The organism is Arthrobacter sp. MP_M4 (genome assembly GCF_035984855.1).
GTDB lineage: Bacteria > Actinomycetota > Actinomycetes > Actinomycetales > Micrococcaceae > Arthrobacter.
Window position 1 is genome coordinate 344,146 of record NZ_JAXCHX010000002.1, and the last position, 113,605, is coordinate 457,750.

Below are 113,605 nucleotides of genomic sequence, written 5' to 3' on the forward strand. Positions count from 1 at the left end.
CCCAGTGGTCCTTCGACTCTCCAAGCTGTTCCTGCGCACCCTGCGTGAAGATCCCGCCGACGCCGAAGTGGCCAGCCACCGCCTGCTGGTCCGTGCCGGGTACATCCGCCGGGCCGCCCCGGGCATCTACACGTGGCTTCCCCTGGGCTTGAGCGTGCTGCGCCGCGTGGAGAAAATCATCCGCGAAGAAATGGCTGCTATCGGCGCCCAGGAAGTGCACTTCCCGGCGCTGCTGCCGAAGGAACCGTACGAGGCCACCAACCGCTGGACCGAGTACGGCGACGGCATCTTTCGGCTCAAGGACCGCAAAGGCAACGACTACCTGCTGGCCCCCACGCACGAGGAAATGTTCACCCTCCTGGTCAAGGACCTGTACTCCTCGTACAAGGACCTGCCCCTGAGCATCTACCAAATCCAGAACAAATACCGCGATGAGGCACGCCCGCGGGCCGGCCTGCTGCGCGGCCGCGAATTCATCATGAAGGACTCGTATTCCTTCGACGTCGATGACGCCGGACTCGATGACAGCTACGCCGCGCACCGCGGGGCCTACCTGAAGATCTTCGAGCGCCTCGGGCTGGAGGTCATTCCGGTGGCAGCCACTGCCGGCGCCATGGGCGGGTCCAAGAGCGAGGAATTCCTGCACCCGACCGAGATCGGCGAGGACACTTTCGTCCGCTCCGCCGGTGGCTACGCAGCCAACGTCGAGGCCGTCACCACAGTGGTTCCGGCGGACATCGACTTTTCCCACGCCCCCGCCGCGGAAGTCCGGGACACCCCGGACACCCCCACGATCGATACCCTCGTCGACGCGGCCAACGCTTTGGTACCCCGCAGTGCAGCCGACGGCGGCGTCTGGACGGCCGCCGACACGCTCAAGAACGTCGTGCTCGCCGTCACCCTGCCCACCGGCGAACGCCAGATCGTTGTCATTGGCGTGCCGGGTGACCGAGGCGTCGACCTCAAGCGCGTCGAAGCCAATATTGGCTCCTTCCTGCCGATCGGCGGCGAAATCACCCTTGAGGCCGCCAACGAGGACGACCTCAAAAAGCAGCCCCTTATCGTCAAGGGCTACCTCGGCCCCGGCCTGGCTCTTGACGCGCCCCTGCTGGGCGCCGAGGGCAGCGCCAAACTGCTCTACCTGGTGGATCCCCGCGTCGTCAGCGGCTCGGCCTGGGTTACCGGCGCCAACGAGGCCGGCAAGCACGTCTTCGGACTGGTGGCCGGCCGTGACTTCGGCTGGGACGGCGTCATCGAGGCCACCGAGGTGCGCGCCGGCGACGAAGCCCCGGACGGCTCCGGACCGCTGGAGACCGCCCGCGGCATCGAAATGGGCCACATCTTCCAGCTCGGGCGCAAGTACGCAGCAGCCATGGAGTTGAAAGTTCTGGACCGGAACGGCAAACAAGTCGTGGTCACCATGGGATCCTACGGCGTCGGCGTCACCCGCGCCGTCGCTGCCCTGGCCGAATCCAACCACGACGACAAGGGCCTGATCTGGCCGCGCGCCGTCGCCCCGGCCGACGTCCACGTGGTTGCTGTCGGCCGCGGCGAGGAAATCTTCGCCGCTGCGGAGAAGCTGGCCCTGGACCTGGAGGCCGCCGGCCTCGAGGTCATCTATGACGACCGTCCCAAGGTGTCGCCGGGCGTGAAATTCGGCGATGCCGAACTCGTCGGCGTCCCAACCATCCTCGCCGTCGGGCGCGGTCTGGTGGATGGCGTCGTTGAGATCAAGGACCGCCGCAGCGGCAACGCCGAAAACATCGCCGTCGAGGCGGCCGTGGCCTATGTGGTCGACGCCGTCCGTAACAACTAACGCACGGCACCGGCAGGCGTGGTTTCCGGACTCGAGTCGATTGAACTCACAACCCTCATCCTGATCGTTGTCGCCGGCTTCGCCGCCGGCTGGGTCGACGCGGTGGTTGGCGGCGGAGGACTGATCCAGCTCCCGGCCATGCTGCTGGTGCCGGGCATCAGCCCGGTACAGGCCCTGGCGACGAACAAGATGGGTTCAATTTTCGGCACCACCACCAGTGCCGTCACGTACTACCGGCGGGTCCGGCCGGACCTGCGCACCGCCTTGCCCATGGCGGCCGTGGCCATGGCCGGCAGTTTCGGCGGGGCCGTGCTGGCAGCGAATCTACCGGCCAGCGTGTTTAAACCCATCATTGTTGCCGCGCTCATCGCCGTTGCCCTGTTTACCGCGTTCCGTCCCAGCGTGGGGGAGCTGACCCGGCTCCGGCATAGCGGCCACCGCCACTATGTGCTGGCCTGCCTCATCGGCGGGATTATCGGCTTTTATGATGGCTTGATTGGACCCGGCACCGGCTCGTTCCTGATCATCGCACTGGTTTCGGCCATGGGGTACGCCTTCCTCGAAGCGAGCGCCAAAGCCAAGATCGTGAACATGGCCACCAACGCCGGGGCTCTCTTATACTTCGTGCCGCACGGGGCCGTGCTGTGGGGTCTGGGACTGGTCCTGGGCCTGGCCAACATGGCCGGTGGCTACCTCGGCGCCCGGACAGCCGTCAAGCAAGGCGACAAGTTCATCCGCGTCGTTTTCCTTGCCGTGGTGGGTGCCCTCATCATCAAGCTCGGCTCCGACATCTGGCAGGACAGCTTCGCGTAGCACGTGCCGGGGGCTGCCGGTGGCGCTGCAGCGGGCGTAGCATGCAGCTATGTCAGTTCCTGAACGGCGCTACAGCGCCGCCTTGGAGGCTGCGGCCCGGCACGCCCGCCAGTGGCTTCAGAGCCAGCAAACCCGGCAAGTCGGCCCGCGCGTGACCGCGGCGGACCTCGCCGCCGACTTTGGCGGTCCGCTGCCCCGGACCGGAATGCCAGCGGCGGAGGTCGTGGAATATCTGGCCGCAAAAGCCGAACCCGGCCTGATGGCCATGCCCTCCGGACGGTTCTTCGGCTGGGTCATCGGCGGCACCCTGCCGGCGGCGCTGGCCGCGGACTGGCTCGTCAGTGCCTGGGACCAGAATGCCGGCCTGCGGTTCGCCACCCCGGCGACGGCGGCCATCGAGGAGGCTGCAGGCAAGTGGCTCCTTGACCTGCTGGACCTCCCGCGGGAATCCGACGTCGGCTTCGCAACCGGCGCCACCATGGCCAACTTCACGGCACTGGCCGCTGCCCGCTGGCGCCTGTTGGCCAATGCCGGCTGGGACCTCGATGCCGAAGGCCTTTCCGGTGCGCCCCGGATCCACTGCTTCGTGGGCCAGGAACGGCACGACACGATCGACCTCGGCCTCCGGTATTTGGGGCTGGGCAGGCCCACAGTCGTCCCGGCCGACGAGCAGGGCCGCATCGACCCGGCAGAGTTGGATGGCGCCTTGGACCGCGCCCTGGGCAGTTCCGCCGGCGGGAGCGCAGGCAATCCTCCCGCACATGCGGCAGGCGGCGCCGCCGGAGCCGCCCGGCCCCCGCTGCTGGTCTGCCTGCAGGCCGGAAACCTGCACTCCGGAGCCTTCGACCCGTTCCTTGAGGCGGTGGCCGTCGCCAAAGCGCATGGCGCCTGGGTCCATGTGGACGGCGCCTTCGGGCTCTGGGCGGCGGCCGTGCCGGAGCTCGCCGCGCTGACGGCGGGGCTGGAGGGCGCCGATTCCTGGGGCACGGATGCCCACAAAACGCTCAACGTGCCCTACGACTGCGGCATCACGGTGGTCCGGGATGCCCATGCGCTGCGGGCCGCCATGGGAGTGCACACCAGCTACTTAATCCAGGATGCCGACGGAGCGGCCGATCCCTTCGAGACGGTTCCGGAACTGTCCCGCCGTGCCCGCGGCGTCCCGGTCTGGGCAGCGCTGAAATCGCTCGGCCGGGACGGTCTCGCGGCCCAGGTCCAGGGGCTCGTGCGGCACGCCGGGCAGTTGGCGGAGCGGTTGTCCGCGTTGGACGGCGTGGAGGTGCTCAACGACGTCGTTTATACCCAGGTGTCGCTGGCCTTCGGCGACGACGCCACCACCCGGGCGGTGACGGCCCGGGTCATGGCGGACGGCCGGGTCTGGATGTCCGGTTCACGCTGGCAGGGCCGTGACATTCTGCGGATTTCCGTCAGTAACTGGAGCACAGACGACGCCGACGTCGCCGTCGCCGTCGACGCCGTCCGGGACGCCCTGGCGGCGGTCCGCGGGCAGGACGGCTAGCTCCGCGCTTCCCCCGGGGCGGGTAGCTGGTGGGGCGCAGGAAGCCCGGGCAGTGTGCGCCCGGCCAGGGTGCTGGCCACCCAAAGTGAGCGTGCGAAGTCGCCCTCACGGCGTGGTTTTGCGGCGTATCCGAGGGCGTTGTCCACCTCGCGGGCAACACTCCACTGCCTCGCGGCCTCGCTGTCGAGTCCGGCTGCGAGGCTGAAGTCCCGGCAGCGCTCCAGCAGGCCCCGTTCCGGATCCGCCCCGGACAGCTCGCGGATCCGGTTCCACAGCAAGGGTGCCACGGCGAATTCCGCCTCGCCGATCAACGGCTGGGGATCGATGGCGGCCCAGCCATCAACCGGGTCCTGCGCTGTGTTGTCGGCTGCGGTCCCGGTTGCGCGGCGCAGTGCACAGGCGGGGCGTTTTGCGGGGGCATGGCGGCCGGGCCTGGCCAGAACGTTGGAGTAGTGCAGGTCGGTGTGGACCAGCACATCCTGCCCGGAGCGGCGGCCCACCGCGCCGCGGGTCTGGCAGACCTCAAGGGCGGCTTCCAGCAGCCACCGGGGGAACGGCCGGCCCAGTCTGTCCCAGGTCTCCGGCAGTTCGTCGCTCCATCGCTCGGCGCGGGCGGCCACATGGTCCAGCTCCCGCCATTGCGGCGCGTCATCGGGAACCCGGCTCAGCCGGCGGACCAGCCCGCCCCAGACCGGTACGGCCACGTCCATTGGCTCGTCCTGCAGGGAGCGGGCAGCGTCCAGACGTTCCAGCAGCAGCGCCCCGGCCCCCGCGTCGGTCGCGAGCAGGCGGACGGCTCCGTCACCCCTCCACAGGGTGAGGGCGTGCGGCTCCAGCAGCGCTTCATCGCAGGGATAGGCGATTTTGAGGACGGCCGCCTCACCGGCGGCCACCCCGGATTCCCCGGTGGCCGCCCGGGCCGGGGTGCGGGGGCGTACCGGGATGACGATGGCGCCGTGGCCGTTCCATGGCAGCGCGCCCCGGGCCAGGGCGGGCCGGAGGTCCCACGCGTCCAGCGTCTGCTGGATCAGCCGGGGGAGGGCCGCAAGCCAGCCGCGGCCACCGGTGCTTCCGGCGAGGTGGCGGCCCAGCTCAGGCGGGATTGGGACGTCGTCGGACTGGCTCATTCCACCCAGCGTAGTGGCTGGGACGCCCTGGCTTATCAGGCAACGATGCCGCTGGCGCCAAGCCAGCTGCCGATCAGGAAGGTCGCCACCAGGGCCGCCGCGCCGCCGATCACGACGCGGATGGCGGCCTTCGGTTGCGAACCGCCACCGATCCAGGCGCCAATGGCGCCGGTTGCGGCGAGGGCGATCAATACCGCCACGAAGGTCAGCGGGACCCGAATATTCTCCGGCGGCAGCAGGATGGCCAGCATGGGAAGGATCGCGCCGACAAGGAATGCTACGGCGGAAGCGAACGCGGCGTGCCACGGACTGACGATGTCTGTCTCGTCGATATGCAGTTCAGCGGACAGATGCGCGGCGAGGGCATCGTGGGCGGTGAGCTCCTTCGCCACGGTGCGGGCGGTCGCGACGCTAAGGCCCTTGCCCTGGTAAATGGCGGCGAGTTCCTCAAGTTCCTCTTCGGGCTGTTCGGCCAGCTCGCGGCGTTCCTTCTCGATCAGCGCCTGCTGGCTGTCTTTTTGACTGCTCACGGAGACGTATTCGCCAAGGGCCATCGAGATTGCGCCGCCGACGACGCCGGCGACACCGGCGATGAGGATGGGGCCCGAGTCCGTGGTGACGCCTGCGACACCCACCACGATTGCGGCGACGGAGACGATCCCGTCGTTGGCGCCCAGCACGCCGGCGCGAAGCCAGTTGAGGCGGTGCGCAATGTCGTTATGGTGGGGTTCGTTCCCATGCTGAACGGGGGCGGCTTGACTGTCCATGAGAACAGCAAAGCACCGGCGCCCCCGGCCTACCAGTATCACGAGCCTAAGTTAGCCCCGGCTTCCCCATTCGCGGCACCGGCCGGAGAGGCCGCAGGAGCACCCGGTCAGGGGCTGGGCGTTGCAGCAGGGGAGGGCAGGTCCGGGAACTGGCCGGGGTCTGCGGTCATGCCGGGAAGGACGCCGGTGTCTGCACCCCAGAGGGCGGACCGGCGCGCTGCTCCGACCAGGCCCGAGATCGCCCACTCCCGGGTGGGACCGTCGCTCAGGGCCACGAGGTCGCCGTAGACGGGCAGCGCCGACGCCTCCAGTGCCCCCAGGCCGGCACCCGGTGCGGCCAGGAAGGCCGACGTCAGCGTGTAACCGGCTTCGCGCAACGGGACCGGCGCGCAATGCATCACGCCCAGTGCCTCTGCGCCGGAGGCTAGGGCTTGATGATCGGCGAGCAGCTCCGCCGCCGGCCCGGCCGTAGTGCCGGTCAACCGGGTCAGAGCCACCTGGTATCCATACACTGCTTCCCGTTCGGCCTCCACCGTGGCGGCCAGCGCACCGGGCAAGGACGCGGCCGCGGTGTCTGCACTGGCCGAGGAGTCGGCGGAGGACGACGGCGGTGCCGAGGTGCCGGGGCAGGGGCCGGAGAGCCGGGGTGCTGCGGGGACGGACACCGGAGGAGCCGGCGCTCCCACCGCAGCGGCGAGCGACGACGCCTGGAGCAGTTGGGCGGTCCCGACGGCGGCCAGCAGCCTGGCCATGCCGCCATCGGCCCGGGCCGCGTCGGCGAGCCGCCGCGAGGCGCTGGCGGCCAGCTCGGTGGCCAGCTCAGCCGCCGAGGCGGGCGCGGGACCAATGGCGGGATCTGCAGAGGCCGGAGCAGAGCCAGCAGCCGACGGAGGGCGCGTCGCAGAGGCCGCTGCCCGGGCGTCGGCGCCCGATGGGGAAACGTCGGCCGGGTTGTCCTGGCCGGGCACCAGGAGCGCGCGGGACTGGTTTGTCAGCAAACTCACAGTCCGCGCCACCATGGCGTTACCGTCACCGGCAGGGGGCTGGTCAAGGTGCTCTCCGGCGGCACGAAGCCGCAGGGAATCCACCAGGGCGGCGGACCTGGCCTGTTCGGAAAACGGCGGTTCGACGGGCTCCCCGGGGCTGCCGGGCCGCCAGGCCAGGCCAAGGCCGGCAACTGCAAGGGTGAGGCAGGCGAGGACCGCCACGCGGGGAACGAGCCCGCGCCGCCGCTGTTCGGTGCTGTCGTCGTTCACAACAGACCATATTGTCATGCCGGCAGGGAGCCGTTGTGCACCATGGCGCCCGGAAAATGGCTACGCTAGTACTCACAACATCATCTAACGGGAGGCGGCCGGCATCATGACAAATGCAGAAGCCACGACTTCATCAGACCGGACCGGAACGGGTAAGGCTGAAGCCGCACCCGCCCATAACCTCGAGGCCGAGCGGCTGCATGCCCTCCTGGAGCCCGAGGTCCAGGCACACCGGCTGTACCTGGAGGACGTTTCCATCCACGTCGCCGGCTCTAACCGGGTAGTCCACGTAGTGGTGGACCTGCCGCAGGAGGAGACAGGTGGCGTCGGTCTCGACGTCATCGCCGAGATCTCCACGTCCTTGTCCGACATCCTGGACAACGATCCCAGCACGGACGCACGGCCCTACGAGCTCGAAGTCTCTTCGCCCGGCGTGGGCCGTCCCCTCACCGAAGAGCGGCACTGGCACCGTGCCCGCGGCCGGATGGTCAAGGTGAACGTCCTGCAGGGCGAGAACGTCACGGGCAGGGTCCAATCCGTCGACGACGGCGGCGTGACGCTGGTTCCGGAGATCACGGTGAAGAAGGGCATGAAGCCCAAGCAGGGCGAGCCCCTGAAGCTTCCTTTCGACAGGATCCGTAGTGGAAAAGTCGAGATTGAGTTCAGCCACCTCGAAGAGGCCGGCCTGGAGAACGCACACAATGGACCTTCCGAGGAGGCCTAATGGATATTGACATGAGCGCACTGAGACTCCTGGAGCGCGAGCGCGAAATCCCTCTGGATCTTCTGATTCCGACCATCGAGCAGGCCCTGCTGGTGGCCTACCACAAGACGCCCGGGGCGTTTGAAAAAGCCCGCGCTGAACTGGACCGCAAGAGTGGCCATGTGACCATCTGGGCCACGGAGATCGACGACGACGGCGCCCCGATCGGTGAATTCGAAGACACGCCTGCGGGCTTCGGCCGCATCGCCGCAAGCACCGCGCGGCAGATCATCCTGCAGCGGCTGCGCGACGCTGAGGACGATAACGTACTGGGCCAGTTCAAGGGCCGTGAGGGCGAACTTGTCGCCGGAACCATCCAGCAGGGCAACAACCCGCACATGATCCAGGTCAACCTGGGCACTGTGGAGGCGCTGTTGCCGCCGCCCGAGCAGGTCCCGGGGGAGAAGTACACCCACGGCAACCGGCTCCGCGCTTTCGTCATCGATGTGCACCGCGGCACGAAGGGTCCCTCCATCACCTTGTCCCGGTCGCACCCGGGACTCGTGCGGAAGCTCTTCGAAATGGAAGTACCGGAAATCGCGGACCGCTCCGTCGAAATTGTCGCGTTGGCCCGCGAAGCCGGACACCGCACCAAGATGGCCGTCAAAGCCAACACCCCCGGCATCAACGCCAAGGGCGCGTGCATCGGTGAAATGGGCTCCCGGGTCCGTGCAGTCATGAACGAACTCAACGACGAGAAGATCGACATCGTCGATTACAGCGACGATCCGGCGACGTTCATCGCCAGCGCACTGTCCCCCTCCAGGGTGAATTCGGTCACCATCATGGACGAGGCGACCCGCTCCGCCCGCGTGGTGGTCCCGGATTACCAGCTCTCCCTTGCCATCGGCAAGGAGGGCCAGAACGCCCGCCTCGCCGCCAAGCTCACCGGATGGCGGATCGACATCGTCTCGGACGCTGCAGTCAGCCGCGACAACTAGGCCCGCCGGGTGGCCCGATTGCAGGGTGCCCGCCACAGAGGCGCCACGATTGGGCCTGCCCGTCGGCGTCCGTGTCCCCGCAGGTTCGGGTCCCGGGCGCTTGAGGGGCTAGAATAGACATGACCGCGCCTCACGGCCGGTATCCGCGTGTCCTTCACGTGTTCGGAGTTGAATCCGGCGAAGAGGTTGGCAACAACCCCTTGGCGCGGCAAACCCAGGACGACAGGGCCGGCAGGTATGTACTGGCAGGAAGATACTCGTAAGTGGCACACGTGCAACACCTCGGGAATCAACCGCAGCGTACCTGCATTGGATGCCGGAACAAGGGCGCACGGTCGCAGTTACTCCGGCTCGTCGCCGACACCAGCGGTTCATCCGCTGTGGTAGTCGACGAACGACGCCGGATGGCTGGCAGGGGTGCATGGCTGCACCCCAGCGAAAAGTGCCTGGCACTGGCGGTCAAACGTCGGGCGTTCGGACGCGCCCTCAAGGGCGCGGCCGGAACAGCCGACGTCGAACGCCGGATTCTGGCGGGCACGCAAGCCGTGGACACCCCGGTGGCCGCAGCAACAACCGTCCAACCTGAAAGCGGGTCAGAAAACTGATGGAAACCCGATGAGTTCCCAGCGATGAGTGCGCAACGATGACAACTTTGTTGCGCTCTGCAATGGACCTTTCAGCTGCACTCGCGGCGGAGGTCCGCAGTAAGAAGTAGACGGTTCGTGCCTGGCTCGGTGCGGACCGAGACAGGAGAAATGTGGCCAAGGTCCGCGTACATGAGCTCGCTAAAGAGCTCGGTATTACTTCCAAAGATGCAGTAACCAAACTGCAGGAACTGGGCGAATTCGTTCGCTCTGCCTCTTCCACCATTGAGGCCCCCGTTGTGAGGAAACTCCGCAACGCGTTCCCCGACGCAGCGGCAGCTTCGAAGTCCGAAGCGCCCGCGTCCGCCCCCAAGGCACCCGCCAGCCCCGCGGCAAACCGTCCGGCGCCCGCGCCGGCACCGGCTGCCCCGAAGGCTGCCGACACCACGACTGAGGCTCCGGCAGCGGCTGCTCCGGCTCCGAGCGCGGCCCCGGCGGCTCCCGCCGCACCGGCAGCGCCCGCGGCTGAAGCTCCGGCCGCCCAGGCCCCGGCGGCGCCCTCCACGGGTGTCAAGCCCGGCGCACGTCCGGCTCCCAAGGCTGAAACCCCGGCTGCTCCGGCACGCCAGGGTGGCTCGGCGCCCCGCCCGGGCGGTCCCCGTCCCGGCAACAACCCGTTCGCTACGTCCCAGGGCATGCCCCGGGGCCGCGGCGGCGACAACGAACGACCCTCGCGTCCGGGTAACAACCCGTTCGCTCCTTCCCAGGGCATGCCGCGTCCGGGCGGAAGCCGTACCGAGGGCGAACGCCCCGGCGGCCCGCGCCCCGCAGCAGGCGCTGGTGGTCCCCGTCCCGGTGCTCCGCGCACCGGCGGCGCTCCGGGTGCACGCCCGGGCGCTCCGCGTCCAGCCGGCGCAGCAGGCGCCGGCCGTCCGGCAGGGGCCGGCGGAAACCGTCCGACTCCCGGCATGATGCCTAACCGCACCGAACGTCCCGCACCCGCTGGTGCAGGCCGTCCCGGTGGCGGAGCCCGCGGCCCGGGCCGTCCGGGTGGCGCTCCAGGTACCGGTGCTCCCGGTACCGGTGGCGGCGCTCCGGCCGGCGGAGGCTTCGGCAAGGGTGGCCGCGGTCGCGGTGGCACCCAGGGTGCTTTCGGCAAGGGCGGCGCAGGCCGCGGCAAGCAGCGCAAGTCGAAGCGTGCCAAGCGCCAGGAACTCGAGCAGATGAGTGCCCCGTCGCTGGGTGGCGTAAGCGTTCCCCGCGGCGACGGCAACACCGTAGTCCGGCTGCGGCGTGGTTCGTCCATTACGGACTTCGCTGACAAGATCGAGGCAAACCCCGCCGCGCTGGTGACGGTCCTCTTCCACCTCGGTGAGATGGCTACCGCCACTCAGTCACTGGATGAAGAGACCTTCGCCCTGCTGGGTGAGGAGCTTGGCTACAAGCTCCAGGTCGTGTCACCGGAAGACGAGGAGCGCGAGCTGCTCTCCGGTTTCGACATCGACTTCGATGCAGAGCTCGAGGCCGAAGGCGACGAAGACCTCGAGGCACGTCCTCCGGTTGTCACCGTCATGGGTCACGTTGACCACGGTAAGACCCGCCTGCTGGATGCCATCCGCAAGTCCGACGTTATGGCGGGCGAGCACGGCGGCATCACGCAGCACATTGGTGCTTACCAGGTCACGCACGCTCACGAAGGCATCGATCGCAAGATCACCTTCATCGATACTCCGGGCCACGAGGCGTTCACCGCCATGCGTGCCCGTGGTGCGAAGGTGACCGACATCGCGATCCTCGTGGTGGCAGCGGACGACGGCGTTATGCCGCAGACGATTGAAGCCCTCAACCACGCGCAGGCGGCCAACGTGCCGATCGTGGTGGCCGTGAACAAGATCGACAAGGAAGGCGCCAACCCGGAAAAGGTCCGCGGCCAGCTGACCGAGTACGGCCTGGTTCCGGAAGAATACGGTGGCGACACCATGTTCGTGGAGGTCTCTGCCCGCCAGAACCTGAACATCGACGAGCTGCTCGAAGCTGTCCTGCTGACCGCAGACGCTGCCCTGGACATGCGCGCCAACCCGAACAAGGACGCCCGCGGTATCGCGATTGAAGCCAACCTGGATAAGGGCCGCGGTGCGGTTGCTACCGTGCTCGTCCAGTCCGGTACGTTGCACGTCGGCGACACCATCGTGGCAGGCACGGCCCACGGCCGCGTCCGTGCGATGTTTGACGACGACGGCAGTGCCCTGACCGAGGCCGGCCCGTCCCGCCCCGTCCAGGTGCTGGGTCTGTCCAACGTCCCGCGCGCCGGTGACACCTTCTTCGTGACCGCTGACGAGCGCACCGCCCGCCAGATCGCCGAGAAGCGTGAAGCTGCGGACCGCAACGCCGCCCTGGCCAAGCGCCGCAAGCGCATCAGCCTGGAAGACTTCGACCAGGCCGTCGCCGATGGCAAGATCGACACCCTCAACCTCATCCTCAAGGGTGACGTGTCCGGTGCCGTGGAAGCCCTCGAAGACGCGCTGCTCAAGATCGACGTCGGCGAGGGTGTCCAGCTCCGCGTTATCCACCGCGGTGTCGGTGCGATTACGCAGAACGACGTCAACCTGGCAACGGTCGACAGCGCCGTCATCATCGGCTTCAACGTCAAGCCCGCAGAGCGGGTTGCCGAACTGGCAGACCGCGAAGGCGTGGACATGCGCTTCTACTCCGTCATCTACGCAGCAATCGATGACATTGAGGCGGCCCTCAAGGGCATGCTCAAGCCGGAGTACGAAGAAGTCCAGCTTGGCACTGCCGAAGTCCGCGAAGTGTTCCGTTCCTCCAAGTTCGGCAACATCGCAGGCTCGATCGTCCGCTCGGGTGTCATCCGACGCAACGCCAAGGCCCGTGTCAGCCGCGACGGCAAGATCATCGGTGACAACCTCACCGTTGAGACGCTCAAGCGCTTCAAGGACGACGCCACTGAGGTCCGTACGGACTTCGAGTGTGGTATTGGTCTTGGCTCGTTCAACGACATCACCGAAGGCGACACGATTGAGACCTTCGAGATGCGCGAAAAGCCGCGCGTCTAAAGTGTCCTAGCGTTACAAGGTGCGGGGCCGTTGGGTTTTTCCCGGCGGCCCCCACTTTTCCGCCATAGAGGGCCCCGCCCCTACGCTGGGTGGCCGACGCCTTACGACGTCGGCCACCCAGCTCCGGCAGCGGTGCCAGCCTTCCCAATGCTTGCAAGCTCGCATCGGGTCCCTCGACTGCCGCTTGGATGCCACCCAGGCTGCCGGAAGAATCCAACGGGAGTCCGTCGTAAACTCGCCTTAGGCGCGTGGCAACAAACCCAAACGTGTACGTGAGCCGTTAACGCGCCGTCGTACATCCAAATTTTTTTAGGAGTGGAAATGGCTGATCCCGCACGGGCTGCCAAGTTGGCGCAGCGGATTAGGGTTGTTGTTGCTGAGGCCCTGGGCCGGAGGGTCAAGGATCCTCGGCTCGAGGGCGTCACGGTCACCGATGCACGGGTGACCAATGATCTGCAGCACGCCACGATTTATTACACCGTGTTCGGTGACGAGCTGGCCCAGGCCGAGGCAGCCAAGGGCCTGGAGAAGGCCAAGGGCGTATTGCGCCAGGAAGTTGGCCGCAACGTCACCGTCCGGCTGACGCCTACCTTGGAATTCGTTGCGGACCAGATCCCGGTAGTGGCCTCGAACCTTGAGGAGCTGCTCCGGGCCGCAAAGAAGCGCGACGCCGAGGTAGCCGCCCTCGCTGCCAGCGCCAAGCACGCCGGCGATGCCGACCCTTACAAGAGCGATGTCCCGCAGGACGTGGAGCTCGATGAGGACGACTTCGACGAAGAGGACCAGGACCTCAGCGACGGGAATGTCGTCGACGAGGACAACAGCAAGTAGTCCACTCACGGAGTGGGCCGGCGCTGCCCGGAACTGCAGGAGAATGGCCGGGCCCGGTAAGGGACCGGCCATTCTTGTCCGGTAAGAGAGGCCCGGTCACGACGTCGTTGCGCCGTCGTGACGTCCCACGTCGAGGTCCAGGTGCACAACCTGGCCGTCGGGCGGACCGCCGGCCCCTGGCAAGGCATTGACCGTTGCGTAGAGTGTGCTCCCGCAGAGGTCGATGTCGGCCGTGAAGCTGGCTGCCAGCACCACTGTCTGATCACCGGAGTCGGGGTCGATTCGAAGGACGCCTTCGCCGAACAGAGACGCGACATAAATCTCACCGTTGTCGGCGAGCGCGAGGCCGGTGGGAGACATGATGTTTTCCGCCACGAGCTCCACTTCGTCCTCGTCCGGGTTCACCTTGAAGATCGCCCCGCGCGGGCCCAGTGCCGGATCTTCGGGTCCGCCCGGGAGTGAGGTCACGTACAGGTAGCCGTCAGGGCCGACGGCGACATCGGTCGGGACGGCTTCGAAGTCGTACGTTGTTCCGACGACGCAGTCCGGCAGGCCGTTGGAGGCCGCGGCTTCCGGAGTGATCGTGTACGGCCGCGGCGGCAGGACAGCGACAGTCCTGGTCTTGCCGCTGCCGGCATCAACCGACACCACACTGTTGGCGCCGGCGTCGGCGACGTAGAAGGTTCCGTCGGTGACGGCAATGGCGTACGGATGCGAGTCGACTTCGCCGTCGTAGCTGGCCGGCATGTTGACTGGCAGCTGCGCTGCGCAGCCCTCGGGCAGGTCACGGAAGCCGTACCGGGTGGTGCCGTCGGGGTTTGCGCCAACTTCAAGGGCGGCGAAATCGCCCACAGTGCGCTGGAGCCCGTCTTCGTCGATCACGCGGACGTGGCCGGCCAGTACGGCCGGGTCCGGTCCGGCGCCCTGGCTCTCCAACACGTACCTGGTCCCCTCGTGCTGGGCATTGCCTGAAACGTCCCAGTCCGCGGTTTCGTAGAGGACTTTCTGGTTCCCGCCGGAGTCCACCTGCGTCAGACGGCCGGCGAAAGACTCACTCACCGTGACTGATCCGTGGTGCCCGGCACTGAGGGACAGCGGCCCCACCAGCCTTCCGGTGAGCACCACGGGGGTGTTGTCGGCTGCGCCGCCCGAAGCCGTGGAGGCCGTGGTTGAGGCCACGGCCGAAACCGCGCCGGCGGGCGCTCCGGCGGAGACGAAGACGGCAGCGAGGGCGGCCGTGGCGAGTAATGACAAGTGCTTTCTCATAGTTGGCTCCCGTGGCGAATGATGGCGTATCCATGGTGTCGAGACCACTGAGACCGGTAGCACGGCGGCCGGACGAGTTCCGGCGGCCCCCACTGCGGATATTAGGCCGTCGAAGGAGCAAAGTCGATGGCTCCGCGGGCCCGGAACCCCTGCCTCAGAAGGTGCCGGCCCCGCGTCCACGCGGGGCGTCGGGGGCCGGGGCCTTTGGACTCTAGGCGCGATCCGCGCGGGGGCGTCCCATGAAATCATGACTGCAGGAACTCGGGAAGGCGGCGGGCCGTGGGCTCCACCCTGATCACCTGTCCGAACTGCGGGAAGACCAACCGGGTTCCGGCGGCCGCCACCGGTCATCCCCGGTGCGGCAACTGCCGCAAGGACCTGCCCTGGATTGTCGATGCCGGGGAAACGGACTTCGGTGTCATTGCGGAGCAATCCTCGACGCCGGCCCTCATCGATTTCTGGGCCGCCTGGTGTGGTCCCTGCCGCATGGTCAGTCCCGTGCTGGACAAGCTCGCGCAGGAGCGTGCAGGCCAGGTCAAACTCGTAAAGGTCGACGTCGACAAGTCGCCAGGACTCTCGCGGCGCTTCGAGGTCCAGGCCATTCCAACCATCCTGCTGATCAGGGACCGCAAAGTGGTGGCCCGCCAGGCCGGCGCTCCGCCGGCGGCGGCCCTGCGGCGCTGGCTCGACGACGCCCTGGCGGCGGGGCCGCCGTGACCGTCACCTTGCCCGAGATGGAGAAAACGATGACCGCGATATTGCGCTACGAAGTAGGTTCCGGAACGGTACTGGTCGAAGCCGCGGACGACAGCTTCGGCGTCGAACGGCCCGCGCGAAACGAGCAGGGAATTACCGATGCCGGGCGGCGGCTTGAGGATGCCCTCGCCGCCATCCGGCCAGCGGCCACCGCGGCCGCGGACGTCCTCAAGGAAGTCGGGGCGGAGCACCTGGAGCTTCAGTTCGGCGTGAAGCTGGCCGGTGAGGCAGGGGCCATCATCGCGCGGAACTGCTCAGAGGCCCACTTCATCGTCACGCTCTCTTTCACCCGCGCAGTCCCGCACTCGCAGGCGGAGTCACTCTCACCGGAGGAAGGGATCACGCTGTGAGACAGTCCCCCCGAATGCCACTTTGGCAGGAGGCGCTGGATCAACGACGCCGGCCGCGACCCAAAACGCCCAGGAAGGGCGATCCCATACCGAGCAGGAAACCGAAGTCGTACCAGTTGCCGGCGCGGGCGGTGTTGTAGAAGGCGAACTCGCTCCACTGCCCGAACACATGCACGATCAGCACTATCCACGCCGTAAGTCCGTTCCAAATGCCCCACAACAAGTCTTGCCACCACATGTGCGCCTCCCTGACCGAACGTTGAATCGCCTCGTGCGCTCCGGACGGGAAGTTTCCGGAACCACCGGCGAAGAGCAGAGGCTGCGCTCAGAGTATGCGCTGCCGTGCCGCAACGGTAGGGGACTGCGGCCCCTTAGGCCGCCGGCTCCCGAGGCGATGCGCCGGCCTTCAGCCGACCCGGGCGGGTAACCTGCCGAGGCCTTCCACGAGATCGGCCTGGCTGGTGCAGAGCGCGATCCGGATCCAGCCTTCGCCAATTGAACCAAACGCGGTGCCCGGGGCGAAGGAGACGCCGGACTCCGCGAGAAACGTCCGGACCCAGGCCCGCACATTCCCGCCGCTGGCGTGGGACACATCAGCCCACAGATAGAAAGCTCCCTGCGCCGTCAGGAACGGGATGCCCTTGGACTCCAATACCGCCGAGGCAGCATCCCGGTTGGCCCGGTAGTGCGCGCGGGCGTGGCTGACGTAATCCTGGGGGCCGGTCAACGCCGCCAACGCCGCGTACTGCGACGGTGCGGCGACGCAGGAAACAATCGCCTCCATCACGTTGTTCATTTTCTGCTCCAAACCCGGAGGGCAAACCAGCGCACCGATACGGAGCCCGGTCAGACCGTACGTTTTGGAAAGGGTGAGCGAGGTGAACACCCGTGCTTCGCCCGGCGCGTCACTGTCGAAGCGGGCAGGGCTTACATGCGGGACGTCGTAAGTGAACGCTTCGTAGCATTCGTCGGAAATGATCCAGAGGTCACGCCGGACCGCCAGTTCCACGAGGCTGCGGGTGAGCTCTTCACCCAGGACCGCGCCCAGCGGATTGGAGGGCGAATTCAGGATCAACACCTTGGTTCGAGCGGTGATCAGTTCCTCGATGTCCTCGATCCGGGGCTGGAAATCGTGCTCGGGATACAGCGGGTACTGCACCGGGACGGCGTGCAGCAGGCTGGAGGTCATGGCGAAGGTTGGATAGCCCGGATTGGGGATCAGGATTTCGTCGCCAGGGGAGAGCAGCATGCTCATCGCGAAATGCAGGCCCTGCTGGGCGCCGTCAACAACGTACACGCGGTCCGCTCCGACCGGCGTCGCGTTGTGCTCCCGGAACCTGGCCGCAAACGCCTCCCGCAGGGCCGGTATGCCGGCGTTGGGGGTGTAATTCGTTTCGTCGCGGTCCAGGCAGGCCATCCCGGCCTCGAGGATATGGCGGGGCACAGCGAAACCTGGTTCGCCGATGCTCAGCACGATGGCGCCAGGCGTTCGCCAGGCGGCTTCGGTGATTTCGCGGATCTGGTTTACGGGGACGTCGCGGACGTGGGCAGCAAGCTCGGGCATGTCTGCCATCCTAGCTGCCGCAACTGCTCCGGCGCCGGGTGCCACCGTGGCGCAGATATACTGGGAAGCGTGCTTTCTGGACTGGTAATAGTGGACAAGCCGCAAGGCTGGACCAGCCACGACGTGGTTGGACGGATGCGGCGGCTCGCCGGTACCCGGAAGGTGGGCCACGCCGGCACCCTGGATCCCATGGCAACGGGCGTTCTGGTGGTCGGGATTAATAAGGCGACCCGCCTGCTCACCTACATTGTGGGCACCTCCAAGACCTATACAGCGACCATCCGGCTCGGGGAATCCACCATCACCGACGACGCCGAGGGTGAGGTCACTGCCGTCCGCAGCGCCGCCGCCGTAACCGAAGAAGCGGTCCGCTCCGGCGTCGCCGCCCTGACCGGAGAGATCCAGCAGGTTCCCAGCAGCGTCAGCGCCATTAAGGTCAACGGCGAGCGCGCCTACGCCCGTGTCCGCTCCGGCGAGGAAGTCACGTTGGCAGCCCGGCCGGTCACCATTCACCGCTTCGAGGTCCACGGGCTCCGTCCGGTGCGCGAGGGTGAGGTGCTGGATGTGGACGTCACCGTGGAATGTTCCTCCGGCACGTACATCCGGGCGTTGGCCCGCGACCTCGGCGGGGCGCTCGGCGTCGGCGGCCACCTGACAGCGCTGCGCCGTACCCAAGTGGGCCCCTACACGCTGGACCAGGCGCGCACCCTCGAACAGCTCGCTGAGGAACTCGACGTACTGGAGATGTCCCTGGCCGCCCGGGCGCTCATGCCCAACCGTGAACTCAGCGAGGCGGAAACCACCGAGATTTCGTTTGGCCGCAGGATCGCTGCGGGGGCGGACGCCGGGACCCCACACGCTGCCACGGCGGACAATCCGGCAGCGGCCTTTGGCCCGGACGGAACCCTCGTGGCCCTGCTCGCGGACAAGGGGGGCTACGCCAAGCCGGTGCTGGTCTTCGCGCCGGACAACGAGAAGCGCGCCCCGAAGCAGTCCCCGACCGAAAAGCAGGCCGGGACCTAGTGGACGCGTACTTCTACATCGTTCTGGTGGTGGGGCTGATCTCCACCGTCCTCTGCCTCTCCGCCGGCATCTTCAAGAAGGCTCCCAACGACACGACGATCCTCTCGGTCGCCGCCGTCGAGCTCTCCCTGCTGGTATACCTCGTCGGTTCGATCATCCGGGTCGCGGGCGGGGAGCAGATCGCGGGGGAGCCGTGGGAGTTCTGGGGCTACCTGCTGACGGCACTGCTCCTGCCGGTCGGAGCGGTGTACTGGGCCATCCTGGAACGCACCCGTTGGAGCAACTTCGTGTTGGCCGCCGTCGGCGTCACCGCTCTGGTGATGGCGGCCCGAATGAATCAAATCTGGTACTGACGTGGAAGAGGCAGAGAACGTGACGGCAAAACCCTCGCAGGAGCACATCGGAACCACGCCCAACCCGGCGCCGGGTCCGGCGGCCGCTGGAACCAAGCGGGATACCCGCAACACCGGCCCGGGCCGGCTGCTGATCGCCGTCTACGCGGTGTTCGCTATCTCGGCGACAGCTCGGGCCGGTTACCAGATTCTCACCAAGTTCTCCGAAGCGCCGGTGGCCTATCTGCTGTCGGCGTTCGCCGCCGTCGTCTATCTCGTGGCGACTGTCTCCCTCGCCAAAGCCGGCCGTACCTGGTTCAAGGTCTCCGTGGCAGCGGTGCTCGTGGAACTGGTAGGTGTGTTGGTAGTCGGCGCACTCAGTGTCTTCGACTCGGTCAACTTCCCGCACGAGACCGTCTGGTCCCTGTTTGGTCGCGGCTATGCGTTCATTCCGCTGCTGCTGCCAGTCCTCGGCCTCATCTGGCTGTACCGCCGCCGTCCGGCGCCGAAGCAGCCCCGGGAGTCCTAGCCGGGGTGCTTAGTCCGGTCCTGCGTCGAGCCCCAACAGCCTGCGACGCAGGACCGGCCAGGCCGCTCCGAAGCCGGGATGCAATTCCTTGTCGCCGACGAGCTCAACCGGCACCCACTGCAGCTCCAGGCTTTCCGGGTCGCTGATTTCCGGTTCAAACGCCTCCACAACCTCGACGGCGACGGTGGTGTAGGTCCAATATCCGATGTCGAAGACCGAGGTGAACAGTACGCGGACGTTTTCCGGCGGGACGGCAGCTTCTTCTTTTGCCTCGCGCAGAGCGCCGTGGACAGCCTCTTCGCCCTGGTGCAAGGCTCCGCCCGGGAGTCCCCAGGTGCCGCCCTGATCGCTCCACAGGGCGCGGTGCTGGAGCAGGATGCCCTTGGCGGAGTCGTGGACGAGAAGGCCCGCCGAGCCAAAGCGCCCCCAGAACCGTCCGCGGTTTCCCTCAACCCAGGCGTCACCGGGATCACGGGGTCCGTGGGGGCGGCGCAACTCGATGGGAAGCTCGGTCAGTGCGGCGGGGAGCTGTGAGTCGCTGGGCCGCGCGTCGTGGGGGAGCGCCGGGCTCGAGGTCGGGGCAACAGGGCTGTCCATGCCCCCAGTTTCCCACGGCACTGCCCGTATCGGCCGGAGTGTGACTTCGCGGGGCTGGTCTTGACGCCCGGGTGAACCCCGCCCGTACCCGGGCCGAACAGCCCGGGACCGTTACTGTCACACCTCAAAAGTACTGTTGAGTCATGGAAGCCGTTGGAGATTTCATCCTGGAACAGGCCACCCGGCCTGGCGCGGGAATACTCCTTGGCATTCCCCGGATTGTGCCCGTTACTGTCACACCTCAAAAGTACTGTTGAGTCATGGAAGCCGTTGGAGATTTCATCCTGGTACAGGCCGCCCGGCCTGGCGCGGGGATCCTCCCTGGCATTCCCCGGCTCGCGCCCGTTCCTCCCGAGGCGGAGGGCTTGAGCCGTGCCCTGGATGGGGCGCTTGCCCTGCTGCGGTCCTGCAACGGGACTGCTGTGGCTGATGCGGCGCTGTTCGGAGTGGCCGCAGCCTCCGACTTTGCCGGCCGCGTGGAGGAGTTGTCCCGCATGGCCGAATACTTCCAGCTTGTGGCCGCGGCGGCGGTCGACCGGACCCGGAGCCAGGCAGCGGCCGGTCCCAGGACTGCCGCCCAGAAGTTTGGTTCCAACGCGCCTGCCGGTTGGTTGACTGGCTGGAATACAGAGGCGAGTGCGCCGAGAAATACTCCGTCCGAAACCATCTGGAACGATTCGGGAGGCGCTGATCCTTCCTCTGGAGGAGTGGACGACGGGTACCGGAACACCGCGGAATTCCTGCGGGCGCGGTTACGTATCAGTGCCCCGGAAGCCCGACGCCGGCTGGCCCTCGTGGCGGACGTCCTGCCGCGCACGGGCCTGTTGGGCCAGCCCTTGCCGGCCGCGAAAGGGGAACTCGCGGCCGTGGTCGCTTCGGGGGACATCAGCTCACGGGCGGCGACCATCATCAGCCTCTCCCTGGACCAGGTCCGGCACGTGTCCGCACCCGAGGATGCCGCGCGGATGGAGCATGCGCTCACCCGGACGGCGATTGAGAACGACCAGGACTTCCTGACCCGGATCGCCAAACGCTGGACGGACGCCCTGGACCAGGACGGCGAGGAACCCGGCGAGCAGGAACTGCGCCACCGCCAGGGCGCCTTCATCCGACGGGTACACCGCGGACTGCAGCATCTGGAACTCTTCGCCACGACCGAACAGTTCGAACACATACTCTCAGTCATGAACACCGCCACCAACCCGCGGACAGGCGCCGCATCCGGGCCCGACGTGGACGACGCCGCCTCCCCAACGGGGCCCCGGGCCGGTTCCGCCGTCGACGGCGATGCCGACGACGCTGCTGCAGCGGAACGGCTCGATCAGCGCACCCGGCCGCAGCGGCTCCTAGACGGTCTCGTCGGTGGCTGCAAAGTTGCCCTCGCCGCCGGAGACCTGCCCGCCGCGGGAGGGCTGCGCCCGCAGGTGATGGTCACCGTTGACTACCGTGACCTGCTGGAACGGCTCGGCGGCGCCGACGCGAAGACCCGCGCCCCGGGGTCCAACGCCGGGACACTGCTGTTCACCGGACCTATCACCGCCTCGACAGTGCGCAAGATCGCTTGCGACGCCGACATCATCCCGATTGTGCTGGGTGGACAAGGCCGGATCCTCGACATCGGTCGCGCCTCGCGGGTTTTCCCGCCGCACGTCCGCAAGGCCATCACCGCGCGCGACCAGGGCTGTGCCTTTCCCCAGTGCACCATTCCGGCGCCCTGGTGCGAGGCCCACCACATCAACTATTGGTCCCGCGGCGGAAGCACCGGGGCAGGCAACGGAACGCTGCTCTGCTCGCATCACCATCACGTCGTCCACAAGGAACATTGGACCATCCAACTGCGAAGCGGCGTCCCGTGGTTCATCCCGCCTCCGCACGTCGATCCGCGCCAGGTGCCACGACGAAACCGCTACTTCCGGCTGGAGTGAGGCTGGGTATGGGCGCCGGCGGGGCGCTCTGCCGTTGGCTGGAAGAGCGAGCGAGGCTGGCCTGCTGCGGCGAGACCGCCCTCGGTGTCGAGCCCGACGACGCGGCGGCACAAAGGCTCGGCGTTTCCGAACGGCATGCGTCACCCGAACGACGGCTCAACTGGATGCGGGCGGAACGGTTTCAGGGCCCCAAACGAGACACCCCTTAAGCAAGGGGTCAATAATTGGATGCCGTCCGAGTGCCATTTATCAGGGTGCGGCGAATGTCCCACTGAGCGAATTTTCCGAGGATGTGGACTTTGTATTCGTTCTTACCTCTGCCGCCACCGTGATGGGGCTTAAGTATCTGGTCTACGAGTTCGCGGTGGGGGCCTTCGCCGGGACCTGGAGGAATCGTGCCATCTGGCTTTGCTACTACGCCGGTTATGCAGCCGCGTTGATAATCGACTTGGCTTCGATATTTGCGGGTCGAAACCCATATCAGATTGGGGCCTGGCAATTCAGGCCGCAGCCTTCCAAACTCCATTGGTCCTCATCGCATCGGCGGGCGCCATCGCAGCCATTGTTCTTGGAAAGACATGCCTCCCATAACCGGGGCTGCCGCGGCTCCCTGATCGTTGCGCTAGTCGGCTCTGCGCCGCAAAGCCCAAGGTCTGCGGGCTACCCAGGGCTAGCGGAACTGAGCAAAGACGCGCACCGGTTCAGGACGAAAATCCGATCCCTCGGTGAAGCCGAGGGACTCGTAGAAGGCACGCTGCCCGGGATCGTTGTCGGTGAGCAGCACGAACTGCCGGACGTGCTGGTAGCGCCAGCGCACAGCTTCCAGCAGCGCGCGGCCGGCACCTGATTTCTGGAAAACCGGGTCTACGAGGATGTCCTGCAGGTAGCAGATGGTCGCATCGTCGGAGATCGCCCGGGCCATCCCAACCAGCGCCCCGCCGCTATTGCGGGCCGTGACTACGAAGGACGAACCGCGGACGGCCGCGGCCAGAACCTTGGGTTCCCGGGTATACGCACCCCAGCCCACAGATTCGTACAACGCCTGCACCTCGGGATCGGAAAAGGGGCCGCCGGCAAGGACTGTGAACTCTGACATCGGATCAGTGTGGCACACAGGTCTGCCCCGGGCCGCAGGTGAGGTGCTAGCGTATGGCCGATGCGCAATGCAGGCAGGGCCCTACGGGGCGGTCATCCCGGGGGAGGAACCATGAATGCATCCGTGATTGTCCGCCAGTGCGAGGCGGGAGATCTTTCCTGCCTTGTCCGGCACGAACCTCCGAACTCACGGATCGCCGAGGGTTTCCTGGAACGGCAGACGTCCGGGGAGTTGATCTACGCCACGGCCTGGACAGGGACAACCCCGCACGGCGGGGCTGTCCTGGATTTTCGAACCGGGCCTGTCCCTGAGCTGAAGCATCTCTTCGTGTATCCCGGCAGCAGGGGAGCGGGGATAGCCGGAGCGCTCTGCCTCTGGCTGGAGGAGCAAGCAAGGCTGGCCGGTCACAGCGAGATCATCCTTGGCGTCGATCCAGGCAACGCGGCGGCACTCCATCTCTACCTGGGCCTTGGCTACCGGCCGACCGGCGCCGCCGCGACGTATTCGTACGAAGCTTTGAGCGCCGCCGGCAACCGAACCCTCGCCACGGAAACAGCCGACTGGTACCGCAAACCACTCGGAACCATCAAGGCTGGCAGCGCCTCCGAACCGCTCCCGGCCGCACCCTCCCGCGTTCTCTTCTACGGTGTGTGCGGGAGCGGCAAGTCCTCTGCCGCCCGGGCCTACGCTCAGGCCACCGGGCTGCCCGAGTTCTCTGCGGATGATGACATTGGCTGGCTGCCCGGGTGGCAGCAGCGCACCGTCGAGGAGCAACGGGACCTCGCCGCCGCGGTTGCAGCCCAGGACCGCTGGGTACTGGACAGTGCTTACGGGGTGTGGCGGGACGTTGTCCTGCCGCGGCCGGAGCTCGTCGTCGGCCTGGACTATCCGCGCTGGCTTTCGCTGGCCCGGCTGGTACGCCGCTCGCTGCGCCGGGCCGTGACCCGGGAACCGGTCTGCAACGGGAACCAGGAAACCCTTGCCCGGCTGTTCATCCACGACTCGATCATCCGGTGGCATTTCCGGTCGTTCACACGGAAACGGCAGGTGATGCGCAGTCTCCATTCGGATCCAGCGATGCCGCCCGCGATCCTGTTCCGCCATCCCCGTCAGCTCGACGCCTGGCTCGCGCAGCTGTCCGACACGGGAACTGGGTCTAAGCGGGCCGAAAGCCTCTGACCGGACGACGGCGGACGGCGGCTACGCTGGATTTATGGCAGGACTCAAGGCCGCACGGGAGCTGCGGAAGGCTGAACGCGCGTCCCTGCTAAGGGCCGTCAAAGCATTCCACACCTTCGCCTGGCTCACGATCGAGGCCTGTATGGTCTACGTCCTGTATGCCGGCGCCCGCGGCCGTACCGACCGGAGGGTGGGCCTGGCTGCGGGCGTCGTCACGGCCGAAACCCTGGTCTTTGCCGCCAACGGGTTCCACTGCCCCCTCACCGCCGTGGCCAAGGACCTTGGCGACGAAACGGGCTCCGTCACCGATATTTACCTGCCACGGTGGTTCGCGCGGAATCTCCCTGGCATCCACGTTCCGCTGATTCTGGCCGCCGTGCTGCTGCACTGGCGGAATCACCGCGCCGCGGGCGGCACCACCGCGCACCTCAGCCCCGGCACGTCAACGGGCGCCGTTGACCGACCCATCGCCGGGCGCCGTTGACCGACCCATCGCCGGGCGCCGTTGACCGGCACGTCAACGGGCGCCGTTGACCGGCACGTCAACGCGCGCCGTTGACCGACCCATCGCCGGGCGCCGTTGGCGGCGCTGGCTTTACTGCCCGGGGAGGTGGGGGGAAGCGGCTGATGGGCGGGCGCGAGGATCTGTCGGCCATGCCAGCCTCACCCATTGCGGCGATGCGGGTCGCCCACCTGTTGGCCGTCGGCCAGGAGCAGTTGAACCTGTTCGGCAGCCCGGGACACCGGCCAGCCGTGATCAACCACAAGACGCGCGACGCGCAAACGTTGGCGTGGAGTCAGCGCGGCATTAGCGTGGGACATTGAGGACCTCCTGGTCACTGCAGCGGTTGTCCAAGCAACTCCACTGTGCAACCGGAGGTCCTCACCCATCAGTCAATGACTCCAGCGGGTCATCACATTCACCGAACCAACGCCCCGGGGCAGGACAGCTAGCGCAGTGGCTCGCCCTTGAGGTCAACGCGGAAACGCTCGATCACCCTGTTGGTTGCTGTGTCGATGATGACCACCGAGTCCGCCGGCCAGGACGGATCGGGAACCACTGTATAGGGGACATCCGTGATGAGGGTGGGTCGCCCGGCGCCGTTGATCTTCCGGCTGAAGGCATCGACCACGACGTTGGTCCTGGTATTGCTGGCAACAGTTTCCTGGCGGAGTCCGGCATTGCCGCCGCTGGCCGGTGTGGCGTTCCACCAGCCTTCGTAGCCGCCCACCGCCGGTTACGCCGGCGCCGACCGGGACAGCTGCGGTGTACCGGCGTTTCCAGCGTTCCCGGCAGCTTCGGCCGCGCCGCCGCAGGCGCTCAACGACACTCCCGCCGCGAGCATCACACAAACAGCCGCAAGCTGTGGCGCTCTGGCCGCTAAACCCACAATTACGTCCCCCAACAACGTCCCCATCCGGCGGTCTCCGGCGCGGATGGGATGACCCTGCCGGCCTCGTCACCGGGAACCAGCGACAGGGATGAACGGTGGCCTGCCTGGCAACTCCGGGCAGGTCCGCGGCCTACTTCTTCCCGAACAGGCCGCCCAGGATCCCGCCGAACCCGCCGTCGTCATTCTTGCGCTCCACCGGCTGGCTCTCCGGAAGGTCGACGTCGATCACCTCGCCGGGGCGTGGCGCGCCGCCGGTGGGCTGGCCCTGCGGATAGGCCTGCGGCTCCAGCGGAGAGTTCCGTCCCGCAGCAGGAACCGCATCGGGCACGGCTGCCGGCGACGACGGCTGGCCGCCGCCGAGCAGCCCGCCCAGCAGATCGCCAAGCCCGCCCATCCCGCCAGCGCCGCCGGCGGCAGCGCCCCCGACGCCGCCCAGGATCCCGCCCAAAATCCCACCGAGGTCAATGCCACCGGCCTGCCCTGATGCGCCCGTCCCAGCGGACCCAGCCGCGCCGCCAGCGCCGGGAGTCTGTCCGCGGCCGCCGAGGACCTTCTTCGCCAGGTAGGACATTACGATCGGGGCAAGGATCGGCAGCAGTTTCTTGATCATGTCCCCGCCCACGCCGCCGAGTTGGGAGGTCCCGGCCAGCTGGCTAACCACCTGGTCCTGCTGACCGCCGAAGACATGGCTCACGATCTTTTCACCGTCCGCGGTATCCACCTGCGACACATCGACTCCGCCCTCGATCAGCCCGTTCTGGTGCTGGTTGAGCGCGGACTCCAGTGATGCGGCGCCGTCGGAGGCTTGGGCATTGCTGTGCATGCCTGCCAGCAGCGTGGGCACGGCGGCCTCCACTGCGGCCTGCGCGGTCTGCCGGTCCGTACCGAGCATGCCGGCAATCTGGTCCACCGGGATCTGGCTCAGGATGTCTTGGAGCTCGGTCATAGGGTACTCCTTCGACCGCACCGCGGTGCGGGCCTCATAGAAAACGGCGCCCGCTCAGACGCCGCCGGATTGTTTGCCCTTGCATCGTAGTCCGGCCCTCCCGCACGCGGAAGGACGTTGCCCCGGTGCCCGGCAGTGCCGTCGGAAGGCCGCCGGGTTTGCGGGTAATCTAGGAGAGTTCCGGAGCCTGCAGATCACTCCGGAGGTGCACATGGCAGGAAGCAAAAGGCGAGGTTGATGGTCCACATCTGGAACGATCCGTCCGAAGTCCCGGCGGACTTCGGTCCATCCGTCGTTACGTTCGGCAACTTCGACGGTGTGCACCGCGGGCACCAACAGGTGCTCTCTCAACTCATCCGGGTTGCCCGCCTCAACCACGCCCGCGCCGTCGCCATCACGTTCGACCCCCACCCGGCGCAGGTGCACCGGCCCGAATCCGCTCCGGAACTGATCATGGGACTGGAAGACAAACTGGCCGCGATCGGCGAGCTTGGCCTCGACGCCGTTCTCGTCATGAAGTACTCCCTGGAGCTGGCCAGCCTCACTCCCGAAGAGTTCGTGTCCACCGTCCTCGTTGGCAGTCTTAACGCGAGCCACGTGGTGATCGGCCACGACGCCCGCTTCGGCCGGAACAACTCCGGAGACCTCGCTACCATGCAGGAACTTGGCCGTAAGCTCGGCTTCGAGGTGCTGGTCATCAGCGAATTCGGTTCAGAGGGCTTTCCGCTGCACCCCGAAGACCAGGCCGGTGGCGCAGCCGACGGCGGCGCCCGGGACGCCGACGGCGGGGCGAACCGCCGTTGCTCCTCGACCTGGGTGCGGGAGGAACTGCGGGCCGGCGACGTCGCCACCGCGGCCGCCGTCCTGGGAAGACCGCACCGGATGCGCGGTGAAGTGGTCCACGGCGCCGCCCGCGGGCGCGACCTTGGTTTCCCCACCGCCAACCTGGCCTCCACTGCAAGCGGCTACATTCCCGCGGACGGTATCTACGCCGGCTGGCTCGTGGACCAGGGCGGCACCCGCTGGCCTGCCGCCATCTCCGTCGGTTCCAACCCAACGTTCGACGGCGTCAGCCGGCAGGTCGAGGCCCACGTGATTGACCGGCCAAAAGAAGCCGTCGAGGACTTTGATCTGTACGGCCAGACAGTGGTCGTGGAATTCGTCGCCCGGCTGCGGGGGATGGTGGCGTACCGTGGCCCTGAGGCATTGGTGGACCAGATGCGTCTGGACGTCGTCCAGGCCCACGACATTCTGTTCGCGCGCTAGCGCGCTGAGCTGTTCGCACCCGGCCGCAGCGCCGGACGCCCTGCCGGTACGCCGGCCGGTTCCGACGCCGGCCGGCCCGGTGATGGACGGATAATTGGCCCAGGAAGGCAAAGACGTGACAATTGAGAAAAATACGCGGGAGCTGGACAAGGACATAGTCCGGGACTTCAGCTCCCGGATGAGCTATGCGTCCTACCTGCAACTGCCGACGCTCCTGAGTGCCCAGCAGCCGGTCAGCGCGCCGGAGCACCATGACGAGATGCTGTTCATCATCCAGCACCAGACCACGGAACTCTGGCTCAAGCTGGTGCTGCACGAACTCCGCAGCGCCGCTGCGTGGCTCCGCTCCGACGACCTCGGATCGGCGCTGAAGGCGATCGCCCGGGTCAAACACATCCAGAAGACCCTCACGGAGCAATGGTCCGTCCTGGCCACCCTTACCCCCACCGAGTACTCGCAGTTCCGCGGGTTCCTGGGCAACTCCTCCGGCTTCCAGTCCAGCCAGTACCGCGCGGTGGAGTTCCTGCTGGGCAACAAGAACCGCAAGATGCTGCCGGTATTTGAGTCCGACGCCGAGGCCCATGCGATGTTGCTGGAAATCCTTGAGTCCCCGAGCATTTATGACGACTTCCTTGCCTACTTGAAACGGCAGGGCTTCGACGTCCCGGCGGCACTGTTGGAACGGGACGTCACCAAAGCCCACGAGTTCTGCCCGGAACTGGTCCCGGTGTTCAAATACATCTACGAAAACGCCGCGGACAACTGGGGCGCCTACGAGGCCTGCGAGGAACTCGTGGACCTGGAGGACAACTTCCAGCTGTGGCGGTTCCGGCACCTGCGCACAGTACAGCGCACCATCGGCATGAAGTCCGGCACCGGCGGATCCAGCGGCGCTGCCTTCCTGCAAAAAGCCCTCGAACTGACCTTCTTCCCCGAGCTCTTCGCCGTCCGGACGGAAATCGGCCAGTGAGCGCCCTGCAGCCGGAAACAGCAGGCGCCGCACCGCAGGACAGTGCCCTGCTCGAACGCGCCCGGGAACTCGACGCCGCCGACCCGCTCGCCGCCCTCCGCACCCACTTCGTCGGCACCGACACGGACCTGTCCTATCTGGACGGCAACTCCCTGGGCCGGCCGCTCAAGCGCACCGTCACGGACATCAGCAGCTTCATCCAGGACAGCTGGGGTGGCAGGTTGATCCGCGGCTGGGACGAGGAATGGCTGGAATTGCCGGAATCCATCGGTGACCAGCTGGGCAGGGCCGTCCTCGGCGCCGCCGCCGGGCAGACCATCATCGCCGACTCCACCACTGTGGTGCTCTACAAAATGATTCGGGCCGCCCTCGCCGCCGTCACGGACCCGGCGCGCACCGAAATCGTGCTGGACACCGAGAATTTCCCCACCGACCGTTACCTTGTCGAGGGCATCGCCCGCGAAGAAGGACTGACGCTGCGGTGGATCGACGCAGATCCCGCCTCCGGCGTCACCGTGGACCAGGTGCGGGCCGCCGCCGGCCCGGCCACCGCCGTCGTGGTCCTAAGCCAGATCGCCTACCGCTCCGGATATCTCGCCGACCTTCCGGCCATCACCGCTGCCGTGCACGACGCCGGTGCGCTGGTCGTGTGGGACCTGTGCCACTCCGCCGGGTCGGTGGAGATTGCCCTGGACGCCGCCGACGTCGACTTCGCCGCCGGCTGCACCTACAAATACCTCAACGGGGGACCAGGCTCGCCGGCGTTTGCCTATGTTAACGCCCGGCACCTGCCCGGCCTGCAGCAGCCGATCTGGGGCTGGATGGGCCGGAAGGACGCCTTCGAGATGGGACCCGGCTACGAGGCTGCCGCCGGGATCCGCGGTTTCCTCAGCGGCACCCCGGCGGTTTTCGGGATGCTCGCCATGCGCGGCACCCTGGACCTGCTCGAGGAAGCGGGCATGCCCGCGGTCCGGGACAAGTCACGGCTGCTGACCGCGTTCGCCGTCGAACTCCACGAGGCCTGGCTCGCCCCGGCAGGGGTCCAGCTCTCAACCCCGCGGGAGCCGGAACGGCGCGGCAGCCACATCACCGTGGACCACCCGGCGTTCCGGGAAATGACGGCCGCGCTCTGGGAGCAGGACGTCATTCCGGATTTCCGGGCGCCGCAGGGCCTCCGGATCGGGCTGTCCCCGCTGAGCACGTCCTTCACCGAGGTGTACCGGGGCATGGCCGCCATCCGGGAACGGCTGCACCCGGGCGGAGCCGGGAAGTAGCAGGACCGGCCGTTTCGACAAGATTGGCGGCGTGCCGGTAAACTAGGCGTTGGATCCGGCTGCAGTCCGTGGCGGCTGGCTCTTGTTGTGTAGAGGACATCCTCTCCTCGGAGGCGAACCACTCGGCGCAACACCCCCGGCAGTGAGTTACTGATTCGGGCCTCACGGCACATCTCTAGGAGTTATCGTGGCACTTGAAGCCGCTGTAAAGCAGTCCATCATTCAGGATTTCGCAACGTCCGAGGGCGACACCGGTTCGCCGGAGGTCCAGGTTGCAGTCCTGACTCAGCGGATCAAGGATCTCACTGAGCACATGAAGGTGCACAAGCACGATTACCACACCCAGCGCGGTCTGCTGGCCATGGTTGGTCGTCGCAAGCGCATGCTGACCTACCTCAAGAACACTGACATCACCCGCTACCGTGCGCTCATCGAGCGTCTCGGCCTGCGCCGCTAGTCAGCTCTAAGGGGCGGCCCCTTCCGGATCGGAAAGGGCCGCCTTCTTCACCCAAAACTCAACAGGAGGATCAACCGCATCACGCATTCGCGGTCTTCGGTAGTGACTTCCGGGAACGGCTTCAAGGATTGAAGCCCAGGCCCGTGGGTCTCGATCGATGACCGGGTGCAGTGCAGGCCAGCAGACAGACGCTGGACTGGGTTGATGCGGCTGGGCTCCGTGAACCATGAAACGGAGGTGACTCTCTATGGAGGGTCCCGAAATCCAGTTCTCAGAAGCAGTCATTGACAATGGCCGCTTCGGCAAGCGTGTAATCCGCTTTGAAACCGGCCGCCTTGCCAAGCAGGCAGCCGGCGCAGCGATGGTCTACCTCGACGAAGAGACAGCCCTGCTGTCCGCCACCACCGCCGGAAAGCACCCGCGTGAAGGATTCGACTTCTTCCCGCTGACTGTCGACGTCGAAGAGCGCATGTACGCCGCCGGCCGCATCCCGGGTTCGTTCTTCCGCCGCGAGGGCCGCCCGTCCACGGAAGCAATCCTTGCCTGCCGCCTCATGGACCGCCCGCTGCGTCCGACCTTCGTCAAGGGCCTGCGCAACGAGGTCCAGATTGTCGTCACCGTGCTGTCCATCAACCCGGACGAGCTCTACGACGTCGTAGCGATCAACGCTTCCTCGATGTCCACCCAGCTCTCCGGCCTGCCGTTCTCCGGCCCGATCGGCGGCGTCCGCGTCGCCCTGATCGCCGATGAGCACGGTTCGCAGTGGGTTGCGTTCCCGAAGCACTCACAGCTGGAGAACGCCGTCTTCAACATGGTCGTTGCCGGCCGCGTCAAGGACGACGACGTCGCCATCATGATGGTCGAAGCCGAAGCCACCGACAACTCCTGGAACCTCATCAAGGAACAGGGCGCCACCGCCCCGACCGAAGAAGTTGTGTCGGAAGGACTCGAGGCGGCCAAGCCGTTCATCAAGGCCCTCTGCGACGCACAGTCGGACCTGGCGGCACGCGCCGCCAAGCCCACCGTTGAGTTCCCGGTCTTCCTGGACTACCAGGACGACGTCTACGCCGCTGTGGAGTCCGCTGCCGCCCAGAAGCTGACCGCCGTCTTCCAGATCGCCGACAAGCAGGAACGCGACACCGCGTCCGATGCGCTCAAGGACGAGGTCACCTCTTCCCTGGCCGGCCAGTTCGAAGGACGCGAGAAGGAGCTGTCCGCAGCCTTCCGTTCCGTCACCAAGCAGGTTGTGCGCCAGCGCATCCTCACGGACCAGATCCGCATCGACGGCCGCGGCCTGACGGACATCCGCCAGCTCACCGCCGAGGTGGAAGTTCTGCCCCGCGTCCACGGCTCCGCCATCTTCGAACGCGGCGAGACCCAGATCATGGGTGTCACCACGCTGAACATGCTCAAGATGGAACAGCAGATTGACTCGCTGTCTCCCGTGACGCGCAAGCGCTACATGCACAACTACAACTTCCCGCCGTACTCCACCGGCGAGACCGGGCGCGTCGGGTCCCCGAAGCGCCGCGAAATCGGCCACGGTGCTCTCGCAGAGCGCGCCATCATGCCGGTGCTGCCGTCCCGCGAGGAATTCCCGTACGCCATCCGCCAGGTGTCTGAGGCTCTCAGCTCCAACGGTTCGACGTCGATGGGTTCCGTCTGCGCCTCCACGCTGTCCCTCCTCAACGCAGGTGTGCCGTTGAAGGCCGCCGTTGCCGGTATCGCCATGGGCCTGGTCTCCGACCAGGTTGACGGGCAGACCCGCTACGCCGCCCTGACCGATATCCTCGGCGCCGAAGATGCTTTCGGTGACATGGACTTCAAGGTCGCCGGTACCGCTGAGTTCGTCACGGCCATCCAGCTGGACACGAAGCTTGACGGCATCCCGGCCTCGGTCCTGGCAGCCGCCCTGAAGCAGGCCCGCGAAGCGCGCCTGCACATCCTGGACGTCCTGAACTCCGCGATCGACACCCCGGACGAGCTGTCCGAGTTCGCGCCGCGCGTCATCGCGGTCAAGATCCCGGTTGACAAGATCGGCGAGGTCATCGGCCCGAAGGGCAAGATGATCAACCAGATCCAGGAAGACACCGGAGCCGACATCTCGATCGAGGACGACGGAACGGTCTACATCGGCGCCACGAACGGCCCGTCTGCCGACGCAGCACGGTCCGCCATCAACGCCATCGCCAACCCGCAGATCCCGGAAATCGGCGAACGCTACCTGGGTACGGTCGTCAAGACCACCACCTTCGGTGCCTTCGTGTCCCTGACTCCGGGCAAGGACGGTCTGCTGCACATCTCCGAGCTGCGCAAGATCGCCGGCGGCAAGCGCGTGGACAACGTCGATGACGTCGTCTCCGTCGGCCAGAAGATCCAGGTGGAAATCACCAAGATCGACGACCGCGGCAAGCTCTCCCTCTCGCCCGTTGTGGCCGACGAGGCAGGCTCCGAGGACGCCGACGCCGCTGAAGTCTCCCTGGAGACCGCAGAGTAGTCTGAGCTGAATCAAGGGGCGGGGCCGGTGGATTATCCACCGGCCCCGCCGCCGTTAACGCCGGCGGCCACGGCGGCCGGCGTCGCCGCCGGCTGCGGTGCCGCGGCCGGACTGTGGGGGCGGTGTCCCGCTGGTACGATGGCAGGCAGATTTGGCATGTTTTTACTGAAAGGCCTTGATGACTGTCGTCCCCCTGCCCCTTGAGCAGAACCAGCACGCTGACACCCTGATCCACGGAGCCGACGGCGGTTCAGAGGTGCGCCGTTCGGTCCTGCCCGGCGGCGTCCGGGTGCTCACTGAAGCGATGCCGGGCCAGCGTTCGGCCACCATCGGCTTCTGGGTCGGCGTCGGCTCCCGCGACGAGGCGACCGGGCAGCACGGCTCCACCCATTTCCTGGAGCACCTGCTGTTCAAAGGCACCAAGCGGCGCACTGCCCTGGAGATCGCCTCGGCCTTCGACGAAGTCGGCGGGGAATCCAACGCCGCCACGGCCAAGGAAAGCACCTGCTACTTCGCCCGCGTCCTGGATACTGACCTGCCGATGGCCATCGACGTCATCGCGGACATGATCACGGGCGCCGTGCTGGACCCGCAGGAAATGGAGCAGGAACGCGACGTCATCCTCGAGGAGATCGCGATGGACAGCGATGACCCCACCGACGTTGCCCACGAACACTTCGTCGCCGCCGTGCTGGGCACCCACCCGCTCGGCCGTCCGATCGGCGGCACCCCGGACGCCATCCGCGCCGTCGCCCGCGACGCCGTCTGGGACCACTACCGCCGCTACTACCGCCCGGACGAGCTCGTCATCACCGCCGCCGGCGGACTGGACCACGACGTCGTCTGCGGGCTCGTCGTCGATGCCCTGCACTCCGCCGGTTGGAGCCTCGAGCCGGAGGCCGCGCCGGTGCAGCGCCGCTCCACCGACCGTGCAGCTATCACCGGCACCGCAGGACTGCATGTGGTCAAGCGGCCGGTGGAACAAGCCAACATCATCATGGGCTGCCCCACCATCGTCGCTACCGACGACCGCCGCTTCGTCATGAGCGTGCTCAATGCAGTACTGGGCGGCGGCATGTCCTCCCGGCTGTTCCAGGAGGTCCGGGAGAAGCGCGGCCTCGTCTATTCGACCTACTCTTTCGCTTCTTCGTACGCCGACGCCGGCTACTTCGGCATGTACGCCGGCTGCACGCCGTCGAAAGTCCGGCAGGTGCTGGACCTCCTCGGCGCCGAACTGGACAACCTCGCCGGGGGCGGCATTTCCGAGGAGGAACTGCGCAAAGCAGTCGGGCAGTTGTGCGGCGGAATCGTGCTGGCCCTGGAGGACACCGGGTCGCGGATGTCCCGCCTGGGCCGGGCCGAACTGGTGTCCGGTGAATACCAGGACATCGACGAGACCCTGCGTCAGATCAAGGCTGTCACCGCCGCCGAAGTCCAGACGCTGGCACGCGAACTCGCGGCCGCCCCGCGGACCGTCACGGTGGTCGGCCCCTTTGAGGAAACCGAGACGTTCGGGCTCTGACCCGCTGCCTTCGGGCGCCAGCGGTTCCCCAACCGTCCCTCCGGCCGCCGTCCCGCCGTCTTTACACCCGCCCGGCCCGGCGGAATGATAAGGGCAGGGGCACGGGAGCCTACTCGGAGGACGCATGGAGCGAGAACTGCCAGGCAGCGCACCCGAGGCGCTTGAGGCGTTCCTCGGGCAGTGGAGCGGAACCACCCAGTGGGAAGCCACGGCGTGGGGGCCGGCCCGGACCGCTGCGGCCGAGGTTGTGTTTGCCCGCGCCGCCGCCGGCCTCGCTGTGACCATGAGCTACCGCCACACCGAGTCCGATGGCTCCCGGACCGACGGTATCGGCGCCTTCACGATGGACCCGGACCACCCCGACACCCTGTGGTACCACGTCAACAGCATGGGATTGCCGCCGGAGGCGCCTGCCAGGGCAAGCTGGCAGGGCGGAACCCTGACCATTGAACGGCGCAGCGACCGCGGCACCGCCCGCCACACCCTGACCATAACCGACGGCATGTTCACGCACGCCGCAGGTTTACGGCTGGGTCATGCCAGCGGATTCATTCCTTTCATGACCACGCTGTGCCGCCGGGTCGTGAACCCGGCGCCTGGTCCTGCCTGACCGCGGGGCCGCGGCCGCAGCAACGCGCTGCCTGCGCCCTACGGAATGCCGTCCCACGCGGAGGACCTCGCCGCGGTGCTGGGCGCGCTCAGCACCGGGCCCGTCGTGGTGGCGGGACACTCCACGGGCGCCTTCGCGTTTCTGGTCCTCGCGAACCTGTTCCCCGAGCGCGTGCGGTCCCTGGTGCTGGTCGACGGCGGACTGCCGCTGCAGGTTCCGGTGGAACTGAGGGACGAACAGATCGTGGCCGCCGTGCCGGGTCCCGCGGCGGAGCGCCTGAACGCCACCTTCGCCAGCCGGGAGGTGTACCGCAGCTTCTGGAAACAGCACCCGGCTTTCAGCGCTGACTGGGGCCCTTCGTGGAGGACTATGTCGACTACGACCGCACCGGAGAGGAACCATTGCTCCGGCCGGCCACCCAGGACCGGGCCATGGCCGATGACACCGGGGAACTGCACGGTGGCGCCTTCCTCCTGAGAGCCTGGACGAACTGGCGGTGGAGACCCTCGTGCTGCGGGCACCGCGCGGGCTGCTTAACGAGCCCGGCGGCCTGTACGCGCCCGGCTACCTGGCCGCCTGGGCGGGGAAATTACCGGCCTTGACCGTCCGGGAAGTTCCGGAGTTCAACCATTACACGATCATTATGGGCGCGGCCGGGCTGCTGCCGTCGCGGAGACTGTCCGGGAGGCCCTGGCCGCAGCCTGAGCCCCGGCGGCCAGTGCAGTCGGAACGTCAGAGGGCTTCCTCCAGGATCCTGGTTTTCGGGGCGCCCTGGAGGGCAGGTGCCGCCGCCGGGGAGGTCCAGACGTTCGCCTCAAGGTTGGCCAGCAGTGCTTCCGCCTGGGACCGAAGCGTGAAGTCGAGTTCGACCACAACGTAAAGCGGGTCCTCCACCGGCCGGCTAATCCGGTGCGCGATCACGCCCGACGCCGCCCGGTCGACTGGATCCCGGTCAAACGCGCTCTTCCAGAGACCAAAATCCGCAATGCCGTGCTCAATCTGCAACGTGTACATGCCAATCCCTCCTGCCTTGTCCTGTGCCCCTGAATGCGGGGATATTTCACGGTAGGCGCGTCCCGGCACCTCGGAAATCCCAGAAATCTGGTGACGGCGGCCGGACTCAGCGCCGGATGACCGGACGCATTGGCGCGGCCCAGGAACATACTGAACTCATGACCACCAGCTGGGCGTTCAGCCGAAGCCTGGAGCGCCTGGGGCAGCTCTGCCGGGACATGCTCGATGACAAGGAGCTGCGCCGGGGAGTGCTTGCCGAACTCAGCGCAACGGTGCCGTTCAGCGCCTACGCCTGGCCCCTGACGGATCCGGAATCGGCCACCGGCATCGCGCCGATGGCACGGATCCCCTGCCCGGACAAACTACCGGAGCTCATCCGGCTCAAGTACGTGACACCGCAGGGCCGCTGGACGGCGCTGATGCGCTCGCCGCGGCCCGCCGCAACCCTCCTCACGGCCACGGGCGGAGATCCTGCGCGCAGTCCGTTATGGAGCGGACTGTTAATCCACCACGGGGTGGCGGACGTGCTCTCAACCGTCTTTGCTGACAAACATGGCTGCTGGGGCTGGCTGGACCTTTGGCGTGCCGGGAATGGCGGCGCCTTTTCCGCCTTGGAGACCAACTATCTCGCAACGGCCGCGCCGATCGTGGCTGCCGGCCTTCGGCGGAGCCGTGCAGCCCAGTGCCGGCGGGACGCGGAGGCCGGGGGCACCGCCGCCCCCGCCGTCCGGCAGCCACTGCCGCCACAGGCAGTGCTGACCCTGGACGAGGCCCTGGCCGTGGCGGGGCAGACGGTCTCGGCCGGGGAGTGGTTGAAGCTGCTGCAGCGGGGGCCGCGGCCGTACCAGGACGTGCCGGCGGAAGTCCTCAACGTCGCCGCCCAGCTGCTGGCCCGCGAGGCCGGGGTAGACACCCACCCTGCCATGTCGCGGGTCTCCGTCGGCGACGGCAACTGGGCGCTGCTGCGTGCCACCCGGATGGAGGGGGGCCGGTCGGGGGCAACTCCTCCGCTCGCGGTGACCATCCAGGAATGCCCGTCGGCGGACCGGCTTGAGGTATTCGCCCGCTGCTTCGCGCTCACCCCGCAGCAGCACCGGCTGCTGGAACTCACCGCGGGTGGACTCAGCACGGCCGAGCTGGCCGCGGTCCTGCGGATCCGTCCCTACACCGTGCAGGACCAGTTCAAGGCTGTGTTCGCTGCCTGCGGTGTCCGGAGCCGCAGCGCGCTGCTGGGCCTGGCTCTCGGCACCGCAGCCAGGCCGGCTGGCACCGGCCCGGCCTCCGGGAGGTCGTAGGGCGGTGCCGGGAGGAGCCGGAACCGGCTAGCCGCCGGCGAAGGGCGGCAAGACGTCGATGACGTCGTCCGGTTGCACCGCCGCCGTCCGGGTCCGGACTGCCACCTCGTTGAGCAGGAAGCTGCTCCGGGACAGCAGGCGCGCCAGCGGCGGGACCCCGGCGGGGGGCTCCGGCCGTTCGACGGCGAGGATGGCGTCCAGGAGCGCGGCGACCGTGGCGCCGGCGGGAAGGTCGAAGTGTTCCTCGTCGGCGCCGGCAGCAGCGCGCGCCGCAGCGAAGTAACGTACGTTCACGGGTGGTTCAGCCTCCGATGGCGCTCATGCTGCGGTCCGGCTGGACGAAGTCCGGGGCGTCCAGTCCCACGTGGTCCATGCCGTGGGCCTTGGGCTTGATCCACATGGCGTCCTGCCAGCGTTCGGCAAGCTGTTCGTCGCTGGCGCCCTCTCGGAGCAGCCCCAGAAGGTCCACTTCTTCGCGGGAGAACAAGCAGCTCATGATCTTGCCCTCGGCAGTGATGCGGGTGCGCCGGCAGTCGGAGCAGAACGGCTCGGTTACGGAGGCGATGATCCCCACGGTTCCCAGGACGGGTCCGGCGGCCTCGTCGGTGCCGGGAACCCTGGCCCGGACCTCGAAGCGTTCCGCCGGGGCGCCGTCGCGGTCCCGCGGATCGGCGCTGAGCACGTAGTCGACGGAGAGGAGTTCGCGGATCTCCGCGGCGGTGATCATGTTCCGGCGGGTCCAGCCGTGGTCGGCGTCGAGCGGCATCTGCTCGATGAAGCGCAGTTCATAGCCGCGGCCCAGCGCCCACGCCAGCAGGGACGGGGACTCGGCGTCATTGATGCCGCGCATCAAAACGGCGTTGAGTTTCACCGGTCCCAACCCGGCGGCCCACGCGGCGTCGACGCCGGCCAGGACCTTATTCAGGAAGGGCCGGCGGGTCAACTGGGTGAACGTCTCCTCATGGAGCGAGTCCAGCGACACGTTGATGCGGGTCAGGCCCGCGGCCTTCAGTGCGGCGGCCTTCTTATCCAGCCCGACGGCGTTCGTCGTCATGGAGATCGGAAGGTCGGGGTGGGCGAGGCGAAGTGCGGAAATGATGTCCAGCAGATCGGCCCGGACCAGCGGTTCGCCGCCGGTAAGCCGCAGTTCGCGAACGCCCAACGTGTCGACGCCGATCCGTACGATGCGGACGATCTCCTCGGCTGACATCACGGCCTGTTTGGAGAGCCACTCCAGGCCCTCTGCCGGCATGCAGTAGGTACAGCGCAAATTGCATTTGTCCGTCAGGGAGAGCCTCATGTCGGTGGCGCGCCGTCCGTAACGGTCGACGAGGCCGGCGGGCATGCCGTCCGGCCGCCCGCCCAACTGTGCACTTGAGGAGCCCGCACCGGGGCTGTCATCCGCGCGGGGCTGGGGCATACCTAGCTGAACACTCATAAATTCAGGCTACGCCACCCCGGAGCCGGCAACACCGTCGGCGGGCCCGATTCCGCCGGTGGCGTTCCGTTCGCCGCGGACAAATCTATGCTGGAGGAGTGAACAGCACCCCGCATGATCAACCCGGCGCTCCGATCGGCACACCGCGGAGCGCCCGGCGCCTCGCTGAGGTCCCGCCGGCCGAAGTCCCGCCGGCCGTAGTCCCGCCGGCCGAAGTCCCGCCGGACAGTGGGCGGCCAAGCCTGCAGCCGCCGGCCGACGGGCCGCCGGACAACGGGCGGCGCATTCCGGCCCGCCCGGTGACCGGCTGGGCTGCCGCCGCCGGCGTCGTTGCCGTGGGTGCCGGTCTCGCCCTGGGCGAGCTCGCGGCAGGACTCATGAGTCCCTCACTCTCGCCGGTGACCGCTGTCGGCGGCGCGGTGATTGACGCGGTCCCGCCGGGGGTCAAGGACTGGGCCATCGCCCTCTTCGGCACGGCTGATAAGGCTGCTTTGCTGGGCGGCATGGGGCTGCTCATCGCCGTGCTGGCAGCACTGTGCGGGGTGGTGGAATTGCGCCGCCGTTTCGCCGGGGTAGCCATCATTGCCACCTTTGGCGCCGTGGGATTGGTGGCTGTTCTGAGCCGGACGGAACTGACAGCCAACGCCATTCCCGCCCCGTTGCTCGCCGCCGCCGTGGGAATGATTCTGCTGCGCTGGCTGATCCGGCGGCTGGAAGAGTGGCGGACCGGCAGCGAACCGGACGTGCCGGTTTCGGGGACCGCCGCCGCGCCGCCCACCGCCGCCGCGCGGCCACCTGCCCGCCGACGGTTCCTCCAGGTTCTCAGCGGAACGGCCGCCGGCGCCGTGATTGCCGGGGTGCTGGCAGCGACAATCCGGGGAGCTGCCGCGGCCGTCAGCGAATTGCGCAGCAGACTGGTGCTCCCCGCGCCCGTGTCACCGGCTCCTCCGGTCCCGGACGGCGCCGACGTCCGGCTTGACGGCGTCAGCCCGCTGGTCACACCCACCAACGACTTTTACCGGATCGACACCGCCCTGCGTGTCCCGGTCGTGGACCCCGCGCAGTGGACGCTCAAAGTCACGGGACTCGTGGAGCGGGACATCTCCCTCGACTTTGCCGCGCTGCTGGCCAAACCCTTGATCGAACGGCACATCACCATCGCCTGCGTTTCCAATGAGGTGGGAGGGGACCTGATCGGCAACGCCCGGTGGCTGGGTTGGCCGGTCCGGGACTTGCTGGCACTGGCAGGCCCGAAGGCCGGCGCGGACATGGTCCTGTCCCGTAGCACGGACGGCTGGACCGCGGGCACCCCGTTGGAGGCGCTGACGGACAACCGGGACGCGCTCCTGGCAGTCGGCATGAACGGCGAACCGCTGCCGCTGGAGCACGGCTTCCCCGTCCGGCTGATCGTTGCGGGCCTCTACGGCTACGTTTCGGCCACCAAGTGGCTTACCGAACTGAAGGTGACGCGGTTCGCAGACGACGCCGGCTACTGGACACCCCGCGGCTGGACCGAGCGGGGACCCATCAAGATGTCCTCCCGCATCGACACTCCCCGGGACGGCCGTTCCGTGGGCGCCGGGACGGTGGCTTTCGGCGGCGTCGCCTGGGCCCAGCACACCGGGATAGCGCGCGTGGACCTGCGGGTCAACCGTAGCGCGTGGCAGCAGGCGGAGCTGGCTCCCGGGATTTCCCTCGACACCTGGTACCAGTGGAAGCTGGCGGTGCCGCTCACCCCCGGAAACTATGAAGTCCAGGTCCGCGCCACGGACCGCAACGGCGTGGCGCAAGTGGAGGACCGCGCGCCGGTGGCGCCCAGCGGGGCCACCGGCTTTCACACCGTTAGAGTTGACGTGAAGTCCTAACCGGCCGGGCGAACCCGCCTCGCCGGCCCGGCAAGGAAGCCGGACCGGCGAACCCGGCCAACGGCTCAGATGAGGGGTCACCACCGTATGCACCGCACCCAGGCAGGGCACGTCAGCGTGGAAGCACACCGGGAGTCGGTGCGCCACCTGCTGGCCCCGCTCCGCACCCCGGACCGGATTGAACGGCTCCCGCTGCTTTCGGCCCTGGGCCGAGGCCTTGCCGCGGACGTCGTGGCTCCGCTGGATCTTCCGCCATTCGCCAATTCGCAAATGGACGGCTTCGCCATCCGCAGCGCGGACGTGCCTGACGGCGGCGCCGACCTGCACGTCGCCGCCCCCGTTGCCGCCGGGGCCACGGCTCCTGAACTTGCCACCGGGACAGCCGCACCGATCATGACCGGCGCCATGATGCCGCCGGGAGCGGACGCCGTCGTGCCGATTGAACAGGCCGTACCCGATGCCTTCCCGGCCCCGGGTGTGCCCGCGACCGTGCGGCTGCCTGCCGCCCCGGCCCGGAGCTTCGTCCGCCATCCCGGCAGCGACATCCGCGCCGGTGAGCTGGCTCTTCCCGCCGGAACGTGCCTGGGACCGGGCCAGCTGGGACTCCTGGCGGCCCTGGGCTTCACGGAGGCTCCCGTTTTCCGCGCGCTGAGGATCCTGCTGGTCACCACCGGGGACGAGGTCGTGGAACCAGGCAGCCCGCTGGGCGACGGCAAGATTTACGACTCGAATGCCACCTTGCTGGAGGCGTCCATGCGCCAGGCCGGCCTTGAGGTCACACGGACCGGGATCTCCACCGACCGCCCGGAGGAACTGGCCGCCCTGCTGCGCCGGCATGCGGCGGACGTGGACCTGGTGGTCACCACCGGCGGGGTCAGCAAGGGCGCCTACGAGGTGGTCCGGCAGGCGATGGCAGGTCACGACGTGCAGTTCTTTGCCGTCGCGATGCAGCCCGGCGGGCCGCAGGGGATTGGAACATTCGAGGGTGTTCCGGTCCTTGGCTTTCCGGGAAACCCGGTGAGTTGCCTCGTGTCCTTCGAAATGTTCCTCCGGCCCGCGCTCGGGGATCTGTTCGGCTCGCCGGCGCCCCGGCCCGTGGTGAGGGCGCGGCTGGCCGGGGCGCTGACGTCTCCGGCAGGCAAGCACCAGGTGCGGCGCGGCACCGTCCTTCCCGACGGGACTGTCCGGCTTGAGGGTGGCGCAGGTTCGCACCTCGTCAGTGCGCTCGCGCACTCGAACGCCCTGATCCAGGTGCCCGAAGGTACCGCTGCGCTCGCTGCGGGCGCCGAGGTGGAAGTATGGATGCTGTGAACGAAGAGAACCCTCCACGGGAGAACACAGCAGCGGAATACCCCGCAGGGAAGAACCCAGCAGGGAAGAACCCAGCAGGGAAGAACCCAGCAGCGGAAAAGACTGCACCGGAGGGCCCGGGCCTGACCCACCTGCGGCCGGACGGCACGGCCCAGATGGTGGACGTGTCCAACAAGGCCGAAAGCACCCGCGAGGCCACCGCCACCGCCACAGTCCGCAGCACGGAGGAGGTCCTGGTGCTCCTCGGCAGCGGAGACCTGCCCAAAGGCGATGCCCTGGCTGTCGCCCGGGTCGCCGGCATCCTGGCCGCCAAGAAAACCCCGGACTTGATCCCGCTTTGCCACCCGCTGCCGATCGCCAAGGTCACCGTCGACTTTGAGCTCGACGCCGACTCGGTCACCGTGTTCGCCACGGTGAAGACCCGCGGGGTTACCGGCGTCGAAATGGAAGCGCTGACCGCAGCCTCCGTGGCCGCCCTCAGCGTGTACGACATGATCAAGGCCGTGGACAAGCACGCGGTCCTGACCGATATCAAGGTGCTGGCCAAGAGCGGCGGCAAGAGCGGGGACTGGAAACTATGAGCATGCCCGAACCACACCGTCACGGTGAAGCCACCGGGCGGAAGGCCGGCGTCGTCATCGCCTCCACCCGCGCCGCGGCCGGAATCTACGAGGACCTGACCGGTCCCGTGATCATCGACTGGCTCACCGAACATGGCTTCGAGACCTATCCGGCCATGGTGGTTCCGGACGGCGACGCCGTGGGTGCGTCCCTGCGCGCGCTGCTGACCCAGGCGCCGGCTGTCATCATCACCAGCGGCGGCACCGGCCTTAGCCCCACGGACGCCACTCCGGAACAGACCCTGCCCCTGCTGGACCGGGAAATTCCGGGCATCATGGAGGGCATCCGGGCCGCCGGACTGACCAAGACCCCGATGGCGATGCTGAGCCGGGGCCACGCGGGGGCTGCGGGCCGGACGTTCATCATCAACCTTCCCGGATCTCCCAAAGGCGTCATGGATGGGCTCAGCGTGCTGGACTCCATCCTGGGACACCTGTGCGACCAGTTGGAGGGCGGCCATGGGCATTGACTCAACCTTTGAAGTGGTCACCGCGGTACTCAGTGCCGACCCCATTTCCGTGGACCACGCCATCGCTGCCGTCGAATCGGACACTGCCGGTGCAGTGGTCAGCTTCAGCGGGGTGGTCCGGAACCACGACGGCGGCAAACCCGTCCAGCGGCTCAGTTACAGCGCGCACCCCACCGCGCACCAGGTGATGGCCGATGTCGTCGCGCAGCTCGTCTCCGAACAGGTGGCCGGCCGCCCACCCGCCGGTACCGGCGTGCCGGAACAGCCGGTGCGGATCTGGGTGGCCCACCGGATCGGGATGCTGGAGATCGGTGACCCGGCGCTGGTTTGCGCTGTCGCGGCAGCGCACCGCGGTCAGGCCTTCGCGGTATGTTCGGAACTGGTGGACCGGATCAAGGACCAGGTTCCGATCTGGAAGGAACAGTTCTTCACGGACGGCAGTGTCGAGTGGGTCGGGGCGGGCGCCTAGTCCTCCCGGGCACCGCCTGCGGCCCAACCCCGGGCACTTTCCGCCCCGCCCTGCGCTGGTGCCTGCATTGTCGTCACCGGCTCGTAACGCGTTGTCCCGGTTCAAGCGGGCGCCGGGCCCGGCGGTAGGGTGGATGGCATGATTGAACAACTCGCAGTCGCCGTGCTGGGCGCCACCGGGCGGATGGGCGCCGAGGCCGTGCAGGCCGTCGAGGCGGCCGCAGACCTCAAGCTTGTCGCCGCTCTGGGCCGGAACGACTCCCTGGAAACCCTCGTCGACGCCGGTGCGCGGGTGGTGGTGGACCTGACGGTCCCGGAAAGCACCGAAGCGAATGTCACCTTCGCCGTCGAACACGGCATGCACGCCGTCGTGGGGACGACGGGCTGGGATGAGCAGCGGCTGGCCCGGCTCGAGGAGCTCCTCACCGGCCAGCCCGGGGTGGGTGTGCTGATTGCGCCGAACTTCGCGCTCGGCTCGGTGCTCGCCTCGGCGTTCGCCGCCAAAGCCTCCCGCTACTTCGAATCGGCGGAAATTATCGAACTGCACCACCCGGAAAAGGTGGACGCTCCGTCCGGAACCGCAGTGCGCACCGCGCAGCTGATCTCCGCCGAACGCGCAGCCGCCGGCCTTCCGCCCAGCCCCGATGCCACCAGGAGCGGGCGCCCTGGCGCGCGCGGCTGCGACGTCGACGGCGTCCGCGTCCACAGCGTCCGTCTCCGCGGTCTCGTGGCGCACCAGGAAGTTCTGTTGGGCGGTCCGGGCGAGCAGCTGACCCTCCGGCATGACTCCTTCGACCGGGCCTCGTTCATGCCCGGCGTGTTGCTCGGTGTCCGCAGCGTAGCTGCGAACCCCGGCCTCACCGTAGGCCTGGACGGCTACCTGGACCTGGGACTCTGAGCGCCGTGGCCAACGTCCTCACCGCCTTCAAAGCAAACCGCACCAAAATCTGGGTCGGTGCCGTCACGCTGCTCCTCGTCTTCTACCTCGTGGTGTCCGTGCAGCGCTCGATGCTGCTGATGACGGACGCAAATCCGGTGGCTAAGGCACTCGGCGTGGCGTACCTGCTCCTGCCCGTGGTCGGCGCCTGGGCCCTGGTCCGTGAGCTGCTCTTTGGTGCCCGGACGGAACGGCTGGCAAAGATCCTCGAGGCAGAGGGCGGCCTGCCCGAGGACAATCTGCCGCGCACGCCAGCGGGACGGATCATCCGCGAAGCCGCGGACCGGGAGTTCGAGAAATACCGCACGGAGACCGAGGCGGCACCGGAGGACTGGCGCTCCTGGTTCCGGCTTAGCTGCGCCTACGACGCCGCAGGCGACCGCAAGCGGGCGCGGGCCTCGATGCGCGACGCCGTCCGGCTCTACCGCACCGGTTCCCGCCGGGGCTGAGGTCGACTTCGGGGACCGCCGCGGCTGCTCAGCGAAAGCACGGCGGCGCGTTCCGCGGTCAGCGGACGCGGGCAGGCTGATAGCGGCCGAGGTGGTTTGCGGCGTGCGCCACCCACTCCAGCGGTCCGCGCCAGCCCAGGGCTGCCACGATGCCGCCGATGGCCAACAGCGCCAGGGCCTGCGCCCAGTACACGCCCTCAAGTGTCCAGCCGGACGGCAAGGGCTGGCCGTAGAGGGAGGCCATCACGCACAGGTGGGCCGTGTAGAGGCTCAGGGTCATGGCACCGGCGCCCCGCAACGGAAGCAGCAGGTCCGCCCGGATCCGCTCCGCCAGCCGGCCCAGCAGCAGGCACGTTCCGACGACAGCGGCAGCCACGCCGGAGGTGTGGAGCAAGTCAAGGGTGGTACCGGAGTGCGGCGCGCTGGAGGCGAGCCACCAGGCGGAACCGGTTTGATCCACGCCGGCCAGGTTCACTTGCAGGAGGCTTTCCAGCGGATACGAGGGCTTCAGCAGGGACGCCTGGAGCGCTGCCCGGCCGCCCCAATCCTCCATCATCACCAGGCTGAACCACCGGGCCAGGACCGCCACGGCGGTTCCCGCTGCCAGCAGCAGCGCCGGGACTGCCGCCGTCGTCAGGGCCAGCCGGCCTATCGCGAGCCCGATCAACAGGTAGGCGATCCACTGGAACACGGGGTAGTAGCCGGTCAGGAAGAGGTCTCCGAGCAGCACGGCGGGGGTGGACAGATCCTCCCACTGCGGGTTGTGGCCCAGTTGCAGGGCCGGCGTGGCGGTGAGGAGCCATGGCCGCAGAAGAAAAGCGACCGCCGGAGTGACAAGGACCCAGCCCGCGGCAAGGACCAGCAGGTGCCGGGCGTCCAACCCGAGAAATGGCAGGATGCACAGGAACAACACGGCGTAATGGACCAGGATGATGGCGATGTTCACCTCAAGCCCGCCAAGGGAAAGCCCCACGGCGGCGACCACGAGCGCCCGGAGCGCGACTCCGCGGCGCGCCGCCCACAGCTGCGGGCCCTGGAACGGCTCCTGTTTGCCGGTGGCTAACGCCAGCCCTATTCCTGCGAGCACGGCGAACAGGGCGGAGGCCCGTCCGGAAAATACCAGACCCACCCAGGTGGGGGTCAGTTGCGGGTTGGATTCGAAGGTGGGAAGCACGTGAGTGGCCATCATGCCCAGGAGGGCCAGTCCGCGGGCGGCGTCGATGCCTGACAGCCGGGTTCCGGACCTGCGGCCCGGGTTGCGGCCGCCGTTTCCCCCGGACCTTCCGGACCCGCCCCCGGGGCCGCTCCTGTTCCGGGCCGGCCGGGGGAAGGATGCCGTGTCGCGGGGAGTCATGCCTCGATGTTCTCATGTCCGGCTACCGGGGATCTGTCCGGAAGGGCGTCTCCGGCACCCTTGTGTTCGAATATATGTTCGAATACTATGGGCCCATGACCAACACACCAGAGCCCCTCTTTCCGGGGTCCACGCGGCCGGACCCGTGCGCCCCGGACCCCTCCGGAGTCCTCAAGGCCTTGAGCCCCGGCGTCGTGGACTTCCTCTTCCGGCAACTGGTGGCTGGCAAATCGGCCGAGGATGTCCAGTGGCAGTGTGAAGGGAAAGCCCTGTCGGCGCAGGCGCCAGGGGCCGAACTGGCCCGCCGGCTGGCGGAGACGGACCTGGAGTCCCTCACGCCCACCGAGCTTTTCCACTACGTCCGGGCCGCCCAGCGGCTCGCTGCGTGGGCGGAGGCCCTGCGCCAAACGGCCGTCGGCCGCTACTGCGCCCCACCGCCCGGCGGGTAGGGTTTCGCTCCCTGCCGGGCCGGCCCGGCGCCGGAAGGGAGGCAGGGCAGGGGCAGGACGGAGGCAGTGGCCACGGCGGGCTTGACCTTCATCACGTGGCCGCATTGTCGGAACACGCCGGGGACAGGGTAACGTTTTTCATATGGCTGACTCTCCCTCCCGCTCTTTTACGTTCGGATCCCTCGTGACCGCCATGGTCACGCCCTTTACGTCCGACGGCGAGGTCGACTACCAGCGGAACGCCGAGCTGGCCAACAAGCTGGTCGACGACGGCCATGACGCCCTTGTCATCTCCGGGACCACAGGGGAGACTTCCACGTTGGAAGACGACGAGAAGGAAAAGCTCTTCAGGGTGGTCGTCGAAGCCGTGGGGGACCGGGCCAAGGTCATTGCCGGTACCGGCACCAACCACACCTCCCACTCCATCGAGATGGCCAAACGCGCCGCCAAGGCCGGAGCCCATGGGCAGCTGATCGTCACCCCGTATTACAACAAGCCCAGCCAGGCCGGTATCCGGGCCCACATTGAAGCTGTCGCCGACGCCGCCGACCTCCCCGTCATGGTGTACGACATCCCGGGCCGGTCCTGCGTGCCGATCCTGCCCGAGACCATGATCCGGCTCGCGGACCACCGGAACATCGTTGCGCTCAAGGACGCTAAGGCAGACTTTGCTGCCATTACCCGCGTCCTCGCCAACACCGACCTGGATGTTTATTCCGGCGATGACGGGCTGACGCTGCCGTGGATGGCTGCCGGTGCGGCCGGTCTTGTCAGCGTCACCGCGCATGTCGCGACGAAGCAGTTCCGCGCCATGATTGACGCCGCACTCGCGGGCGATTTCGCCACCGCCCGCACCATACATTTCGAACTGGACCCCGTGGTCCGTGCAGTGATGACCCATATCCAGGGTGCTGTTGCTGCGAAGCAAGTTCTTAAGTGGCAGGGAGTCCTGCCCAACTCGGTTGTCCGTTTGCCCCTCGTGGAGCCGGACGACGCCGAGACCGAAACCATCCGCGAGGACTTGGCGGAAGCCGGCATGGTCTTTTCCTGATCAGGTGTTTGATCCTGATGAGAAAAAATCCCGCCGGCAACCGCCTGGAAAGTAGTGCATTATGACCCAAACTGCCCTTCCCGGCCTTGTCACGCCGCCGAAACTGCTCAAGGACACCCTGCGGATTGTTCCGCTCGGTGGACTGGGGGAGATCGGCCGCAACATGACCGTTTTCGAGATCGACGGCAAGCTGCTCATCGTCGACTGCGGTGTCCTCTTCCCGGAGGAAACCCAGCCCGGCGTCGACTTGATCCTGCCTGATTTCTCTTACATCAAGAACCGCGTCGACGACATCGTGGCCGTCGTCCTGACCCACGGCCACGAGGACCACATCGGGGCCGTTCCCTACCTGCTGCGCCTGCGCGCGGACATTCCCGTGGTGGGTTCCCGGCTGACGCTGGCTCTCATTGAGGCGAAACTGCTGGAGCACCGGATCAAGCCGGTCACCCAGACCGTCACCGAAGGCCAGGTGCAGAAGTTCGGTCCGTTCGAATGTGAATTCGTGGCCGTCAACCACTCGATCCCCGATGCTCTTGCCGTGTTCCTCCGCACCTCCGGCGGCACCGTGCTGCACACCGGTGACTTCAAGATGGATCAGCTGCCGCTGGACGGCCGCATCACCGACCTCCGCCACTTCGCGAAGCTGGGCGAGGAAGGCGTGGACTTGTTCATGTCGGACTCCACGAACGCCGACGTCCCCGGGTTCACCACAGCGGAGAAGGAAATTGGTCCCACCCTGGACCGGCTCTTCGGCCAGGCCTCCAAGCGCCTGATCGTCGCCTCCTTCTCCTCCCACGTGCACCGCGTCCAGCAGGTCCTCGATGCCGCCGCAAACCACAACCGCAAGGTCGCGTTCGTCGGCCGGTCGATGGTCCGCAACATGGCGATCGCCGAGAAGCTCGGCTACCTCGACGTGCCGCCGGGCCTCCTGGTCGACATCAAGAACATCGACAACCTGCCGGACAACCGCGTGGTACTGATGTCCACCGGCTCGCAGGGCGAGCCGATGGCAGCCCTGTCCCGGATGGCCAACGGTGACCACCGCGTAGTCGTCGGCCCGGGCGACACCGTCATCCTCGCCTCCAGCCTGATCCCGGGCAACGAGAACGCCGTGTACCGCATCATCAACGGCCTGCTGAAGCTCGGCGCCGACGTCATCCACAAGGGAACTGCCAAGGTACACGTCTCCGGCCACGCCGCCGCGGGGGAGCTGCTGTACTGCTACAACATCCTTGAGCCGCTCAACGCGATGCCGGTTCACGGCGAAACCCGCCACCTGATCGCCAATGGCAGGATTGCCCTGGACTCCGGTGTCCCCGAAGAGAGCATCCTCCTGGCGGACAACGGCACGGTCATCGACCTTCGCGACCACCAGGCGGACATCGTCGGCCAGGTGGAAGTCGGCTTCGTCTACGTGGACGGCTCCAGTGTCGGCGAGGTCACCGAATCCGACCTCAAGGACCGGCAGACGCTCGGTGATGAAGGTTTCATCTCCATCATCACTGTGATCCACCGCGCCACCGGCAAGGTGGTCTCCGGTCCGGAGATCCACGCCCGCGGCGTGGCTGAGGACGACTCGGTCTTCGACGAGATCATCCCCAAGATCAACGCCGCCCTGGAAGAAGCCGTTCTCAACCGCACGGACCACACCACGCACCAGCTCCAGCAGGTTGTCCGCCGTGTGGTGGGCACCTGGGTCAACCGCAAGCTCCGCCGCAAGCCCTTGATCATCCCGGTGGTCCTGGAGGCGTAGGCCCTGGCGGCCCCAGCGCTTCTGTGGCACACCGACGGCCTTTCCGGCCTGCTGCAGGCTCCTGCTTGCGGCGGACCGGAAGGGCCGTTTTGCGTTTCCGGCCGGCAACATGGACCCCGCGAAGGCCCGAAAATCCGGGGTTTTCGGTCCGGTGTCGGGTACCGTAGCGGGTATGGCGACACGTACTTCCTCCGCGCCTAGGGGAAACCCCAGCGGTAAATCAGGCAGCTCTTCGGTCCGGGGCTCCGGCTCCGCTGCGTCCAAAACCAGCAAGGCCCCGGGAACGGCGGGCACAGCGCGTACCCGCCAGCTGGCCGTCGTCGAACCCCAACAGCCCTGGCTGGTCCGGGCTGCCGCGGGAGCCTGGCTGGGCGTCGCGCACGTCGTCGGAGCGGGCGTACGCCGGATCGGTTACGACGTCAGCGATCTTGCCCCCGGGGACCGCCGCGATGGCGCAGCCCTCTTCAACCTGGCGCTCGGAGTCTTCGTCGCCACCTTCGCCTGGTGGGGGTTCCAGGGCTGGTTCCCGGACATGGTCTACGGAATCGTCAACGGAACCTTTGGCTGGATGTCGCTGCTGCTGCCGCTCATGCTGTTTGTCTGCGCCGTCCGGCTGTTCCGTCAGCCCGTGGACGGGCGCGGGAACAACCGGATCGGCATCGGCTTCCTGATCATGACGTTCGCCGGGTCGGGCCTGGCCCACGTCATTGGCGGGGAACCGAGCGTTGCCGAGGGATTCGACGGGCTGCGCCGCGCCGGCGGTATGCTCGGCTACCTCGCCGCGGCGCCCCTGGCGGCGTTGCACCCCGCCGTCCCGCTGGCCGTCTATGGCCTGCTGGCTTTCACGTCACTGCTGATCGTCACGGCGACGCCGTTCGGTGCCATCCCTTCCCGGTTGCGGGAGGCTTACGAACACCTCATGGGCATCGACCTGCAGGATCAGCATGCCGGCTCCGACTCCGGCGCCCATGACCGCAGCTACCTCTACGAGAACGATTCCCCGGCTCCGGCGAAGAAGAAGCGCCGCCGCCTCTTCGGCAAAGAGCAGGAGGAGGACCCCGGACTCGAAGGCTACGTCGGCGACGAGGCCTTCGAACGGGCACTCATCGCGGATGAGGAAGCCGAGGCCGCCCGGGCGGGCAAGGGCGGCAAAGACGCCCCGTCCCTCAAGCCCGGCGTGCGCCGGCCCACGCAGGCGGAGATCGCCGTCGAGAAGATCAAGGCCGCCCAGGGGCTGGGGAGTGCCGGCGGTTCGGCGAAGGAGAACGCCACCGAAGCCATCCCGCTCGTCACCCCGGGAATGGTGGCCGCAGGGTCATTGAACCCGGCCGCGCCGGCACCGGGCCCGGCCGCGGTGGCTGCCGCGTCCAAGGTGCCTTCCAACCCCGTCGCGCCCGCCCCGGCGCCCACTCCCATCCCGCAAAGGACCGAGCAGCTGTCCCTGGCCGGCGACGTGACGTACACACTGCCGGCGTCGGACGTCCTGACCCCGGGTTCCATTCCCAAGGAGCGCACGGAAGCCAACGACGCAATTGTTGCCTCGTTGACCGAAACCCTTAACCAGTTCAACGTCGAGGCCCAGGTCACCGGCTTCAGCCGCGGTCCCACCGTGACCCGCTATGAAATCGAGCTGTCTCCGGGTACCAAGGTGGAGCGCGTTACCGCACTCTCCAAGAACATCTCCTACGCCGTCGCCAGCTCGGATGTGCGCATCCTGAGCCCCATCCCCGGCCGGTCCGCCATCGGCATTGAAATTCCCAACACGGACCGTGAAACCGTGTCCCTGGGGGACGTGCTGCGCAGCCAGAATGCCCGGCGGACTGAACACCCCATGGTGATCGGCGTCGGCAAGGACGTCGAGGGCGGCTACGTCGTGGCGAACCTCGCCAAGATGCCGCACCTGCTCGTCGCGGGCGCCACGGGCGCCGGCAAGTCGGCGTTCGTGAACGCCATGATCACCTCCATCCTGATGCGTGCCACCCCCGACGAGGTCCGGATGGTCATGGTGGACCCCAAGCGCGTGGAACTCACCGCGTACGAGGGCGTCCCGCACCTGATCACCCCGATCATCACCAACCCGAAGAAAGCCGCCGAGGCCCTGCAGTGGGTAGTCCGCGAAATGGACGCCCGCTACGACGACCTCGCCAACTACGGCTTCAAGCACATCGACGACTTCAACAAGGCGGTGCGGGCCGGCAAGGTCCACGCGCCGGAGGGTTCCAAGCGGGTCATCCGGCCGTACCCGTACCTGCTGGTGATCGTGGACGAACTCGCCGACCTGATGATGGTCGCCCCGCGCGACGTCGAGGACTCGATTGTCCGGATCACCCAACTGGCCCGCGCCGCCGGCATCCACCTGGTGCTCGCCACCCAGCGGCCCTCAGTCGACGTCGTCACCGGCCTGATCAAGGCCAACGTGCCCTCGAGGATGGCGTTCGCTACGTCCTCGGTCACGGATTCCCGCGTGGTCCTTGACCAGCCGGGCGCCGAGAAGCTGATTGGCCAGGGCGACGCCTTGTTCCTGCCCATGGGTGCATCCAAGGCCATGCGCGTCCAGGGTGCCTGGGTGACTGAATCGGAAATCCATAAAGTGGTGGAGCACGTCAAGGGCCAGCTCAAGGCCGTCTACCGTGACGACGTCGCCCCCGAGGCTCCGAAGAAGCAGATCGATGACGACATCGGCGATGATCTTGAGGTGCTGCTGCAGGCCACCGAGCTTGTAGTGACCACCCAGTTCGGTTCCACCTCGATGCTGCAGCGCAAGTTGCGGGTCGGCTTCGCGAAGGCCGGCAGGCTCATGGACCTGCTCGAATCCCGCGGCGTGGTGGGACCCTCCGAGGGCTCGAAGGCCCGCGATGTCCTGGTCAAGCCCGATGACCTGGCGACAGTGCTCGCCGCTATGAAGGGCATGGAAGTGCCCGCCACCACCGATTCCCAAACCGCGGCACTGAGCGAGAACGCCAACGCCAACATCGCCCAGGGCGGCTACGCGGAGGACCTCGTGGCTTCTGACCTGGACCGCCGAAGCCAGAACAAGGAGTACTACGACGGCTCCGACGCAAACTCCGGAGGCGGCCCTGACGACGATGACAACGGGTCCGAGGACGCCTGGTCGCTCACCGGACGGTAGCCTAGGAAAGTGACTAGCGCCGAAGCAAACAGACCCGGATCCCCGCCTCGGATCTGGAACCTGCCAAACGTCCTCACGATGCTGCGGATCGTCATGGTGCCGTTCTTCGTCTGGTTCCTCATCCTTGATGCGCCCGGACTGGCGGCCCAGAACGGCCTGTGGCGTTGGGTTGCCGCGGCGACCTTCGCCGTGGCAATCTACACGGACAAACTCGACGGCGACATCGCCCGCAGCCGCGGCCTCATCACCGACTTCGGCAAAATTGCTGACCCCATCGCGGACAAGCTCCTTATTGGTTCGGCGCTGGTGATGCTTTCGGTGCTGCAGGAGCTGCCCTGGTGGGTGACGATCCTGATCCTGGTCCGCGAATGGGGTGTCACCGCGCTGCGCTTCTTCGTGATCCGCTACGGCGTGATGCCCGCGTCCCGCGGGGGCAAACTCAAAACCGTCATCCAGACCGTCGCGATCTTCCTCTACGTACTTCCGCTTGCCTCGGTCGCGCCGTGGCTGGGAGGGGTGGCCTTTGCCGTCATGATGGCGGCCCTGGCGATCACCGTCTGGACCGGCGGCGAATACGTTGTCGAAGCCCTCAAACTGCGGGCCAGCGGCATCCGGACCCGGCAGCAAAACACCCAGGAAGGCAGGCCATGACCAGTCTCCACCGCTCCGACGAGCGGCCTCCCGCGACCACTGCGCACCATGCGACCAACCTGCACCACCTGGCCGAACAAGCCGTCACCGGGGCCGCCGGCCTCGGCGTCACGGTCGCCACGGCCGAATCCCTTACCGCCGGCATGCTCGCCGCCGTGCTGGCGGACACGCCCGGCGCATCCGGAATGCTCCAGGGCGGCGTCGTGTCCTACCAGAACAGTGTCAAGGCCGACGTGCTGGGCGTTTCCATGGAACTGCTGGACACCGTCGGAGCCGTCGATGGACGGGTTGCCGAGGCCATGGCTGAGGGGGCCCGCAGGATCTGCGGTGCCGACATCGGGATTTCCACCACGGGCGTCGCCGGACCCGAGCCGCACGCCGGCAAGGACGTCGGCTCCGTGTACATCGGCGTCGCCACCGCGGACGGCTCGACGGCGTACGGCTACAGCTTTGCGGGCAGCCGGCCGGAAATCCGCGGACAGGCGTGTGCCGCGGCGTTGGAACGCCTGCTCGAAGCCCTGGCCCCGAAGGCTACCGGAGCGTAAAGTTGCCGGGAACAAAACATGATTCCTGTTAGTTGTTACATTGTGTCGCCTCCGAATAAAGGAGGCGCCTAGGATGAAAGCATCATCAGTGTCCGCTCTGACCAGCGGGCCCGACTCAAAGAGGGAGCAAGGCGATACAGATGGTAAAGCAGCCCGTATCCGTTAACGGCGTTGTCCGCTGGAAGGATGTGGGCCTCGCCGATCAGGCTAAGAGCGAACAGAAGGAGCGCAAGATGGTTGTACTTCGTCACGAAATTGGTGATGTACTGCGCGATGTCCGCCAACGCCAAGGCCGTACCCTCCGCGAAGTCTCGCACAGTGCCCGAGTTTCCCTGGGCTACCTGAGTGAAGTGGAACGCGGCCAGAAGGAAGCCTCCTCCGAGCTTCTCTCCTCGATCTGCTCGGCCCTGGAGGTTCCGCTCTCCAGCATGCTCCGCGAAGTCAGCGACCGCGTCGCCGTCGCCGAGGGAGTCGCAGTACCGGACACCGTCCCGCAGGAGTTCGCGGCGCGTTACGGCCGTGACCTGGACCGTGAGCTCAGCGCCGACCTCAACGACGAGTTGGCCACGGGCCTCCTCTCCGGGGCCCGCTAGCCCGCAACGTTACTACTCGACAAAAGACCCCGGCGGTGTGCCGGGGTCTTTTGCGTGCCCCGTCTTTTGCGTTCCCGGCAGGTCGGGCTCCCGCCGGACGGAACACCCTAGCGGGGTTCGTCCCGCGGGAATCCGTCGTGCTCGTAGGTGGCGTTGAGTCTGGCGAGGGAACTGGAGAGGTTCTGCAGCTCTGACGTCGGCCATTCGCCCAGGCGGTCGCGGAACACTTCGCGCCGCGCGTCCTGCACCTCGTGCATCCTCTCCTCACCCGTGGGCGTCAAGCGGATCATCTGAGCCCGGCCGTCGAGCGGATCAGCCTCCTTGGAAACCAGGCCCAGGCGTTCGAGCAAGGCGACCTGCCGGCTCACCGACGGTTTCCCGACGCCGATGCTGGACGCCAGGTCCGTCAGGCGCATGGCGCCCTGGCGGCGGATGACAGAGAGCAGGCCGTAGGCGGCTGGTTCCATGTCCGGGTGTACCTGGCGGGAGAGGTGATGGGAGATCGAACGCGCACGGCGCCACAGCAGGCTCAGCTGGTGTTCGACGGCGGTCAGCGCCGCGTCGGTGGGCTCGTCAGTGCCGCCGGGGATCCCAGGGCCATCGGCGGGGTTGCTCATGGCAACCATTCTAGAGTCACGCCGCACCGTGAGAGACTCTAGGGGTGCGAATCAGTGACTTTTGGCGCCTTATGGACGATGAATTCGGAGCCGGGTACTCCCGGGTTCTCAGCAGCTCCCTGGTCCTGGCGGGCGTCGGCAGCCGGACCGCGGACCAGGCCCTGAGCGCCGGTGTGGCGCCCCGGCAGGTCTGGCTCGCCCTGTGCGAGGTCCAGGATGTGCCGCCGGAGGGCCGGCTGGGCCGGGACGTCAAACCGCGCTGACACGCCGCACCGATTGTTCGAATATCTGTTCGGATAGGACTATGCTTTTTTCAGAGCGTTTTCCACATACGCGCGGCCGGCGGGCAACATTGTCAGTGGGTGGCAGTAGCTTCAGTACTGACCGAAATGCTCCTTCCAAACTTGATATGACTACTGATCACGAACGGTGATCAGCGCTGGTCACCAGCGCTGATCACGAACACTCCACAGGGCCTGCAACGGCCCATCTCCAGCGAGAAAGCATTAGAGGTGTGAACCATGGCCGCAGCCCCGGATCGTCAGAAAGCGCTCGACGCAGCGCTTGCCCAGATTGACAAGCAGTTCGGCAAAGGCTCGGTAATGCGCCTGGGCGACGAAGTCCGTGCGCCCATCGAGGTCATTCCGACCGGCTCCATCGCCCTGGACGTCGCCCTCGGAATTGGCGGACTGCCCCGCGGCCGCGTCGTGGAAATCTACGGACCGGAATCCTCGGGTAAGACCACAGTGGCGCTGCACGCCGTCGCCAACGCCCAGCGCCTGGGCGGCATCGCCGCCTTCATCGACGCCGAGCACGCTCTGGACCCGGAATACGCTGCCAAACTGGGCGTCGACACCGACGCGCTCTTGGTCTCCCAGCCGGACACCGGCGAGCAGGCCCTGGAGATCATGGACATGCTGATCGGCTCCGGGTCCCTTGACGTCATCGTCATCGACTCCGTCGCAGCCCTGGTTCCCCGCGCCGAAATCGAAGGCGACATGGGCGACAGCCACGTGGGCCTGCAGGCACGCTTGATGAGCCAGGCGCTCCGCAAGATCACCGGACGGTTGAGCCAGACCAAGACCACCGCCATTTTCATCAACCAGTTGCGTGAAAAGATCGGCGTCTTCTTCGGCTCGCCGGAGACCACCACCGGTGGTAAGGCGCTGAAATTCTATGCGTCGATCCGCATCGACGTCCGCCGGATCCAGACCCTGAAAGAGGGCGCGGACTCGGTCGGTAACCGTACCAAGGCCAAGATCGTCAAGAACAAGATGGCGCCGCCCTTCAAGATCGCCGAGTTCGACATCATTTACGGCCAGGGCATCTCGCGCGAGGGCGGCATCATCGATATGGGCGTCGAGCACGGCCTGATCAAGAAGTCCGGCTCATGGTTCACCTACGACGGAGACCAGCTGGGCCAGGGCATGGAAAACTCCCGCCGCTTCCTGCGGGACAACCCGGAGCTGGCTGCCGAGCTGGAACGGCTGATCAAGGAAAAACTCGGCGTCGGAGTGAAGGCTCCCGCCGAGGCCGAGGCATCCCCGAAGCTGAAGGCCGTTGACGGCTTCTAACAGCCGGCGGCGCCAGGGGGCAGGATCCCCGTCAGGGGACGCTGCCCCCTGCTTTGCCGACGGTGCGGGGCCTGGCATCGGGCCTGACGATTGGTCCGACGACCTGCCGGAGCGCCGGCCCGGCACGCGGCGCGGGAAGGGGAACCGTCGCGCGGGTCCTGCCGCCGAACAGGACGTCGACGCGGACCCTGCGGCGGTAGCCCGGGCCATTGTCCTGCGGCAACTGACCAACTCACCCAAAAGCCGGCTGCAGCTGGCCCGCAAGCTCACCGAGCGCAACGTTCCGGGCGACGTCGCCGAGGCCGTCCTGGATCGCTTCGAGGAAGTGAAACTTGTCGACGACGCAGAGTTCGCAGACCTGTGGGTGCGGTCCCGGTCGCAGAGCCGCAAGCTTGCCAAAGGTGCGCTCCGGCGGGAACTTGCCGAGAAGGGCATCGATACGGAGATTGCCGCTGTTGCTTTAGAGCAGGTCAGTGACGAGGATGAGGCCTCCGCGGCCCGCGAGCTGGTCCAACGCAAACTCCGGGGCGTCAGCGGATTCGAGGACCGCGCCCAGCGGGACAAAACCACGCGCCGCCTGGCGTCGATGCTTGCACGCAAGGGCTACCAGCCCGCGCAGGCGTTCCGGATCGTGGGCGAGATTCTGGACGAAGCCGTGGCCGGTCCCGGTGCCGGCCCCGAACCGGAATTCTGAGGACGCCCCGGCGCCGCGTCGACCCGGTACCCTTAACGAGTGAGTTTGACCATTCCCTCCCCAGCAGCCACCACTCCTTCCACAGCCGCTGATGCAGCGTCGGGCGCCGCATCAGGGCTCCCGAAGCCCCGCACCTACCAGGTGCGCACGTTCGGGTGCCAAATGAACGTGCACGACTCGGAGCGGATGGCCGGGATGCTTGAAGCCGCCGGCTACGTGCCCGCAGCCGGCGAACTGGCCGACGTCGTGGTCTTCAATACCTGTGCCGTGCGGGAGAACGCCGATAACAAGCTTTACGGCAACCTCGGCATGCTGGCGCCGGTCAAGGCCGCCAACCCCGGAATGCAGATCGCCGTCGGAGGCTGCCTGGCGCAGAAGGACCGCGACACCATCGTCAAGAAGGCACCGTGGGTGGACGCCGTGTTCGGCACCCACAACGTAGGAGCCCTTCCGGCCCTGCTGGAACGGGCACGCCACAACAACGAAGCCCAGCTCGAAATCCTCGAGTCGCTCGATGTCTTCCCCTCCACGCTGCCCACCAAGCGGGACTCGGTCTATTCCGGCTGGGTTTCCATTTCAGTTGGCTGCAACAACACCTGCACCTTCTGCATCGTCCCTGCCTTGCGCGGCAAGGAAAAGGACCGCCGCCCCGGGGACATCCTGGCCGAAATCCAGGCCCTCGTCGCCGACGGAGCCATTGAGGTGACCTTGCTGGGCCAAAACGTGAATTCCTACGGCGTGGAATTCGGCGACCGGCAGGCGTTCTCGAAACTGCTGCGCGCCTGCGGCGACATTCCCGGCCTCGAGCGGGTCCGGTTCACCAGCCCGCACCCTGCCGCGTTCACTGACGACGTGATCGACGCCATGGCGGAAACCCCGAACGTGATGCCGCAGCTGCACATGCCGCTGCAGTCCGGTTCGGACAAGGTCCTCAGGGACATGAAGCGGTCCTATCGATCCACCAAGTTCCTCGGCATTCTGGACAAGGTCCGCGAGAAGATCCCGCACGCAGCGATTTCCACGGACATCATCGTTGGCTTCCCGGGCGAGACAGAGGAGGACTTTCAGGCAACGCTCGACGTCGTGGAGAAATCCCGCTTCGCCACCGCTTTCACGTTCCAGTACTCCAAGCGGCCGGGAACGCCTGCGGCTGAGTTGCCTGATCAGCTGCCCAAGGCAGTGGTGCAGGAGCGCTTCGAACGCTTGACTGCCCTGCAGGACAGGATCGCTGCGGAGGAGAACGCCCGCCAACTCGGCCGGCGCGTTGAGGTTATGGTCACGGCCCACTCCGGACGCAAGTCCGAGGAGACGCACCGGCTCTCCGGCCGCTCCCAGGATCAGCGGCTCGTCCACTTCTCCGTGCCTGTCGGCGCCGAGGCACCCCGGCCCGGCGACCTCGTCACCGTAACCATCACCGAGGCCGCAGCCTTCCACCTCGTCGCCGATCCTGTGTCCGCGGAGGACTACAGCTTGCGGCGCTCCCGCGCCGGCGACGCCTGGGACAGGTCCCAGGCGGATTCCTGCGGTGCCCCGGCGCCGGTGTCCACCTCCGGCACCACAGGGGTATCCCTGGGCATGCCCACCCTGCCAATCCGCAGCCGCTAGGCCGTGTCCGCCCAGCAGGGTTTCCCGGCGGAGCTGCCCCCGGCGGACGACGCCCTCCCGGGACCGCCGGTGATCGCCGTCGTCGGGCCAACCGGTTCCGGAAAGTCCGATCTCGCCGTCGCACTGGCGCTGGAGCTCGACGGCGAAGTCATCAACGCCGATTCCATGCAGTTCTACCGCGGCATGGACATTGGCACCGCCAAAATCACCAGCGCCGACCGCAGGGGAGTGCCGCACCACCTGCTGGACATCCTGGACGTGACCGCGGAAGCGTCCGTCTCGGACTTCCAGCAGCAAGCCCGGGCGCTCATCGCCGACATCCACGCCCGCGGCAAGCGCGCCATCCTCGCCGGCGGTTCCGGGCTGTACGTCCGTGCTGCACTGGACGTCCTGGAATTTCCGGGTACCGATCCAGCCATCCGGCGCCGGCTCGAGGAGGAACTCGCAGGCGGCGGGTCTGCGCCTCTGCGGGCGCGGCTGGAAAGTGTGGACCCGGTCTCCGCCGGCCGGCTCGGCGACGCGCGGCGGATTGTCCGCGCGCTTGAGGTGTTCGAGCTGACCGGGCGGCCCTTCAGTTCGTTCATGCCCACCCGCGAGTACGTCCAACCGGCAGTCCAGCTGGGGCTGGACGTTGACCGCGCACAGCTCCGGGAACGTCTCGCCCGCCGCGTGCACACCATGGTGGACAGTGGGTTGCTCGAAGAGGTCCGGGCGCTCGACGGCGCCGGGCTTCGGCTCGGCCGGACCGCCCCGCGCGCCCTCGGCTACGCCCAGTTCCTCAAAGTTGTCGACGGCGAAACGGAAGTGGCGCAGGCTGCGGAGGAGACGATCGTTGCCACCCGGCAGTTCGCCCGCCGCCAGCTCACCTGGTTCCGCGCCGATCCCCGCATCCACTGGCTCGACTGGCACGACCCGGACCTTCCCGCCCGGGCAGCCGCGCTGAGCGGCGGTACGCGGTGACCCGGAACGGTAACCTTGGATCATGGACGAAACCCTGGCCGTGGCCCCTGACCGCACCCCATCCGGTGACACAGCAGCCCTGAGCGGACTCAAATTTTCCAAAGGCCACGGCACGGGCAACGACTTCATCCTGCTGGCCGATCCGCACGGCACACTGGACGTCGCCGCTGAACAGGTCGCCGCCCTGTGCGACCGCCACCGCGGCATCGGCGGAGACGGACTGATCCGTGCCGTGCCGTCCCGCCTGCTCGCCGAGGGCCGGGAACTTTTGGCCCACACCCCGGATGCTGCATGGTTCATGGACTACCGCAACGGTGACGGTTCGCTGTCTGAGATGTGCGGCAACGGCGTCCGCGTCTTTGTCCACTTCCTGGTCACCGAGGGCCTTCTCGAGCTTCCCGCCGGAGAGTCACTGACCATTGGCACCCGGGCAGGGGCCAAGCGGGTGGTCCGCACTGCTGCCGGCTACGCCGTGGACATGGGCCCCTGGGAGTTCACTTTCCCCGGCGAAGCCACCGGCCGGGCCATGGACTCACTGGTCAGCGCGGCCGGGCTGGACGTCGCGCGGCCGGCCCTGTCCGTCAGCATGGGAAACCCGCACACCGTCGTGGCGCTGGCGGAACTCGCCGAGCTGGAGGCCACCGAACTCTTCAGCGCTCCGCACGTTGATCCTGCCCCGCCGCTCGGCACCAACGTCGAGTTCGTGGTCCCGTCGGAACCCCTGGTGCATGAGGGGGTAGGAACTATCACCATGCGTGTTCATGAACGGGGCGTGGGGGAGACGCAGTCGTGCGGGACCGGAGCGTGCGCCGCGGCCGTCGCGATCCGCCATTGGGCCGGCCAGGGCGCGCCCGATGTCTGGAACGTCCACGTACCGGGCGGCGTGGTCGGGGTGAAGTTCTTCCTCGGTGCGGAGGGCCACGAGCACGTCGAGCTCAGCGGTCCCGCGGTCATCGTCGCTAGTGGGATGCTTTCCTGACCCGAAGGATCCGGAAAGACTTCGAGGTGCTCTCCCGGGTCACGGTGAAGCTGCTGTCCAGCTCCGCTGCAAGCCAGCGCTGAAGGGAATCCGAGCCCAGGTTCTTCTGCACCACGAGCCAGGCCGAGCCGCCCGGCGCGAGCCGGGGCAACCACAGGAGCAGCAGGGCATGCAGTTCGTCTTTGCCGATCCGGATGGGCGGGTTGGACCAGATGGTGTCGAAGCGGAGCTCCGGGTCGATGGCGTCGGGGGTGCTGGCCGTGACGTTCCCCAATCCCAGCAGACCCGCGTTTTCGTTGGTCAGGGTCACGCATCGCTCGTTGACGTCTACAGCGTAGACGTGTGAATGCGGTGCCCGCAGGGCCATGGTCAGCGCGATCGGACCCCAGCCGCAGCCGATGTCCAGCAAGGCGCCCTGCGGCGCGGGGGCCGGGGCTTCGGCCAACAGCACCGCAGTACCCTTATCGACGCCGTCAGGGCTGAAGATCGCCGAGGACGTCTGCAGCTGCCGGAGTTCGCCGGCCAACTCCACCGTCAGTGGCTTGCGGGTGAACGGTCCGGCAGGCTGGGCGCTGAAATAGTGTGCAGACTCCATAACTGCCCAGATTAGTTGGCCGCCGGGCTCAGGCGAAACCAGGGCCGGGCGGCGGAGGCCGCCAGGACGTCTGCTAGTCTTAAAGACATGCTCTCGAACTTCAAGTAACCGGCACGGGCTTCGTCCCGTCCCCGCAGCGACGCAGGTAGCTACCTTCCGCTCAGTGCGCCATCTCCGACTCTTCCGTAAGGAAATTTTTCTTGGCGCCCGAATCCCTTGGAGTCTGGCCGCGCCCGGCAAGGTGCGGTCCGGCGGAGCGTTCCTTCCTCATCAAGGCCCCGACGGCCAGATTATTCCCCACCGCAAAAGCTCCCCCGCGGAGCATTCTCCGCCCGGCACCGCTGCCGCAGGCATCCCAGGAGGCCCCGTTTTGACCACCAGTCGTCAGCCGAGCGCGAATACCGCCCCGGACAGCACGGATCCGCACTATTCTGAAGTTGCCAAACCTCTAAAGGAGACCATGACCAGTCAGCCCAACACCGGACCCGATTCAGCAGCCCAGGACATGAGTCCTGCGGAAATCCAGGCTGTCATCGACCGGATCCTCGCCAAGGACACCCCTGCACGGAAAGCGGCCCCCGCTGCCGGCGAGCCTTCATCGGTGCTCGGCAAGGCGCAGGCAATCTCCGGGCTGAACGAGGAACACAGCACCTTCGACGGTGACCAGCAGGACCTTGAGGAACGGCACGCCCTGCGTCGCACCGCCGGGCTGTCCACCGAACTCGAAGACGTCACCGAGGTCGAATACCGGCAGTTGCGCCTGGAGCGTGTCGTCCTGGCCGGCCTCTGGACCGAAGGCACCCTCGCGGACGCCGAGAACTCGTTGCGCGAACTTGCCGCCCTCGCCGAGACCGCCGGTTCGGAGGTCCTCGACGGCATTGTCCAGCGCCGGGCCAAGCCGGACCCCGGGACCTTCCTCGGTTCCGGCAAAGCCCAGGAGCTCAAGGACATCGTGATGTCCACGGGCGCGGATACTGTCGTCGTCGACGCCGAACTGGCACCCTCGCAGCGCCGCAGCCTGGAAGACATCGTCAAGGTCAAGGTCATCGACCGCACCGCCCTGATTTTGGACATCTTCGCCCAGCATGCCAAGAGCCGCGAGGGTAAAGCCCAGGTGGAACTTGCCCAGCTCGAATACCTGCTCCCGCGGCTGCGCGGCTGGGGCGACTCGATGTCGCGCCAGGCCGGCGGCCAAGTGGGCGGTGCCGGTGCCGGCATGGGTTCGCGTGGCCCCGGCGAAACCAAGATCGAACTGGACCGCCGCCGCATCCGGACCAGGATGGCCAAACTGCGGCGCGAAATCGCCGCCATGAAGCCCGCACGGGAGACCAAGCGGGCAAACCGCCGTCGTAATGCCGTGCCGTCCGTAGCAATCGCCGGATACACCAACGCGGGCAAGTCCTCGCTGCTGAACCGGTTGACCGATGCCGGTGTCCTGGTGGAGAACGCACTCTTTGCCACCCTGGACCCGACCGTTCGCAAAGCGGAAACTTCGGACGGGCTGGGCTACACCCTGGCCGACACCGTCGGTTTCGTACGTTCCCTGCCCACCCAGCTCGTGGAGGCTTTCCGTTCCACCCTGGAGGAAGTCGCCGACGCGGACCTGATCCTGCACATCGTGGACGTCTCCCACCCGGACCCGGAAGGCCAGATTGCCGCCGTCCGGGCGGTGTTCAGCGAAGTCGACGCCCGCAAGGTGCCGGAAATCATCGTCCTGAACAAGGCCGACGCCGCGGACCCCTTCGTGATTGAGCGGCTCAAGCAGCGCGAACCGCGCCATGTTGTGGTCTCGGCGCGCACGGGCGAAGGCATCCCGGAACTGCTCAAGGCCATCAGCGAGGGCATTCCGCGGCCCAGCGTGAAACTCGAACTGATGATCCCGTACAACCGTGGGGACCTGCTGAGCAAGCTGCACGAGACCGACGCCGAGATCCTCAGCCTTGACCACGAGGAAGCGGGCACCCGTGCCGTGGTGATGGTGCGCGAAGGTTTCGCCGCTGAACTGGATTCCTTCATCAGCAATGACTGAGGCGGCGGTGAGCGGGGCGGACACGGACCCAGGCAGCAAGGGCGGCGGAGAATTCGTTATTGAGCTGCTCGACCGCGCCGTGTCCGGCATGGGCGGCCAGAGCCGCGAGGGCCAGCACGAAATGGTCCGGCAGGTGGCGCACGCGATTGACAGCGGCGACCACCTGCTGGTCCAGGCCGGCACCGGTACAGGTAAGTCCCTCGCGTACCTGATCCCGCTGATCGCCCATTCCCTGGTCAGTGAGAAGCCCACCCTGGTCTCCACAGCTACGTTGGCCCTGCAAACCCAGATTGTCGGCCGGGACTTGCCCCGGCTGTTGAAAACCATCACGCCGGCGCTGGAACGGCCCGTTAAGATCGCCCTGGTCAAGGGACGCTCCAACTACGTGTGCCGGCACAAGCTCGAGGGTGGCTTCCCTTCCGAAGAACCCTCGGAAGGGCAGCTCTTCTCGCTCGGCGAGGACACCTCCGTGCCGCACTTCGCTGCCGCCATGGGCGGGCCATCCTCCCAGCTGGGCAAGGAGGTGGTCCGGCTCCGTGAATGGGCTGAGGACACCGTCACGGGAGACCGCGACGAACTCCTGCCCGGGGTCACGGACCGTGCCTGGCGGCAGGTCTCCGTCACGTCCATGGAGTGCCTCGGCGCGCAAAAATGCCCCCTGGCGGCGGAATGCTTCAGCGAGCTGGCCCGGCAGAACGCCGCGGACGCCGACGTCGTGGTGACCAACCACGCCATGCTGGCCGTCAGCGCCTTCGAGGGCCTTGCCGTGCTGCCGGAATACGACGTCGTGGTGGTGGATGAGGCCCACGAGCTCCAGGACCGGGTGACCGGAGCTGTCTCCGGGCAGCTCTCCGTCGCAATGGTCCACGCTGCGGCGTCCGGAGCCCGCAAGCACACCGGCATCACGGTGGACGCCCTGAACAATGCCGCGGCCAACCTCGAACTCGCCATCGAGGGCGTGCCCAGCGGACTGCTGCCCAACGGCCTCAACAGCGAACAACTCGACTGCGTGGACCAGTTGCGGGATGCCTGCCGTGCGGCGCTCTCGGACTCCAAAGGGGACAGCGCCAACACCGTCGACGGCGGCCGGCAGCTCGCGCGTTCCCGACTGATGGTGATCCTGGAACTTTGCGAACGGCTGCTCGCGGCGCGGGAGAACCGCGAGGTGGTCTGGTTTTCGCGCAACAGCACCTTCGATCCGCAGCAGGGGTACTCCCAGCCGGACGAGTCCGCGCCGGCCCTGGTCAACGTCGCACCGCTAAGCGTCGCCGGCCGGCTCCGCGAGGGCCTGTTCGCCGACCACACCGTTATCCTGACCTCGGCTACCTTGGCGATCGGATCCGCCTTCGAGCCCGCTGCCGGAGGCCTCGGGCTGCTCGGACCCGGTGCGCCCAGCTGGACCGGCATCGACGTGGGCTCACCCTTCGAGTACCCCAAGCAGGGCATCCTCTACGTCGCCAAACATCTGCCCAAGCCCGGCCGCGGCACCTCACCAGAGGCCCTCGATGAACTCGAAAAGCTGATCCGTGCCTCGGGCGGCGGCGCCTTGTGCCTGTTTTCCTCCCGGCGTGCCGCCGAGGACGCCGCCGAAGCCATGAGACCACGGCTGGACATGACAATTCTCTGCCAGGGTGACTCGACAATGACGGCACTCGTGAAGCAGTTCGCCGACGAACCGGACACCTGCCTCTTCGGCACCATGTCCCTGTGGCAAGGGGTCGATGTGCCGGGAACGGCCTGCCGTCTGGTGGTGATCGACCGGATTCCGTTCCCGCGGCCCGATGATCCCCTCATGACGGCCCGGTCCCGCGCGGTGGCCCAGGCCGGCGGCAACGGATTCATGAGCGTTTCCGCAACCCACGCCGCGATCCGCCTGGCCCAGGGCGCAGGCCGGCTCATCCGCACAACAACAGACAGGGGAGTCGTGGCAGTACTGGATTCCCGGCTGTCCACTGAGCGCTACGGAGGTTTCCTTCGGGCCGCCCTGCCGCCGTTCTGGCCGACGACGGATCCGGCGGTAGCCCTCGCGGCCCTGGAACGGCTCGGAAAAAAACCCGGCCAGTCCGCAGACTGACCGGGTAGTTCGGGCGCAATGTCCTAAAGGGAGCGCATCACCGAGACGACCTTGCCCATGATGACCGCGTGATCGCCGAGGATGGGTTCGTACTGGGTGTTCTGCGGCAGCAGCCAGGTGTGGCCATCGCGCTGTCGGAACGTCTTGACGGTAGCTTCGTCGTCCAGCAACGCGGCGACGATGTCGCCGTTGACGGCGTCGCCCTGCTGGCGCACCACCACCCAGTCACCGTCACAGATGGCGGCGTCGATCATTGAATCCCCGGCAATCTTGAGCATGAAGAGCTCGCCGTGGCCCACCAGCTGGCGGGGCAGTGGCATGACATCTTCCACTACCTGGTCGGCCAGGATCGGACCGCCCGCGGCGATCCGGCCCACCAGCGGCACCATGGCCGTGTCAGTTGCGCTTGCCAGCTCCGACACGGACAGGCCGCCGACGGTGCGCAGGGAACCGGACTTCGCCACCCCCGAAGATTTGGCGGTGCCCTCATCAAGGGTCAGCGGTATCAGCACTTCCATGGCGCGGGGGCGCTTGGGGTCACGCCGCAAATAACCGAGCTTTTCCAGCTGCGAAAGCTGGTGGGTGACGCTGGACAGGCTCGCCAGACCCACGGTGTCACCGATCTCGCGCATGGACGGCGGATAGCCGTTGTCCGTCACGGACCGCTGGATGGTTTCCAGGATCTTTCTCTGCCGGACGGTGAGGCTCTTTGGTGGCCGGGCCGCCTGCGGGCTCCGCGTAGGGGCCCTGCCGCCAGTGGCTTGTGCTGCCATGTTCGCCAACGCCTTTCCGTTCCGCCCGGCCACCGTGGCTGCGGCTGCCGGGAACTTCCGGCCTGAAATGTCAGACCCTGCTGATCAACTGCAGATGTGGTTGTTCTTGAACACAAACGTAGGCCAGCCGCACTGCTTTTTCAAACATTTGTTCTAGCGAGTCTCGACAATGTTCGTTGATAAGTGCTAAAACAGAACAAGCGAGATTCGAATATGTGTTCTAGTTGAACACCCGCATTTAGCCGGACACCGGGAGAACCCCGCGCATCGTTCGGTTGTTTGTTCGAAGATTAGGCCGGTTGGCGGCGAGTACGTGGAGTACGCCGGGCGGCACAGTATGGTCCAGGAGGGCTCAGTTCATGTCAGCATCAAGCGCGTTTTCCAACACATTTGCCCGCGGCGCATCCGGCAACGACGGCCGGCGCGAGACCGCGGCCTCGATCAGCAGGCTCAGCCCCGCAGATCAGGAAGCCCCGAGCGGCGTCCCCGCCTCCACCGGCCGCGGAGCCGGAACCACACAGGCACCGCTGAAGCTCACGCGACGGGGACGCTTTGTCTTCATCGGCGTGCCGCTGATCCTCCTGGCCGCCCTCATCCTGTCCTTCAGCGGATTCTTCAGTGCACCCGCCAAGGCCGCGGAGTCTGCTGCCGAACTCTCCCCCACCCCCTCGGTGACTGTTACGGTGCAGCCCGGTGAGTCCTTGTGGGCCATTGCCCGCACGGTGGCCCCGGAACGGGATCCCCGCGACGTCGTCAGCGAAATCATCGAGCTGAACAATCTGGAGGCATCCCAGCTTGAGGCCGGCCAGGCCCTCTTCATTCCGTCGAAGTAGTGCCAGGGAACCCTGCGGACCCGGCCGGCGGAACACATGGATTCCGGGGTTGCGGCCGCGTCACTTAAACTAAGGACGTGACTGATCAGCTAGAGCGACTGAACCGACTTCCCCTCCGGACCAACCTGCGCGGCCTGACGCCGTACGGTGCGCCGCAGCTGGACGTTCCCATCCTGCTCAACGTCAACGAGAACTCCCACGGCGTTCCCGCCGACGTCCGCGCCGCCATCTCCGAAGCCGTCACGATCGCCGCGGCGGGCTTGAACCGATACCCGGACCGGGAGTTCACCGAGCTGCGGGAGGCACTGGCGGAGTACCTCGGCCATGGACTGGGTGCCCGGAACATCTGGGCGGGGAACGGGTCCAACGAGGTCCTCCAGCACATCCTCCAGGCCTTCGGCGGACCCGGACGCACCGCGCTCGGATTCCCTCCCACGTACTCCATGTACCCGCTGCTGGCTGCCGGCACGGACACCGAGTACATCGTCGGGGTCCGCGCCGGGGACTACGGCCTCAGCGCCGCATCGGCTGCCCGCCAGGTCAGGGAACTCCAGCCGAATATTGTCTTCCTCTGCTCCCCGAACAACCCCACCGGCACCGGGCTTGGCCTGGACGTCGTGGAGGCCGTCTACGCGGCCGGTGAAGCCAGCCAGACCATCGTGATCGTCGACGAGGCGTACCACGAATTCGCCCACGACGGCACGCCCAGCGCCCTGACCCTCCTCCCGGGCCGGGAGCGGCTGATCGTCTCGCGGACCATGAGCAAGGCCTTCGCCCTTGCCGGCGCCCGGGTCGGCTACATGGCAGCAGCACCCGAGGTCACCGACGCGCTGCGGTTGGTCCGGCTTCCGTACCACCTCTCAGCCATCACCCAGGCAACAGCGCTGGCAGCCCTCCACCACCGGGTTGCCCTCATGGCAGATGTCAAGGACATCATGCGACAGCGGGACAGGATCGTCACCGAACTGCAGCGGATGGGGCTCAAGCCCGCCGTCTCGGATTCGAACTTCGTCTTTTTTGGCGGCCTCGAGAATCCGCATGAAGTCTGGCAGGGGCTGCTCGATGCCGGGGTGCTCATCCGGGACGTCGGCATTCCGGGGCACCTGCGGGTGACCGCCGGAACTGAGACGGAAACCACAGCCTTCCTCTCAGCCCTTGAGCGGATCCTGGCCGGCCGTGCAGTGCAGCCCGCCTAGACTTAACACCGGACATTCACATTGCCTGCATGCCGGGCACCGTCGTCATCCAAAGGACACGCACATGAGCAACACCGGATCCACCGCTGGCGAGGGCCGGACCGCACGCATGGAACGGACCACCAGCGAGTCATCCGTGCTGGTCGAGATCAACCTCGACGGCACCGGCGTCTCGGACATCAGCACCTCCGTGCCGTTCTACGACCACATGCTGACGGCCCTGAGCAAGCACTCCCTGATCGACATGACTGTCAAGGCCACCGGCGACACGCACATTGACGTCCACCACACGGTCGAGGACGTCGCCATCACGTTCGGTGAGGTCCTGCGCACCGCCCTCGGCAACAAGGCCGGGATCCGCAGGTTCGGCGAGGCCACCGTCCCACTCGACGAAGCCCTCGCACAGGCCGTCGTCGACGTCTCCGGACGCCCGTACCTCGTGCACGGCGGGGAACCAGCCGGCCAGGAATACCACCTGATCGGCGGACACTTCACGGGTTCCCTGACCCGGCACGTCTTCGAAGCCATCACCCTGCACGCGGGAATCTGCCTGCACATGAACGTCACCGCCGGCCGGGATCCGCACCACATCGTCGAGGCCCAGTTCAAAGCGTTCGCCCGTGCCCTGCGCGCAGCCGTCGAACCGGATCCCCGGGTCACAGGCATCCCGTCGACCAAGGGTGCGCTGTGACCGGCAAGGTGCTGCAGGACGGCGCCATCATCAACCCCGACGCCGGCAAAAAGCCCGCGTCGCCCGAGGGCAAACCCACGGTCACCGTCCTTGACTACGGCTCCGGGAACATCCGCTCGGCGGTGCGCGCCCTCGAGCGCGCGGGCGCCGAGGTCATCCTCAGCTCCAAACCGGAGGACGTGCTCAACGCGGACGGACTCGTGGTCCCCGGCGTCGGCGCCTTCGAAACGGTGATGAAGGAACTAAAGGCTGTCGACGCCATCCGCATGATCGGACGGCGCGTCGCCGGCGGCCGCCCCGTGCTGGCCATCTGCGTGGGCCTGCAGGTTCTCTTCGAGGCCGGCGTCGAGCACGGCACCGAAGCCGAAGGTATGGGGGAGTGGCCGGGCAAGGTCGAACTCCTCCCCGCCGACGTCGTCCCGCACATGGGCTGGAACACCGTATCTGTCCCGGCGGGCTCACGCCTCTTTGCCGGTGTCGAAAACGACCGGTTCTACTTCGTCCACTCCTACGGCGTCCAGACGTGGGACTTCGACGTCATCCAGCCGCGCATGGCGGCGCCGCTGGTGACGTGGTCGGAGCACGGCGCCCCGTTCATCGCGGCCGTGGAAAACGGCCCGCTGTGCGCCACCCAGTTCCACCCCGAGAAGTCCGGCGACGCCGGGGCGCGCCTGCTGCGCAACTGGGTCGATGGCCTGCGGGAGAGCGCCGGAACAGCGCAACCCCCGGCAGCGGATGCGGGGACCGCCTAAATGTGGTCCCTGGTGCTGATGGGGCTCGCCGGCCTGCTGGTTGGCGGCGCGCTGTCGTTCCGCCAGCAAAAGAGCCCCCGCTGGGTCCAGATCGTGTTCTACATCCTGGCCGCGATGGCGCTGGCCGCCGCGTATCTCCTGACATTGCCTGCCGCGTGAGGCTGCCGGCCGCCTGACACTGCCTGCCGCCGCACCAGTGGCGGCGCCCCGCTGACCCGAAAGAGCTGAGGATCCACCATGACCACCGAAACCCCGCTGCCCGTGCTGGAATTGCTGCCCGCCGTCGACGTCGTCAACGGCCAGGCCGTCCGCCTCGTCCAGGGCGAGGCCGGCAGCGAGACAAGCTACGGCACACCGCTGGAGGCCGCACTCAACTGGCAGGAGCAGGGAGCCGAATGGGTCCACCTCGTTGACCTGGACGCAGCCTTCGGCCGGGGCTCCAATGCCGAGCTGCTCCGCGAAGTCGTGGGCCGGCTCGACATCAAAGTGGAGCTTTCCGGCGGCCTGCGCGATGACGAGTCGCTCGAGAAGGCGCTCAGCCTCGGCGTCGCCCGGGTGAACCTCGGCACCGCCGCGCTGGAAAACCCGGAATGGACCGCCCGGGTGATTGAGCGCTTCGGGGACAAGATCGCCGTCGGACTCGATGTCCGGGGCACCACGCTGGCCGGGCGCGGCTGGACCAAGGAGGGCGGTGACCTCTGGGACGTCCTCGGCCGCCTCGAAGACGCCGGCTGCTCCCGGTACGTCGTCACCGACGTCACCAAAGACGGCACCCTTCAGGGACCCAACGTCGAACTGCTGCGCCAGATGGTGGACAAGACCGGCAAACCTGTCATCGCCTCCGGCGGAATCTCCAGCTTGGACGACCTCAAGGTTTTGCGCTCCCTGGTGCCGCTCGGCGTCGAGGGCGCCATTGTCGGCAAGGCCCTCTACAACGGCAACTTCACGCTGCCCGCGGCCCTCGACGTCGCAGGCCGGCGCTAAGCGGGCCGGCAGCATGGAACAGCCTCCCGCGCAGAACACCCCAGCTGATCCTGCCGCCGCATCCCGGCCCTTGCCCGGGCATATTGCAGCGGCTCTGGCCGGCGCCGGGGGACCGGCGGACTCAGCCGGCAGGCCGTGGGCCGGACGCAGCCTTACCGGCGACGACGCCAGGGTCCACACCTTCGAGGACGACGACGGCGCAGCGGACCCCGGCTACCTGGCAGCACTGGCCGCACTGCTCTCGGGCGACGGGGACGAGGCCGCGGTGGTGGCCTCGTTGGCCACGGCCCGGGTCTTTGTGCCGATTCTCGCCACGCTCGCCGAAGAGGGCGAAGGTGCCGGGGGCATCCAGGCCGACAAACAGGCCGACATGGCCCTGGTGACCCTCAAGGCTCCGGACGGCCGTACGGCGATGCCCGTCTTCACCTCCGCGGCATCGCTGACGGCATGGCACCCGGAGGCCCGTCCGGTGGCCGTCTACGCTGCCCGCGCGGCGCTTTCTGCGGTTGCTGAGCACGCGGAGCTGCTCGTGCTCGACCCCGGTTCGGCATTGACGTTTGTGGTGCGCCGGCCCGCGGTCTGGGCACTGGCGCAACAGCGGAACTGGACGCCGTCGTACGCTGACCCGGAACTGGCCCGCGGCCTCGGCGAGGCCGCGGTTGGCTTTCCGGCCGTCCGGCGTGTTGAAATTCATCCAGGCGGAGGAGTTGCTTCGCGCACGGCCGATGGCAGCCAGGTTCCCGGCGGCGGCTCAGGCCCGGAGCTCCGGGTGGTGCTTTATCTTGAAGAAGGACTCGACGCCGCCGGTGTCCAGTCCATCGTGTCCGGCCTCAACATTGCCTGGGCGCGGAATGAAGAATTTGCTGAGCGGGTTGACTCCATCGAGGTCAAATTGCAGCGCGCAGCACCGTAGCTGACGGCCAGCGGGGGAAACCCGGGTGCTGCCGGGAAGCAGTACCAGAAGGATGTCGTTTCGTGAATTTCGCGCTTTACCGGGAGCTGCTGGCTATTCGGCCCATCAGGAGGCTCCTGCTGGTCGGGATGGTGGCCCGGATACCGCATTCCGCAGCGGGGGTGCTCCTGACCCTGCACATCGTCCTGACCCTCGGCCAGGGCTACGCGGCAGCCGGGGCCGCCGCTGCCGTCATGACGATCGGCATCGCCGTCGGCGCCCCCTGGCGCGGCAGGCGGGTCGACACGGTGGGGCTGCGCCGGGCGCTCATCCCCTCCGTCATCTCTGAAACGGTCATCTGGTCCGTGGTGCCGCACGTGTCGTACGAGGTGCTGCTGCCGCTGGTATTCGTCGGCGGCCTGCTGACGCTGCCGATCTTCAGCGTGGTGCGCCAGTCCCTGGGCGTCCTCGCCACGGGGGAGCAGCGCCGCACCGCCTTCGCCCTCGACGCCATCTCCACCGAACTGGTGTTCATGATTGGGCCTGCCGCGGGCGCGCTGGTCGCGACGGCAGGCTTCTCGGTGGTCGGACTGACGATCGTCGGCATCGCCACCTCGGTCTCCGGGCTTTTCCTCATGTGGTTCAACCCGCCAACCCGCACCGCAGAGTCTGTCCTCCGGTCCGATGCAGAGTCGGAGGCAGCGTATGCGGCGAGCCAGCAGGACGCCGCAGGCGCGGCCGTCGTCGCCGCTGCCCCGGCCCACGTGCAGGACGCCGCCACCGAGTTCGCGCCCCTGGCCGGTGCGGAGGACAGGTACCGGGAACGGTCCGGGCTGCGCCAGAAGGTCATCCACAATTTCGCCTGGTTTACCTCAGCCGTGGCCGCGGTCTTCGCCGTCGCGGCCGGAGCCGGAATGGTCCTCAGCGGCACCGACGTCGGCATCGTGGCGGCCCTGGAAATCGGTGGCCACCAGGCCGAGATCGGGCTGGTTTTCCTTTTCTGGTGCGCGGCCTCGGTGGTCGGTGGAGTCATCTATGGCGCCATGCACCGGCCCATTTCCCCCATCCTGCTGCTGCTCGGCATGTCGGCGTTGACCATCCCGATGGCCTTCGCCCAGGACACCTGGACCCTGTGCCTGCTCTCCCTCCTGCCCGGTCTGCTTTGCGCGCCGGTGCTCTCGGCTGCCTCCGAGAAGGTCGCCGAGCTCGTCGAGGAGCGCCGCCGCGGCGAGGCGATGGGCTGGTATGGCTCGGCGCTGACCGGCGGCGTCGCGCTCGGCGCCCCGCTTGCCGGTGTCTTCATCGATGGCATCGGGCCGTCCACTGGATTCGTGGCCGTGGGGGCGGGCGGCGTGGTGCTGTGCCTCCTGGGCCTCGGGCTCCAGCACCGACGCCGCCGCCGGCTTGCGGGAGTCTGACCAAGCTGCAAGGCCGGGAACAATGCCCGGGGCACGAACGACGGCGGCGGCCGGACCGATATGGTCCGCCCGCCGCCGTCGTTACTGCTGGTGGAGCTGGGTGCTCTTGCCTAGTTGACTGCTCCGGTGTATTTCTCGCCCGGGCCCTTGCCCGGCGGGTCCGGAATGATGGACTCTTCACGGAAGGCCAGCTGCAGGGACCGCAGGCCATCGCGCAACGGTCCGGCGTGCTGGGAGCCGATCTCGGGCGCTGCGGCGGTGACCAGCCCGGCCAGGGCAGTGATCAGCTTCCGGGCCTCGTCGAGGTCCTTGAGTTCTTCGGCGTTCTCCTCGGCGGCGAGTCCAAGCTTCACAGCCGCGGCACTCATGAGGTGCACGGCGGCGGTGGTGATGACCTCGATAGCAGGCACCTCAGAGATGTCGCGGATCTGCTGTGAGACGTCGGACGGGTCCCCGACGGGTTCGTACACGTGTGAATTACTATCTGCTGTGCTCATGCTGGTAAGCTTGTCACAGACCGACTGATTGTCGTTATTTCGTTCCAGTCCAGATCAATTTGGACCGCTGGAGCAGAAAGACAACCGAACCCCGTTAGCAGCCCACATGTACGTCATGCAGGTGCGCCGGACGGGATTTGTTCTGTACAATCGACTTTCAGTTTGCAAGCGGAGTTCTCTCCCACCCGCGTCAGCCGCTCTCCTCCGGGAGGCTTCGCAAGAAGCAAGGTTGCCGGGTACCTGGTCGGGCATTCCCGCGGACGCCAGTCCGCGGAATGTATGCCGTCTCCTATGAGGCAGGCAATTCCGATCTTCGAGGCCTTCGATTGCTCCGGCAATTGGGGGCCTTCTCTTTTTGCCGGTGGAATACCCCTCACGAACACAGGAGCTTTAACATTAGCGAGCCAAGAATCAATGAGCGTATCCGCGTCCCCGAGGTGCGGCTGGTCGGCCCTGCAGGCGAGCAAGTAGGGGTTGTCCGTATTGAGGATGCCCTGCGTTTGGCTGCCGAGTCCGATCTTGATCTCGTTGAAGTAGCACCTCAGGCCAAGCCTCCGGTGTGCAAGCTGATGGACTTCGGCAAGTACAAGTACGAGGCCGCCGTCAAGGCACGCGAAGCCCGGAAGAACCAGACCAACACGGTCCTGAAAGAAATCCGCTTCCGCCTGAAGATCGACACCCACGACTACGAAACCAAGCGCGGCCACGCGCTGCGCTTCCTCGGCGCCGGTGACAAGGTCAAGGCCATGATCCAGTTCCGCGGCCGCGAGCAGCAGCGGCCCGAAATGGGCATCCGGTTGCTCCAGCGTTTCGCGGACGACGTCGCCGAAGTCGGCATCGTCGAGTCCAGCCCGCGCATCGATGGCCGCAACATGGTCATGGTGGTCGGTCCCCTGAAAAACAAGGCCGAGGCCAAGGCAGAAGCACGCCGCGCAACGCAGCGTGCGGATGCCAAGGCCGAGAACGAAGCCAAGGCTTCAGGAGGCGGCCGCGTCGACACATCCGGTCCCGAGGCGCCCCTGACCCAGTCGCTGGCCGATCTTCTTCCGGAGGGCTACCAGGTCCGCACCGAGCCCTCCGCGGCCGAAGTCACAGCCACGGAAGCTCCTGCAGCAGAGGCCCCTGCAGCCGAAACCGCTCCGGACGCCGTGACGGTGCCGGCCGGCAAGGTTCAGGCTGACGCCGTAGAAACCACACCGGCTCCAGCCGTCACGGTGGAGGAAACTCCGGCTGCAAAGGCCACGGTCCAGGAAGCGCCCAAGCAGGAGGCTCCCAAGGCTCCCAAGGCTGCTCCGAAGCGTGAAGCCCCCAAAGCAGAAGCTCCGAAGACGGCCGCCAGGCCGGCAGTAACCAGGCCGGCAGCAGCCAAGGCTGCAGAGACCAAGCCGGCTGCGGCCAAGGCTCCCGCGGCTGACACCGCAGCCCCGGCTGCAGCACCCAAGCCGGTTGCGGCTCCCAAGCCGGTTCCGCGCCCTTCCGCGCCGAAGCCTGCTGCACGGCCGGCTGCCCCCAAGGCCGCCGCCAAGCCGGGTACCAAGAAGACCAACTAGTCCAGGGCTGCCGGACAGCAATGTCCGGCAGCAAGCAACCAGCATGCCGCCCGCAGGGGCGGCTGCGCGAAAGACTGCAGACCTTGTCTGCGGATACGTAAGGAGATCGGTTCCCATGCCGAAGATGAAGACCCACAGCGGTGCTAAGAAGCGCTTCAAGCTGACCGGCAGCGGCAAGCTGCGCCGCCAGCAGGCCAACCGCCGTCACTACCTCGAGCACAAGTCCTCCAGGCTGACCCGCCGCCTCGCCGGCGACAAGATCGTCTTCAAGGGCGACGCCAAGGTCATCCGGAAGATGCTCGGCATCTAAGTTCCAAGTTCTCTGATTGTTGCCACCTGGCAGCGGTCAACTACCAAAAAGGCTTCTCAGGCCAGCCGGTTGTTCCGGCAGTAGATGCTTGGGATCAGATTTTCGAAGGAGTACGCACGTGGCACGTGTGAAGAGGGCGGTCAACGCCCACAAGAAGCGCCGGGTTATCCTTGAGCGCGCCAAAGGCTACCGTGGACAGCGTTCACGCCTGTACCGCAAGGCCAAAGAGCAGCTGCTGCACTCGTTTGTGTACAGCTACGGCGACCGCAAGAAGAAGAAGGGCGACTTCCGTCGCCTGTGGATCCAGCGCATCAACGCTGCATCCCGCGCCAATGGCCTGACCTACAACCGTCTGATCCAGGGCCTGAAGGCCGCTGAGGTCGAGGTTGACCGCCGCATGCTGGCCGAGCTTGCCGTCTCCGACGCCAACGCCTTCGCCGCGCTGGTCCAGATTGCCAAGGATTCGCTGCCCGCCGACACGTCGGCTCCCGCCGTCCAGGTCCAGGCTGAGTCTGCTCCGGCAGTCCAGGCGCCGGCCGAGAAGAAGGCTCCGGCCAAGAAGGCTGCTGCCAAGAAGCCTGCCGCCGACAAGGCTGCCGAGTAGTACCCGAGGTACTTCACGAACCCCGCGTTCAGGAACCGGCTGAAAAAGCTACTAAGGTTCTTGTATGAACGAAACCGGGCGCCCGCAAGATTTGATACTTTCCAACCCCCGAGCCGATCGGGTACGGAAGGTGGCTCAACTTGCCGGGCGCCCGGCCCGTTTAAAGCGCCGCGAATTCCTCGCTGAGGGTCCGCAGGCGGTTCGTGAAGCCCTTTCACTGCATCAGAAGAGGGTCGCTGCGGGCGAGCCCGGCATCGTCTACGAGGTCTACGCAAGCGAATCCTGCCTGGACCGGCATCCTGACCTGGAGGCACTCGCAGAGGGCACCACGGCCTTTCTCGCCACCGACGAAGTGCTGGCGGCAATGGCCGATACCGTTACGCCGCAGGGCATTCTTGCTGTCTGCGGTTTCCTGGACGTGAGCCTCGAACAGGTGCTTGACGCCGGGCCCCGCCTGGTGGCGGTGCTCTGTGAGGTCCGGGACCCGGGCAACGCCGGCACGGTGCTCCGCGCCGCTGACGCAGCCGGAGCGGACGCCGTCATCCTCACGGCGTCGAGTGTGGACATTTACAACCCCAAGGCCGTGCGCTCGACAGCGGGCTCGCTGTTCCACCTCCCGGTGACGCTGGGCGCCGGGGTCGAGGAGATCGTCGCGCGCTGCAAGGAGCGCGGCATCGGCGTCTTGGCCGCTGACGGGCACGGCCAGCTCAATCTGGACCGGTTGCAGGATCAGAATGCCGCCCGGCGGCTCGGCGCACCGGCCCAGGATGGAGGGTACGCCTTGGATGCTCCCACTGCGTGGCTCTTCGGCAACGAGGCGCAGGGCTTGTCCGAGGACGATCTCGCCTTGGCCGATCACGGCGTGGCCGTCCCCGTCTACGGCGCTGCCGAAAGCTTGAATTTGGGCACCGCCGCTACGGTCTGCCTGTACGCCAGTGCCCGCGCCCAGCAGGGCCGCATCCCGGCGGCGGAGTAGGCGCCAAGCCGGTCGGTGCCGACCGCTCCACCGCCGTACCCCTGGAGCGCTGCGGGGGATTGCCCCCGGGGGCCCGGCGCTGCATCTCCAAGGGCAAAAAAAGTACGGCGGGCGTCCACCCGAAGGTGAGCTCCCGCCGTCGCCCGCGTAGCGTTAGGTGGTCTTGTTGCGTCCCGTGATGGCGCCGTAAATACCGGCAACCGCCAGGCCGCCGACAATCGCGAGAACCCAGGAACCGAGATTCCAGAATTCCATTCTGCCGCCGCCGAACAGCAGGTCGCCGATCCACCCGCCGACTATGGCGCCGACAACGCCAAGCACGAGGCTGGTGACCCAGCCGCCCCCGACCCTGCCAGGCATGACTGCCTTAACGATTGCACCTACTATGAGTCCGAGAATGATCCAGCCTAGAAAGCCCATTACTCCTCCTACATATTCGTCGGCATTCAAAGAGTGAATCCCGATTATGGCTTCAAGCTAACATAGGCAGGTTTGCTTGTCAGCAGGATCACCCCCAATCGTTACCTGCCCCGTTGGCCTGCCCTAATGGGCGGCCGTGGCGATGGCTCAGGCGCCCCCGCGGCGGAGCCGGTGACCTCGATAACGGGTACGGTATTCCTTGTGGGCCCAGGCACCGGCCGGAGTCCACCATCCGGTCAAACCCCTAAGGAGAAGCTCTTTTGGCTGCAAATGGCGGTACCAAGGCGATAGTGGCAGCGCTTGCTGCCAACCTGACAATCGCCGTCCTGAAATTCGTCGCGTACTTCCTGACGTTTTCCTCCTCGATGCTGGCCGAAGCGATCCACTCGCTTGCCGACTCCGGCAACCAGCTCCTCCTCCTGGTGGGCGGCAAGCGCGCCAAGAAGGCCGCGAGCCCGGAGCACCCGTTCGGATACGGGCGGGAGCGCTACATCTACGCCTTCATCGTCGCGATCGTGCTGTTCAGCGTCGGTGGCCTGTTCGCCCTGTACGAGGCGTGGGGAAAGCTCCAGCACCCACACGCAATCGAGGGTGATTTCTGGTGGGTTCCACTTGCCGTGCTGGTCGGTGCCATCCTGGCCGAGTCCTTCTCGTTCCGGACGGCGATCATCGAGTCCAACCACATCCGCGGCAAGCAGACCTGGATCAGGTTCATCCGCAGTGCCAAGCAGCCCGAGCTTCCCGTCATCCTGCTCGAGGATTTTGGCGCCCTCCTGGGCCTGACCTTCGCGCTCTTCGGCGTTAGTCTGACGCTTCTGACCGGAAACGGCATCTGGGATGCGTTGGGCACCGCGATGATCGGCTTGCTGCTGGTGGCGATCGCCGCCGTGCTCGCCGTCGAAACGAAGTCGCTGCTTCTCGGTGAATCAGCCACCAAGGACGACGTCGCCAAGATCGAAGCGGCCATCGAATCCGACGGTACGTCGATCATCCATCTCAAGACCTTGCACCTCGGCCCCGAGGAACTGCTGGTCGCGGCCAAAATCCGCATCGGCCGTTCCGATACCGGCCAGGACATTGCCCGCGCGATTGACAGTGCCGAGACGCGGATCCGCGAGGCCGTCCCGATTGCCCGCGTCATCTATCTGGAACCGGATGTGCAGCGCGCCAGTGCGGGGCAGCCCTCAGCCGGGGTTCCGGCGCCGGCGCAGCAGGAGCCCGAGCCGGCGAAGTCCCAGCACCGCCATTAACGGGGGCCGCGGGTCCGGTAGCCGCAGCACGCGCTACCGGACCAGCGGCCTTTTGCGTTCCACGAGTCCGCTGATGAGGGCAACGCCCAGGCCCAGGACGGCCAGCACAGCACCAACCAGGGCAGGAGCGACGTAGCCCCAACCCCAGGCGATTACGAGTCCGCCGAGGAACGCGCCCAGGGCGTTGGCGACATTGAGGGCCGCATGGTTGAGCGAGGAAGCGAGCGAGGGCGCATCCGGGGAAGCGTCCAGCAGCCGGGTCTGCAGCGCAGGCACCAGCAGGGAGCCTGCGCCGCCGACGACGAAGACCATGACATAGGCGGACCACGGCCAGTGCACGGCGACGGCGTAGACCACGAGTGCAACGGCGATGCCAGGCAGCACCCAGTAGATGGTCCCCATCACGGACTTGTCCGCGATCCGGCCACCAACGATGTTGCCGGCCACCATGCCCAGCCCATAGAGGGCGACCACCAGAGGCAGCCAGGCAGCCGGGATGCCTGCCACGGAGGTCATGGTGTGCGCGATGTAGGTGTAGGTCGCGAAGAAGCCGCCGAACCCCACGATCCCGATCAGGATTGCCAGCCAGACCTGGAGCCGCTTCAAGGCGCCCAGTTCGCGGCGGAAGCTTGCATCGGCGTGCGGCTTTTGGAACGGCAGGAACTTGAAGAGCATCACCAGCGTGAGAATGCCGATCACGCCCACCAGCAGGAACAGCAACCGCCAGCCATAGGTCTGTCCCAGCCAAGTGCCGAACGGAACTCCGATGACGTTGGAGACGGTCAGGCCGGCCATCACCATCGAGATGGCCCAGCCACGCCGTGTCGGGGCGACCAATGATGCCGCAATCACGGCGGCAACGCCGAAGAAGGCGCCGTGGGGCAGCCCGGCAGCGAAGCGGGAGATCAGCATGGTGCCGTAGTCCGGTGCGATGAACGAGGCAAGGTTGGCAATGCTAAAGAACAGCATGAGCCCCAACGCAAGGTATTTCCGCGGCATCTTGGCGCCGATGGCCGCCAGCAGTGGTGCTCCGACCACCACACCAAGTGCATAGGCCGAAATGAGGTGCCCCGCCTCCGGGGTGCTGATGTTGAGGCCCTGCTCCACCTCCTTGAGCAACCCCATCATGGTGAACTCGGTGGTGCCGATACCGAATCCGCCCATGGCAAGGGAAAGAATGGCCAGGGCAAGATGGCGGTTGGCGCTCTTGGCTGTCGCCGGGGCTTGTGCTGTGATTGTCATTCATCTGCTTTTCAAGAACGTTCCCGGCTGATGCCGGGAGAATGCGGCAAGTTAAATCGGATGTGAAGACCGAGATGTCTAACGGGACAGGCGGGCACGGTATTCCGGGCGCTCAGGTAAGTGTCCACTCCTATTCTCCTTCATGCTTGTGCCGCACCTAGACTTGGGGACGTGAACGGACTGGTACAGGTTGTGGGCGGCGCGGTAGTGGATTCCTTGACGGGGCCCTGCCGGCTGCTGGTGGCGCGCCGGACGGCGCCCCCGCAGTTCGCCGGGATGTGGGAGTTCCCCGGCGGCAAGGTCGAGCCGGGCGAGACCGCCGAGCAGGCCCTGCACCGCGAGCTGCTGGAAGAACTGGGCGTGAGCATCCTGCTCGGCACCGAACTGGACAGTGGGTCCGCTGAGGGCTGGCCCCTCAACGCCCGGGCAAGGATGCGGGTGTGGTTTGCGGAAGTACGTGACGGAGTTCCGCAGCCTCTCCAGGACCACGATGAACTGCGTTGGATCGACATCCGCGACCGCGATGAGGTCTTGGGCCTGCCATGGATCCCGGCCGACCTGCCAATTGTCGGGGCCTTATTGGACCGGCTGCCGGCAGCAAAGACCGGACAGAGCATCCTTCCCGGGCCGAAAGAGTAAGAGCCTTCTAAAACAGAGTAGGCTGCGCGGCCGGTATGCCCGGCCGCGGTCCGGCGGCGGCCTCTGCCGCCTCAGGGATGCTGCCAGCGGGGTACTGCGCTTCCTCGTCCCTGGGGTCGCCGCTGCCGGCGGTGTCGTTGAGGCCGCGGTGGCTGAAGCCCTGCGATCCGAGGAAGCCATGGCGGGCTTTGAAGTACCTGATGCGGCCGGCCAGCCAATCGCGGTACTCCTTGGAGGCGTACGAACCTGATCCGTAAAGCCGGCGGTACTTGCCGGCGAGCTGCGGATGTTCCCTCGCGATCCACTGCATGAACCACTCGCGGGTCCCGGGCTTAAGGTAAAGCGCGCCGGCGGTAACGCCGGTGGCACCCGCCTCGGCCAGGGAGCCGAACAGGGAATCAAGAGCTTCGTCGCTGTCCGAGAGCCACGGCAGGATGGGCATTGCCATGACCCCGCAAGGCAGCCCCGCCTCCCGCAACCGGGTGATGAGCTTCAGTCGGGCCCGGGGACCGGGCGTACCTGGCTCCACCGCTTCGGAAAGCCGTTCGTCCGTCATTGCCAGGGAAATCCCTACGCCGACGGGAACCTGGGCCGCGGCATGCTTCAGGAGTGGAATGTCCCGGGCCAGCAGCGTCCCCTTGGTCAGAATGGACAGGGGAGTGCCGGAATCCGCCAGCGCTCCAATAATGCCCGGCATAAGCCGGTACCTGCCCTCGGCCCGCTGGTAGGGATCGGTGTTGGTGCCCAGGGCCACATGCTGCCGGCCCCAGGACGGTTTTGCCAGCTCCCGGCGCAGGACCTCCGCGGCGTTAATCTTCACTACCACCTGACTGTCAAAGTCCAGCCCGGCGTCAAAATCAAGGTAGGTGTGGCTCTTCCGGGCGAAGCAGTAAACGCAGGCGTGGCTGCAGCCCCGGTAAGGGTTGATGGTCCACTCGAACGGCATCCGTGAACCGGCGGCCACTTTATTGAGCACCGATTTTGCGGTGACCTCGTGGAAAGTGACGCCGGCGAATTCGGGGGTGGTTACGGACCGCACCAGCCCTATGAGGGGTAGCAAGGCATCGGCGGCGAGGGCTGTCCGGGCCCTGCCGGGACCGAGGGCAACACCGACGGCAGTGTCCTCTCCTGTTGCCGCGCTACTGCCTCCAGAACTGGCTCCAGCGCTGCCGGCAGGCGCGCTGCCTCCTGCTGAACTGCCTCCTGCTGAACTGCCTCCGGCGCTGTCGCCAGCGCTGTCGGCAGGCCCGCTGTCGGCAGGCGCCGGCCTGAGTGCTTGTGCGTCCCATCTCATCGCTCTATTCGAAGGTATGTTCGAGTTTAAGTCAAGGACCTCGCCGCCTTCGCATCCCCTCGACCTCCGCCCCACAGGCCACCGCTCGCGCCCGACCCCGCAGCCGTTGCTAGGCTGGGGCGATGATTTTGCTGACAGGATTCGAGCCGTTCGGCGGCGAAAGCACCAACCCGTCCTGGTCGGCCGCGCGGGAGGCCGCTGCCCGGCTCCGTGCGGAGGGACTGGACGCGCGGGCCGTGGAACTGCCGTGTGTCTTCGGGGAAGCGACCCGGGTCCTGGAAGCGGCGCTGGATCACTACGGACCGGATCTGGTGGTCTGCGCCGGCCAGGCCGGGGGAAGGCCCCGGATTTCGCTGGAACGGATTGCCATCAACTGCGACGACGCGCGGATCCCTGACAATGCGGGCAACTCACCCGTGGACCAGGCTGTGGTCAGCGGGGGACCGGCAGCCTACTTCAGCACCCTTCCGGTTAAGGCTGTACTCACTGCACTCCTCGCGGCGGGGATCCCCGCCGAGGTCTCGCAGACGGCCGGCACCTACGTTTGCAACCACCTCTTCTATGGATTGATGCATGCCCTGCGGCACCGTCCCGGAACGCGGGGAGGTTTCGTCCATGTCCCCTACGAACCGGCCCAGCTGCCGCCGGGGAGCAATCAGCCGTCGCTGACGCTGGAGCACATGACGGAGGCGCTCGCCGCCGTTGTCCGCACCACCCTGGGCACGACGGCGGACCTGAAGATCGCCGCCGGCACCACCCACTAGCTGTACAAGCCGCGCCCGCCCGGCATGCGACCCACCGGCTCAGTCAAGCAATTCCCACACCACGGAGACCGTGGCGGTGACGCTCGACTGGCCGGCCTCCACAGCCAGCGGTTCCACTGCGGCGGCCCGCTGCATCCTCGCGAGCGGGATCGGCGCAGGGTGCCCGGTTTGCTGCGCCAGGGAGACCACTCTGCCCAGCGATGCGCCGGCTAAAGAAGCAAAATGCGCAGCAGTGGTGAGGGCGTCCTGCCAGGCTGCTGTGCGGGCCAGCGCAGTGACCGCGGCGGGATCAGCGAAACCGAGTTCCAGCCCGTTCAGCCGGACGTCGTTGCCGCCGGCCGAGACCGCCGCTGCGATGACCTCCGAGGATGAGCCCAGCTCCCTGATCCGTACACTGAGCACATTGGAGGCCAGGTAGCCCGAGACTACTTGCCCCTGGCCTTCTTGCCAGTTCACCTCCGCACGGACGTTAAGTCCTGACGTCGTGATGTCCGGGCCCGCGATGCCATGGCGGCGCAGTGCGGCGGTAATGGCGGCGGAGACGCGGCCTGCCTCACCGTACGCCCTGTCCACGCCTTCCTGCCGGCACTCGACGCCGATCGACAGGGTCAGCAGGTCCGGTGCTGCTTCCGCGCTGCCGGTTCCACTGACTGAGATGGTTCTGGGGTTGTCGGTCATGTCGTGCCTCGATCCGTTTGGGGGCCGCTGGGCCTGTGTGGGGAGTGGGCGTGCGTTGGCTCCGGATAGCCCCCGGCCCGGAGGCCGGCGTGCCGTTCGAACACGTTGCGCGAGCCGGGGTTGCCGGTTCGGACCAGGGACCAGCCTGCCGCAAGGAAGTACAGCGGCAGAAACGGCAGGCCCAGGCACCAGGCGTACTGGGTGCAGTGGCGCTCCTCATGCCCCAGCAGCACGGGGTTGGCCAGGACTTCCGCGGGTCCGGAGCGGAAGATCACCACGTTGCCCACAGTGAACGCACCGGCCTTGGGCAACGGCCAGCGGTATCCGGTGGCGATCAGCAGTCCGCGTGGACCGCCGCGGAGAGGAGTACGGGCACAGCCGGCCAGCAGCAACCCCAGCGGGGTGGTTCCGTTCACTGCATTGGCCAGCTGCCGCAGCCGTTCTCCCGGCGTCATGGCCCCATGCTAGCCGTGCGCCGTTCCGATTGGGTCGACCGGACACGTTCATCGGGCCGGTTCAACTAGACTGAAGACGAGTGCCCGCCGGAGCTATTTGGCGAGCCCTGCCCTTTGTCGGCGCGCCGGTCCCTGCAACTAGTGGTCCCGTGCCGCCGGCATGAACCAACTCATAGCTAAGAACAGTAGATGACTGAAACTTTGCCGGGCGCCGGCGTCCCGAATCCCCTGGATGAAGCCGCCATCACCGCCGCCGTAGACCAGGCCGTTGCCGCCATAGCCGCCGCCTCCACGCTCGACGAACTCAAGGCCGCGCGCCTCGCGCACACCGGCGAGAAGTCCGCGCTGAGCCTCGCCAATCGTGAAATCGGTGGACTTGCCAAGGACCAGAAGGCCGCCGCCGGCAAGCTCATGGGCTCCTCCCGCGGACGGGTCAACAAAGCGCTCGCGGACCGTACGGCTGAACTCGTTGCCGAGAACGACGCGCGGATCCTGGTCGAGGAGACCGTGGACGTCACCGCCGCTCCGCGCCGCCGTCGTGCCGGTGCACGCCACCCGCTCTCCACCCTGCAGGAACGCGTCGCGGACATCTTCGTGGGCATGGGCTGGGAAATCGCCGAAGGTCCCGAGGTGGAGTCCGAGTGGTTCAACTTCGACGCGCTGAACTTCAAGCCGGACCACCCCGCCCGCGAAATGCAGGACACGTTCTTCGTGGAGCCGCCCGAAGCCCACTTGCTGATGCGCACCCACACCTCTCCGGTGCAGGTCCGCTCCATGCTGGAACGCGAACTGCCCATCTACGTCCTGTGCCCGGGCAAGGTCTTCCGCACCGACGAACTCGACGCCACCCACACGCCGGTGTTCCACCAGTTCGAGGGCCTGGCCATCGATAAAAAGCTCAGCATGGCGGACCTCCGTGGCACCCTGGAGCACTTCGCCCGGCAGATGTTCGGCGACGAGGCGCAGATCCGGCTGCGCCCCAACTACTTCCCATTCACCGAACCTTCCGCGGAGCTGGACATCTGGCACCCGGGCGCCAAAGGTGGCCCCAGCTGGATCGAATGGGGCGGCTGCGGAATGGTCAATCCCAATGTGCTCCGTGCCGCGGGCATCGATCCGGACATATATTCAGGTTTCGCCTTCGGCATGGGCATCGAGCGGACGCTCATGTTCCGCAACGAAGTCGGCGACATGCGCGACATGATCGAAGGCGACGTACGATTCAGCGAGCACTTCGGGATGGAGATTTAAGTATGCGTATCCCACTTTCCTGGCTGCGTGAATTCGCAGCAGTACCGGCCGAAGCGACAGCCGAAGACGTGATGGCAGACCTCGTCAAGGTCGGCTTCGAAGAAGAAGCAGTGCACCGGCCTACGGACGCGCTCCAGGGCCCCATCGTGGTGGGTCAGGTCCTGAGCATCGTCAAGGAACCCCAGACCAACGGCAAGACCATCAACTGGTGCCAGGTCCGGGTGGTCCCTGCAGGTCAGCAACAGAGCCTCACCGGTGAGGGCATCGACCCCTCGGGCGTCCAGGGCATCATCTGCGGCGCCCACAACTTCGTCGAAGGCGACAAGGTGGTGGTCACCCTTCCGGGTGCTGTGCTGCCCGGCGACTTCCGCATTTCGGCCCGCAAAACTTACGGGCACCTGTCCGCCGGCATGATCGCCTCCGTGCGCGAACTCGGCATCGGCGAGGACCACGACGGCATCCTGGTGCTGGCAAGGATCGGGCTGGACCCGGAAATCGGTACGGACGCCATGGAACTGCTGGGCCTCTACGACCAGGCCGCCGAAATCAACGTCACCCCGGATCGTGGTTACGCTTTCTCGATCCGGGGTGTGGCCCGGGAATATGCCCACGCCACCGGCACGGCTTTCACGGACCCGGCAACCAGGGCCCAGGCACCTGCTGGGCTGGCAGGCGGCCACGGCGTGAAGCTCAACGATGACGCCCCCATCTACGGCAAGCCAGGCTGCGACCGGTTCGTGGTCCGCACCGTCCGCGGCGTCGACGCCACGAAGCCCACGCCCCCGTGGATGACCTCCCGGCTGCGGCTCGCCGGAATCCGCTCGATTTCGTTGCCAGTGGACATCTCCAACTACGTCATGCTGGAACTTGGCCAGCCCACCCACTGCTACGACCTGGACACCCTGTCCGGTGACATCGTGGTCCGCCGGGCGGTGGCCGGGGAAAAGATCACCACCCTGGACGACAAAGAACGCACGCTCGACGTCGAGGACCTCCTCATCACCGACGATTCCGGTGCGATCGGCATCGCCGGCGTGATGGGCGGAGCCGCCACTGAGGTGTCCGACTCCACCACCAACGTCCTCGTGGAGGCCGCGCACTTCGACGAAGTGTCCATCGCACGCTCCCGCCGCCGCCACAAACTCCCGTCGGAGGCCTCCAAACGCTTCGAACGCGGCGTCGACTGGCACGTCGCCAACATCGCCGCCCAGCGGGTCGTCGACCTCCTCGTGGAGCTTGCCGGCGGCACTGCCGTCGCCGAGGGTACCGACGTCGGAACCGCACCGGCCGCCGTCGCCGTGGAACTGCCCGCAACCTTCGCCGCGGAACGCATCGGCATCGATTTCACCGAGGACCAGATCCGCACCTCGCTCGAAGACCTGGGCGCCGTCGTCGAAAAGAGCGGCAGCGGGTACCTGGTGACGGCCCCGAGCTGGCGGAACGACCTGGAAACCAAGGAGGATCTGTCCGAGGAGATCGCCCGGCTGGTCGGTTATGACAAGATCCCGGCGTCCCTGCCGGTGGCGCCTCCAGGCCGCGGACTGACCCGCGTGCAGCAGCAACGCCGACGACTGGTGCAGGCGCTGGCAGCGTCGGGGCTCACCGAGGTGCTTGCGTACCCGTTCGTCTCCCAAGCCGCCAATGACACTTTTGGCGTACCCGCGGCGGGAACCGCGAGGAAAGCGCTTAAGCTCGCCAACCCCATCAGTGAGGAGCAGGGCTACCTGCGCACCTCGATCCTGCCGGGCTTGATCGAGGTAGCCAAGCGCAACCACTCGCGCGGCTTCCGGGATCTTGCCTTGTTTGAGGCCGGACTTGTCTTCCTGCCGGGCGATACGCTGGGCACCGCCTCGATCCCGCCACTGGGAATCCGGCCCGCTGATGAGGTGCTGGACGGCCTGTACGACGGCGTCCCGGACCAGCCGCTGTACCTTGCCGCGGTGCTCACCGGACATGACTCACCCGTCGCCGCAGGCCACCCGGCCCGGGCATGGGACTGGGCCGATGCGCTGGACATCGCGCGGATCGCAGGAGACGTACTCGGCGTCGAAATCGTCGTCAGCCAGGGCAGCCACCAGGCCTTCCACCCGGGACGGGCGGCGCAGCTTGCGCTCCGCACCGGCGAGATCCTGGGCTACGCCGGCGAACTGCACCCCAAGCTGCTGGCCGCGCACGACATGCCTGCCCGCTCCGTTGCGCTCGAATTCAACGCCGACGCGCTCTTCGAGGCTGCCGCCGACGTGATTGTCTCCCGGCACCTCTCCACCTTCCCGGTCGCTACCCAGGATGTGGCCCTCGTGGTGCCGCAGGACGTCCCGGCGGAAGATGTGCTTGCCGCTCTCCGGGCGGGTGCCGGTGGCCTCCTTGAGGACGTCGCCCTGTTCGACGTGTACGCGGGCCAAGGCATTGAGGAGGGCAAGAAGTCGTTGGCCTTCAGCTTGCGCTTCCGCGCCAGTGACCGCACGCTGACCGCCGATGAGGCGTCGGCGGCCCGTGAAGGCGCGGTGGCCGTTGCTCACGAGCGCTTCGGAGCAGTCCAACGCTAGAAAACGGCGGAACACTCGCCGTAGCCGGAATCACCGTCCGGTCCGTTCGTCTTGCCGACGCCGGACCGGACGGGTGGCGGGACGGCGGTGCAGTTCTCGACTCTGTGGAACGCATGCGCGCCGCCCGCATCGCGGATCCCCTCGTGCGGCACGACTTTCTCTCCGGGAGGGTGGCACTGCGCGGATTCGCGGCGGAGATCCTCGGCGTACACCCCGAAGATCTGTCAGCCAACTATTCGTGCCCGGACTGCGGCACAGGCCCGGAGCTTGACCACGGCCGGCCCGGCTACCGGCTCGACGGAAGAGCCGCGTGTCTTATCCTCAGCCTGTCCCGCAGCCGGGGCTGGGCCCTGCTGGCCGCCAGGGGTGTGGGGGCGGACGGTGCACTTGCGGCCTCTGTCGGCGTCGACCTGGAGCACAGCGCCCGCGTGAGGTTTCCCGGGTTCGACGCCGTTGCCCTCACGCCGTCCGAACGGCAGCTTCTAAGCGCCCTGGCGCCGGACAGGGCGACGCTGTGGCGGGCGTCCGCGTGGGCCCGCAAGGAGGCCCTGCTGAAGTCCCGGGGTACTGGATTGCGGGTCGATCCGGCCACGGTGGAGGCATTCGTGGAACCCGGCAACGGCGGCCTGCTCGTCGACTTGGACGCGGTGGCGCTGGGCTTGCCCGCGGGCTTCGTCGGCGCGCTGGCCGCCGTCGACGCTGACTAGCAGGTTTCGCCCAGCCGGGTACTCTGCAGCGGTGGCTGTGCCCCTTTAGCTGCGCCAGGAAACAACTGCAGTGCTGAACATTTCTGCCCCCGGCCCGGGCCTGTTTACCGGGGACGCCGTTGCCGTTGCAGTCGACCTTGCGGACATGGCCAGTGATGCCTTGCGCCGTGGCATCAGGATCGCCGCGACGGATCTGCTCAGCGGTCATTGAAGGCCGCGATGGAGGGCTGGACAGCGATCAACCTCGCCTGCGGGGTGATCGTGCGCAGAGCAGGTGCTCGCGGGAGGAAGCCTTCGATATCCTCCGGCGGGCCTCGATCAGCCGTAACCAGAAGTTGCACACCCTTGCCGGAGATTCTCAGGCGTTTCTCCGACACCGCTGGAACGACAACCCGCTTCGTGGCCCGACAACCCGTCAAGCCGGCAGGACAGGTACACGGACGCGGCACAGATTTGAGCCGCGAATGACGGGTCCACCACGCTTCAGAGGGTGCGCGGCAGGTGGTTCTCGGCGCTGATCCTGCCCCAGTTCGTGATCGATGAGCGCCAGCATCTGCCGGCTCGTGAAGTTGTCGCGATCACCGGGTATTCGTTGAGTACAGTCCGGTTCCCGCGTGACGACGATCCGCCGCGACCGTAACCACCATGGGCCCGATCAGCTCCGCTCCTTGGCGACGGAAGGAATGAAGGGTTTCGATTCCGTCATATGGATTGCCGGTAGCCAAAGAACTCGTGGTCGTTGTTGTAACCGCCCAGCCCGCCCCCGATGTCCGCGAAGCTTTCGACAAACTCGATGGCTTGGATCCACTTCACCATTTTGAATCCGAGTTCGACTTCGTTGCGGAGGCGAAGCGGTGCCCCGTGGCCGAACGAAACGGGTGCGCCGTTCATGTCGTATGCGAGCATCGTGAGGTGGTAGCCCATCTGCTCGATGGCGTGGGCGTCATAGTAGAGGCCGCCCTCCGGGCCGTTGGCGAACGAGTAGAAGATCACCCATCTGGCTTCGGGCTTTGGACGTACGGTGTCCAGGATCGTCTGCATGGAAATCCCGCCCCACTTTGCCACCCCGGACCAGCCTTGAATGCAGAAATGCTGCGTAATCTGCTCCTGATATGGAAGAGCCCGGAGTTCCCCGAGGGACAGCTCGACCGGGTTCTCGACGAGGCCGCCGACAGCGAGCTTGTAATCGATGAAGCCATCCGCCTGGAGTTGCTTGTACTTTGCGCTGTCGGGGTAGTTGCCGTTGTGCCAGAAATAGGGCGAGATGTCTTTCTCTGTGTACTCGCCGGGTTTCGAGTCGACATGTTCGAACAGCCGCTGAGCGGGTCCTACGAGTGCGTAACCCAGGCGTTGCACGACCCGCGGATGACGATACGTGAACGGGGTCGCGGCGACCCACCCGACGATAATCACGACCATTGAGTCGGCGAAAATCCAGAATCCGGTCCAGGATGCCGTGTTCTGGGACGCGTAGATGTGGTTCAGATTGCGCAGGGCACCGGTGGTGAACACCAGAGTGACGTGAATGACGATGAAGAGGACGAACCAGCACAGCACGAAGAAGTGCAGGGAGCGGGCCACCTGGATGCTGAAGAACCGGCTCACCCAACGGAACCGGGTGGACAACGCCGGGGACATGCCAAGCCCGGTCAGGAGAGCCACCGGCGGGGCGATGAACACCGTGATGAAGTACGCGAGAAGTTGCAGGCTGTTGTAGTTGTTCCACCCGCTCTCGACCGGCCAGCGCAGCGAGAGGTACTGAATCGCGACCGAAACGGCGTTCGGGAAAACATCCCACCGCACCGGAACCAACCGCATCCACTGTCCGGTGGTGAACAACAGGATGTAGAAGACGACGCCGTTTGCCAGCCACAGAGTGTCGATGCCCAGATGCCACCAGCGGGCCAGACCGATCGAATGCCGCCGGCCCGGCAGGCCGACACCGTCAGGCAGCGTGATGGAGTCCTCCTTCGCCGTATAGAGCGGGGCCGTGGGCACGGGCTTCTGCACCCGGAACCAGTCCTTGCCGGGCGTCGCGTTGCGGGTCCAATAAAGCCGCGGATGGTCTGCGAGGATCGACACCCCGGACCGGATGATGAAGATCATGAGGAACATGTTGAGGAAGTGCTGCCAGCCCACCCATGCGGGGAAGCCAACCGGAGCATTCGGCAGCGGCTGTGACTCACCGGGATAACGCTGCAGGAAGGCCTGCACCTGAGGCAATTCACGGATGCCCTGGGCGACTGCCACCCCGACGATCAGCAGCAGCAGCCCGATAGGGATCAGCCAGAGAAGGTTGAACCATTTGTTCTGTCCGATTCTGATTCTTGGCGCCACTCCGTATTGCGGCTGAACTCCGCCAGCCCAATGCTCGTCGACCGCAGAATACCGGGTGGCGTCGAGTTCGCTGCGTAAGCTCATCCGTGCTGCCGCGCTGAACCCTTCGGCGGGAGGAGACGGTTCATTCGAAGATTCACTCATACGCCCAACCTAGCCCTCACGAGAGCAAGCGCTGCATCACTCCATATCCCAGCCTTCCGCCCGCCAAGGGGACGGGGGAGGGCTGCCGGGACCTGTCACTTCGATGGTTCTACCCAGCCAGATCACAAATATGCTTGAGCGAGCCGTACGACGATGGCCCCCGCGAAGGCCGCGCCGTTACGTCCGATAACCGGGCCGGGGACAGCCGGATCAACTGGGCCTCGATGGGGCCATCGAAGCCGCCGCGGCATCCCGTTAAAGCGCAGGCCAGTTCGCGGGATCGTAGTCAAACCATCCGCCGCGAGGTTCCCTTACTGTCGGCGCCGGACGGTCCACCGGAGGCTCTTGCGGGTCTGTCTGCCCGGGTGTCCGTGGTGCTGGACATGCGCCCTGCCCGGCGGCGGCGCACCGTGACGCGGCGGCCTGTTTCAGCGCCCGGATGATGTTGCCGCGTGAACTCGCCGGCGACGCGGTGATGGTCATCTCAGCCCATACCTCTCATCGATCGGGCCGGTGGACGGTTCCACCGGCGTGGGACTGTGCGCAGCCGTTGACGGCCGGTGCCGCTCAGCTCGAGACTGCCACCAGCACTACGGCGGCGAGCCCGAGGGTCCCGAAGATCCGCAGCAGCTTCCTCACGATGCTTCCACGGGCGGTGCCAACGGCACCCGGTTTCGGCCGCCATCGGCGGGCACCCGGGCAGGGGCCCGGTTCGCCACGTTAGCGTCCCCGGCTAAGCGGGGTGTTCTGCAGGGAGCGGGCGGACGTGCGAAGCAGGAATGCGAAGGCTACGAGCAGAGCCCCGGTGAACCATCCGACGACGGTGGACGGGGCGGGCAGCCCATACAGGAGGAGGATGCCTGGTACGACCAGTGCTGCGGACAGGACGGCGAACAGGCGCATGCCGTAGAGGAAGACGAAGGGGAGGTAGTGCGCCCCGACGATGACCATGCCCGCCGGAAAGAACAGTTCACTGCGTCCGTCGAGCAGGGCCACGATCACGACAAAGCCGATCGGTACCGTGAACGCTATCTGCATCGCCAGGGGTGCCATCGGGTGCCCGGCCGGCAACGACGAGGGCCGTCCGGAAAGCCGAATGGCAAGTGTCGTCAGCGGAAAGATCAGCATTCCACCGAAGAACAGTGCGCCGACAGCGGCCGGTGTGGCCCTGCCGCACGTTGCCGTGCCGTACCGTGAGCCCATGGACTCTCCCCAACGACCGCGGCTGCGGGTAGTCGCCTTCATCGCTGCGGTGGTGCTCGGTACAACCGTGGTCATCGTCTTAACCCGCTGGGTGACTGGTTCCTGGTCCACCGGCGCGACGGCCGGAGTCATTGCCGGCACACTGTCCGCAGCAATGTACCCGCTCCTAATTCGAAAGCGCTGACCGCCCCTAACCAACGGAAGTCACGCTAATCCACGTTCCCAACCAGAGCGTGGTCTGAGAGCAACCACGACCGGCACCGTCACGACCGTGGCCGCACCGGTTCCTCCAGCGGACGACAGGGCAGTCGACGGGTACGACTGGATGGACACCCTCGAAGGCACGCCGTGGTCCGCACAGCCGAACAGGGGCAGCGAAGGCTGGGACGCCGGATCCTGGACCTAGATCATCTTCGCCGTCGCCCGCACCAGCGATAAGGACGGGGAACTGTTCGGCTACGGCACCTGCGTCGAAGGCGACACCTCCACGCACTGGTTCCAGGCCCAGGCCCCTTGCTTCGAAGCGATCACCGTCGACGTGTTCTTCGACTGGGCATCCGGCCAGTCCCACGGCCCGGACAACCTCCCGCCACCGCCACCGGCCTGCCGGACCAGGCTCGGAAGCCCTACCCCGGCTGGACGGACTAAAAGTGCTCGGGTGCCCCGGCCACCACCGGCCGGGACACCCGAAAGGCACGCCAACATCCGTTGACACAGCATGGAGATTCCTTCGCTTCGAAGAGGCTGACGAAGCGTGTGCTGCCGATTCCGTGTGTCCGGCGCCCAAGTAGCGGTTGGATCAGGATTGTCGGTGCCCCGGTTTAGTCTGGAAGTGTGAAGAGCGGGGAAGCTTTGAGCGGGGAGTGTGTGGAGGCGGTGGGTGCCGTCGCCGGTTCTGTTGCGGCGCTTGCCGCGATCTTCGGGGCGGGCCTGTCCGGTGGCGGGCCGGGTTCCGCGGAACCCGGCGGTGCGGGGCGGGACTCAGCGTCTGCCAACGGTGTGGGTGGGGATCCGTTGCGGGACGTCGCGGATGCGTGTCTGGAGGGGTTGGCTGAGGTGGCGCGGTTGGAGGCTGGGGCCGCGGCGGTGAAGGTCAGGTTGACCGGTGAGTATGTCCGGGCCGCGGAGGCGCTGGCCCCGCCGGCGGTTTCGCCGCAGCAGCGCACCGCGTGGGAGATGGCCGTCGTGGCGGAGGTCGCGTGCGTGTTGACGGTCAGCGAACGCGCTGCTGGGGCTTTGATTTGTGAGTCCCGGGCACTGTGCTCGGGGTTGCCGTTGACGCTGGCGGCGTTGCAGGCCGGGGAGTTGTCCTGGCAGCACGCCCGGGTCATGGTCGGGGAAACCACCGGCCTGGACCGGGGAGGGACGGCCGGGCTGGAAGCGCATTTTTTGGATCCCGCGGCGCCGAACCCGGCCCGGGGCTGCCCGGCCGGGGACCTCGTCCCGGGCCGGTTCCGGGCCAAAGCCCGGACCTGGCGCGAACGCCACCACCCGGTCAGTATCGAGGCCCGGCACGCTACCTGCGTCGCGGACCGGCGGGTGGAGTTCAGCCCGGACCGGGACGGCATGGCCTGGTTCTCGGCCTACCTCCCGGCCGTGACCGCGTCCGCGGCCTGGGACCGGGCCACCACCGCCGCGCGCGCCCTCCAGGGCCCGGCGGAGACCAGGACCTTGACCCAGCTCCGCGCCGACATCACCGCGACCTGGCTCCTGGCGGGCACCACCACCGGCGACGCCGGCGACCCCGGTGCGGCGGGCGGTCCGGGTGCGGGTACCGGGGGTGCCGGTGCTGCGGGGACATGGGGTGTGCCGTCGCCGCGGGCGCAGGTCCTGATCACCGTCCCGGTGCTCTCATTGCTCGGTCTTACCGGGGAACCGGCGGTGTTGGACGGGTACGGGCCGGTTCCGCCGTCGGTCGCCCGCCGCCTGGTCGCCGACGGGTCCGGGTCCTTTTACCGGGTCCTGACCGATCCCAGGGACGGGGCGCCGTTGGAGATCGGCAGGACCAGCTACCGGCTCACCGGAGCCCAGCGGCGCTGGCTGCGGCTCCGGGACGGCAAATGCCCGTTCCCGGGCTGTAACAATGCCTCCCTGGACAACGAAGCAGACCACGTCCTGGCCTGGGCCGACGGCGGCACCACCGGGATCACGAACCTGGGCCAGCCCTGCCGCAAACACCACCGCCTCAAACACGCCTCGGCCTGGACACCCACCGGGGCCAGCAAAGACCACCCACCCGGATGGACCTCACCGATGGGACGGCGGTACCCCAGCGAATCCCAGAACTGGGAACCACCGCCCTGGCCAGCCATCCTCACAGCACTGACCCCGCCCCCGGACCGGGGGTCGCCGGCAGCTCAGACCCCGGACCCGCAAACGAACCCGGGGCCGCCACTGGACAAGGGCCAGGGCCGGACACCGCCACCGGACGAGGAACACGACACGGACTCAGACTGGGACCTCCCACCAGGCGACGATCCGGGCAGGACCCCGCCGCCAGGCGACGGTCCGGGCAGGACGCCGCCGCCAGGCGACGGTCCGGGCTGGAACCCGCCACCGGACGCGGACCTGGACTGGGACCTGGACGCGGAACTGCACACGGGACTGCCGCCGGATCCCGGCCCGGACCCCGACCAGGAACACCCCGCCGACCCTCTATCCGCAAAGTACCAACCCGCGGCCTGATAGGACCCTCGGCGAGCAATCGGGCGGATGAATCCTCCGAATTTAGTCGCTGCCTGGCAAGGGTGGCAGCGCTTCCTGATATAACCACGGGTGAAGGAGTGTTTCCGTATCGAGCCCGGTCGCATGGTCAGCGGTAAGGATGAACTGCGCCGTCGAGACAGAGCCATGACGGTTCTGGCCGGCCCAGTCATGGAGCAGGGAGAAAAATGCCAGGTCGCCGCAGTGCAGGCGCAGGGCATGCAGTGCCAAGGCGCCGCGTTTGTAGACGCGGTCATCGAACATGAGCTCCGGTCCAGGGTCGCCCACCAGCAAGTCCTGCTTGCCGGCCTTGAGTTTCCGCCACGCACCTGCCGCGCGGCGCGCCACAGACATAACGCCGGCTTCCTCGGACCAGATCCATTCCGCGTAGCAAGCGAATCCCTCGTGGAGCCAGATGTCCTTCCATGAGGCCGCCGTTAGCGAATTGCCGAACCACTGATGGGACAATTCGTGGGCTATGAGCCGCTGGGACTCCCAGTCCTGCGTCAAGTGGTTGGGGCCGAAGATGGACAGGCTTTGCGCTTCCAAGGGGATTTCCAGGTCGTCCCCGGTCACCACGGCCGTGTATTCCGGAAAGGGGTAGGGTCCGAAACGATCGATGAAGGTGCGCATCATCTCGGGTTGTCGCGCCAGCCCCGCGCGGGCCGTATCCGCCAGCACCGCCGGAACGGCCGCATACTGCGGTACGTGGGATTCCGGATGGCCGGGATTGAGCACCAGGAGTTCATAGCGGCCGATTTGTACTGTGGCGAGGTAGGTGGACATGGGCTCGGTTTGCTCATAGATCCAGGTCTCGCGGCTCGACCGGCTGGTACGGGAGACCAGGAGGCCATTGCACACGGCCCGGTAGTTGGCGTCGGTGGTCACCGAAATCCGGTAGCTTGCCTTGTCCAGCGGGTGGTCGTTGCAGGGAAACCAGGACGGCGCGCCGTTGGGCTGCCCGGCCACGAGCACCCCGTCGGTCAGCTCCTCCCAGCCCACTTCGCCCCACAAACCGCGGCGGGGGGAAGGGTTGCCTTCGTAGCGGATATCCAGGATGAAGTCCTCGCCCGGGAGCAATGCGGCCTCGGGAACCACGACGAGCTGGTCGGCCCGGTGGCTGAACTTTCGAACCTTTCGACCGCCGAGCTGAATCTTCGTGGCCCGGAGCCCGGTGAGGTCCAAGACGATGGCCGACGTCGGTCGCTGGGTCACGCCGTGGACCACAGCGCGCCCGTTCAGGCGGTTGCTGCTGAGCTTATAGTCCAGCTCTATTTCATATCGGGTGACACGGTAGGCGTTGGTGCCATGCCCTGGCAAGTAAGGATCCGGAGAAACCGCGGGTTTTTCGGAGGACGGGACTCCTCCGGTGCCAGCGGCAGCGGTGGAACTCTGGGGGCTGGAACTCATCGAGGGGCCTTCGGGATTGCAGGAGCGTATTAGGTTGGGGCTGGCTACTTCGACTTGGGGGATGGTGTAGCAGGCCCACCCCACGGACTGACCGGATTACCCATCCAGTACGTCCCGGCGGGCACCGTCTCACCCCGCATCACGAGGGACGCCGGGCCCACCGTGCCGCCCTTGCCGATCCGGGCCTGCGGGAGAATCACTCCGTGCGGGCCCATCGTTGCCCCATCTTCGAGCGTAACAGTGTCAATGCTCATCACGCGGTCGTGGAACAAGTGGGTCTGGACGACGCAGCCCCGGTTGACTGTGGAGTTCTTCCCCAGGGTCACGAGGTCCGCTTCGGGCAACCAATAGCTTTCACACCAGGTGCCGGCGCCGATCTTTGCGCCGAGGGCCCGGAGCCACCAGACCAAGGCCGGTGTTCCGGTGGCGGAGCGGGCGAACCAGGGGGCGCTGACCATTTCGATGAACGTGTCAACCACCTCGTTGCGCCAGATGAAAGAGCTCCACAGCGGGTGCTCGCCGGCTTTGATGCGCCCCACCAGCAACCATTTCGCTACGACGGCGCTGCCGGCCGCCACGGCGCCGGCGAGCAGGACCACGATGCCGCCCAAGAGTGCCGCGACGCCGTAATTGGAGACCGCGGCAAGCCAATCGAGGGCAATCAAGACGCCGGCCGCGATCGCAACCGTGGCCACGACCGGGACAAAGCGGCACAGTTCCCACAGCGCGCGGGCGATCTTCAGTTTCTGCGGCGGCTGGTACGTCCTGGTGTCATCGGAGGCGATGGCGGTGCGCCGGAGCCGGACCGGCGGGCTGCCCAACCAGGAAGTCCCGGACTTTGATTTTGCCGGGGTAGCGGAAAGCACTGCCACCAGGGAGTTCTTGGGCACACTGCGTCCGGCCGCGGTCATCCCGGAGTTGCCGAGGAACGATCGTTTGCCGATCTTGGCGGGGGCGATCCGCAACCACCCGCCGTCGAGTTCGTAGGTAGCCACCATGGTGTCGTCGGCCAGGAACGCGCCCTCGCCCACGGTGGTCATCTTCGGGATCAGCAGAACAGTTGACGCTTCCACGTTTTTGCCGATCTTGGCGCCGAGCAGGCGCAGCCAAACAGGCGTGAAGAGGCTGGCGTAGATGGGAAAGAGCAAGTCGCGGGCCATGTCCAGCACCCGCTCGGTCGCCCAGACCTGCCAGCCGATCCTGCTGCGCACCCGGTAGTAGCCTTCGGCCAGCCCCGCGCCGAGAAGCCGGGTGGTGGCAAGGATCAGCACAACGTTTGCAAGAAACCAGACCAGGGCTGCCGGCGGCAGGGACAGCAGGACCTGCGGGAGTGCGGCCGTTAGTGATTCGCTGCCCCGGATGAACGCGAAGACCACAGAAGCTGCCGCGGCAGCGGACAGATAGGGGATCAGGGCCAGGGCAGCGGAGGCGGTGGCGAAGCCGGCAAACCAGAGCCGGGCGATCAGCGGATGCTCCGGGGGAGTGTCCGGCAACGTGTGCTTGGCTTTGCCCCGCCGCTCAGCGGGAGACCCTGCCACGAGTTGGCCGGCCTTCACCTTGCCCAGCACGGCCGACCCGGCGGCCACCTGGGCCCCGGCTCCGATGGTGGCACCGGGCATCAGAGTGCTGCGGCTGCCGACCGCAGCGCCGGGCCCGATGTGGATGGCGCCGATGTGGACGATGTCGCCGTCGATCCACCAGCCGGAAAGATCGACTTCAGGTTCAATGTTGCAACCGCTGCCAAGCGAGAGCAGGCCGGTAACGGGAGGCAGTGAGTGGAGCTGGACGTTGTGGCCGATTTTCGCCCCGAGGGCCCGGGCGTAATAGGGCACCCAGGGCGCGCTGGCCAGGCTGACCGCTCCCGCCAGGTCCTGGATCTGCTCCGCCAGCCAGAGGCGGAGATGCACCCGGCCGGAGCGTGGGTAGGCTCCCGGGACCACCCCGCGGAGCAGTAGGCGCGCGGCGGAGACGGAGATCAGCATCCGGCCCGCAGGGCTGACGAAAACGAGCCAGGAGGCCGCGACCCACCACCAGGACACGGTGGGCGCAGCCGTGAAACCGGCAACGGAGAAGAGCAGGTTGTTGGCAGCCATGAGGTACGTCAGCCAGCGCATGCCCACCAAGAGATGCAACGGTATGCCCATGAGCGTCTGAAAGACCTGCGATTTGCGGGCCGTGGGCCGGACTGTGCGCTCCGGGACCGGAACCAGTCCTCCGTCGGGCAGCGACTGTCGCGCGGCGTCGATGAGCGCCCCGACCCGGGGGGTCGCGTAAATGTCCGCAACCGTGATGGTGGGAAAGCGCACGCGAAGGGCGGACACAAGCTGCGCAGCGGCCAGCGACCCGCCCCCGTAGGCGAAGAAATCGGCGTCGAGGCTGGACACCGCACTCCCTAGCACCGCGGTCCACTGCTCCACGATCCACGAGGCGTCCTCAGGAAGGTTCAACGGGGCCGCATCGGCTCCGGCGGCGCCGGCGCCTGCCAGCGGCCATGGCAGCGCACGGCGGTCCACCTTGCCGCTGGTTTTGGTGGGCAGCGAATCAACGACTGTCAGCAGCGGGATGAGCGCAGCCGGCAGGCTTTGACCGAGGGCTTCCCGGGCAGCGGCCAGATCGAGCCCGCGTCCCTCCGCCGCTGCGAGGTATCCGACGAGGATCTGGTTGCCGGCCGCCGTTGTCTGCACCGTCGCCGCCGCGCCGGCGACATCAGGCAGCGCCTGCAGGGCGGCGTCGATCTCGCCCAACTCAATCCGGCGTCCACCGAGCTTGACCTGCTCATCGGCGCGGCCCTGGAAGATCAGCCCCTCAGCTTCATAGCGGACCAGGTCGCCGGAGCGGTACGCACGGGTCCAGCCGAGCGACGGCATGGGGGCATATTTCTCGGCGTCTTTCTCCGGGTCCAGGTACCGGGCCAGGCCAACGCCGCCGATGATCAGTTCACCGATCTCGCCTTCGCCGACAGGTACGGCGTTGGCGTCGACGACGGCAAGATCCCAGCCGTCCAGGGGAAGGCCGATCCTGATCGGACCGGGACCGCCCATCCGGGCGGCGCAGGCGACGACTGTGGCCTCGGTGGGTCCGTACGTGTTCCAGACCTCGCGACCTTCGACGGCCAGCCGTTCGGTGAGCTCCGGCGGGCAGGCTTCCCCGCCGAAGATGAGCAGGCGGACGCTCTCCAGAGCCTCTACCGGCCAGAGAGCGGCGAGGGTGGGCACAGTGGAGACGACCGTGATGCCGTGGCTGATCAGCCACGGACCGAGGTCCATGCCCGTCCGGACGAGGGCCCGCGGCGCCGGCACCAGGCAGGCGCCGTACCGCCAGGCGAGCCACATTTCCTCACAGGAGGCGTCGAAAGCAACGGACAGTCCGGCCAGGACACGGTCCTGCGGGCCGATGGGATCGTCCTGGAGGAAAAGCCGGGCCTCGGCGTCAACGAAGGCCGCCGAGGACCGGTGCCGCACCGCGACGCCCTTGGGTGTCCCCGTGGACCCGGACGTGAAGATCACCCAGGCGTCGTCCTCCGGGCCGGGGAGCCGGGGAGCGGGAAACGGGCGGGAGCGCAAGCTGTTTGTCACGACCTCGCCCCCGCGCAGGATACCGGCCACCCTCGCCTCACCAAAGACAAGTTTGGCCCGTTCATTGGGATCATCGGCGTCCACCGGGACATAGGCCGCCCCGACCATGAGGATGGCCAGGATGGAGACGTAGAGCAGGTTGGAGCCCGACGGAATCCGGACGCCGATCTTGTCGCCCGCTCCCAGGCCGGCGGCGTGGAGCTCCCGCGCCTTGGCCCGGACGGCTACCAACAGCTGGGCATAACTGAGCGACTGATGCCCGTCATCGAGAGCAGAGGCATCCGGGAAGCGCCCGGCCGTGTCCTTCAGGATGTCAACGAGCGTCCGCTCCGGCGGCGTCGCCAGGGTGCCCGCAAGTTGCGCCCGGAAGGCCGGGCCGGCGGTGCCAGCAGACCGCGGAAGATCACCTCGCTGGGTTTGTTGTTGCTCAGTCACGGGGAAATCGTCTCCGGCTTAGGTGAACGGAAGGTATCCGGCGTCGCACGAGCGTTAACGGTGCCGCTCGTGTGTTAATACTGCGCGTCGGCCCGGACGAACGCACCAGGGTCCCATCATGTGCCTGGAATATCAGGCGCTGACCCGGGGATCGGTTCAGGGAACCAGGAGGACTTTTCCGGTGGTGCGCCGTTGTTCCAGGTCATCGTGCGCCTGGCCGGCTTCGGCAAGGCCGTAGCGGGCGCCGACCCGGACCTTGAGGGATCCGTCGGCGACCGAGGCGAAGAGCTCATCCGAACGCCAGCGGCGCTCCCTGGCGTCGCGCAGGAAATGCACGATCGTCGGCCGCGTCAGGTACAGCGAGCCGCCGGCGTTGAGCCGCTGTGGATCGAAGGGGGGCACCGGGCCGGACGCGGCACCGAAAAGAACAAGGGTCCCGCGGATGCGCAGGGAGGCGAGGGATCCGTCAAAGGTGTCCTTCCCGACGCCGTCGTACACCACATGCGCGCCAGCGCCGTCGGTCAGCTCGCGGACCCTGGCAGCGAAACCCTCGTAGCGCAGCACGTGGTCAGCGCCGGCTTCCCGGGCCAGCGACTCCTTCTCGTCCGTAGAGACGGTGGTGATGACGTGCGCACCCCTGGCTTTGAGCAGCTGGATCAGCAGGAGACCGACGCCGCCCGCTCCGGCATGCAGCAGGACGGTGTGGCCCGGCTCCACTTTGAATGAGGAGTTGATCAGGTAGTGCGCAGTAATGCCCTGCAGCGGCAGAGCCGCGGCCGTGAAGTCGTCCACACCGGCGGGGACCGGCAGCGCCTTGTCCTCATCGATCAGGGTGTAACCGGCGTAGCAGTTGGCGCCCTCGGCCGTAGCCACCCGGTCACCGGGTGAAAAACCGGTCACTCCGGCGCCGGTCTCCTCCACAGTTCCGGAAGCCTCGGAGCCCGGGGTGAAGGGGTAACCCACCTTGTAGCTGCCGCTGCGTTTGTAGGTGTCGATGAAGTTCACGCCGATGGCGGCAACCTTCACCAGCAGCTGGCCGGGTCCCGGGACCGGGCGCTCCACCTCCGACAGCTCAAGGACCCCGGGGCCGCCGGACTCGCGGGCGACGATTGCATGCATCATGTGACTCCTTGCTGGGCTGAGATCCCTTGGCGCGGATGCCGGGCCGCAAATACAGGCCCTCATCCAGTCCCCATCCTAAGGACACCGGCACCAACGACGAAGTGACGGCCGCTATCCGGCCGTCACTTCGGGTCAAACTGGAAGATCACGTCAAGGTTTTCGCTTCCGCGGAGGCGGGGAGCTGCTTAGTATCGGCGGGTGACGGTAGCCATCGGGCACTCGAAGTGGCGTCCGGCGGAGAGCCCGACGTCGTTGAGGTACCGGACGATGATGCCGTAGGACTGCAGGAGGGTGGTTTCCGTGTAGGGAACCTGGTGCTTCGCGCAGAACTCGCGGACAATCACGGCAGCCTTGTCGAGCTGGGGCCGGGCCATATCCGGAAAGAGGTGGTGCTCGGCCTGGCGGTTGAGTCCACCGAGAAGGATGTCCATGAACCGCCCGCCGGAAATATTGCGGGACGTGAGCACCTGGCGGCTGAAGAAGTCCACCCGGCTGTCGGCCGGCAGGACCGGCATGCCCTTGTGGTTCGGCGCGAAGGAGGCCCCCATGTAGAAACCGAAGACGGCGAGCTGCACACCAATAAACGCGAGCGCCATGCCCCAGGGCAGGAAGGTGAAAGCAAGCACCGGCAGCAGGCTCAGGCGGACCGCGAGAATCGGGATTTCAACCCAGCGGTGCGTGACCTTCGCGCGCTGGAAGATGAACTTGATCGAATCGATCTGCAGGCCCAGGCCCACGAGGAAGAGCAGGGGGAAAAACAGCCAGCCCTGTTTGCGGGTCAGGAACGAGAACCGGCCCTGCCGGGTGGCTGCGGCGTCCGGGTAGAACGCGATCGCCCCGGTGGCGATATCCGGGTCTTTGGAAATGACGTTCGGGTGGTTATGGTGTGCGCCGTGTTTCTGCTCCCACCAGGAGTAGCTGATCCCGGCGACGGACGTGGCGAGCAGCCTGGCGGCCCAGTCATTGGCACGGCGGGACGCGAAGATCTGCCGGTGCCCTGCCTCATGGGCGAGAAAGCTCAGCTGGGTGCACAGGATACCCAGGGCGGCAGCGATAAGGAGCTGGAACCAGCTGTCGCCAATCAGTGCGAAGCCGAACCACGTGGCGGTCATCAGCAGGACCAGGACGGAGAATACCGCGATGTAGAATCCGACGCGCCGCTCAAGCAGGCCTGCGGCCTTGACGGTCTTAAGGAGTTCGGAATAACTCAGAACGACGGCGTTCGGCTGGCGGATCCGCGATGCGGGGCGATCCGGCGTAGCAGTGGTGGGGGTCATGGAGCGCGTGCCTCGTAACTGTTACGGGCAACGCTGCAGCCGACAGCCGGACTGCACGCTCTGGATCACCCTTAGCCAAGCATACGCCCCGACCGTCAGCGCCCACTGCGAAAATGTCTCCCCGCGTGGGGGAGGAGGGCCCGGCAGGAGGCAGGGGCACGAAACAGCGCATGCATAAATATCGGCATCCATGCATACTCTTGCTGTATAGTTCCTGCTATGACTATTTCTGTTGCCGTCTCCGGCGCAAGCGGTTATGCCGGCGGCGAGGTGCTCCGGCTGCTCGCGGGCCACCCGGATGTCACCATCGGCGCCATCACGGCCCATAGCAGCGCCGGTTCCAGACTAGGGGAACTGCAGCCCCATCTCCATGGCCTCTCCAGCCGGATCCTTGAGGACACCACGGTGGAGAACCTCTCCGGGCACGACGTCGTGTTTCTGGCCCTGCCGCACGGCGCCTCCGCGGAGATCGCCGCGAAGCTGCCGGCGGGCACCCTGGTGATCGACGCCGGCGCCGACCACCGGCTCGAGGATGCTGCCGCCTGGGAAAAGTTCTACGGTTCGCCGCACGCAGGCACCTGGCCCTACGGACTGCCCGAACTCCCCGGCCAGCGCGAGGCACTCCGGGGTGCCAGGCGGATCGCCGTGCCGGGCTGTTACCCGACGTCGGCCCTGCTGGCTCTCATACCGGGCTTCAGCAACCACCTGCTCCAAGCCGACGACGTCGTCATTGTTGCGGCGTCCGGTACCTCCGGGGCCGGCAAGGCTGCCAAGGTGAACCTGATCGGCGCCGAGGTCATGGGTTCGATGAGCCCTTACGGAGTGGGCGGCGGACACCGGCACACCCCCGAAATTGAACAGGGACTCTCCAGGGCGCTGAACGCTCCGGTTACGGTGTCCTTCACACCCACGCTGGCCCCCATGAGCCGCGGCATCCTCACCACGGCCACCGCGAAGGTGCGGCCCGGCGTCACCGCCGAGGAACTCCGCCAGGCGTGGAGCGAGGCCTACGACGACGAGCCGTTCGTGCACCTGCTGCCCGAGGGCCGCTGGCCCTCCACCAAGTCGGTCCAGGGCTCCAACCACGCCGTTCTGCAACTGGCGCTGGACAGCCACACCGGCCGCGTGATTGTCACGTGCGCCATCGACAACCTCACCAAGGGGACGGCCGGCGGCGCTGTGCAGTCCATGAACATCGCCCTCGGCCTGGCGGAAACCGCCGGCCTCCAACTGCAGGGAGTCGCACCATGAGCATTACCGTCCCCCAGGGATTCCGCGCAGCCGGAGTCACCGCCGGCCTCAAGACCTCCGGCAACCCCGACCTGGCCCTCGTGGTCAATGATGGCCCCGGCAAGGCCGCCGCGGCCGTGTTCACCTCCAACCGGGTGGCCGCTGCCCCCGTGCACTGGTCCCGCGAAGTGGTCAAGGACGGCCGTGTGGACGCCGTCATTCTGAACTCCGGCGGTGCCAACGCCTGCACCGGCCCGCAGGGTTTCCAGAACACCCACACCACCGCCGAGAAAACGGCCGAAGCGCTCGGCGTCTCGGCCACCGACGTCTTCGTCTGCTCCACCGGCCTGATTGGTGAGCAGCTCCCCATGGAGAAAATCCTCGCCGGGATCGGTGCCGCCACAGCTGCACTCAGCGCCGACGGCGGGCCCGAGGCCGCCACCGCGATCATGACCACGGACTCCGTGGCCAAGCAGGCGGTCTTTCTCGGCACCGATGCCGACGGCAAGCAATTCACCATTGGCGGCATGGCCAAGGGCGCCGGAATGCTCGCTCCCGGCCTCGCCACCATGCTGGTGGTCCTCACCACGGACGCGGACGTGCAGCCGGAAATGCTCGACGTCGTGCTGCGCGATGCCACCCGGGTCACCTTTGACCGGGCGGACTCGGACGGCTGCATGTCCACGAACGACACCGTGGTGCTGCTCGCCTCCGGAGCCTCCGGGGCCGTCCCGTCCGCCGTCGACTTCGGCAGGGGCCTGACGCAGGTCTGCGCGGAACTGGCCCGGAAGCTGATCGGCGACGCCGAGGGCGCCAGCCATGACATCTCGGTCCGCACGTTCAACGCCTTCAGTGAAATGGACGCCGAAGTGGTCAGCCGGGCCGTGGCCCGTTCCAACCTCTTCAAGGCGGCGATCTTCGGTAAAGACCCCAACTGGGGCCGGGTTCTCTCCGCCGTCGGAACTACCGATGCGGCCTTCGAACCCGACCAGCTCAACGTGTCCATGAACGGCATCCAGATCTGCCGCAACGGCAGTATCGGCGATGACCGCGGCCTCGTGGACCTGGAACCCCGCGAGGTGCTGGTCGAGATCGACCTCCAGGCCGGCAACGCCGAGGCCACGATCTGGACCAACGACCTCACCCACGACTACGTCCACGAAAACAGCGCCTACTCCAGCTAGGGAACGCCAGTGCACACCGAGACCCGCGAAACCACGTCCACGTCCGACGCCCAGGACAAAGCCGGCACCCTGATCGAGGCATTGCCCTGGATCCAGCGCTTCGCCGGGACCACGATGGTGATCAAGTACGGCGGCAACGCCATGGTCAACGACGAGCTCCGCCGCGCCTTCGCGGAGGACGTCGTCTTCCTGCACCACGTCGGGATCCACCCCGTGGTGGTGCATGGGGGCGGCCCGCAAATCAACGCCATGCTCAGCCGGCTCGGGATCGAATCAGAATTTAAGGGCGGACTGCGGGTCACCACCCCGGAGGCCATGGACGTGGTCCGTATGGTCCTCACCGGCCAGGTGGGCCGGGAACTTGTCGGCCTGATCAACTCGCATGGCCCGTACGCCGTGGGCATGTCCGGTGAAGACGGCGGCCTGCTCCGCGCCGTCCGCACCGGCACCGTGGTCGACGGCGAAGAGGTGGACCTGGGCCAGGTCGGTGAGGTCATCGGGGTAAACCCCGAGGGAATCCTGGACATCATTGCAGCCGGCCGTATCCCGGTGATTTCGACAGTAGCGCCGGAGATCTTCGACGACGGAACCGGCGACCCGGGCGCAAAGCAGGCGCAGACCACCGGCCAGGTCCTGAACGTCAACGCGGACACCGCCGCCGCCGCCCTCGCCGAAGCTTTGGGCGCCTCCAAACTCGTGATCCTCACCGATGTCGAGGGCCTCTTCGCCAATTGGCCGGACCGTACCTCCCTGATTTCCTCGCTCACCGCGACGGAGCTGCGCGAGCTGCTGCCGCGCCTGGAGTCCGGCATGATCCCGAAGATGGAGGCCTGCCTCACAGCCGTCGAAGGCGGCGTCGAACGGGCGCACATCGTCGACGGCAGGCTGCCGCACTCGATGCTCCTGGAGACCTTTACGACGGCGGGCATCGGCACCCAGGTCGTCCCGGACGGGGAAAACTAATGAACCAACTGGAAATACCCCCCGAACTCGGCGAAATCGTCGGAACTGCCGGTCCCGGCAGCGGAGCCGACTGGCTGGCCCGCTACTCCACCTCACTGCTGGGCGTCTTCGGCACCCCGCAGCGCGTCCTGGTGCGCGGTGCCGGCTGCCTCGTCTGGGACGCGGACGGTAAGGAATACCTGGACCTGCTCGGCGGGATCGCGGTCAACGCCCTGGGCCACGCCCACCCGTTCGTCACCTCGGTTGTCGCCAGTCAGCTCGCCACCCTGGGGCACGTCTCCAACTTTTTCACCAGCCCCACCCAGATTGCGCTGGCCGAGAAGCTGCTGGAGATCACCGGGGCTCCAGCCGGGTCCAAGGTGTTCTTCGCCAACTCCGGCACCGAAGCCGTCGAAGCCGCCTTCAAGCTGGCGCGGCGCAACTGTGGCATCAGCGATTCTGACGCGGAAGCCAAGCCGCGCACTAAAATCATCGCCCTCGAAGGCGCCTTCCACGGCCGGACCATGGGCGCCCTGGCGCTTACCGCCAAAGAAGCCTACCGGGCGCCATTCGCTCCGCTGCCCGGCGGCGTCGTGCACGTCCCTTTCGGGGACATCGACGCGCTCCGGGCCGCGGTGGACGAGACCACCGCAGCCGTCTTCCTTGAACCCATCCAGGGCGAGGCCGGCGTCCGGCCGCTTCCCGCCGGCTACCTGGTGGCCGCCCGGCAGGCCACCCGCGCCGCCGGTGCCCTGCTGATCCTGGATGAGGTCCAAACCGGGATCGGCCGCACCGGAAAGTGGCTCGCCAGCGCGGACACCGGGATTGTGCCCGACGCCGTCACCCTCGCCAAGGGCCTCGGCGGCGGATTCCCGATCGGCGCCCTCGTCACCTTTGGCCCGGAGACGTCCGCGCTGCTGACCGCCGGCCAGCACGGAACGACGTTCGGCGGCAACCCGGTGGCTACTGCGGCGGCACTGGCCACCGTGCACGTGCTCGAGACCCAGCACGTGCTGGACCACGTCAGAGACGTGGGGGAGCACGTGCGGGCCGGCCTCACCGCCATCGAGGGCGTCACCGAGGTCCGCGGCGAAGGGCTCCTGATCGGATTCGACCTCGACGCCGACGTCGCCCCCGCCGTGGTGGCCGCGGGACTTGACGCCGGCTTCATCGTGAACAGCCCCGGCCCGCGCACCATCCGCCTCGCGCCTCCCCTGATCCTCACCACCGAACAGGCCGACCGCTTCCTTGCGGCACTGCCCGCCCTCCTCCGGACCGCAAAGGACGCCCAGTGACCGCCCCTTCGACTGCAGCAGCACCCACCCGCCACTTCCTCAAGGACACCGATCTCACCCCGGCCGAGCAGGCAGAGGTCCTGGATCTCGCTCTCCGGATGAAGGCCGCCCCGTACAGCGTTCAGCCCTTCGCCGCAGCCGGGAGCGGACGCAAGACCGTCGCCGTAATTTTCGACAAAACCTCCACCCGCACCCGCGTCTCCTTCGCCACCGGCATTGCGGACCTGGGCGGCAACGCCCTCATCATCAACCCGGGCGAGGCCCAGATCGGGCACAAGGAATCAGTCGAGGACACCGCGAGGGTCCTCGAACGCATGGTGTCCACCATTGTCTGGCGCACCGGCGCCCATGCCGGTCTGGTCGCCATGGCCCGGAATTCCCGCGTGCCCGTTATCAACGCTTTGTGCGATGACTACCACCCCTGCCAGCTGCTCGCGGACCTGCTGACCATCAAGGAACACAAGGGCGGGCTGGCGGGACTGACCATGACCTACCTCGGCGACTCGGCCAACAACATGGCCAACTCCTACCTGCTGGCAGGCGTCACTGCTGGCATGCACGTCCGGGTCGCCGGACCCGACGGCTACCTGCCGTCTCCGGAAATCATCGCGGCCGCCGAGGACCGGGCGGCGGAGACCGGAGGCTCGGTGCTCGTCACGGTGGACGCCGCCGAAGCGCTGCTCGGAGCCGACGTCGTGGCCACCGACACGTGGGTGTCCATGGGCCAGGAAGACGAGAAAGCGGCCAGGATGCAGCTGTTCCGCGGCTACGCGGTGGACGAAGCGGCCATGAAGCTCGCGGCGCCGGACGCCGTCGTGCTCCATTGCCTGCCCGCCTACCGCGGCTATGAGATCGCCGCCGGTGTGATTGACGGCCCGCAGTCCGTGGTCTGGGACGAGGCCGAGAACCGGCTGCACGCGCAGAAGGCGCTGATGGCGTGGCTGATGCACCGCTCCGGCCTCGCCGTGGTCGATGGGCTGGCCCCGATCGATGGGCTGGCCCCGGTTGATGGGCTGGCGCCGGCGGAGGGCCTCGGATAATGTCCGTCCAGCCAGCTTCGCCGGGGGCCAGTCCGGCCACCAAGACGGCCCGGCAGGCGCGCATCACCGCGATCCTCACCGGCGAGTCCGTCCGCTCCCAGGCGGAACTCGCGGCGCTGCTCGCGGACGACGGCGTGCAGGTCACCCAGGCCACGCTGTCCCGCGACCTCGTGGAGCTCGGCGCTGTCCGGGTCCGCGGCAAGGAAGGCGTCCTCGTCTACGCGGTACCGGGAGAGGGCGGCGAACGCGCCGCCCGGAGCGGCGTCAGCCAGGAAATCCTCGACGCGCGGCTGGCCCGGCTCTGCGGGGAACTGCTGGTCACGGCCGAGGCATCAGCGAACATCGCGGTGCTCCGGACTCCGCCGGGCGCGGCCAACTTCCTGGCCCTCGCCATTGATCACTCCGTCATGCCGTCCGTTCTGGGCACCATCGCGGGGGACGACACCGTGCTGCTGGTAAGCCGGGACCCCCTGGGCGGCGCCGCCCTGGCTGTGCGGTTCCTGCAGCTGGCTGAAGAAGCCGGCCAATGATTTTTCGTCGCACACCTAAAATTTCCCAAACAACTAAGGAGCAATTGAAGTGACTGAGCGTATTGTGCTGGCCTACTCCGGTGGCCTGGATACTTCCGTAGCTATCGGCTGGATCGGTGAAGCAACCGGCGCCGAGGTCATCGCCGTGGCGGTCGACGTCGGGCAGGGCGGTGAGTCCCTCGAGACCATCCGCCAGCGGGCCCTCGGCTGCGGCGCCGTCGAAGCCTACGTCGCCGACGCGTCCGATGAGTTCGCCAACGAGTACTGCATGCCGACGTTGAAGGCCAACGGCCTGTACCAGGGCCACTACCCGCTGGTCTCCGCCATCTCCCGCCCGGTGATCGTCAAGCACCTGGTCAAGGCTGCCCGCGAGTTCGGCGCCACCACGGTGGCGCACGGCTGCACCGGCAAAGGCAACGACCAGGTCCGCTTCGAAGTCGGCATCCAGACCCTCGGCCCGGACCTGAAGTGCATCGCACCGGTCCGCGACCTCGCCCTGACCCGTGACAAGGCCATCGCCTTCGCCGAGGAAAAGGGACTGCCGATCGAGACCACCAAGAAAAACCCGTACTCGATCGACCAGAACGTTTGGGGACGCGCCGTCGAGACCGGCTATCTTGAGGACATCTGGAACCCGCCCACCAAGGACATCTACGATTACACCGCCACCCCGGAATTCCCGCCGGCCCCGGACGAAGTCACCATCTCCTTCGAGGCCGGCATCCCGGTCGCGATCGACGGCGTCAAGGTCACCCCGCTGCAGGCCATCAAGGAACTGAACCGGCGTGCCGGTGCCCAGGGGGTTGGCCGGATCGATGTGGTCGAGGACCGGCTGGTCGGCATCAAGTCCCGGGAAGTCTACGAAGCACCCGGAGCCATGGCGCTGATCACTGCGCACAAGCACCTCGAGGACATCACGGTCGAACGTGAACAGGCCCGCTTCAAGGCCACCGTCGGCCAGCGCTGGTCCGAGCTGGTCTACGACGGCCAGTGGTTCTCGCCGCTCAAGCGCTCCCTGGATGCCTTCATTGAGGACACCCAGCGCTACGTCACGGGTGACATCCGCATGAGCCTGCACGGCGGCCAGGCCGTCGTCAACGGCCGCCGCTCCGACACCTCGCTCTATGACTTCTCCCTTGCCACCTACGACACCGGTGACACCTTCGACCAGTCCATGGCCAAGGGCTTCATCGAGCTGTGGGGCATGTCCGCCAAGGTCGCCTCCGGCCGTGACATCCGCGTCGCAGGGCAGTAGCCGGATGGCCGAGACGAATCCGAAGACGGGCCCACGTGCGCAGGGATCCCAGGCCGGGCGAAGCGAGGTCGGGGGGCCCTCGGTGACCAACACTGGTGCGCTGTGGGGCGGCCGGTTTGCCGGTGGCCCCGCGGACGCCCTCGCCGCGCTGAGCAAGTCCACCCACTTCGACTGGCGGCTGGCCCGTTATGACATCGCCGGTTCCAAGGCGCACGCCCGCGTGCTGCACAAGGCCGGGCTGCTCGACGACGCCGAGCTCGAGGGCATGCTGGCCGCCCTCGCCCAGCTGGACGATGACGTTGCCTCCGGCGCCTACCTGCCCGCGGAGTCTGATGAGGACGTGCACGGTTCGCTGGAACGCGGCCTCATTGAGCGCGCCGGGACCCAGCTCGGCGGCAAGCTCCGCGCCGGCCGGTCCCGTAACGACCAGGTAGCCACCCTGGGCCGGATGTTCCTGCGCGACCACGCCCGGATCATCGCCCGCGGCGTGCTCGCAACGGTCGATGCGTTGGTCGGCCAGGCCAAGGCGCACCAGGGCGTGGCCATGCCCGGCCGCACCCACCTCCAGCACGCCCAGCCGGTCCTGCTCAGCCACCACCTGCTGGCCCACGCCTGGGCGCTGCTGCGTGACGTGCAACGGCTGGTGGACTGGGACAAGCGGGCGGGGGTTTCCCCGTATGGCTCCGGCGCCCTCGCAGGCTCCTCGCTGGGCCTGGACCCGGAGGCCGTGGCCGCGGAGCTGGGTTTCTTCTCCGCCACGCACAACTCGATCGACGGCACCGCATCCCGCGATGTTTTTGCCGAGTTTGCCTGGATCACAGCCATGATCGGCGTGGACCTGTCCCGGATCTCGGAGGAAGTGATCCTCTGGGCCACGAAGGAATTTTCGTTCGTGACCCTGCACGATTCCTACTCCACCGGCTCCTCGATCATGCCGCAGAAGAAGAACCCGGACGTCGCCGAGCTCGCCCGCGGAAAGTCCGGCCGGCTGATCGGGAACCTGACCGGGCTCCTGGCCACCCTGAAAGGTCTGCCGCTCGCGTACAACCGCGACCTGCAGGAGGACAAGGAACCGGTCTTCGATGCCGCCGACACACTGGAAGTCCTGCTCCCGGCCGTCTCCGGCATGATCGCGACACTGACGTTCAATACCGAGCGGATGGAGTCCCTGGCTCCTCAGGGCTTTGCGCTGGCCACCGACATTGCCGAATGGCTGGTCCGCCAGGGGGTTCCGTTCCGGGAGGCGCATGAGCTCTCCGGTGCCGCCGTCAAGCAGGCCGAAAGCCGCGGCGTGGAGCTGTGGGACCTGACAGACGCGGAATACGCCGGCATCTCCGAGCACCTGACGCCGGAAGTCCGCACGGTCCTGTCGACGGAAGGTTCGCTGAACAGCCGGAACTCCCAGGGCGGCACCGCACCGGCCGCCGTCGAGCGCCAATTGCTGGCCCTCGAAGGTGAGCTCGCCGGGGTGCGCGGGTACGCAGGCTAACTTCCGCCCGCATCAGGGGCCATGCCCCACGCACCACCCGAGTTGGCACTTCGCGGCAATGTTTTTCGCTGACACTGCCGCCAAGTGCCAACTCGCGGCGCTTAAGCTGGATGCATGAGTCAAACCTTCCGTCAGATGCTGCGCGCCCTGCCCGATTTCCCTGAACAGCTCCCGGACTTCGACCCGGCCACCGCCCCCGCGGACCCGGCGGCGCTGTTCCGGCAATGGCTCACCGAGGCCCTGGACGCGGGCGTGGCCCAACCCAACGCCTGCAGTCTTGCCACCGCGGATGCGCTCGGTCAGCCGTCCTCCCGGATGCTGATCCTTAAGGACATCGACGACGACGGCTGGCACTTCGCCACGTCCCGGGCCTCACGCAAGGGCCGGGAGCTGGCCGTGAATCCGCAGGCCGCACTGAACTTCTACTGGCAAGAGCAGGGCCGGCAGGTCCGCGTCGCGGGCAGCGTTGTGAAGTTGTCCGCGGCTGCGTCCGCGGACGACTGGCACGCCCGGCCCGGCGCGGACGGCAGCGACAACCCGGACTGGCAGCTGTACTCCGTTCAGCCCCGCGAAATTGAGTTCTGGCAGGCCCGGCACGACCGCCGGCATCTGCGCCACCGCTACGGCGCGGCGGCCTCTTAGTTAATCCGGATTCATCGAGAACGCTCGGTTAGGATGTTCGCCATGACTCCAATCACTCCGGAACAACTGCTGGACGAACTCCGCCGCGCCGCCGGCGCGGTGACCGACATTATCGCCGGACTGGCCGAGGACGACATAAAGTCGCCCTCGGACCTGCCGGGCTGGACCCGCGGCCACGTTTTGGCCCACGTCAACGGAATCGCCAACGCGATGGCGCGCCAGGTGGAATACGCGTCCCGCGGAGACGCCATCGAGCTTTATGACGGCGGCTTCGAGGGCCGGACCCGGGCCATCGAGATGGCGGCCGGCCACAGCTTCGCGGAACACCGGGCCGACGTGGAGGCGGCCCTGATCCGTGCCCTGCAGGCCTTTGGCGCGCTGGACGGCGCAGGCTGGCAGGCGCCGATCAGCTTCCGCGGGGGAGTCGCGTTCGACGGCGGACTGGCACTGTGGCGCGAGCTCACCATCCACGCCACCGACCTCGGTACCGGCCGCGGCCCGGAAACCTGGAGCCGGCCGTTCTGCGAGCACCTGTTCGACTTCCTGGCTGCGCGCGTTCCGGACGGGCAGCGGTTCGTCCTGCAGCCGCTCGGCCTGCCGGCCGTGGCGCTCGGCGCCCCCGGAGGCCGGTCGACGGCCATCAACGGAATGCTGACCGACATCGCCGCCTGGCTCGCGGGACGAACGCCGACCCTGGGCAGCCTGCGGGCCACCGCCGCGGCCGACGGCGTCGACCTCCCTGCGCTGCTGCCCTGGCCGGCGGGGGTGCCCGTCACCCGCTGAACGGCTCCCGGAGTGAGGCGTCGCGCCCGGGTGCGACGCGGGCGCGGGCCCCTATCCCGGCGCTGACGGGAGAAGGGGCCTGCTGCCGTTCACGGGCCAGCAGGCTCTCCTTGATGGCCAGCCCCCAGCGGAAGCCGCCCAGGCTGCCGTCGGTGCGGATGACCCGATGGCAGGGTACGAACAGCGCCGCAGCGTTGAAGGCGCAGGCGCTGGCCGCTGCCCGGACGGCTTTGACGTTGCCGGACAGCTCCGCGTACTCGGTGTAGGTCACAGGATGTCCCGGTGCGACGGTGCGGAGCATATCCCAGGCATGGCCGCGGAACGGACCGGACTTCTGCAGCACTGGCACCTGCATTGCAGGTGCCGGATTGCCGGCGTAAAACTCCGCCACGGCTTCCGAGGCGGCGCCCAGCCGGGGAACGGTCTCGTATTCGCCGGGCAGCAGGCCGGGGTGGATCTGCCCGGTCAGCTCACCGGGAACCGCGGTCCACCCGGAGGCAAGCACCACGCCGTCCCGGGCAATGATGGTGAAGGGTCCATCCGGGGTGGACATGGTCAACAACTGGGCTTTCATGGTGTCGCTTTCTTCGCAGGGGGTGTCGGTTTCCGCGCGGCGGCCTGGGCAGCGGCCGCCACGCGCCACAGGTGCATTGTGGCGTAGGAGCGCCAGGGGCTGAGCCCGCGGAAGTCAGGACTCAAGCCGGCGCCGGGGGACTCCGGCAC

General features: G+C 67.2%; 109 protein-coding genes and 2 pseudogenes (1 of these 111 cut by a window edge). 79 read left to right on the forward strand and 32 right to left on the reverse strand.

The window, feature by feature from the left end; genetic code table 11:
• The first annotated feature begins 4 nt into the window (after nt 1-4).
• Genes RCH15_RS04000 through RCH15_RS04010 form a run of 3 tightly spaced genes read left to right on the forward strand, consistent with a single transcriptional unit; the run spans nt 5 to nt 4,148 of the window.
• A complete protein-coding gene (locus RCH15_RS04000; protein WP_326958260.1) occupies nt 5-1,816 on the forward strand; it encodes a proline--tRNA ligase in 1,812 nt (603 codons plus the stop codon).
• Nucleotides 1,817-1,834: 18 nt separating this feature from the next.
• Entirely contained in the window at nt 1,835-2,629 is a 795-nt protein-coding gene (locus RCH15_RS04005) for a sulfite exporter TauE/SafE family protein (protein ID WP_326958262.1), read from the forward strand.
• A 49-nt stretch (nt 2,630-2,678) separates the two neighbouring features.
• Complete coding sequence (locus tag RCH15_RS04010; RefSeq protein ID WP_326958264.1) at nt 2,679-4,148, forward strand: pyridoxal phosphate-dependent decarboxylase family protein; 1,470 nt, start codon at nt 2,679-2,681, stop codon at nt 4,146-4,148.
• On the opposite strand, the gene RCH15_RS04015 is transcribed toward RCH15_RS04010, so the two are convergent.
• The 3 genes from RCH15_RS04015 to RCH15_RS04025 all read right to left on the reverse strand — a co-directional run bounded on the left by RCH15_RS04015 (nt 4,145) and on the right by RCH15_RS04025 (nt 7,316).
• Complete coding sequence (locus RCH15_RS04015; RefSeq protein ID WP_326958265.1) at nt 4,145-5,275, reverse strand: aminoglycoside phosphotransferase family protein; 1,131 nt, start codon at nt 5,273-5,275, stop codon at nt 4,145-4,147. The two genes, RCH15_RS04010 and RCH15_RS04015, sit on opposite strands and share 4 nt — an antisense overlap.
• Before the next feature lie 35 nt (nt 5,276-5,310).
• Entirely contained in the window at nt 5,311-6,042 is a 732-nt protein-coding gene (locus RCH15_RS04020; protein ID WP_326958267.1) for a VIT1/CCC1 transporter family protein, read from the reverse strand.
• Nucleotides 6,043-6,149: 107 nt separating this feature from the next.
• Entirely contained in the window at nt 6,150-7,316 is a 1,167-nt protein-coding gene (locus RCH15_RS04025) for a ferritin-like domain-containing protein (RefSeq protein ID WP_326958269.1), read from the reverse strand.
• Between the two features lie 88 nt (nt 7,317-7,404).
• Here RCH15_RS04025 and rimP point away from each other — a divergent pair, with 88 nt between their 5' ends.
• The 5 genes from rimP (at nt 7,405) to rbfA (ending at nt 13,491) form a co-directional block, all read left to right on the forward strand.
• On the forward strand, nt 7,405-8,022 hold the full coding sequence (gene rimP / locus RCH15_RS04030) for a ribosome maturation factor RimP (RefSeq protein WP_326958271.1): 618 nt from the start codon (nt 7,405-7,407) through the stop codon (nt 8,020-8,022).
• Nucleotides 8,022-9,002 carry a transcription termination factor NusA gene (nusA, locus tag RCH15_RS04035; RefSeq protein WP_326958273.1) on the forward strand — a complete coding sequence of 327 codons (981 nt, stop codon included), beginning with the start codon at nt 8,022-8,024 and terminating at the stop codon, nt 9,000-9,002. Before rimP ends, nusA begins: the two co-directional genes overlap by 1 nt.
• Before the next feature lie 263 nt (nt 9,003-9,265).
• The gene (locus RCH15_RS04040; protein WP_326958275.1) at nt 9,266-9,607 is read left to right on the forward strand and encodes a YlxR family protein; all 342 of its coding nucleotides are present in this window, start codon (nt 9,266-9,268) and stop codon (nt 9,605-9,607) included.
• Between the two features lie 152 nt (nt 9,608-9,759).
• Nucleotides 9,760-12,660, forward strand: coding sequence for a translation initiation factor IF-2 (gene infB / locus RCH15_RS04045; RefSeq protein ID WP_326958277.1), 2,901 nt, complete (start codon nt 9,760-9,762; stop codon nt 12,658-12,660).
• A gap of 321 nt (nt 12,661-12,981) precedes the next feature.
• The gene (rbfA, locus tag RCH15_RS04050) at nt 12,982-13,491 is read left to right on the forward strand and encodes a 30S ribosome-binding factor RbfA (protein WP_326958279.1); all 510 of its coding nucleotides are present in this window, start codon (nt 12,982-12,984) and stop codon (nt 13,489-13,491) included.
• A gap of 96 nt (nt 13,492-13,587) precedes the next feature.
• Here rbfA and RCH15_RS04055 read toward each other — a convergent pair whose 3' ends face one another.
• On the reverse strand, nt 13,588-14,757 hold the full coding sequence (locus tag RCH15_RS04055) for a ScyD/ScyE family protein (RefSeq protein ID WP_326958281.1): 1,170 nt from the start codon (nt 14,755-14,757) through the stop codon (nt 13,588-13,590).
• 279 nt (nt 14,758-15,036) lie between these two features.
• Between RCH15_RS04055 and trxA the strand changes: the two genes are divergently transcribed.
• Together trxA and RCH15_RS04065 are read left to right on the forward strand one after the other, a co-directional pair.
• Nucleotides 15,037-15,474: a thioredoxin gene (trxA, locus tag RCH15_RS04060; RefSeq protein ID WP_326958283.1), complete on the forward strand. Its 438-nt coding sequence runs from the start codon at nt 15,037-15,039 to the stop codon at nt 15,472-15,474.
• Nucleotides 15,475-15,503: 29 nt separating this feature from the next.
• Nucleotides 15,504-15,863, forward strand: a complete 360-nt coding sequence (locus RCH15_RS04065) for a CU044_2847 family protein (RefSeq protein WP_326958285.1) — start codon at nt 15,504-15,506, stop codon at nt 15,861-15,863.
• A gap of 40 nt (nt 15,864-15,903) precedes the next feature.
• On the opposite strand, the gene RCH15_RS04070 is transcribed toward RCH15_RS04065, so the two are convergent.
• Together RCH15_RS04070 and RCH15_RS04075 are read right to left on the reverse strand one after the other, a co-directional pair.
• Entirely contained in the window at nt 15,904-16,101 is a 198-nt protein-coding gene (locus tag RCH15_RS04070) for a hypothetical protein (RefSeq protein ID WP_326958287.1), read from the reverse strand.
• Nucleotides 16,102-16,269: 168 nt separating this feature from the next.
• On the reverse strand, nt 16,270-17,427 hold the full coding sequence (locus RCH15_RS04075; protein WP_326958289.1) for a pyridoxal phosphate-dependent aminotransferase: 1,158 nt from the start codon (nt 17,425-17,427) through the stop codon (nt 16,270-16,272).
• 69 nt (nt 17,428-17,496) lie between these two features.
• On the opposite strand from RCH15_RS04075, the gene truB reads away from it, so the two are divergent.
• Genes truB through RCH15_RS04090 form a run of 3 tightly spaced genes read left to right on the forward strand, consistent with a single transcriptional unit; the run spans nt 17,497 to nt 19,311 of the window.
• On the forward strand, nt 17,497-18,450 hold the full coding sequence (gene truB / locus RCH15_RS04080) for a tRNA pseudouridine(55) synthase TruB (protein WP_326958291.1): 954 nt from the start codon (nt 17,497-17,499) through the stop codon (nt 18,448-18,450).
• A complete protein-coding gene (locus tag RCH15_RS04085) occupies nt 18,450-18,803 on the forward strand; it encodes a hypothetical protein (protein ID WP_326958293.1) in 354 nt (117 codons plus the stop codon). The genes truB and RCH15_RS04085 overlap by 1 nt, the downstream gene beginning before the upstream one ends.
• 46 nt (nt 18,804-18,849) lie before the next feature.
• Entirely contained in the window at nt 18,850-19,311 is a 462-nt protein-coding gene (locus RCH15_RS04090) for a hypothetical protein (protein ID WP_326958497.1), read from the forward strand.
• Between the two features lie 9 nt (nt 19,312-19,320).
• On the opposite strand, the gene RCH15_RS04095 is transcribed toward RCH15_RS04090, so the two are convergent.
• The gene (locus tag RCH15_RS04095; RefSeq protein WP_409017183.1) at nt 19,321-19,908 is read right to left on the reverse strand and encodes an NUDIX domain-containing protein; all 588 of its coding nucleotides are present in this window, start codon (nt 19,906-19,908) and stop codon (nt 19,321-19,323) included.
• A gap of 260 nt (nt 19,909-20,168) precedes the next feature.
• Here RCH15_RS04095 and RCH15_RS04100 point away from each other — a divergent pair, with 260 nt between their 5' ends.
• Nucleotides 20,169-21,833, forward strand: coding sequence for an HNH endonuclease signature motif containing protein (locus RCH15_RS04100; RefSeq protein ID WP_326958295.1), 1,665 nt, complete (start codon nt 20,169-20,171; stop codon nt 21,831-21,833).
• 670 nt (nt 21,834-22,503) lie between these two features.
• Here RCH15_RS04100 and RCH15_RS04105 read toward each other — a convergent pair.
• Nucleotides 22,504-22,929: a GNAT family N-acetyltransferase gene (locus RCH15_RS04105; RefSeq protein ID WP_326958297.1), complete on the reverse strand. Its 426-nt coding sequence runs from the start codon at nt 22,927-22,929 to the stop codon at nt 22,504-22,506.
• Nucleotides 22,930-23,040: 111 nt separating this feature from the next.
• Between RCH15_RS04105 and RCH15_RS04110 the strand changes: the two genes are divergently transcribed.
• Both RCH15_RS04110 and RCH15_RS04115 read left to right on the forward strand, forming a co-directional pair.
• Nucleotides 23,041-24,108: a GNAT family N-acetyltransferase gene (locus RCH15_RS04110; protein WP_326958299.1), complete on the forward strand. Its 1,068-nt coding sequence runs from the start codon at nt 23,041-23,043 to the stop codon at nt 24,106-24,108.
• Between the two features lie 34 nt (nt 24,109-24,142).
• A complete protein-coding gene (locus tag RCH15_RS04115; protein ID WP_326958301.1) occupies nt 24,143-24,592 on the forward strand; it encodes a hypothetical protein in 450 nt (149 codons plus the stop codon).
• Nucleotides 24,593-24,740: 148 nt separating this feature from the next.
• Here the strand turns inward: RCH15_RS04115 and RCH15_RS04120 are convergent.
• The 3 genes and pseudogenes from RCH15_RS04120 to RCH15_RS04130 form a co-directional block, all read right to left on the reverse strand.
• Nucleotides 24,741-24,930 (reverse strand): annotated as a pseudogene (locus RCH15_RS04120) (helix-turn-helix domain-containing protein); the annotation flags it as partial.
• Between the two features lie 128 nt (nt 24,931-25,058).
• A complete protein-coding gene (locus RCH15_RS04125) occupies nt 25,059-25,340 on the reverse strand; it encodes a hypothetical protein (RefSeq protein ID WP_326958303.1) in 282 nt (93 codons plus the stop codon).
• 292 nt (nt 25,341-25,632) lie between these two features.
• Nucleotides 25,633-26,448 (reverse strand): DUF937 domain-containing protein, encoded by an 816-nt coding sequence (locus tag RCH15_RS04130; protein ID WP_326958305.1) that lies wholly within the window; start codon nt 26,446-26,448, stop codon nt 25,633-25,635.
• Between the two features lie 237 nt (nt 26,449-26,685).
• On the opposite strand from RCH15_RS04130, the gene RCH15_RS04135 reads away from it, so the two are divergent.
• The 8 genes and pseudogenes from RCH15_RS04135 to RCH15_RS04170 all read left to right on the forward strand — a co-directional run.
• The gene (locus tag RCH15_RS04135) at nt 26,686-27,714 is read left to right on the forward strand and encodes a bifunctional riboflavin kinase/FAD synthetase (protein WP_326958307.1); all 1,029 of its coding nucleotides are present in this window, start codon (nt 26,686-26,688) and stop codon (nt 27,712-27,714) included.
• Between the two features lie 115 nt (nt 27,715-27,829).
• Entirely contained in the window at nt 27,830-28,684 is an 855-nt protein-coding gene (kynA, locus tag RCH15_RS04140) for a tryptophan 2,3-dioxygenase (RefSeq protein WP_326958309.1), read from the forward strand.
• A 5-nt stretch (nt 28,685-28,689) separates the two neighbouring features.
• The gene (gene kynU, locus RCH15_RS04145; RefSeq protein ID WP_326958501.1) at nt 28,690-29,958 is read left to right on the forward strand and encodes a kynureninase; all 1,269 of its coding nucleotides are present in this window, start codon (nt 28,690-28,692) and stop codon (nt 29,956-29,958) included.
• A 187-nt stretch (nt 29,959-30,145) separates the two neighbouring features.
• On the forward strand, nt 30,146-30,415 hold the full coding sequence (gene rpsO / locus RCH15_RS04150; RefSeq protein WP_104063120.1) for a 30S ribosomal protein S15: 270 nt from the start codon (nt 30,146-30,148) through the stop codon (nt 30,413-30,415).
• Nucleotides 30,416-30,662: 247 nt separating this feature from the next.
• Nucleotides 30,663-32,912 (forward strand): polyribonucleotide nucleotidyltransferase, encoded by a 2,250-nt coding sequence (locus RCH15_RS04155; RefSeq protein WP_326958312.1) that lies wholly within the window; start codon nt 30,663-30,665, stop codon nt 32,910-32,912.
• A 178-nt stretch (nt 32,913-33,090) separates the two neighbouring features.
• Nucleotides 33,091-34,434: a M16 family metallopeptidase gene (locus tag RCH15_RS04160; RefSeq protein ID WP_326958314.1), complete on the forward strand. Its 1,344-nt coding sequence runs from the start codon at nt 33,091-33,093 to the stop codon at nt 34,432-34,434.
• A 124-nt stretch (nt 34,435-34,558) separates the two neighbouring features.
• Complete coding sequence (locus tag RCH15_RS04165; RefSeq protein ID WP_326958316.1) at nt 34,559-35,044, forward strand: DUF1579 domain-containing protein; 486 nt, start codon at nt 34,559-34,561, stop codon at nt 35,042-35,044.
• Between the two features lie 15 nt (nt 35,045-35,059).
• A pseudogene (locus tag RCH15_RS04170) lies at nt 35,060-35,521 on the forward strand (alpha/beta fold hydrolase); the annotation flags it as partial.
• Between the two features lie 255 nt (nt 35,522-35,776).
• On the opposite strand, the gene RCH15_RS04175 reads toward RCH15_RS04170, so the two are convergent.
• Entirely contained in the window at nt 35,777-36,058 is a 282-nt protein-coding gene (locus RCH15_RS04175) for a hypothetical protein (RefSeq protein ID WP_326958320.1), read from the reverse strand.
• A gap of 158 nt (nt 36,059-36,216) precedes the next feature.
• Between RCH15_RS04175 and RCH15_RS04180 the strand changes: the two genes are divergently transcribed.
• Nucleotides 36,217-37,353 carry a helix-turn-helix transcriptional regulator gene (locus RCH15_RS04180; RefSeq protein ID WP_326958322.1) on the forward strand — a complete coding sequence of 379 codons (1,137 nt, stop codon included), beginning with the start codon at nt 36,217-36,219 and terminating at the stop codon, nt 37,351-37,353.
• 27 nt (nt 37,354-37,380) lie between these two features.
• Here RCH15_RS04180 and RCH15_RS04185 read toward each other — a convergent pair whose 3' ends face one another.
• Together RCH15_RS04185 and moaA are read right to left on the reverse strand one after the other, a co-directional pair.
• Nucleotides 37,381-37,647 (reverse strand): MoaD/ThiS family protein, encoded by a 267-nt coding sequence (locus RCH15_RS04185; RefSeq protein WP_326958324.1) that lies wholly within the window; start codon nt 37,645-37,647, stop codon nt 37,381-37,383.
• A gap of 7 nt (nt 37,648-37,654) precedes the next feature.
• Complete coding sequence (gene moaA / locus RCH15_RS04190) at nt 37,655-38,791, reverse strand: GTP 3',8-cyclase MoaA (RefSeq protein WP_326958326.1); 1,137 nt, start codon at nt 38,789-38,791, stop codon at nt 37,655-37,657.
• Between the two features lie 377 nt (nt 38,792-39,168).
• On the opposite strand from moaA, the gene RCH15_RS04195 reads away from it, so the two are divergent.
• From RCH15_RS04195 to RCH15_RS04225, 7 genes are all read left to right on the forward strand, one after another.
• Complete coding sequence (locus tag RCH15_RS04195) at nt 39,169-40,656, forward strand: molybdopterin-dependent oxidoreductase (protein WP_326958503.1); 1,488 nt, start codon at nt 39,169-39,171, stop codon at nt 40,654-40,656.
• Between the two features lie 87 nt (nt 40,657-40,743).
• The gene (locus tag RCH15_RS04200) at nt 40,744-41,967 is read left to right on the forward strand and encodes a molybdopterin molybdotransferase MoeA (RefSeq protein ID WP_326958328.1); all 1,224 of its coding nucleotides are present in this window, start codon (nt 40,744-40,746) and stop codon (nt 41,965-41,967) included.
• A gap of 155 nt (nt 41,968-42,122) precedes the next feature.
• The gene (moaC, locus tag RCH15_RS04205; protein WP_326958506.1) at nt 42,123-42,548 is read left to right on the forward strand and encodes a cyclic pyranopterin monophosphate synthase MoaC; all 426 of its coding nucleotides are present in this window, start codon (nt 42,123-42,125) and stop codon (nt 42,546-42,548) included.
• The gene (locus tag RCH15_RS04210) at nt 42,545-43,057 is read left to right on the forward strand and encodes a MogA/MoaB family molybdenum cofactor biosynthesis protein (protein ID WP_326958330.1); all 513 of its coding nucleotides are present in this window, start codon (nt 42,545-42,547) and stop codon (nt 43,055-43,057) included. Before moaC ends, RCH15_RS04210 begins: the two co-directional genes overlap by 4 nt.
• Nucleotides 43,047-43,526: a molybdenum cofactor biosynthesis protein MoaE gene (locus RCH15_RS04215; RefSeq protein WP_326958331.1), complete on the forward strand. Its 480-nt coding sequence runs from the start codon at nt 43,047-43,049 to the stop codon at nt 43,524-43,526. The genes RCH15_RS04210 and RCH15_RS04215 overlap by 11 nt, the downstream gene beginning before the upstream one ends.
• 138 nt (nt 43,527-43,664) lie before the next feature.
• Nucleotides 43,665-44,423, forward strand: a complete 759-nt coding sequence (gene dapB, locus RCH15_RS04220) for a 4-hydroxy-tetrahydrodipicolinate reductase (protein ID WP_326958333.1) — start codon at nt 43,665-43,667, stop codon at nt 44,421-44,423.
• 5 nt (nt 44,424-44,428) lie between these two features.
• Nucleotides 44,429-44,911: a hypothetical protein gene (locus RCH15_RS04225; protein ID WP_326958335.1), complete on the forward strand. Its 483-nt coding sequence runs from the start codon at nt 44,429-44,431 to the stop codon at nt 44,909-44,911.
• A 58-nt stretch (nt 44,912-44,969) separates the two neighbouring features.
• Here the strand turns inward: RCH15_RS04225 and RCH15_RS04230 are convergent, their stop codons facing one another.
• Nucleotides 44,970-46,100 carry a heparan-alpha-glucosaminide N-acetyltransferase domain-containing protein gene (locus tag RCH15_RS04230; RefSeq protein ID WP_326958509.1) on the reverse strand — a complete coding sequence of 377 codons (1,131 nt, stop codon included), beginning with the start codon at nt 46,098-46,100 and terminating at the stop codon, nt 44,970-44,972.
• A gap of 260 nt (nt 46,101-46,360) precedes the next feature.
• Between RCH15_RS04230 and RCH15_RS04235 the strand changes: the two genes are divergently transcribed.
• The 7 genes from RCH15_RS04235 (at nt 46,361) to RCH15_RS04265 (ending at nt 54,437) form a co-directional block, all read left to right on the forward strand.
• Nucleotides 46,361-46,714: a hypothetical protein gene (locus RCH15_RS04235; protein WP_326958337.1), complete on the forward strand. Its 354-nt coding sequence runs from the start codon at nt 46,361-46,363 to the stop codon at nt 46,712-46,714.
• Between the two features lie 142 nt (nt 46,715-46,856).
• On the forward strand, nt 46,857-47,765 hold the full coding sequence (gene dapA / locus RCH15_RS04240; protein WP_326958339.1) for a 4-hydroxy-tetrahydrodipicolinate synthase: 909 nt from the start codon (nt 46,857-46,859) through the stop codon (nt 47,763-47,765).
• Nucleotides 47,766-47,826: 61 nt separating this feature from the next.
• The gene (locus RCH15_RS04245; protein ID WP_326958341.1) at nt 47,827-49,518 is read left to right on the forward strand and encodes a ribonuclease J; all 1,692 of its coding nucleotides are present in this window, start codon (nt 47,827-47,829) and stop codon (nt 49,516-49,518) included.
• Nucleotides 49,519-49,690: 172 nt separating this feature from the next.
• Nucleotides 49,691-52,648 carry an FtsK/SpoIIIE family DNA translocase gene (locus RCH15_RS04250; protein ID WP_326958343.1) on the forward strand — a complete coding sequence of 986 codons (2,958 nt, stop codon included), beginning with the start codon at nt 49,691-49,693 and terminating at the stop codon, nt 52,646-52,648.
• Between the two features lie 9 nt (nt 52,649-52,657).
• The gene (gene pgsA / locus RCH15_RS04255; RefSeq protein ID WP_326958345.1) at nt 52,658-53,299 is read left to right on the forward strand and encodes a CDP-diacylglycerol--glycerol-3-phosphate 3-phosphatidyltransferase; all 642 of its coding nucleotides are present in this window, start codon (nt 52,658-52,660) and stop codon (nt 53,297-53,299) included.
• Nucleotides 53,296-53,844 carry a CinA family protein gene (locus RCH15_RS04260; protein WP_326958347.1) on the forward strand — a complete coding sequence of 183 codons (549 nt, stop codon included), beginning with the start codon at nt 53,296-53,298 and terminating at the stop codon, nt 53,842-53,844. Before pgsA ends, RCH15_RS04260 begins: the two co-directional genes overlap by 4 nt.
• A gap of 140 nt (nt 53,845-53,984) precedes the next feature.
• The gene (locus RCH15_RS04265) at nt 53,985-54,437 is read left to right on the forward strand and encodes a helix-turn-helix domain-containing protein (RefSeq protein WP_326958349.1); all 453 of its coding nucleotides are present in this window, start codon (nt 53,985-53,987) and stop codon (nt 54,435-54,437) included.
• A 107-nt stretch (nt 54,438-54,544) separates the two neighbouring features.
• Here the strand turns inward: RCH15_RS04265 and RCH15_RS04270 are convergent, their stop codons facing one another.
• Nucleotides 54,545-55,054, reverse strand: coding sequence for a MarR family winged helix-turn-helix transcriptional regulator (locus RCH15_RS04270; RefSeq protein ID WP_326958351.1), 510 nt, complete (start codon nt 55,052-55,054; stop codon nt 54,545-54,547).
• Between the two features lie 44 nt (nt 55,055-55,098).
• Between RCH15_RS04270 and RCH15_RS04275 the strand changes: the two genes are divergently transcribed.
• The 6 genes from RCH15_RS04275 to dapF all read left to right on the forward strand — a co-directional run bounded on the left by RCH15_RS04275 (nt 55,099) and on the right by dapF (nt 60,866).
• Nucleotides 55,099-55,317, forward strand: a complete 219-nt coding sequence (locus RCH15_RS04275) for a DUF3046 domain-containing protein (protein ID WP_326958353.1) — start codon at nt 55,099-55,101, stop codon at nt 55,315-55,317.
• Nucleotides 55,318-55,575: 258 nt separating this feature from the next.
• The gene (recA, locus tag RCH15_RS04280) at nt 55,576-56,628 is read left to right on the forward strand and encodes a recombinase RecA (protein WP_326958355.1); all 1,053 of its coding nucleotides are present in this window, start codon (nt 55,576-55,578) and stop codon (nt 56,626-56,628) included.
• Between the two features lie 208 nt (nt 56,629-56,836).
• Entirely contained in the window at nt 56,837-57,322 is a 486-nt protein-coding gene (locus RCH15_RS04285) for a regulatory protein RecX (protein ID WP_326958511.1), read from the forward strand.
• Nucleotides 57,323-57,361: 39 nt separating this feature from the next.
• Nucleotides 57,362-58,927, forward strand: a complete 1,566-nt coding sequence (gene miaB / locus RCH15_RS04290) for a tRNA (N6-isopentenyl adenosine(37)-C2)-methylthiotransferase MiaB (RefSeq protein ID WP_326958357.1) — start codon at nt 57,362-57,364, stop codon at nt 58,925-58,927.
• Nucleotides 58,928-58,960: 33 nt separating this feature from the next.
• Nucleotides 58,961-59,887, forward strand: a complete 927-nt coding sequence (gene miaA / locus RCH15_RS04295) for a tRNA (adenosine(37)-N6)-dimethylallyltransferase MiaA (RefSeq protein WP_326958513.1) — start codon at nt 58,961-58,963, stop codon at nt 59,885-59,887.
• Nucleotides 59,888-59,909: 22 nt separating this feature from the next.
• On the forward strand, nt 59,910-60,866 hold the full coding sequence (dapF, locus tag RCH15_RS04300; RefSeq protein WP_326958359.1) for a diaminopimelate epimerase: 957 nt from the start codon (nt 59,910-59,912) through the stop codon (nt 60,864-60,866).
• On the opposite strand, the gene RCH15_RS04305 is transcribed toward dapF, so the two are convergent.
• Complete coding sequence (locus tag RCH15_RS04305) at nt 60,847-61,461, reverse strand: class I SAM-dependent methyltransferase (RefSeq protein WP_326958361.1); 615 nt, start codon at nt 61,459-61,461, stop codon at nt 60,847-60,849. The genes dapF and RCH15_RS04305 overlap by 20 nt on opposite strands.
• 460 nt (nt 61,462-61,921) lie before the next feature.
• Here RCH15_RS04305 and hflX point away from each other — a divergent pair, with 460 nt between their 5' ends.
• Nucleotides 61,922-63,490: a GTPase HflX gene (gene hflX, locus RCH15_RS04310; protein ID WP_326958363.1), complete on the forward strand. Its 1,569-nt coding sequence runs from the start codon at nt 61,922-61,924 to the stop codon at nt 63,488-63,490.
• Nucleotides 63,483-65,564: an ATP-dependent DNA helicase gene (locus RCH15_RS04315; protein ID WP_326958365.1), complete on the forward strand. Its 2,082-nt coding sequence runs from the start codon at nt 63,483-63,485 to the stop codon at nt 65,562-65,564. The genes hflX and RCH15_RS04315 overlap by 8 nt, the downstream gene beginning before the upstream one ends.
• A gap of 23 nt (nt 65,565-65,587) precedes the next feature.
• Here the strand turns inward: RCH15_RS04315 and lexA are convergent, their stop codons facing one another.
• Entirely contained in the window at nt 65,588-66,337 is a 750-nt protein-coding gene (gene lexA, locus RCH15_RS04320) for a transcriptional repressor LexA (RefSeq protein ID WP_326958367.1), read from the reverse strand.
• 359 nt (nt 66,338-66,696) lie between these two features.
• On the opposite strand from lexA, the gene RCH15_RS04325 reads away from it, so the two are divergent.
• The 8 genes from RCH15_RS04325 to RCH15_RS04360 all read left to right on the forward strand — a co-directional run bounded on the left by RCH15_RS04325 (nt 66,697) and on the right by RCH15_RS04360 (nt 73,103).
• Entirely contained in the window at nt 66,697-67,170 is a 474-nt protein-coding gene (locus RCH15_RS04325; RefSeq protein ID WP_326958369.1) for a LysM peptidoglycan-binding domain-containing protein, read from the forward strand.
• Nucleotides 67,171-67,247: 77 nt separating this feature from the next.
• Nucleotides 67,248-68,366: a histidinol-phosphate transaminase gene (locus RCH15_RS04330; RefSeq protein ID WP_326958371.1), complete on the forward strand. Its 1,119-nt coding sequence runs from the start codon at nt 67,248-67,250 to the stop codon at nt 68,364-68,366.
• A 64-nt stretch (nt 68,367-68,430) separates the two neighbouring features.
• Nucleotides 68,431-69,057 (forward strand): imidazoleglycerol-phosphate dehydratase HisB, encoded by a 627-nt coding sequence (gene hisB, locus RCH15_RS04335; RefSeq protein ID WP_326958373.1) that lies wholly within the window; start codon nt 68,431-68,433, stop codon nt 69,055-69,057.
• Nucleotides 69,054-69,809 carry an imidazole glycerol phosphate synthase subunit HisH gene (gene hisH / locus RCH15_RS04340; protein ID WP_326958375.1) on the forward strand — a complete coding sequence of 252 codons (756 nt, stop codon included), beginning with the start codon at nt 69,054-69,056 and terminating at the stop codon, nt 69,807-69,809. The genes hisB and hisH overlap by 4 nt, the downstream gene beginning before the upstream one ends.
• Nucleotides 69,810-69,968 (forward strand): hypothetical protein, encoded by a 159-nt coding sequence (locus RCH15_RS04345; protein WP_326958376.1) that lies wholly within the window; start codon nt 69,810-69,812, stop codon nt 69,966-69,968.
• Between the two features lie 78 nt (nt 69,969-70,046).
• Nucleotides 70,047-70,793 (forward strand): bifunctional 1-(5-phosphoribosyl)-5-((5-phosphoribosylamino)methylideneamino)imidazole-4-carboxamide isomerase/phosphoribosylanthranilate isomerase PriA, encoded by a 747-nt coding sequence (gene priA / locus RCH15_RS04350; protein WP_326958378.1) that lies wholly within the window; start codon nt 70,047-70,049, stop codon nt 70,791-70,793.
• Nucleotides 70,794-70,806: 13 nt separating this feature from the next.
• On the forward strand, nt 70,807-71,706 hold the full coding sequence (locus RCH15_RS04355; RefSeq protein WP_326958380.1) for an SseB family protein: 900 nt from the start codon (nt 70,807-70,809) through the stop codon (nt 71,704-71,706).
• Between the two features lie 62 nt (nt 71,707-71,768).
• Nucleotides 71,769-73,103, forward strand: coding sequence for an MFS transporter (locus RCH15_RS04360; protein WP_326958382.1), 1,335 nt, complete (start codon nt 71,769-71,771; stop codon nt 73,101-73,103).
• Nucleotides 73,104-73,213: 110 nt separating this feature from the next.
• Here RCH15_RS04360 and RCH15_RS04365 read toward each other — a convergent pair whose 3' ends face one another.
• Nucleotides 73,214-73,600 carry a DUF1844 domain-containing protein gene (locus RCH15_RS04365; RefSeq protein WP_326958384.1) on the reverse strand — a complete coding sequence of 129 codons (387 nt, stop codon included), beginning with the start codon at nt 73,598-73,600 and terminating at the stop codon, nt 73,214-73,216.
• A 437-nt stretch (nt 73,601-74,037) separates the two neighbouring features.
• Between RCH15_RS04365 and infC the strand changes: the two genes are divergently transcribed.
• From infC to RCH15_RS04385, 4 genes are all read left to right on the forward strand, one after another.
• The gene (gene infC / locus RCH15_RS04370; protein WP_409017179.1) at nt 74,038-75,150 is read left to right on the forward strand and encodes a translation initiation factor IF-3; all 1,113 of its coding nucleotides are present in this window, start codon (nt 74,038-74,040) and stop codon (nt 75,148-75,150) included.
• Between the two features lie 115 nt (nt 75,151-75,265).
• A complete protein-coding gene (rpmI, locus tag RCH15_RS04375; RefSeq protein WP_009358635.1) occupies nt 75,266-75,460 on the forward strand; it encodes a 50S ribosomal protein L35 in 195 nt (64 codons plus the stop codon).
• 118 nt (nt 75,461-75,578) lie between these two features.
• Entirely contained in the window at nt 75,579-76,064 is a 486-nt protein-coding gene (gene rplT / locus RCH15_RS04380; RefSeq protein WP_326958386.1) for a 50S ribosomal protein L20, read from the forward strand.
• A 64-nt stretch (nt 76,065-76,128) separates the two neighbouring features.
• A complete protein-coding gene (locus RCH15_RS04385; RefSeq protein ID WP_326958388.1) occupies nt 76,129-77,040 on the forward strand; it encodes a TrmH family RNA methyltransferase in 912 nt (303 codons plus the stop codon).
• A gap of 153 nt (nt 77,041-77,193) precedes the next feature.
• On the opposite strand, the gene RCH15_RS04390 is transcribed toward RCH15_RS04385, so the two are convergent.
• Entirely contained in the window at nt 77,194-77,460 is a 267-nt protein-coding gene (locus RCH15_RS04390; protein ID WP_326958389.1) for a GlsB/YeaQ/YmgE family stress response membrane protein, read from the reverse strand.
• 260 nt (nt 77,461-77,720) lie between these two features.
• On the opposite strand from RCH15_RS04390, the gene RCH15_RS04395 reads away from it, so the two are divergent.
• Nucleotides 77,721-78,710 (forward strand): cation diffusion facilitator family transporter, encoded by a 990-nt coding sequence (locus RCH15_RS04395; RefSeq protein ID WP_326958390.1) that lies wholly within the window; start codon nt 77,721-77,723, stop codon nt 78,708-78,710.
• Nucleotides 78,711-78,743: 33 nt separating this feature from the next.
• On the opposite strand, the gene RCH15_RS04400 is transcribed toward RCH15_RS04395, so the two are convergent.
• The gene (locus RCH15_RS04400; protein WP_326958392.1) at nt 78,744-79,952 is read right to left on the reverse strand and encodes an MFS transporter; all 1,209 of its coding nucleotides are present in this window, start codon (nt 79,950-79,952) and stop codon (nt 78,744-78,746) included.
• Nucleotides 79,953-80,123: 171 nt separating this feature from the next.
• Between RCH15_RS04400 and RCH15_RS04405 the strand changes: the two genes are divergently transcribed.
• Entirely contained in the window at nt 80,124-80,591 is a 468-nt protein-coding gene (locus RCH15_RS04405) for a (deoxy)nucleoside triphosphate pyrophosphohydrolase (RefSeq protein WP_326958394.1), read from the forward strand.
• A gap of 7 nt (nt 80,592-80,598) precedes the next feature.
• Here the strand turns inward: RCH15_RS04405 and RCH15_RS04410 are convergent, their stop codons facing one another.
• The gene (locus tag RCH15_RS04410; RefSeq protein ID WP_409017177.1) at nt 80,599-81,885 is read right to left on the reverse strand and encodes an Rv2578c family radical SAM protein; all 1,287 of its coding nucleotides are present in this window, start codon (nt 81,883-81,885) and stop codon (nt 80,599-80,601) included.
• Nucleotides 81,886-82,007: 122 nt separating this feature from the next.
• On the opposite strand from RCH15_RS04410, the gene pcp reads away from it, so the two are divergent.
• A complete protein-coding gene (gene pcp / locus RCH15_RS04415) occupies nt 82,008-82,649 on the forward strand; it encodes a pyroglutamyl-peptidase I (RefSeq protein WP_326958398.1) in 642 nt (213 codons plus the stop codon).
• Nucleotides 82,650-82,688: 39 nt separating this feature from the next.
• Here the strand turns inward: pcp and RCH15_RS04420 are convergent, their stop codons facing one another.
• Together RCH15_RS04420 and RCH15_RS04425 are read right to left on the reverse strand one after the other, a co-directional pair.
• Nucleotides 82,689-83,327 carry an SIMPL domain-containing protein gene (locus RCH15_RS04420; protein ID WP_326958400.1) on the reverse strand — a complete coding sequence of 213 codons (639 nt, stop codon included), beginning with the start codon at nt 83,325-83,327 and terminating at the stop codon, nt 82,689-82,691.
• Nucleotides 83,324-83,782, reverse strand: coding sequence for a hypothetical protein (locus RCH15_RS04425; RefSeq protein ID WP_326958402.1), 459 nt, complete (start codon nt 83,780-83,782; stop codon nt 83,324-83,326). Before RCH15_RS04425 ends, RCH15_RS04420 begins: the two co-directional genes overlap by 4 nt.
• A 189-nt stretch (nt 83,783-83,971) precedes the next feature.
• Here RCH15_RS04425 and RCH15_RS04430 point away from each other — a divergent pair, with 189 nt between their 5' ends.
• The 4 genes from RCH15_RS04430 (at nt 83,972) to RCH15_RS04445 (ending at nt 88,497) form a co-directional block, all read left to right on the forward strand.
• Nucleotides 83,972-85,033, forward strand: a complete 1,062-nt coding sequence (locus RCH15_RS04430) for a phenylalanine--tRNA ligase subunit alpha (RefSeq protein ID WP_326958404.1) — start codon at nt 83,972-83,974, stop codon at nt 85,031-85,033.
• Between the two features lie 2 nt (nt 85,034-85,035).
• Nucleotides 85,036-87,579 carry a phenylalanine--tRNA ligase subunit beta gene (gene pheT, locus RCH15_RS04435; RefSeq protein WP_326958406.1) on the forward strand — a complete coding sequence of 848 codons (2,544 nt, stop codon included), beginning with the start codon at nt 85,036-85,038 and terminating at the stop codon, nt 87,577-87,579.
• A 113-nt stretch (nt 87,580-87,692) separates the two neighbouring features.
• Complete coding sequence (locus tag RCH15_RS04440; RefSeq protein ID WP_326958408.1) at nt 87,693-88,286, forward strand: 4'-phosphopantetheinyl transferase family protein; 594 nt, start codon at nt 87,693-87,695, stop codon at nt 88,284-88,286.
• Nucleotides 88,287-88,356: 70 nt separating this feature from the next.
• Nucleotides 88,357-88,497, forward strand: coding sequence for a hypothetical protein (locus RCH15_RS04445; protein WP_326958410.1), 141 nt, complete (start codon nt 88,357-88,359; stop codon nt 88,495-88,497).
• Between the two features lie 491 nt (nt 88,498-88,988).
• Here the strand turns inward: RCH15_RS04445 and RCH15_RS04450 are convergent, their stop codons facing one another.
• Nucleotides 88,989-90,767, reverse strand: a complete 1,779-nt coding sequence (locus RCH15_RS04450; protein ID WP_326958412.1) for a molybdopterin-dependent oxidoreductase — start codon at nt 90,765-90,767, stop codon at nt 88,989-88,991.
• A gap of 720 nt (nt 90,768-91,487) precedes the next feature.
• Nucleotides 91,488-91,970, reverse strand: a complete 483-nt coding sequence (locus RCH15_RS04455) for a DUF7010 family protein (protein ID WP_326958414.1) — start codon at nt 91,968-91,970, stop codon at nt 91,488-91,490.
• Between RCH15_RS04455 and RCH15_RS04460 the strand changes: the two genes are divergently transcribed.
• The 3 genes from RCH15_RS04460 (at nt 91,969) to RCH15_RS04470 (ending at nt 94,655) form a co-directional block, all read left to right on the forward strand.
• Nucleotides 91,969-92,154, forward strand: coding sequence for a hypothetical protein (locus tag RCH15_RS04460; protein ID WP_326958416.1), 186 nt, complete (start codon nt 91,969-91,971; stop codon nt 92,152-92,154). The two genes, RCH15_RS04455 and RCH15_RS04460, sit on opposite strands and share 2 nt — an antisense overlap.
• A gap of 87 nt (nt 92,155-92,241) precedes the next feature.
• Nucleotides 92,242-92,376 (forward strand): hypothetical protein, encoded by a 135-nt coding sequence (locus RCH15_RS04465; protein WP_326958418.1) that lies wholly within the window; start codon nt 92,242-92,244, stop codon nt 92,374-92,376.
• A 428-nt stretch (nt 92,377-92,804) separates the two neighbouring features.
• A complete protein-coding gene (locus RCH15_RS04470; protein WP_326958420.1) occupies nt 92,805-94,655 on the forward strand; it encodes an HNH endonuclease signature motif containing protein in 1,851 nt (616 codons plus the stop codon).
• A gap of 42 nt (nt 94,656-94,697) precedes the next feature.
• On the opposite strand, the gene RCH15_RS04475 is transcribed toward RCH15_RS04470, so the two are convergent.
• From RCH15_RS04475 to RCH15_RS04490, 4 genes are all read right to left on the reverse strand, one after another.
• Nucleotides 94,698-96,083: a M1 family metallopeptidase gene (locus RCH15_RS04475; RefSeq protein ID WP_326958422.1), complete on the reverse strand. Its 1,386-nt coding sequence runs from the start codon at nt 96,081-96,083 to the stop codon at nt 94,698-94,700.
• Nucleotides 96,084-96,127: 44 nt separating this feature from the next.
• A complete protein-coding gene (locus RCH15_RS04480) occupies nt 96,128-100,093 on the reverse strand; it encodes a Pls/PosA family non-ribosomal peptide synthetase (RefSeq protein WP_409017509.1) in 3,966 nt (1,321 codons plus the stop codon).
• A gap of 156 nt (nt 100,094-100,249) precedes the next feature.
• Nucleotides 100,250-101,215: a quinone oxidoreductase family protein gene (locus RCH15_RS04485; RefSeq protein ID WP_326958424.1), complete on the reverse strand. Its 966-nt coding sequence runs from the start codon at nt 101,213-101,215 to the stop codon at nt 100,250-100,252.
• Nucleotides 101,216-101,400: 185 nt separating this feature from the next.
• Nucleotides 101,401-102,492, reverse strand: coding sequence for a fatty acid desaturase family protein (locus tag RCH15_RS04490; RefSeq protein WP_326958426.1), 1,092 nt, complete (start codon nt 102,490-102,492; stop codon nt 101,401-101,403).
• A gap of 219 nt (nt 102,493-102,711) precedes the next feature.
• Here RCH15_RS04490 and argC point away from each other — a divergent pair, with 219 nt between their 5' ends.
• The 10 genes from argC to RCH15_RS04540 all read left to right on the forward strand — a co-directional run bounded on the left by argC (nt 102,712) and on the right by RCH15_RS04540 (nt 112,882).
• Nucleotides 102,712-103,743, forward strand: a complete 1,032-nt coding sequence (argC, locus tag RCH15_RS04495) for an N-acetyl-gamma-glutamyl-phosphate reductase (protein ID WP_326958428.1) — start codon at nt 102,712-102,714, stop codon at nt 103,741-103,743.
• Nucleotides 103,740-104,906: a bifunctional glutamate N-acetyltransferase/amino-acid acetyltransferase ArgJ gene (gene argJ, locus RCH15_RS04500; RefSeq protein ID WP_326958430.1), complete on the forward strand. Its 1,167-nt coding sequence runs from the start codon at nt 103,740-103,742 to the stop codon at nt 104,904-104,906. Before argC ends, argJ begins: the two co-directional genes overlap by 4 nt.
• Nucleotides 104,907-104,915: 9 nt before the next feature.
• Complete coding sequence (gene argB / locus RCH15_RS04505) at nt 104,916-105,869, forward strand: acetylglutamate kinase (protein WP_326958432.1); 954 nt, start codon at nt 104,916-104,918, stop codon at nt 105,867-105,869.
• Nucleotides 105,869-107,143, forward strand: a complete 1,275-nt coding sequence (locus RCH15_RS04510) for an acetylornithine transaminase (protein WP_326958434.1) — start codon at nt 105,869-105,871, stop codon at nt 107,141-107,143. The genes argB and RCH15_RS04510 overlap by 1 nt, the downstream gene beginning before the upstream one ends.
• Nucleotides 107,140-108,183, forward strand: a complete 1,044-nt coding sequence (argF, locus tag RCH15_RS04515) for an ornithine carbamoyltransferase (RefSeq protein ID WP_326958436.1) — start codon at nt 107,140-107,142, stop codon at nt 108,181-108,183. The genes RCH15_RS04510 and argF overlap by 4 nt, the downstream gene beginning before the upstream one ends.
• Nucleotides 108,183-108,713, forward strand: coding sequence for an arginine repressor (locus tag RCH15_RS04520; RefSeq protein WP_326958438.1), 531 nt, complete (start codon nt 108,183-108,185; stop codon nt 108,711-108,713). The genes argF and RCH15_RS04520 overlap by 1 nt, the downstream gene beginning before the upstream one ends.
• A 49-nt stretch (nt 108,714-108,762) precedes the next feature.
• Nucleotides 108,763-109,968, forward strand: a complete 1,206-nt coding sequence (locus tag RCH15_RS04525) for an argininosuccinate synthase (protein ID WP_326958440.1) — start codon at nt 108,763-108,765, stop codon at nt 109,966-109,968.
• 4 nt (nt 109,969-109,972) lie between these two features.
• A complete protein-coding gene (gene argH / locus RCH15_RS04530) occupies nt 109,973-111,457 on the forward strand; it encodes an argininosuccinate lyase (RefSeq protein WP_326958442.1) in 1,485 nt (494 codons plus the stop codon).
• A 114-nt stretch (nt 111,458-111,571) separates the two neighbouring features.
• Nucleotides 111,572-112,099: a pyridoxine/pyridoxamine 5'-phosphate oxidase gene (locus RCH15_RS04535; protein ID WP_326958444.1), complete on the forward strand. Its 528-nt coding sequence runs from the start codon at nt 111,572-111,574 to the stop codon at nt 112,097-112,099.
• A 42-nt stretch (nt 112,100-112,141) separates the two neighbouring features.
• Nucleotides 112,142-112,882 carry a maleylpyruvate isomerase family mycothiol-dependent enzyme gene (locus tag RCH15_RS04540; protein ID WP_326958446.1) on the forward strand — a complete coding sequence of 247 codons (741 nt, stop codon included), beginning with the start codon at nt 112,142-112,144 and terminating at the stop codon, nt 112,880-112,882.
• Here RCH15_RS04540 and RCH15_RS04545 read toward each other — a convergent pair.
• Both RCH15_RS04545 and RCH15_RS04550 read right to left on the reverse strand, forming a co-directional pair.
• Complete coding sequence (locus RCH15_RS04545) at nt 112,872-113,456, reverse strand: methylated-DNA--[protein]-cysteine S-methyltransferase (RefSeq protein ID WP_326958448.1); 585 nt, start codon at nt 113,454-113,456, stop codon at nt 112,872-112,874. The two genes, RCH15_RS04540 and RCH15_RS04545, sit on opposite strands and share 11 nt — an antisense overlap.
• Nucleotides 113,453-113,605: the final stretch of a DNA-3-methyladenine glycosylase 2 family protein gene (locus RCH15_RS04550; RefSeq protein ID WP_326958450.1), read on the reverse strand. The gene runs 1,377 nt beyond the window's last position; only the last 153 of its 1,530 coding nucleotides appear in the window; the start codon falls outside the window, past its right edge — the gene reads right to left on this strand; its stop codon occupies nt 113,453-113,455. Before RCH15_RS04550 ends, RCH15_RS04545 begins: the two co-directional genes overlap by 4 nt.

Coding starts and splice junctions, on each gene's coding strand:
- RCH15_RS04010 (WP_326958264.1), top strand. CDS start 2,679: ATGTCAGTTCCTGAACGGCGCTACAGCGCCGCCTTGGAGGCTGCGGCC.
- RCH15_RS04015 (WP_326958265.1), bottom strand. CDS start 5,275: ATGAGCCAGTCCGACGACGTCCCAATCCCGCCTGAGCTGGGCCGCCAC.
- RCH15_RS04020 (WP_326958267.1), bottom strand. CDS start 6,042: ATGGACAGTCAAGCCGCCCCCGTTCAGCATGGGAACGAACCCCACCAT.
- RCH15_RS04025 (WP_326958269.1), bottom strand. CDS start 7,316: ATGACAATATGGTCTGTTGTGAACGACGACAGCACCGAACAGCGGCGG.
- rimP (WP_326958271.1), top strand. CDS start 7,405: ATGACAAATGCAGAAGCCACGACTTCATCAGACCGGACCGGAACGGGT.
- nusA (WP_326958273.1), top strand. CDS start 8,022: ATGGATATTGACATGAGCGCACTGAGACTCCTGGAGCGCGAGCGCGAA.
- rbfA (WP_326958279.1), top strand. CDS start 12,982: ATGGCTGATCCCGCACGGGCTGCCAAGTTGGCGCAGCGGATTAGGGTT.
- RCH15_RS04055 (WP_326958281.1), bottom strand. CDS start 14,757: ATGAGAAAGCACTTGTCATTACTCGCCACGGCCGCCCTCGCTGCCGTC.
- RCH15_RS04065 (WP_326958285.1), top strand. CDS start 15,504: ATGACCGCGATATTGCGCTACGAAGTAGGTTCCGGAACGGTACTGGTC.
- RCH15_RS04070 (WP_326958287.1), bottom strand. CDS start 16,101: ATGTGGTGGCAAGACTTGTTGTGGGGCATTTGGAACGGACTTACGGCG.
- RCH15_RS04075 (WP_326958289.1), bottom strand. CDS start 17,427: ATGCCCGAGCTTGCTGCCCACGTCCGCGACGTCCCCGTAAACCAGATC.
- RCH15_RS04095 (WP_409017183.1), bottom strand. CDS start 19,908: ATGGACAGCCCTGTTGCCCCGACCTCGAGCCCGGCGCTCCCCCACGAC.
- RCH15_RS04100 (WP_326958295.1), top strand. CDS start 20,169: ATGGAAGCCGTTGGAGATTTCATCCTGGTACAGGCCGCCCGGCCTGGC.
- RCH15_RS04105 (WP_326958297.1), bottom strand. CDS start 22,929: ATGTCAGAGTTCACAGTCCTTGCCGGCGGCCCCTTTTCCGATCCCGAG.
- RCH15_RS04110 (WP_326958299.1), top strand. CDS start 23,041: ATGAATGCATCCGTGATTGTCCGCCAGTGCGAGGCGGGAGATCTTTCC.
- RCH15_RS04115 (WP_326958301.1), top strand. CDS start 24,143: ATGGCAGGACTCAAGGCCGCACGGGAGCTGCGGAAGGCTGAACGCGCG.
- RCH15_RS04130 (WP_326958305.1), bottom strand. CDS start 26,448: ATGACCGAGCTCCAAGACATCCTGAGCCAGATCCCGGTGGACCAGATT.
- RCH15_RS04135 (WP_326958307.1), top strand. CDS start 26,686: ATGGTCCACATCTGGAACGATCCGTCCGAAGTCCCGGCGGACTTCGGT.
- RCH15_RS04155 (WP_326958312.1), top strand. CDS start 30,663: ATGGAGGGTCCCGAAATCCAGTTCTCAGAAGCAGTCATTGACAATGGC.
- RCH15_RS04160 (WP_326958314.1), top strand. CDS start 33,091: ATGACTGTCGTCCCCCTGCCCCTTGAGCAGAACCAGCACGCTGACACC.
- RCH15_RS04165 (WP_326958316.1), top strand. CDS start 34,559: ATGGAGCGAGAACTGCCAGGCAGCGCACCCGAGGCGCTTGAGGCGTTC.
- RCH15_RS04175 (WP_326958320.1), bottom strand. CDS start 36,058: ATGTACACGTTGCAGATTGAGCACGGCATTGCGGATTTTGGTCTCTGG.
- RCH15_RS04180 (WP_326958322.1), top strand. CDS start 36,217: ATGACCACCAGCTGGGCGTTCAGCCGAAGCCTGGAGCGCCTGGGGCAG.
- moaA (WP_326958326.1), bottom strand. CDS start 38,791: ATGAGTGTTCAGCTAGGTATGCCCCAGCCCCGCGCGGATGACAGCCCC.
- RCH15_RS04195 (WP_326958503.1), top strand. CDS start 39,169: ATGAGTCCCTCACTCTCGCCGGTGACCGCTGTCGGCGGCGCGGTGATT.
- RCH15_RS04200 (WP_326958328.1), top strand. CDS start 40,744: ATGCACCGCACCCAGGCAGGGCACGTCAGCGTGGAAGCACACCGGGAG.
- moaC (WP_326958506.1), top strand. CDS start 42,123: ATGGTGGACGTGTCCAACAAGGCCGAAAGCACCCGCGAGGCCACCGCC.
- RCH15_RS04210 (WP_326958330.1), top strand. CDS start 42,545: ATGAGCATGCCCGAACCACACCGTCACGGTGAAGCCACCGGGCGGAAG.
- RCH15_RS04215 (WP_326958331.1), top strand. CDS start 43,047: ATGGGCATTGACTCAACCTTTGAAGTGGTCACCGCGGTACTCAGTGCC.
- dapB (WP_326958333.1), top strand. CDS start 43,665: ATGATTGAACAACTCGCAGTCGCCGTGCTGGGCGCCACCGGGCGGATG.
- RCH15_RS04230 (WP_326958509.1), bottom strand. CDS start 46,100: ATGATGGCCACTCACGTGCTTCCCACCTTCGAATCCAACCCGCAACTG.
- RCH15_RS04235 (WP_326958337.1), top strand. CDS start 46,361: ATGACCAACACACCAGAGCCCCTCTTTCCGGGGTCCACGCGGCCGGAC.
- dapA (WP_326958339.1), top strand. CDS start 46,857: ATGGCTGACTCTCCCTCCCGCTCTTTTACGTTCGGATCCCTCGTGACC.
- RCH15_RS04245 (WP_326958341.1), top strand. CDS start 47,827: ATGACCCAAACTGCCCTTCCCGGCCTTGTCACGCCGCCGAAACTGCTC.
- RCH15_RS04250 (WP_326958343.1), top strand. CDS start 49,691: ATGGCGACACGTACTTCCTCCGCGCCTAGGGGAAACCCCAGCGGTAAA.
- RCH15_RS04260 (WP_326958347.1), top strand. CDS start 53,296: ATGACCAGTCTCCACCGCTCCGACGAGCGGCCTCCCGCGACCACTGCG.
- RCH15_RS04265 (WP_326958349.1), top strand. CDS start 53,985: ATGGTAAAGCAGCCCGTATCCGTTAACGGCGTTGTCCGCTGGAAGGAT.
- RCH15_RS04270 (WP_326958351.1), bottom strand. CDS start 55,054: ATGAGCAACCCCGCCGATGGCCCTGGGATCCCCGGCGGCACTGACGAG.
- recA (WP_326958355.1), top strand. CDS start 55,576: ATGGCCGCAGCCCCGGATCGTCAGAAAGCGCTCGACGCAGCGCTTGCC.
- dapF (WP_326958359.1), top strand. CDS start 59,910: ATGGACGAAACCCTGGCCGTGGCCCCTGACCGCACCCCATCCGGTGAC.
- RCH15_RS04305 (WP_326958361.1), bottom strand. CDS start 61,461: ATGGAGTCTGCACACTATTTCAGCGCCCAGCCTGCCGGACCGTTCACC.
- hflX (WP_326958363.1), top strand. CDS start 61,922: ATGACCAGTCAGCCCAACACCGGACCCGATTCAGCAGCCCAGGACATG.
- RCH15_RS04315 (WP_326958365.1), top strand. CDS start 63,483: ATGACTGAGGCGGCGGTGAGCGGGGCGGACACGGACCCAGGCAGCAAG.
- lexA (WP_326958367.1), bottom strand. CDS start 66,337: ATGGCAGCACAAGCCACTGGCGGCAGGGCCCCTACGCGGAGCCCGCAG.
- RCH15_RS04325 (WP_326958369.1), top strand. CDS start 66,697: ATGTCAGCATCAAGCGCGTTTTCCAACACATTTGCCCGCGGCGCATCC.
- hisB (WP_326958373.1), top strand. CDS start 68,431: ATGAGCAACACCGGATCCACCGCTGGCGAGGGCCGGACCGCACGCATG.
- RCH15_RS04345 (WP_326958376.1), top strand. CDS start 69,810: ATGTGGTCCCTGGTGCTGATGGGGCTCGCCGGCCTGCTGGTTGGCGGC.
- priA (WP_326958378.1), top strand. CDS start 70,047: ATGACCACCGAAACCCCGCTGCCCGTGCTGGAATTGCTGCCCGCCGTC.
- RCH15_RS04355 (WP_326958380.1), top strand. CDS start 70,807: ATGGAACAGCCTCCCGCGCAGAACACCCCAGCTGATCCTGCCGCCGCA.
- RCH15_RS04365 (WP_326958384.1), bottom strand. CDS start 73,600: ATGAGCACAGCAGATAGTAATTCACACGTGTACGAACCCGTCGGGGAC.
- rpmI (WP_009358635.1), top strand. CDS start 75,266: ATGCCGAAGATGAAGACCCACAGCGGTGCTAAGAAGCGCTTCAAGCTG.
- RCH15_RS04385 (WP_326958388.1), top strand. CDS start 76,129: ATGAACGAAACCGGGCGCCCGCAAGATTTGATACTTTCCAACCCCCGA.
- RCH15_RS04390 (WP_326958389.1), bottom strand. CDS start 77,460: ATGGGCTTTCTAGGCTGGATCATTCTCGGACTCATAGTAGGTGCAATC.
- RCH15_RS04400 (WP_326958392.1), bottom strand. CDS start 79,952: ATGACAATCACAGCACAAGCCCCGGCGACAGCCAAGAGCGCCAACCGC.
- RCH15_RS04410 (WP_409017177.1), bottom strand. CDS start 81,885: ATGAGATGGGACGCACAAGCACTCAGGCCGGCGCCTGCCGACAGCGGG.
- pcp (WP_326958398.1), top strand. CDS start 82,008: ATGATTTTGCTGACAGGATTCGAGCCGTTCGGCGGCGAAAGCACCAAC.
- RCH15_RS04420 (WP_326958400.1), bottom strand. CDS start 83,327: ATGACCGACAACCCCAGAACCATCTCAGTCAGTGGAACCGGCAGCGCG.
- RCH15_RS04425 (WP_326958402.1), bottom strand. CDS start 83,782: ATGACGCCGGGAGAACGGCTGCGGCAGCTGGCCAATGCAGTGAACGGA.
- RCH15_RS04430 (WP_326958404.1), top strand. CDS start 83,972: ATGACTGAAACTTTGCCGGGCGCCGGCGTCCCGAATCCCCTGGATGAA.
- pheT (WP_326958406.1), top strand. CDS start 85,036: ATGCGTATCCCACTTTCCTGGCTGCGTGAATTCGCAGCAGTACCGGCC.
- RCH15_RS04440 (WP_326958408.1), top strand. CDS start 87,693: ATGCGCGCCGCCCGCATCGCGGATCCCCTCGTGCGGCACGACTTTCTC.
- RCH15_RS04450 (WP_326958412.1), bottom strand. CDS start 90,767: ATGAGTGAATCTTCGAATGAACCGTCTCCTCCCGCCGAAGGGTTCAGC.
- RCH15_RS04460 (WP_326958416.1), top strand. CDS start 91,969: ATGGACTCTCCCCAACGACCGCGGCTGCGGGTAGTCGCCTTCATCGCT.
- RCH15_RS04455 (WP_326958414.1), bottom strand. CDS start 91,970: ATGGGCTCACGGTACGGCACGGCAACGTGCGGCAGGGCCACACCGGCC.
- RCH15_RS04475 (WP_326958422.1), bottom strand. CDS start 96,083: ATGAGTTCCAGCCCCCAGAGTTCCACCGCTGCCGCTGGCACCGGAGGA.
- RCH15_RS04485 (WP_326958424.1), bottom strand. CDS start 101,215: ATGATGCATGCAATCGTCGCCCGCGAGTCCGGCGGCCCCGGGGTCCTT.
- RCH15_RS04490 (WP_326958426.1), bottom strand. CDS start 102,492: ATGACCCCCACCACTGCTACGCCGGATCGCCCCGCATCGCGGATCCGC.
- argC (WP_326958428.1), top strand. CDS start 102,712: ATGACTATTTCTGTTGCCGTCTCCGGCGCAAGCGGTTATGCCGGCGGC.
- argJ (WP_326958430.1), top strand. CDS start 103,740: ATGAGCATTACCGTCCCCCAGGGATTCCGCGCAGCCGGAGTCACCGCC.
- RCH15_RS04510 (WP_326958434.1), top strand. CDS start 105,869: ATGAACCAACTGGAAATACCCCCCGAACTCGGCGAAATCGTCGGAACT.
- RCH15_RS04520 (WP_326958438.1), top strand. CDS start 108,183: ATGTCCGTCCAGCCAGCTTCGCCGGGGGCCAGTCCGGCCACCAAGACG.
- argH (WP_326958442.1), top strand. CDS start 109,973: ATGGCCGAGACGAATCCGAAGACGGGCCCACGTGCGCAGGGATCCCAG.
- RCH15_RS04535 (WP_326958444.1), top strand. CDS start 111,572: ATGAGTCAAACCTTCCGTCAGATGCTGCGCGCCCTGCCCGATTTCCCT.
- RCH15_RS04540 (WP_326958446.1), top strand. CDS start 112,142: ATGACTCCAATCACTCCGGAACAACTGCTGGACGAACTCCGCCGCGCC.
- RCH15_RS04545 (WP_326958448.1), bottom strand. CDS start 113,456: ATGAAAGCCCAGTTGTTGACCATGTCCACCCCGGATGGACCCTTCACC.